The following is a 113,130-nucleotide window of genomic DNA, read 5'->3' as shown; positions in this document are numbered from 1 at the left end:
GCGACCCCGTGCTGCACGCGTACTCCACCGCCATCACCAGCGTCTTCCTGTGGGCGGTACCGGTGTGCACGCTGGCCTTCGTCCTGGCCTGGTTCCTGAAGGAGCAGCCGCTGCGGCGCACCCTCACCGTGCCCGACGCGAGCGAGACGATCGGCACCAACCCCGTGGACCGCTCCTCCCTCGACGAGATCGCCCGCGGCCTGAGCGTCCTCGGCAGCCGCGAGGCCCGCCGCGACCTGTACGTACGGATCACCGCGCTGACCGGCCTCGGCCTCCAGCCCGCCTCCGCCTGGCTGCTGCTGTACATCGCCCGCACCGGCTCCGCCGACCCCGTCGACCTCGCCCTGCAGACCACGGTGCCGTACACGGTCATCGAGGGCGCCGCCTTCGAGGTCGAGGAACACCGCTACGCCGTCCGCCGGGGCAACCCGCTGTACCTCACCGAACGCGGTCAGGAGGTCGTGGCCCTGCTCACCGAGGCCCGCCGCAAGGTGCTGGCCGAACTCCTGGGCGACTGGAACCCCGAACGCCACGCCGACCTGGCCGCCCTGCTCACCCGTCTGACCACCGAACTCTGCGGCCAGGACCAGGACCGCCCCGGCCCCCACCGCCCCGCGGCGTGAGCAGCCGGGGCGGCCGGGACCGGGACGGTCACCGCGGTGACGCGGCGAAGGCGGCGAGCGCGGTGAAGTCGGGCTCGCGCAGGCCGACACGCGGGTCGACGTGGTGCAGGAGTGCCGGACCGGGGTGGTGGGTGGCGACCCAGTCCGTGTCGGCGGGGCCCTGCTCGTCGTCGACCCAGGCGAAACGGCGGCCGGCGGCGTACGCCACGAGCGCCTCGGTCTTCCAGTGCACGAGGTCGGGACGGTGCGCGAACAGCGCGGCGCCGAAGTCGACGTACGGCAGCTCGGGCAGGCCGATGACCGGCGCGATCCAGCGGTTGGCCTCCGCCATCCAGGTGGTGGCCCAGCACAGGTCGAAACCCAGCCCGAGCAGCGCCTCGCCGTGCGCGGGGTTGAGCCACACCCGCAGCGGGCGCGCGGAGACGCCGGGCGCCGGCACCCTCAGCGTGGTGTAGCCCTCGGGCCGCCGGGTGCGCTTGGCCGCGTACGGGTTGAGAGGGCCGTCGACGTCGAGGAAGAGCAGCGGCCGGTCCATGGTCACAGCCTGACGCGCGGTGATCGCAGACGGCAAGGCGGTTTCCCGGGCCGGTGGGCGGCGCCCCGCGGGAACGGGGCGCCGCGCGGGGTCAGGCCTGCTTCGGCGCGGCCTGCTGGACGACCTCGAAGGACCACAGGGTGGACCCGCTGGCAGCCGGCCTGGGCCGCTCCGCACCGCCCTCGCCGCCCTCGCGGTGCGCGGCCTGCATCGGGCCGGACATCCAGTTGCGGAAGTCCTCCTCGCTGCGCCACCGCGTGTAGACGAGGTACTGGTCGGTGCCCTCGACCGGGCGCAGCAGCTCGAACCACTCGAAGCCGTCCGAGCCCTCCACGGCGCCCGCCCGTGAGGCGAACCGCTTCTCCAGCACCTCGCGCTGCTCGGCCGGGACGGTCAGTACGTTGATCTTGACGACGCTCATGTCCCTATCGTGCCAGCCGAAATTCGCGTGCCCCCGGTCAGCCCCGCGTGTCACGCTGCCCGGCGGAATCTGTCGTCCCGAGCATGGAGGAGTGCGCTGTGTCCGAGAGCGGTGCGCATGCGGTGTCGGCCCTGTTCTCGCAGGGACGGCTCACGGTCATCCCGCGCCGGGTGGCGCGGCGCGAGCAGTTGCTGCGGCATCTGACCGAGACCCTCTTCCGGCCGGGGCGGGACTACCACGAGCGCGAGGTCAACGAGGCGCTGCGCACGGTGCACGACGACTGCGCGGCCCTCCGCCGCTACCTGGTGGAAGGCGGCTGGCTGGAGCGGTCGGTGGACGGGACCGCGTACCGCAGGACGCGCTGAGCCGTGGCCCCGCGCGGCCGGAGCCCGCTGCGCAGCGGGCTCAGCGGCCGGTGTCGTCCCGCGGCTGACCGGGACCCGGAGCGGCCGGGCCGGGAGCGGCAGCGCCGGGACCGCCCGGCGTGCCCTGCCGCTGCCCCGGTGCGAGCAGGATCACGCACACGGCGATGACCCACAGCCCGGCCAGCCCGAGGCCGATGAAGCCGGCGTACGGGATGAACATCAGCACGCCCAGGACGAAGGCCACCCAGCCCAGCCAGTGCGGCAGCGGGTCGCCGTCGCCGCGGGAGATCGCCAGTCCCGCCCCGAGCAGCATGACGCCGATCCCGGCCAGGATGGGCATGAACAGGTCGCTGCCGAGGGCGTTGAGCGCCTGGAGGGCGCCGCCGCCGACCAGGGCCCGGTCGCTGGCCTCGACCAGGCTGAGGGTGAGCCCGGCGCTGATCCAGAAGCCGAGGGCGGCCAGGATGCCGCCGGCGAAGGCGACCTGGGGCAGCCAGCCGGTGCGGTCGGACGTGGCCAGGACGTGCCGCAGGTAGCCGGCGAAGAAGACCAGGAAGAGTCCCGCCACGAGCAGCAGGTACAGGCCGACGCCCTGCCGTGTGTCGTGGGTGAGGTAGAACGCCCTGACCGCGACCCCCGAGCTGCCGATCCCCGGGGTGTCCCCCTGGAGCGCGTAGGAGACAGCGGCGAGGATCACGGCAGCCAGGCCGGTGAGCGGTCCGAGTCGCATCGGGGGGTCTCCGATCCGTCCGTTGGCCCCCCAGACCGGTTTCTGTCCGTACCGATGCTGTCACGGCTCGTGCGGGGCCGCCCATCGGCGGCGCCCACCCGGGGTGCGGACCGGTGCGGCTCAGCGGGCCTCGGCGACGGCGGCCCGCTCGGGCGTGGCCGCGGTCTGCGCGGGCAGCGTCACCGGGACGACCGTCTGGGCGCGGCGCTCCCGGCGGAAGACGTACGCGGCGAGGGAGCCGGAGCCGACCAGCGCGACGGCGGAGGTGGCGGTGCCGAGCCAGCCGGCGCCGAGCCACTGGCCACCCGCGTAGCCCAGGCCCACGCTGTACGCGGCCCAGGCCAGGCCGGCCAGCGCCGACCAGGGCAGGAACTCGCGGATGCGGCGGTGCGCGGCGCCGGCGGTGATGCTGACGACGGAGCGGCCGGCCGGGGCGAAGCGGGCGAGCACGACGAGCGCGCCACCGCCGCGGGACAGGACGGCACCCAGGATCTCCTGGGCGGTGGAGAGCCGGCGGGAGTGCGCCACGTGCTGGTCGATCCACTCGCCGCCGCGCCAGGCGAGGCGGTAGGCGGCCAGGTCGCCCAGGGTGGAGGCGACGGCCGCGCAGAGCAGTAGGGCGAGCACGTCGAGGACGTCGTTGCCGCCGGCGGCGGTGCCGGCCGTGGCCGCCGAGATCAGCAGGACGCCGCTCGGCATCACCGGCAGGAAGACGTCGAGCACGATGGAGGCGGCTACCAGGGCGTAGATCCACGGTGAATCGAACAGGGAACCTGCTCCGATGAACACCGCGTCCTCCTCTCCCTGCGAGTGCGCGGCGCCACCGAGGTGTGAGGCGGTATCACGCAGAAGCGGTTCCTCTGCGATCCGCTCTCAGCCGTACAGCGTACGCCAGCCATGCTCCTGTGATCTCCTCGGGGCGCGTGACGTTTTCCTCATCTTCGATGGTGACGATCGGGAATAGCACGCGATTAACCGGGAGGGACGACAGAACGTCCCCGGAACGAGATGTTCCGCTCGGCCTTCAGTCCGCATCATGGACATGCCACGCATTCAGCCCTCCGGCATCCGGCTCCCGCCCTCGCACATGCGTACGTCCACGACCGTCCGGCCCGCTCCGGCGGGCCCGGGACGCCACGCTCACCCGAATGAGTGAGTGCAGGGCGCTCCACCCGGTGGGTAGCTTCCGAGAGGAAAGCGGCAGAAGGCAGGGGGAACCACCGCACGAGAACCTCGTTTCACCGTGAATTGATTGCCTAATCCACGCTTTTGTGCGCGTGGGCCATCGGGCCGCAAGGGAAGGACCATCCATGACGGTTGAGCCGGGTGTCGCGTCGGAGGCGGCGACGGGGAACGGCCAGTCTCAGCGGAGTCTGGGCACCGCTGCCGCGCGGAATTTGGCGACGACCACCAAATCCGCGCCGCAGATGCAGGGAATCACATCGCGGTGGCTGCTGCGGGTGCTGCCGTGGGTCGAGGCCGCCGGCGGCGCCTACCGGGTCAACCGGAGGCTCAGCTACTCGGTGGGCGACGGAAGGGTGGACTTCGTCCAGACCGGCTCCGAGGTCCGGGTGATCCCGGCGGAGCTCGGCGAACTGCCGCTGCTGCGCGGCTTCACCGACGACGCGGTGCTGACCGCGCTCGCCGGGCAGTTCGAGCAACGGGAGTTCACGGCCGGGGAGACGCTCGTGGCCGCCGGGCAGCCGGCCGACCACGTCTTCCTCGTCGCCCACGGCAGGATCGACAAGCTTGCCCCGGCCAAGTGGGACGGCCAGGGCGTGATCGGCAGCATCGCCGACGGCGACCACTTCGGCTCCGAAGGGCTGGCCGGCCCCGACAGCACCTGGGACTACACCGCCAGGGCGGCCACCGCCGTCACCGTGCTGGCCCTGCCGCGCCAGGCCTTCCAGGCCGTCATGCAGCAGGCCGACGGGCTGCGCGAGCACGTGGCGGGCTTCGTCACCGGCACCCAGCAGGCGCAGAACAAGTACGGCGAGAAGGCCATCGAACTGGCCTCGGGCCACGTCGGGGAACCGGACCTGCCCGGCACCTTCGTGGACTACGACCTCTCCCCGCGCGAGTACGAACTGAGCGTCGCCCAGACCGTGCTGAAGGTCCACACCCGCGTCGCCGACCTGTACAACCAGCCCTACAACCAGGTCGAGCAGCAGGTGAAGCTGACCGTCGAGGCACTGCGCGAACGGCAGGAGCACGAACTGCTCAACAACCGGGAGTTCGGGCTGCTGCACAACGCCGACTACCGGCAGCGCATCACCACGCACTCCGGACCGCCCACCCCCGACGACCTCGACGAACTGATCAGCCGGCGCCGCAACGCCCAGTACCTGCTGGCCCATCCGCGGGCCATCGCGGCCATCGGAAGGGAATTCAACAGCCGCGGTCTGGTACCGCACACCATCGATTTCCACGGCCACCACGTGCCGTCCTGGCGCGGAATCCCGATCCTCCCCTCCAACAAGATCCCGATTTCCCGGGAGAACACCACCTCGATCCTGGTGATGCGCACCGGCGAGGACAACCAGGGCGTGATCGGCCTGCACCAGACGGGAATTCCGGACGAGTACGAGCCGGGCCTCTCGGTGCGTTTCATGGGGATCGACGAGAAGGCGATCATCTCCTATCTCGTCAGCACCTACTATTCGGCGGCCGTCCTCGTCCCCGACGCCCTCGGCGTTCTGGAGAACGTGGAGATCGCGCGTCCCGGAGCCTAGGCCCGGAGCCTGGCGCCGGCGCACACACGGCCTCCGGGTGCGGCGGCGCGTGCTCGTGGCGGGGCGGGCGGCCCCGGCCGGGCCAGTACCGTCCGCCACGAGCACGGCCGTCGGCCCGCCGAACCCCCGGGCGGGGCGGGGGTTTTCCCCACCCCGCTTCCGGTGGGCGGCCTGATTCCGGGCACATCGGACGCTCCGTAGCGTCCTGGGTATGACGAAGAGCACCCGCACGTTGAGGACCCTCGCCGCCGCCGCGGGCGTCGTGGCGCTGATCGGTACGGCGTCCGCCTGCGCGAACGCCTCCGACGACAGCGAGCCGGAGCGCAAGAGCTTCGCGCTCGACGGGAACGAACTGACCATCGACTCCTCCGACAGCAAGGTGGTGGTGAAACCGGCCGACGTGGACGAGATCCAGGTCACCCGCTGGTTCGACGGCTGGGCCGTGTTCGGCGACACGCCGAAGGCCACCTGGTCGATGCACGGGCACACCCTGACCTTCCGCACCAAGTGCCAGGGCGCCGTGCAGGACTGCTCGGTGCGTCAGGAGGTGCTGGTGCCGCGCGGGGTCCGCCTGACGGTGGTCAACGGCGACGGCAGCGTGGAGGCGAGCGGCTTCAGCACCCCGCTGGAGCTCACCACGGGCGACGGCTCGGTGGTCGTCCGGGACGTGACCGGCCCGCTCCGGCTCTCCAGCGGCGACGGCCGGATCGACGCCGGCGGCATCCGCTCCAGCGAGGTCAGCGCCCACACCTCGGACGGCTCGGTGAAGCTGGCCTTCGACAAGGTGCCCGACCTCGTCGAGGCGACGACCGGCGACGGCCGGGTCAGCGTCGTGCTGCCCCACCAGAGCTACAAGGTCTCCGCACGCTCAGGCGACGGGCACGTCAGCGTGGACGTCCCCCGCGACGACACCAGCGGCCACGTCGTGACGGTCCGTACGGGCGACGGCTCGGTGAGCGTCACGGAAGCCGGCCGCTGACCGCAACCGCCCGGCCCGTGTATTCGTCCCAGCCAGGTGGGAGACTGGAGCGGACAACCACCGGCGGCGGACCTGCGGGAGAGGGCGACTGTGACGACGGCACGCTCGTGGTGGCGGCGCGGGGACAACCTGCGCGCCGACGCCCAGGCCGCGAAGGACGCCGCCGCCGAGGCGTTCTACGAGCTGGACACCGCCCAGCGCGACCTGGTGATCTCCATAGAGACCATCACCGCCGTCGACAGCTCCCCCGCCGCGCGGCGCGCGAGCGATGACTTCCGGGCTCTGGGCGAGCGCATCGACCAGGTCAGCGCCGCCTACATCGCGGCGGTCGACGCCTACGACCTGGACCGCGACGAGTTGGAGGCCGCCACCGCGGCCCGCGCCCGTACCGAGCTCACCAAGGCGAAGGACGACCTGGTCCGTGCCAGGACCGACCTGGACGCCTTCGCGCGTGGGCTCGGCCCGCTGCTGGACAAGGCCGAGACCCAGCTCGCCCGCCTGGCCCCCGCCGTCGAACGGGCCCGCCAGGCCCTGCTCGCCGCGTCCAACGCGCTGGACGCCGTACGGGCATCGGGTCTTCGCGCCGACGACCTCGCGGCCCGGCTGGCGGCCCTCGGCCCGGAGCTGACCAAGCTCAACCAGGGCGCCGGCACGCACGGCGTGCAGGAGACCATCCGGCGCGCCGACGAGGTGCTGCGCACGGCCGAGGCCATCCGCGCGGAGGCCGAGCGCCTGCCCGAGCGGGCCCGTGAGATCGACAAGCGGATCGTGTCGCTGCGGACCCGGACCCAGGCCCTGGCGACCCGCACGGAGGGCGTCGATCCGGTCCTGAGCGAGTTGCGCCGCCGGTTCAGCATGGCGTGCTGGCAGGACCTGCAGCACGTGCCGGAGCGGGCGACGGAGGCCGTGGGCCGCGCGGAGCAGAAGCTCTCGGAGGCGGCCAAGGCCCGCGACGAGCAGCGCTGGCCGGACGCGACGGCCCTGCTCGGCACGGTGCGGGCGCTGCTCGACGACGCCGACGCGGCGGTGTCCGCGGCCGGCGACCGGCTGCGGCGGCTCAACGAGGTCAGCAAGGACCCGCACGGCGAGATCGAGCGGACCCGGTTCGCCGTCCGGGACGCCCAGCGGCTCGCCATGCAGGGCCGTACGACACCGGAGCAGCGGCACGCGCGCCCCCTCGACGAGGCCGTCGCCCGGCTCGACCGCGCCGTCGACGGACTGCAGGGCCGGCACCCCGACTGGTGGCACTTCCTCACCGAGACCGCAGCGGTGCGCGACATGGCGGCCCGGGTCGTCGCCGCGATCCGCGAGGACCGTGCCTCGGGACGCTAGCCGTACGCGGTGAGCCACCGGCGCCCACCCACCGCCACTACCGCTCGGCGCAGGACAGCGCGGCCCGGATCTCGGCGGCGGGGTCGCCCTCGTGGTAGACCCGCTCGCTCGGTTCGGTGTTGTCCAGGAACTCCTGGTAGCGGACGGCGTACAGCAGATGCGCCAGCGGCTCGCCCACCGTGAGCGCCCGCCGCGGGTCGGCCGCGGGCAGCACTGCCGACCAGGTCCGGACCCAGGCCTCGGCGGCGGCTCCCAACTGCGTGGGCCGAGGAACTCCCTTGGTCGCAGGCCGTCGAGGACGGGGTGGCCGTAGTGGCTGTCGGCGAAGTCCACCATGACCACGCGCCGCCCGTCGCAACGCCAGTTCCCCGGGTGGAAGTCACCGTGCACGACGGTGTACGGCAGCCCGCAGGCGTCCAGTTCCGCGACGAGCGCGGGCAGTCGCCCGGCGAGCCTGCGGGCCCGGGTCCGCTCCGCCGGGGTGAGTTCCCGGCCGGCCTGGCCGTCCAGCAGCCGGTGCACCCGGGCGGCCAGGGTCCGTGGTGTGCGGTCGGGCAGCCCGGCGGGCGCCGTCGTCGTGGCGAGCGCGGCCTGGGCGGACGCCAGCCGCCGCGCGGCGGCCGCCGCGACCTGCGGGGCGGCCCGCCAGCAGTCGTCGCCGGGCACGTGCCCGAGCAGCACCCCCCTCCGCCGCGGGGTGTCCGCCGCCAGGACCTCGGGGACGAACGCCCGGTCCGCGGCGGCGAAGAGCCCGATGACGGTGGCCTCGCAGGCGTTGAAGCGGGGGCTGGTCGTCTTCAGCCAGGCCGTGCGGCCGTCGCGGTCGTCATGCGGAACAGCCCGGAGAGGTTCCACGTCCTGACCTGCTCGGCCGTGCCACCGCCCAGCACGCCGTGCGCCCAGGCCAGGGCCTCGCGCAGGCCCGGCGCCGTCGCCCAGTCGGCCCGCAGCTCCTCCGGTCCCGGGAGCACACGGTCGCCGCCGCGGCCCGCGGGCCCGAGCGGCACTCCGTCGGGCGGCCTGCGCAGTGCCTCGGCGTGGTACGTCACCGCGCCGTCGCGCCCGCCTTCACCGCCCTCGACCGCGACCAGCCGCAGCACGGCCACCGGCACGCCGAGCAGGGCCTCCAGGCGTGCCACGACGTCCGTGACGTCGGACCACCAGGGGCCCGCGACGGTGAAGGGGCCGTACCCGCCAAGCCGTTCGCCGTCGTACGTCACCACGACGTCGACCACGCGTCCTGCCGCCTGCTGCTGCGTCACCCGGGCAGTGTCCCGCCCGGGGGGCGCCGTCCGGCGATCGGTCATCCGGCCCTGCCGCGGCCCGTCAGCCGCAGCAGCCCCCGCCGCAGCAGCCCCCGCCGCCCGCGGCCGGACGGGGGGCGGCCGCCGCGGAGGCGGCGGCGGTGCCGCCGACCGCGACCGTCGACAGGAGCTTGACCGTGTCGTCGTGCCCGGCGGGGCACTCCGCCGGCGCGGCGGACTCCGCCATCGGGCGGCTCAGCTCGAACGTGGTGCCGCAGGAGCGGCAGCGGTACTCGTAACGGGGCATGGGCACAGATTAACCACGGCTCACAGCTTGCGCGCCAGGGTCAGGCCGTCCGCCACGGTCAGCAGCAGCCCCTCGACGCGCCCGTCGGCCGCGACGCGGTCGTTGAACGCCCGGATCCCCGCCGTGTCACCCGTGGCGCGCGGGTCCACGACCCGTCCGTGGAAGAGCGTGTTGTCGGCGGCGATGATCCCGCCGGGCCGCATCCGCGGTACCAGCTCCTCCCAGTAGTTGACGTAGTTGCCCTTGTCGGCGTCGAGGTAGACCAGGTCGATCCACGGATCGCGCGGCAGCGCCCGCAGCGTGTCCAGGGCGGGCGCGATCCGCAGGTCCACGCGGTCGGCGACACCGGCCTTGGCCCAGGCCTCCCGGGCGACCGCGGTCCACTCCTCGGAGATGTCGCAGGCGATCAGGCGCCCGTCCGCGGGCAGCGCCTGCGCCATGGACAGGGCGGAGAAGCCGGTGAAGGTGCCGACCTCCACGACCTGCCGGGCCCCGGTCAGCCGCACCAGGAAGGCCAGCAGCGGACCCTGCTCGCGCGCCGACTGCATGCCCGCCGCGTCGCCGAAGCGGGTGTGCGTGATCTCGACCAGTTCCTCCTGGACCGGGTCCAGGGGCGGATTGTGCTCGAGGACATACGCGTACAGTTCGGGCGTGAGCTGCGGGTTCTTGGTCTCGGGCACGGCTGCTCCTTAAGGTGGCGGCATGTACGTGGATGACGTCCTCGCCCTGGTGCCCAGCATGCCAGGCAGGCGGGTGCTCCTGGGGTTGGCGGGCGCGCCCGCGGCGGGCAAGTCGACCCTGGCCCGTTCGCTGGTGGAGGGGGTCGACGCGCGGCTCGGCGCGGGTACGGCGGCGTACGTGCCGATGGACGGCTTCCACCTCTCCAACGCCCAACTGGACCGGCTCGGGCTGCGCGGCCGCAAGGGCGCGCCGGAGACCTTCGACGTGGACGGCTACGTCCACCTGCTGCGGCGGCTGCGCTCGTGGCAGGGCCACGCCGTCTACGCGCCGGACTTCGACCGGGACCTCGACGAGCCGGTCGCGGCGGGGATCGCCGTACTCCCGCAGACGCGGCTGGTGGTGACGGAGGGGAACTACCTGGCCGACGACGGCGCCGGCTGGCACGAGGTCAGGGACCTGCTGGACGAGCTGTGGTTCGTCGAGGCCGACCCCGAGGTGCGTGAGGACCGTCTGCTGGCCCGCCATGTGACGGGCGGTCGCACGGAGGCGGAGGCCCGGGCCTTCATCGAGGCCAGCGAACGGCCGAACGCGCTGCGCGTCGAGGCGACGCGCAGCGCGTGCACACGGGTGGTGCGGACCGGCGGGGTCAGCGGCGCGCCACGCTGAGCATCCGGCGCAGGATCTCCTCCCCCGCCGCGACGCCCGGCAGGGCCAGCGCGTCGACGTGGGGCGCGCCCCAGCCGGTGTCGGCGAGTTCGCCGTGGCCGGGGCGCCAGCCGGTGTGGGCGGCGAGCAGCAGTTCCGCGTCGAGGAGGGAGTCGCCCGCGGCGAGCACGTGGTCGGCGCCGGTGCGGCGGACGACCTCGGCCAGGGCCGCGGACTTGGTGAGCGGCTTGGGCACGGCGTAGATCTTGCGGCCCTGCAGCGAGACGGTCCAGCCGCGCTCCTCGGCCCACTCGGCGAGGTCCTTCACCCAGCGCTCGGGCAGCAGCGACCGCTCCACGACCAGGTACACGAACAGGTCCTCGGCGACGCGCTCCTTGCGCAGCCAGGACTCGTCGGCGGTGCGCGCCATGAACTCGCGGACCTCCTCGAGCGGCGCGCACCCCTCGGCGAGGCGGCGGCGCATCTCGGCGTTCCAGTCGTGGTCGGTGTGGCCCTTGACCAGGATGTGCCCGCCGTTGGCACAGATCGCGTACCGGGGCACCGGGCCGGGGAGGTTGATGCGCCGGTACTGCTTGCGGGTGCGGGTCGTCGCCGGGACGAACTCGGCGGCGGCCGCGAGCCGCTGGATCAGCACGGCGGCGGCTTCGGTCATGAACGACAGCGGCCGGCCCTCGTGCACCTCGACGCAGAGCAGCCGCGGCGCCTCCTCGTCGGCCACGGACAGGGCCAGGGCCGACGGCGAGTAGATGAGGGTGCGGTCCAGGTCGCTCGCGACGAGGGACTTCACGATCTCCGGGCGCTGCTTCACTTGGCCTCCACCGCCTTGCCGTCCGTGCCGGTCGCGCCCCGGGTGAAGCGCGGGTGGATCAGCCCGACGCACGAGTAGGGCAGGTCGTCCACCTCCTCCACCGGGACGCCGCGCTGCTCGGCGAGCAGCCGGATGTGCGCCAGGTCCTGTCCCGCGCCGCGCCGGGCGAGCACCCGCCACGGCACGCGGCGCAGCAGCACCCGGGTCGTCTCGCCGACGCCGGGCTTGACCAGGTTGACGTCCCCGATGCCGTACTCCTCGCTGATCCGCTCGACCGCGGCCCAGCCCTCCCAGGTGGGAGCACGGTCGGCGGACTGCAGCTCCTTGACGTCCGCGGCGACGTCGTCGGCCACGGCGGCGAAGCGTGCCGTGATCGCGTCCAGGAAGAGGCCGGAGACGTCCGAGCCGGCCAGCTCGCGGTAGAACTTCGCGCCGTGGAACTCGTCCGGGCCGATCAGGTCGGCGCGCAGCACGGTGCGCGACACCAGACCGGAGACCGTGGAGTTCAGGCACGCGGACGGGATGAGGAAGTCGTCGCGGGTGCCGAAGGTGCGGACGCACGACCCGGGGTCGGCGAGCACCGCGATCTCCGGGTCGAAGCCCCCGTACGGGGCCACCGCGTCGGCCAGTTCGCGGGTGATGGCGCCCTTGCCCGTCCAGCCGTCCACGAACACCGCCCGCGCGGGGTCGTGGTGCTCCGCCAGCCAGCGCAGGGCGGTGGTGTCGATGCCCCGGCCGCGGACGATGGACACGGCGTAGTGCGGCAGGTCCAGGCCGTGCGCGTGCCGGGCCCAGCGGCGCATCAGCACGCCGACCGGGGTGCCCGCGCGGGCCAGCGACACCAGCACGGCCTCCGGCCCGCGTTCGGCGAGCACCAGTTCGGTGACGGCGCCGACGGCGCGGGCGATCCGGCCCGCAGATTCCGCCAGCGCGGTCCGGAACAGCTCCTGGTACTCCGCGCTGGGCTGGTACTCCACGGGCAGCGACTCCGCGTAGTGCGCCCCGCCGCTCTGGATCGCCTCCTCGCGCTCCTCGGTCGGCGCCTCCAGCTCGACGTCGGAGAGGTCCTTCAGCAGCCAGCCGACCTCGTCGGGCGCGTACGAGCCGAACGCGGGACCGCGCAGCGGCTCCGGGAGCGTCGGGGCGGGCGGGCGGGGATCGTACGAGGGGACCACGGCCAGCAGGAGCCTTTCGGTGTGTCCGGCGAGCTGCGCGAGCAGCCCTCCGGGGGCGTGCAGGGCGGGCGTGTCGCCCGCGCTGTCCACGACGGCGACGATCGCGTCGAAGCCCGCGCCCGCCACGTTGTACGCGTAGCGCTCGCCGGGGCCGTCCGCCGGGTCGTCGTGGTCGGGGAAGGTGATCCGGGTGCGTATCGCGTACCCCGGGTCGTCCACGGCCAGGACCGGGGAACGCGTCGTCGTGGAGAACCGCACCTCCGCGGCGGGCAGGGTGTCCTGCAGTCCCTGGGCCAGCCGCAGCGGGGCGTACATGAGCTCCTCGTTGCCGAGCACGAGGACGCGCGGTGCCGTGCCGTCGCCTGAGAAGCGCAGGGCCTCCGCCAGGCGTGCCGCCATCGCGGGCAGCGCCGCCTCCAGCCGCGCACGGTGCGCCGGTGTGAAGCCGTGCCGCCCGCCGTCGGGGAGCCCGGCGGGCCAGTCGAGGTGCACCCGGTGGGGTGCCGCTCCCCCGGCCGGGCCGGTGGCCGGCGCCGCGGTGCCGTGGGCGGCGACCAGTGCCCGGCCGCGCTCCAGCACCCCGTCCGGGAGGACGACCGTTCCCGAGGCCAGGGCCACGACGTCGACGGTCGCGCCCAGGTCCGCGGCGAACCCGGCGAGCAGCTCGCGGTCGGCCTCCGACCGCATGTCGACCAGGGCAACCACCACGTACCGGCGGCGCGGATACCGCGTGTGCAGCGCCCGTACCGTGTTGAGCACCGTCCGGCCGGTCGAGAACTCGTCGTCAACCAGCACCAGCGGCCCGTCCCCGGCCAGCAGGCCGGCGTCCTCGGGCAGCAGCAGGTGCGAGGTCGCGTGGCTGTGCTCCTCCTCGAAGCCGCCGACCGGCTCGGTCCCGGCGACCGGGCGCCGCGTGGAGTGCAGGTACGGGGCGGTGCAGACGCCGTCGGCCACGGCGTGCCCGAGGCCCGTCGCGGTCTCGGCGTAGCCGAGCACCACGGCCCGGGCCGCCTCGTCCTCGCCCAGCAGCTCCCGCACGCGCACCCCGAGGCCGTACCCGGCGTCGTAGACGACGTGCGGGCGCTGCGGCACGTGCTTGCCCAGCACGTTGGAGACGAGCAGGTGCGCCCGCTTGGGGTTGCGGCGCAGGGCGAGGCCGAGCAGACCGCTCAGGCCGTCCCCCCGCAGGGTGACCCCGAGCCGGTCGGCGACCCACTGCCCGGACCAGACGTGCTCCACTGCCATGCTTTCGGCACTCTCCCTCTCGTTGCCGGTCACGACGGCACGCACGCGGAGAGCAGCTCGACGAAGCCGATCTCCTCACGCGCCACGCCGAAGACCTCGGCGCGCCGCACGGTGCGCTCGGCCCAGGCGCGGTGCGGCTTCACCTCGTTCATCTTGTTGGTGTAGGCCGAGCGCAGCACGCCCCCGCCGCTGCGGTCCTCGTGCAGTATGTCGACGGCGTCGCTCCACTCCTCGTGGGAGACGACGCTGAGCGCGTGCACGGGCTGGACGTGCGAGGGGTGGATGCAGGTCTTGCCCTGCAGGCCGTTCGTCCGGTCCAGTTCGATCTCGCGCAGCAGCCCGTCCATGTCCCGCTGGATGAGGGCCTCGCGCAGGTCGACGGCCTCGGGGACGAAGGGGCTCTGCCGCAGCAGCGGCTTGAACATGCGCTCGGAGTGCTTGAAGTACTCCCAGACCGGTCCGGTGATGGTGAAGCCGGTGCCGTCGGCGCGCCCGAGGACGTTGACCACGTCGGCGATGATCGAGGCGACGATGCGGACGTCGTAGGCGGTCATGTCGGGCGAGCGGCGCAACCCGTAGGCGGAGCAGAAGTCGGTGACGCCGAGCCGCAGCGCGAGCACGCGGTCGCGGTACTTGTCGACGGTCCGGGAGATGCCGTACAGCGTCTCGGTGCGGGTCTCCAGGTGGAGCAGCTGCGGGGACTCCAGGACCGGCATCGCGTACAGCCGCCGCCCGCAGTCCGCCTCGGCGGCGGCGAGGGCCTCCAGGAAGGGGACCCCGGACTCCTCGGTGAACTTGGGGAGCACGAATCCGGAGAGCAGGGACACGTCGTCGCCGAGCCGGCGCACGAGGTCGGTGATCTGGCCGGGGGTGCGGACCCGTATGAAGAGCAGCGGGGGGTCGCCGTCGGGGATCCGGTGGGCGAGATCGCCGAACTGGCGGACCAGGTTCTCCTCCGCGGCCTCGACCTCCCGGTCGTCGATGGAGTCCTCCAGGCACAGCACCATCGACACCACGCCGCGCGCGGCCTGCTTGAGCACGTCGTCGGCGAGCCTCGACCGGGTGGCCGGGCAGTAGAGGGTGGCGCCGAGGGCGACGGCGAGCGTGCCGGCCGACGAGGCCGCGGTGAACTCGGCGGGCTCCCGGTGGAAGAGCTCGTTCCGTACGTCCGGCGCGAGGTGCCCGAAGTGGCGCATGCTTTCCCCCGTGGCAGGTGGTGGTTGGAGAGAGGTGGGAAGCGTCCCCCGACGCCGTGGCCGATTATCGTACGTGCGAGCCCCCTGCGGACGTTCCCGGCGTACGTGAAAATCAGGTAACCCCCTCGGGTCCGGTACGTGTCGCCCTGTCCCCATCTTTCCCCGCCGGCGCACCCGCCGTGCGCCCCGCGTTGTGGGCGCGGCCCCCGGGAGGGCAGGATTACGCGCATGACGCAGGCGATGGTGAAGGGCTCCAACATCCCGGTGACGGCCTCGGGGGTGCGGGCGGTGCTCCGCTGGAGCCCGGGGGCGGGTGTGCCGGACGTCGACGCCTCGGCGCTGCTGCTGGGTGCGGACGGCCAGGTGCGCTCGGACGAGGACTTCATCTTCTACAACCAGCCCCGGCACCCGGGCGGCGCCGCCCGGCGCCTGCCCAAGCGCAGCGAGCCGGCCGGGCTGACGGACGCCATCGAGGTGGACCTGGCCGCACTCGAGGCGGGCGTGGACCGGGTGGTCGTCGCGGCCTCCGCGGACGGCGGCCCCTTCGCCCTCGTCTCCGACCTGACGGTGCTGCTCTACGACACGGCCGCCGGTTCCGACGCCGAGCCGCTGGCGGTCTTCGACGTCGTCCCGGACACCGGCGACGAGTCGGCGCTGATCTGCGGCGAGCTGTACCGCAGGGCGGGCGGCTGGAAGTTCCGCGCGCTGGGGCAGGGCTACGCCTCGGGGCTGGAGGCGCTCGCCACCGAGTTCGGCATCACCGTCGAGGAGGGCGACCTCGACGAGGCACCGCCGCCGCGGCCGGAGGGCGAGGCGGCCTCGGTGCCGCAGCCCGTGCCGCCGACCGTCCTGACCACCGAGCCGCCCGAGGCGTACACCCTGCAGGCCCCCGCGCCGGTGCCGCCGCAGCCCACCGCGCCGCCCGCCTACGGCTACCCGCAGGAGCCGCAGCCGACGGTGGCCGCCCCGGCGTACGGCTACCCGCAGGAGCCCCAGCCGACGGTGGCCGCCCCGGCCTACGGCTACCCGCCGCAGCAGCCCGCGCCGACCGCGGCCGCTCCCGCTCCCGCTCCCGCGTACGGCTATCCGCAGCCGATGCAGGGGTTCCGGCTGCCGCCGATGGGCCCGCAGTTCCAGGAACGCCGCTGAGCGCGCCCGGTAGGGGGCCGCGCGGTCAGACCTTGGTCTTGTAGCCGCGGCCCCACTGCAGGCCCCAGCCGTACAGCCGGTCGAGCTCGGCCTGGAAGCCGTAGACGTACTTCACCTCGCGGCGCACGGTCAGGTCGCCCTTCTTGTTCTCGATGAGCACCACGGCGCACGAGCGGGCCTGCGGTTCGCGCTCGTCGAGCAGGATCTCGATCCGCGGGCCCGAGCTGGGGAAGATCTCCACCTTGGCGTGGGTGCGGTCGAAGGCGGGCGTGCCGTCGTAGATGTAGACGAAGACGAGCATGCGCTTGAACTCGTCGTGCTTGTCGAGGTTGATGTAGAGCGTCTCGCCGGAGGAGCCGCCGAAGCGGTCGTCGCCGGTCATCTGGATGTACGGCGGGGCGTCGAGGTCGCCCAGGAAGTTGCCGAGCGGCTGGACGACGCCCTTGGTGCCGTCGGCCAGCTCGTACATGCACGCCAGGTCGAGGTCGACGTTGACCATGGCGGGGCCGGCCGCCTGCACGGGCTCCGGCTTGAACAGGTGCATCTGGCGGCTCAGCCACGAACCGCTGCGCTGGTTCCAGCCGCCGGTGTCGGAGGTGCGCATCTGCCAGGACAGGTTGATGCGCAGGTTGCCGACGGCCGCGCCCTGCTTGGACAGCGAGACGACCTGGTGCCGCCTGGTGAGCTCGATGGTGTGCGCGTTCGCCATGTCGAACTGCGCGTTGAAGCCGCCGCTCGGCCGCAGGAAGTTCCACATGTCCGTCCGTCCCCTGCACGCAGGCCGCCCCCCGCCGGTCGGCGGGGGGCGGCGTGACCCGAATGTCGTGACGAGACGGGGGTCAGACCCCGCTCGTCACCTCCGCTTTGTCGTCCCGCTGCTCGGAGCTTTCCCCGAGACGGCGGTTTCGCACCACCGACGACCAGTAGGAGGCGCCGATCAGGACGACGCCGATGAGGCCGGTGATGACCTCGTTGATCTCGAACTTGATGGTGACCAGGAGGATGACCGCCAGCGCGCCGATCGCGTAGTGCGCGCCGTGCTCCAGGTAGACGTAGTCGTCCAGGGTGCCCTTGCGGACCAGGAACACGGTGAGCGACCGGATGTACATCGCACCGATGCCGAGGCCGAGGGCGATGATGAAGATGTCGTTGGAGATCGCGAACGCGCCGATGACGCCGTCGAAGGAGAACGACGCGTCGATGACCTCCAGGTAGAGGAAGAGGAAGAACGCCGCCTTGCCCGCCAGGCCCACGGCCGAGGCGCCGCTGCCGGCCGGCTTGCCGCCCGAGCTCCGCTCCTCGAGCTCCTCGTCGGCCTCGTCGGCCTCGTCCTCCAGCTTGTCCTCGAAGTAGCTCGAGATGCCGCCGACGACGAGGTACGTGATGAGGCCGCCGATCCCGGCGAGCAGCACCGTGGAGGACTTGTCGCCGCCGCCGTGCGAGACGTCCGTGGCGAGCGTGGTGGCGGTGATCAGCAGGGCGACCAGGGCGACGACCACGGAGAGCGTGTCGAGCTTGCCGAGCTTGGAGAGCGGCTTCTCCAGCCAGGCGAGCCACGTGTGCTCACGCTCCTCGAAGATGAAGTCGAGGAAGATCATCAACAGGAACATCCCGCCGAACGCGGCGATCGCCGGGTGCGCCGACGTGACGAGGTGCTCGTACTGTTCCTTGTTGTTGATCGCCAGGTCGATGGCCTCGATGGGCCCGATCTTCGCCGTGATCGACACGATGATGATCGGGAAGACGAGGCGCATACCGAAGACGGCGATCAGAATGCCGATGGTGAGGAAGATCTTCTGCCAGAAGGCATTCATCTTCCGCAGGATGCCGGCGTTGATCACCGCGTTGTCGAAGGAGAGCGAGATCTCCAGCACCGACAGGATGGCGACGAGGGCAAGCCCCTCCGCACCCCACAGGAAACCGGCGAGGGCGAGGCCGGCGGCGGTGACACCGAACGACCAGCCGAAAGTTCGGAGGAGCACTGGATATCCAATCCCTTTACGAAACGTTGACCCCAAAGTCTAGGGCGATGCCCCGGAGGCCTGATGCATACCCCTGGCCAACGGCTCGGAACTTCCATTCGCCGCCGTACCGGTACAGCTCTCCGAAGATCATCGCCGTCTCGCTGGAGGCGTCCTCGGAGAGGTCGTAGCGTGCCAGTTCGCTCTGGTCGGTCTGGTTGACCACCCGGATGAAGGCGTTGCTGACCTGGCCGAACGTCTGGCCGCGGGCGTCGGCGTCGTAGATGGAGACCGGGAAGACGATCTTGTCGACCCGCTCGGGCACGGCCGACAGGTCCACCAGCAGGACCTCGTCGTCGCCGTCACCGTCACCGGTCAGGTTGTCGCCGGTGTGCTCGACCGAGCCCTCCGGGCTCTTGAGGTTGTTGTAGAAGACGAAGTACTCGTCGCCGAGCACCCGGCCCGAGGCGCACAGCAGCGCGCTGGCGTCCAGGTCGAAGGGCGCCCCTGTGGTGGAGCGCGCGTCCCAGCCGAGCCCGATCAGCACGTTGGTCAGATTGGGTGCGGCCTTGGTGAGGGAGACGTTGCCCCCCTTGGCGAGCGTCACGCCCATGCTGTTCTCCTCCCCCGCGGGGCTCGCGGTCCGCCGGACGCGGACCGCGAGGCCCCGGCGAATCAGACGTTGACGCCGAAGTCCTGCGCGATGCCGCGCAGGCCGGACGCGTAACCCTGGCCGATGGCCCGGAACTTCCATTCCGCACCGTGCCGGTACAGCTCTCCGAAGACCATCGCCGTCTCGGTCGAGGCGTCCTCGGTGAGGTCGTAGCGGGCCAGTTCCCTGTCGTCGGCCTGGTTGACGACGCGGATGAACGCGTTGCGCACCTGGCCGAAGGACTGCTGACGGGTCTCGGCGTCGTAGATCGACACCGGGAAGACGATCTTGGCGACCTCGGCCGGCACGCCGGCCAGGTTCACCTTGATCTGCTCGTCGTCCCCCTCGCCCTCACCGGTGATGTTGTCACCGGTGTGCTCCACGGAGCCGTCGGGGCTCCTGAGGTTGTTGAAGAAGACGAAGTGCTCGTCGGAGAGGACCTTGCCCTCGGTGCCCGTGAGCAGGGCGCTGGCGTCGAGGTCGAAGTCCGAGCCCGTGGTGGTGCGGGCGTCCCATCCGAGGCCGACGATGACGGCCGTGAGGTTGGGGGCCTCCTTCGTCAGCGATACGTTGCCACCCTTGCTGAGGCTGACTCCCACGGGTCCTCCCATGTCATCGCGTGCTGCTCGTATCAGGATCAACGCCCTGAGGTTAGTACCCGGTTCCCCAGGACTACAGGGCTTCGAGCGCCTTGACGTACTCGTTCAGGTCGCGGGCGTCCGGCAGGCCGTTGACGACGGTCCAACGGACCACGCCCTCCTTGTCGATGACGAAGGTGCCGCGCACCGCGCAGCCCTTGTCCTCGGCGAAGACGCCGTAAGCCCGGGAGACCTCGCCGTGCGGCCAGAAGTCGGACAGCAGCGGGTACTCCAGGCCCTCCTGCTCGGCGAAGACGCGCTGGGTGTGCATCGAGTCGTTGGAGACCGCGAGCAGCTGGACCTCGTCGTTCTGGAAGGCCGGCAGCTCGTCGCGGAGCGCGCACAGCTCGCCCGTGCAGACCCCGGTGAAGGCGAAGGGGAAGAAGAGCAGGACGACGTTCCTGGAGCCCTGGAAGTCGGACAGCCGCACGGTCCGGCCGTGCTGGTCCCGCAGCTCGAAGTCGGGGGCCTTTTCGCCTACGGCGAGCGCCATGGTGGACACACCTCTCCGGTGACGGTGACGGGACCCGCGGCGCGGGGCCCCGCGGCCAGTCTCGCACCGCCGCGCCGGGGCAATGCGAGGCGCCCCCGCGACGCTCGGTCACGGGGGCGCGGTGCCGGTCAGGAACGCCTCAGCGCTTGCCGGCCTTCGCCGTCTTGGGGGTCACCAGTCGACTGGCGGTCCAGTCCTTGGAGACGTTGACACTGCTGGTCTGAGCCAGGCCGGCGGTCTGCGCGGCCTCTCCGATGTCACTCGGCTCGACGTGCCCGTCACGGCCGGTCTTCGGGGTCATGAGCCAGATCTGGGCGCCCTCATCGATGGCGGACGTGGCGTCGACCAGGGCGTCGGTCAGATCGCCGTCATCATCACGGAACCAGAGGATGACGCCGTCGGCGACGTCGTCGTACTCCTCGTCCGCGAGCTCTTCGCCCGTGATCCCCTCAATACCCTCACGGAGCTCGTGATCGACGTCATCGTCGTAGCCGAGCTCCTGGACCACCTGTCCGGGCTCAAAACCAAGCCGGCTCGCCGGGTTGGTTTGCTCCTCCGCGTGGCCCGCGGTCGCGCTCACGCTCTGCCTCCTGTCATGGGGGTTGTCTTCCCGCTCCTGTGCGGGGTTATGGGCGGTAGTCCACACGGGCGCGGCGGATCGCGCAAGTACCCAGCCGCCCATCCCGCCCAAACGTTGACGTGTCACCGCAACCCGAACCGTGAGGGGTGACGTGGCTCACTCCACTATGCCAGCATTTCTCCCGAATCGGGGTTGCGGTCGGTCGTACGTCCGAGTGGGCGTAGAGTTGCGGTTTGGTCGTACGGCCACCGGACAGCCATGCGAGAGCCTCAAGAGGGTCTGGAAGAGGGGTCTGTCTCACTTAGTGGTGGTTACCACTCAGTAGAGATGACGTATCCCGAACGCGCGGTACACGATGGAGGCGGCGCGACCCAGCAGAGCAAGACCCTAGAAGCGAAGGAATAGCGTGGCTTCCGGATCAGATCGCAACCCGATCATCATTGGCGGCCTTCCCAGCCAGGTCCCGGATTTCGATCCCGAGGAGACGGCGGAATGGCTCGACTCGCTTGACGCCGCCATCGACGAGCGCGGACGCGAGCGCGCCCGCTACCTCATGCTCCGCCTGATCGAGCGAGCCCGCGAGCGGCGGGTTGCCGTGCCCGAGATGCGCAGCACGGATTACGTGAACACCATCGCGACCAAGGACGAACCGTTCTTCCCCGGCAACGAGGACATCGAGCGGCGCATCCTGAACGCGACCCGCTGGAACGCGGCGGTCATGGTGTCCCGGGCGCAGCGTCCAGGTATCGGCGTCGGCGGGCACATCGCCACCTTCGCTTCCTCCGCCTCTCTGTACGACGTGGGCTTCAACCACTTCTTCCGGGGCAAGGACGACGGCAAGGGAGGGGACCAGATCTTCTTCCAGGGCCACGCCTCCCCCGGCGTGTACGCCCGTGCCTTCCTGCTGGACCGGCTCTCCGAGACCCAGCTCGACGCGTTCCGCCAGGAGAAGTCCAAGGCGCCGTACGGCCTGTCGAGCTACCCGCACCCGCGGCTCATGCCGGACTTCTGGGAGTTCCCGACCGTCTCCATGGGCCTCGGCCCGCTGGGGGCGATCTACCAGGCCCGGATGAACCGTTACCTGCAGGCGCGCGGCATCGCCGACACCGAGCAGTCGCACGTGTGGGCCTTCCTCGGCGACGGCGAGATGGACGAGCCGGAGTCGCTCGGCCAGCTGTCCCTGGCCGCCCGTGAGGGCCTGGACAACCTGACCTTCGTCGTCAACTGCAACCTGCAGCGGCTCGACGGCCCGGTGCGCGGCAACGGCAAGATCATCCAGGAGCTGGAGTCGCAGTTCCGCGGCGCCGGCTGGAACGTCATCAAGCTGATCTGGGACCGCACCTGGGACCCGCTGCTCGCGCAGGACCGCGACGGCGTGCTGGTGAACAAGCTCAACACCACGCCCGACGGCCAGTTCCAGACCTACGCCACCGAGACCGGCTCGTACATCCGCGACCACTTCTTCGGTGACGACCACCGGCTGCGCAAGATGGTCGAGGGCCTCACCGACGACCAGGTCCTGCACCTGGGCCGCGGCGGCCACGACCACCGCAAGATCTACGCGGCGTACAAGGCGGCCCGCGAGCACAAGGGCCAGCCGACCGTGATCCTGGCCCAGACCGTCAAGGGCTGGACACTCGGCCCGAACTTCGAGGGCCGCAACGCGACCCACCAGATGAAGAAGCTGACGGTCGACGACCTCAAGCGCTTCCGCGACCGGCTGCACCTGCCGATCTCCGACAAGGAGCTGGAGTCCGGCGCCCCGCCGTACTACCACCCGGGCCGGAACTCGGAGGAGATCCAGTACATGCACGACCGGCGCAAGGGCCTGGGCGGCTACGTCCCGACCCGCGTCGTGCGCGCCAAGCCGCTGGCACTGCCGGACGACAAGGCCTACGCGGGCACCCGCAAGGGCTCCGGCCAGCAGACGATCGCCACCACGATGGCCTTCGTCCGGCTGCTGAAGGACCTCATGCGGGACAAGGAGATCGGCAAGCGCTTCGTGCCGATCGCCCCCGACGAGTACCGCACCTTCGGCATGGACTCGCTCTTCCCGTCGGCCAAGATCTACAACCCGCTGGGCCAGACGTACGAGTCCGTCGACCGCGAGCTGCTGCTGGCGTACAAGGAGTCCCCGACTGGTCAGATGCTGCACGACGGCATCTCCGAGGCGGGCTGCACCGCCTCGCTGATCGCCGCCGGCTCCTCCTACGCCACGCACGGCGAGCCGCTGATCCCGGTCTACGTCTTCTACTCGATGTTCGGCTTCCAGCGCACCGGCGACCAGTTCTGGCAGATGGCCGACCAGCTGGCGCGCGGCTTCGTGCTCGGTGCCACGGCGGGCCGCACCACCCTCACCGGTGAGGGCCTGCAGCACGCCGACGGCCACTCGCACCTGCTGGCCTCGACCAACCCGGCCGTCGTCGCGTACGACCCGGCGTTCGGCTTCGAGATCGCGCACATCGTCAGGGACGGTCTGCGCCGCATGTACGGCGAGGCCAACGAGGACGTCTTCTACTACCTCACCGTCTACAACGAGCCGATCGTCCAGCCGGCCGAGCCGGAGGGCGTGGACACCGAGGGCATCCTCAAGGGCCTGTACAGGTACCGGACCGCCGAGGCCGGGGCGATCCCGGCGCAGATCCTGGCGTCCGGCGTGGCCGTGCCGTGGGCGCTGGAGGCCCAGAAGATCCTCGCCGAGGAGTGGAACGTCCGGGCCGACGTGTGGTCCGCGACCTCGTGGAACGAGCTGCGGCGCGACGCCGTCGAGGCCGAGGAGCACAACCTGCTCCACCCCGAGGAGGAGCAGCGCGTCCCGTACGTGACGCAGAAGCTCAGCGGCTCCGAGGGCCCGTTCGTGGCCGTCTCGGACTGGATGCGGGCCGTCCCGGACCAGATCTCCCGCTGGGTGCCGGGCACCTGGCAGTCCCTCGGTGCCGACGGCTTCGGCTTCGCCGACACCCGTGGCGCGGCGCGCCGGTTCTTCCACATCGACGCCCAGTCGGTGGTCCTCGGCGTGCTCACCGAGCTCGTCAAGGAGGGGAAGATCGACCGCTCCGTGCTGAAGCAGGCGATCGACCGCTACCAGCTGCTCGACGTCGCCGCCGCCGACCCCGGCGCCGCGGGCGGCGACGCGTAACGCCGTCGTCAAAGGCCAGGGGCCCCCGTCGCGCGGTCGCGCGACGGGGGCCCCTGGCCTTTGACGGCTCCCCGCGGGCTCGTGTCACTGGTCGACGATCTGGAAGGCGCGGACCGTGTGCCGGGACTCCGGGACCCAGGTGCCGGACGGGAACGTCACGAAGTCGCCCTCGGTGGAGCACTCGGCGCTCTGGTAGGTCGTCACGAGCTTGCGGGTCCGGTTGACGAACGACTTCGCGGACGTCCCGGGCGGCAGCGGCACGCAGGAGTTGACGTCGGTGTCGGCGAGCTCGTGGACCAGGCGCGCCCCGCGGTAGTCCGGTCTGCTCCACAGGCACAGCTCCCCGGGGTCGCAGCCGCCCGCGGGGGCGGCCGTCGCGTGCGGGGCCGGGGCGGCCAGGGCCGCGGCGGCCACGACGGCCGTGGTCAGGACAAGGGTCAGGGCTGCGCTGCGCATGTGGATCACTCCCCGTGGTGGTCGGAGCTCCACGGTGAACGGCGAGGCCCGGGGCCGCCAAGGGCCCCGGGCCTCGTTCACCCGGATAGGGAATCGTCCGGCGTCAGATGTGCACCCCGCCGCCGGCGGCGTCCGCGTTGACGCCGCGCTTGGTCAGGAAGGCGATGCCCGCCGCGAAGGCCGCCACGATGCCGGCGACGGTGAAGGCCAGCCCCATCCCCGAGAGGAAGGTCTCGTTGGTGATCTTCGTGATCACCGCGACGATCTCGGCCGGGGTGTCCTTGGCGACCGGCGGCACACCGACCACGACCGCGTCGGCGGCCTGCGCGGCCTGCTCGCCCTTGAGCGGGGGCAGTCCGGCCGCGGCCCACTTCTCGGGCAGCAGGCCGTCCACACGGGACGCCATGACCGTACCGAGGACGGCGGTGCCCAGACTGCCGCCGACCTGCATCGCGGAGCCCTGGAGGCCGCCGGCCACGCCGGACAGCTCCAGCGGCGCGTTGCCGACGATGACGTCGGTGGCGCCGACCATCACCGGGGCCAGGCCGAGGCCCAGCAGCCCGAACCACACGGACATGACCAGGGTGCCGGAGTCCGCCTCCAGGCCGGTCATCCCGAACATCGCGACCGCCGTGCACACCATGCCGCCGACCAGCGGCACCCGCGGGCCGAACTTGGTGATCAGTGCGCCGGCGACCGGCGAACTGACGATCATCATCGCGGTGAGCGGCAGCAGGTGGACACCGCACTCCACCGCCGACATCCCGTGCACGTTCTGCAGGTAGAAGGTGACGAAGAACAGGCCGCCCAGGAAGGCGAAGGCCATCAGCACCATCAGCGCAGTACCCGCGGACAGCGGCACCGAGCGGAACATCCGCAGCGGGATCAGCGGCTCGGAGGCCTTGGTCTCCCAGAACGCGAACAGGACGAACAGCAGCACCGAGCCGACCAGGAAGCCCAGGGTGAGCGGGTCGCCCCAGCCCCACTCCGGAGCCTTGATCAGGCCCCACACCAGGCCGAACATCGCACCGGAGAGCGCCACGATGCCGGGGATGTCGAAGGACCGCGGCGCGTTCTCGGCCCGTACGTCCTTCAGGATGACCAGGCCCAGGACCAGCGCGACCAGACCCACGGGCACGTTGATGAAGAAGACCGACTCCCAGCTGACGTGCTCGACCAGCAGACCGCCCGCGATCGGCCCGGCGGCGGTGGAGGCACCGATGACCATGCCCCAGATGCCGATGGCCATGTTGAGCTTCTCGGCCGGGAAGGTGGCGCGCAGCAGGCCCAGTGCGGCGGGCTGGAGCAGCGCGCCGAACACGCCCTGCAGGACGCGGAGCGCGATCACCATGCCGACGCCGCTGGACACGCCGATCAGGCCGGAGGTGACGGCGAAGCCCGCGAGGCCGACGAGGAAGGTCTGCCGGTGCCCGAACCGGTCGCCGAGCTTGCCCGCGGTGATCAGCGAGACCGCCAGGGCCAGCATGTAGCCGGTGGTGATCCACTGGATCTGCTCGCGGGAGGCACCGAGGTCGGCCTGGATGGCCGGGTTGGCGACGGCGACGATCGTGCCGTCCAGGGCCACCACCATGACGCCGATGGCGACCGAGAACAGGGTCAGCCAGGGGTGGCCGCGCAGGGGCTTCTTGGAAGGCGCCGGTATCGAGTCCGGGCCCTTGTCGGTGACGACGGAGGCTTGGGTCATGGGCAAGAGATTATGTCAGCCCCTGACATTTGACCAAAGCAGTCATCCGTCGGTAACTGTCAGGAGGGCACGCAAGTATCGTGGTGCCCCCTGGAGGTGGACGGCAGATGAAGCACGCGATGCGCGCGACGCCCGTGTGCGGACTGCGCGAGCGCAAGAAGCAGCGGACGCGCGACGCGCTCATACGGGCCGCGATCGAACTGTTCGTCCTCAAGGGGTACGAGCGCACGACCGTCGACGAGATCGCCGCCGAGGTGGAGGTCTCGCAGCGCACCTTCTTCCGCTACTTCGCCGGCAAGGAGGAGGTCGCGCTGGCGCTGGAGGACAGCGTCGAGGAGGCCTTCGTCACCGCGGTGGCCGAGCGGCCGGCCGGCGAACCGCCCTTCGTGGCGCTGCGCGCGGCGCTGGACGATTCCTGGCACAGCATCAGCGCCGTCATCGCCGCCGTCGTGCCGCTGTCCACGTACATGGCGATGTACCGGGTGATCGAGTCCACGCCGCCGCTGCTGTCCGCCCAGATGCGCCACTCGGCGCTCGTCGAGGAACGGCTCGCCTCGGTCATCGCCGCCCGCGAGGGCCTGGACCCTGCGGACCCGCGACCGCGGGTCCTGGTGGCGGCCGTCGGCGGGGTCATCCGGGTGGCCCAGCGGCTGTGGGGCGACGGTGACGAGACCAGCGTGGAGTCCATCCGCCGGATCACCGAGGAACACCTTGACCTGCTGGTCCCGGTCCTGGCACAGCCGTGGGCCGAACACCAGGGTGTGTCCGGAATCTCCTTGTTTCAAACGTGACTTGGGTCACGGGGTGCGCAGGGGATCTCCGGCGTCTCCTAGGGTGTCCCCCAGTGAACCTCGTCGACGAGCGCTTCAGCTCCCCCTCCCTGCGCGCCCTCCTGGCCCTGGCCGTGGTCTTCGTCATGCTGGCGACCACCGGCTGGACCGCGCTGCGCCACCACAAGGGCGGCGGGGACGCGCTGGCGGTGGCCACGGCCGCGTGGCGGCACGGCTCGGTGGGCGGGCGTCCGCTCCCCGACCCCCAGGCGGCCCCCGGCGTCATCGCGCGCTTCTTCGCCTCGGTCGGGCCGGACGGGGCCAAGCGGCTCGCCGTCCGCTACCCGCTCGTCGTCGGCAACCTCAACGGCGCCCCGATCGCCCTGCGTTACCAGGCCAACCGGCGCTCGCTCGGCACGGCCCGCGCCCAGGAGACCGCCCGCTCGCACAGCTCCCTGCTGACCGCCGAGGGCCGCCAGGACGCCGCGCAGCGCGCCGAGCGGTACGCCTCCCTGCTCGACGGCGGCCGGCAGATCCTCGCCTTCGACCCCACCGGCCGCGGCCGGGCCGCCGAGGTCTTCGGCGACCTCGGCACCGCCGAACGGGTGTCGCTCGTCGTGCCCGGGGTCGACACCGACGTGCTCTCCTTCGAACGCGAGGACGATCCGACGCGCGCCCCCGTCGGCATGGCCCACTCGCTGTACGCGGCCGAGCACGCCGCCGCCCCGCACACGCGCACGGCCGTCGTCGCCTGGGCCGACTACACCACCCCGCAGGGCGTCGGCCTGGACGCCTCCACCGGGGAACTGGCGGAGCAGGGCGCCGTCCGGCTGGCCGCGCTGGTACGGGCGCTGCCGGCGCGCGGCAGCGTCTCGCTGTTCTGCCACTCCTACGGCTCGGTGCTGTGCGGTGTCGCCGCCCCCGACCTGCCGTCCGGCCGGGTCTCCGACATCACCGTCTTCGGCAGCCCCGGCATGCGGGTGGACAAGGCGGCCGACCTCGGCACGGCCGCCCGGGTGTGGGCCACCCGCGACAGCACCGACTGGATCGGCGACGTGCCGCACATGGAGTTCGCCGGGCTCGGCCACGGTGCCGACCCCGTCTCCCGGTCCTTCGGCGCCCGCGTGGTGACCTCCGAGGACGCCGAGGGACACGCGGGCTACTTCCGCTCCGGCACCGACAGCCTCGCCAACTTCACCAGCATCGCCCTCGGCCGCTACCCGGACGTCCGGTGCGCCGACGGCAGCCGGTGCACGGCGGACGTGGCCTAGTCCGGCCGCGCCCGGCCGGTTCCCGAAACGGCGACGCGGCCTACGATGACCCGTATGGGTGACGTATTGGCCGGATCCAACGCCGTATGGGAGTTCGATGCCGATGCGGTGCTCATCCGTTACGAGCGGGGGATGCGCAACTCGAAGCTGCTGCAGACCCTGGGGCGGCGGCGTGTCCCCTACGAGGCCCTCGCGGGCGTCGAACTGGTCCCGGGGCGGCGCGGTGCCATCGCGCTGCGCATGCTCCCGCGGCGGGGCGCCGATCCGCTGATGGAGGCCGCGAAGGGCCAGCTCAAGGAGACCGCCGACCCCTACCGCCTGGTGCTGCCCGCCGAGCGGGAACTGCTCGCCGAGTACTACGCCGGAGAACTGCTGTCCGCGATCGCGACGGCCGGCGGCGGCGCGGACGCGGAACCGGCCCCGCGCCACCTGGTGGACGTGCCGTCCGCGCCCCTGTCCTTCAAGGCGTATGACGGCAAGGCCTCCTTCGACGGCGGGACGGTGTCCTTCCGCTGGTTCTGGACGGGCGCCTCGACGGCCAAGTGGAAGGCCGGCGACCAGCACTTCCCGGTCGACGGGCTGTCCGGGGTCGACTGGCGCTCCCCCGAGATGCTCGGCGGCCACCTGCGGCTGCTGCCGCGCGACGCCGACGGCCACCGCTCCGGCAACCCCGACGACGACCCCGCGACCGTCGTGTTCGGCCTCGGGTACGGCCTCGTCCACGAGTCGCTGCCGCTGGCGGCGGCGGTCCTCGCGGCGGTCCAGCGGGCCGCGCGGACGCGACCCGCCCTGGACCGGGACGGCTACTCGCGCGCCGCCGACGTGGACGACATGTCCGGGTAGCGGTCCCCCGCGACCTGCCCGGCGATCGGTTCCAGCCATCCCAGCTCGGTCCCGTCCAGCACGATCCGGGTGGCGGCGGTGTTCTCCCGCAGGCGCTCGGCCTTGCGGGTGCCCGGGATCGGCACCACGGTCAGCCCGTGGACCTGCGCCCGCTGCTGCACCCACGCGAGGGCGATCTGGGCGGGCGTGGCGCCGTGCGCCCTCGCGACCTTGCGGAGCGGCTCCAGCAGGTCGAGGTTGCGCTTGGCGTTCTCCCCGCTGAAGCGGGGCTGGTGCCGGCGGAAGTCGTCCGCCGACAGTTCGGAGGCGTCCTGGAAGGATCCGGTCAGGAAGCCCCGGCCCAGCGGGGAGTACGGCACGAGCGCCACCCCCAGCTCGGCGGCGGCACCGGTCAGCGAGACCTCCACGTCCCGGCTGAACAGCGACCACTCCGACTGCACGGCCGTGATCGGGTGCACGGCGTGCGCCTCGCGCAGCTCGGCCCCGGTCACCTCGGACAGGCCCAGGTGCCTGACCTTGCCCGCCCGCACCAGCTCGGCCATCGCCCCGACGGACTCGGCGAGCGGCACGGCGGGGTCGCGGCGGTGCATGTAGTACAGGTCGATGACGTCCACGCCGAGGCGGCGCAGGCTGCCGTCGACGGCCTCCCGGATGTAGTCGGGGTCGTTGCGCACCCCGCGGAACCGCAGGTCGTCGGCCTTCCGCGCTATGCCGAACTTGGTGGCGAGGGTGATCTCGTCCCGGTGCGCGCGGACGAAGGGGGCGAGGTACTCCTCGTTGGCGCCCAGGCCGTACACGTCGGCGGTGTCGAAGAGCGTGACCCCGAGGTCCAGCGCCGCTTCGAGGGTGGCACGGGCGGCGGCCTCGTCGGTGGGGCCGTAGAACTCGCTCATGCCCATGCAGCCCAGGCCCTGCACGCCGACCAGGGGGCCGTCGGTGCCAAGCGTGACCTTGGCGATCGGTTCGTTGTTGTCGCTCATGCCGTTCATGCCCTCTCCGACGCCCGGCGGGCGTCAGCGTAGGTGTCGATCTTGTGGTCGAGGACCGCGAGGGTGTCCTGCAGCTCGGCGATCCGCCGCAGCACGTCGCGCCGGGTCGACTCCAGCAGCTCCTGGCGCTGGGGGAAGGTGTGCTCCCCCAGCCGCACCAGCTCGGCGTAGCGGACCATGTCCGCGACCGGCATCCCGGTCAGCCGCAGCTTGCCGACGAAGCCCAGCCAGTCGAGGTCGCGGTTGGTGAAGCGGCGCTGCCCGGTGTGGGAGCGGTCGACGTGCGGCATCAGCCCGATCCGCTCGTACCAGCGCAGGGTGTGCGCGCTCAGCCCGGTGAAGGCCGCCACCTCGCTGATCGTGTAGCGGTCCCGGCCGTCCGGGAGGGGGTGCCGCGCCTCGTCGGCGCAGCTGCGTACGCTGCCGGGCTTGCTCTTGGCCACCTGCGTCACGGTCATGGGCTCCACGCTAAAACCCTGGAGTGCACTCCAGGCAAGGCCATTCGTTAGGCTCACGCCCATGCGGAGCCTGAACAGCCTGAGCGCGATCGAGAACTGGCCTGTCCCGACGGCCGCGGCGGCGGTCGTCCGCCGCGACGGCACGGTCCTGGGAGCGTACGGCGAGACCGGGCGGCGCTTCCGGCTGGCCTCGGTGACCAAGCCGCTGTCGGCCTACGCGGCGCTGGTCGCGGTCGAGGAGGGCGCGGTCGAGCTGGACGAACCGGCCGGCCCCGAGGGCTCGACCGTACGGCACCTGCTCGCCCACACCTCCGGCCTCGCCTTCGACGAGCACCGGGTGATGGCGGCCCCCGGCACGCGGCGGATCTACTCCAACGCGGGCTTCGACGCGCTGGCGGACCACATCGCCAAGGCCACCGAGATCCCCTTCGCCGAGTACCTGCGGCAGGCGGTGCTGGAGCCGCTCGGCATGCACGCCACCGACTGCCCGGGCTCGGCCGGCGCGGGCGCCGTCTCCACCGTCGACGACCTGGTCCGCTTCGCCGCCGAGCTGCAGGCACCGCGGCTGCTGGCCCCGGGGACCGTCGCCGCGGCGACCTCCGTCGCCTTCCCCGGCCTCAAGGGCGTGCTGCCCGGCTACGGCGGCCAGAACCCCAACGACTGGGGCCTGGGCTTCGAGATCCGGGACCACAAGTCCCCGCACTGGACGGGCGCCTCGTCCTCCCCGCGCACCTTCGGCCACTTCGGCCAGTCCGGCACCTTCCTGTGGGTCGACCCCGACGCCGGCGCCGCCTGCGTGGTCCTGACGGACCGTGACTTCGGCGAGTGGGCCCTGCCGTTGTGGCCGGCGCTCACGGAGGCGGTGCTGGCAGAGCTGTGACCAGCGTCAGCGGGATCGGTCCGCAGGACCGTCCGCTGACGCTGCGCAGGAGCGAGCCGGCCAGGTGCCGGGGGTCGGTGGAGGCGGCGACCCGGCCGCGGGCGTTGACCAGGGCGGCCGGGGCGGGCAGGCGGCGCAGCAGGGGCAGCACGGCGGCCTCGAAGTGGCGCAGGTAGACGTCCGCGGCGGCGACGCCGAGGAAGCGGCCGCCGTGCTGGACCGGCACCGACAGGGTGAGGCTGTACTCGTCGGAGCACAGGTAGTCCACGTACGGTCCGGCCACGGCGCGTTCGCCGGTGGCGCGGGGCAGGGCGAACCAGTCCCAGTGGGTGTAGTCGGAGTAGGCCGAGGTGCCCGGGTCGAGGTCGGGCAGGAGCGGCCGCAGCCCGTCCTCCCCGTGGTTCTGCCACCACTCCAGCCAGGCCGGTACGTCGCCGAGCAGCCCGGGTTCCGCGATGAAGCCGATGCCGGAGATCAGGTCGTGCCGGCGCCGCAGCCGCTCGTGCAGCAGCGGGCGCAGGGCTGCGAGGTCGGCGGTGGTCGGGGCCCGGCCGGCGGCACGGACCGCGGCGATGGCGGTGGTGCGCTCGGCGACCTGGGCGACGGCGGCGAAGACGTCCTCCAGGGTGCCGCGGACCCGGTCCACGACGTCGGCGACGACGCTGTCGACCAAGGCGGTTGAGCTGACGGCCACGGCGGCTGCCTCCGGTGCGGGAGGACGGGTGGTGCGGACGCCCGGGTCAGCCGGTGACGGTCAGACGCAGTCCGATCAGACGCCCCATCGCGTCCTGCACCCGCCGTTCGGCCAGGGACCGGGCCAGCTCCGCGTCGCCGTCGCGCACGGCGCGGAGCAGCGCGCGGTGCAGCTCGACGACCGCCGCGCGGGCGTCGTCCTCCCCGAGTGCGAGACAGATTAGCGCTCCGATCTCCGCCTGGATACGGATCTCCTCCTTGGTGAGACGGGCCGACTGGGCGGCCGCGGCGAGCTCCACGTGGAGCCTGCCGTAGACGCGGCCGCGGGCGGCGAGGTCGTCGGCGGCCTCGAACTCCTCCAGGGAGCGTTCCAGCGGGGCGAGGTCCGCGGGCTCGGTGCGCCGGGCGGCCAGCCGGGCGGCGGTGCCGGCGACGGCGGCCCAGTGGTCGGCGAGGTCGCGCAGTTCCTCGGTGCTCCAGTCGGCCAGCCGGTGGCCGAGCCGGGCGGTGCGCGGCTGGTCGGGGGCGGTGACGAAGCTGCCGCCGCCGCGGCCGCGGCGGGTGGTGACCAGTCCCTGCTGGCGCAGGGCCATGAGGGCCTCGCGCAAGGTCACGGTGGAGACACCGAGGCGGGTGGCGAGCTCGCTCTCACCGGGGAGCTGCTCGCCGTCGGCGAGCAGGCCCAGTTCGATGGCGTCCGCGAGGCGCCGTACGACCGCGTCGACCCGGGCGAGGTTGCCGACCGGCGCGAAGACGGCGTGCAGTGCGCCATTCGAAAGTTTGCTCACCCGCACACCTTCTCACTTGGGGAAAGTTTTACCCCGGCCAGGCCTTGTCCTCTGAAATATAACTTCATAGGTTTCCGGTCAATGCTCCAGCCGAAGAGAAAGGTTCCCCGCCGATGGAGGGAACGGCCAAGGAAACGGGCACCGGGACGCCCGCGATACGCCTGCGGGACCTGCGCAAGTCCTTCGGCCAGGTGCACGCGGTCGCCGGGGTGGACCTGGAGATCGCCGACGGCGAGTTCTTCTCGATGCTGGGCCCCTCCGGCTCCGGCAAGACCACCGTGCTGCGGATGGTCGCGGGTTTCGAGGCCCCCACCGCCGGCACCGTGGAGCTGGCCGGCCGGGACGTCACCCGGCTCGCCCCCTTCGAGCGGGACGTCAACACCGTCTTCCAGGACTACGCGCTCTTCCCGCACATGACGGTGGAGCAGAACGTCGGCTACGGCCTGAAGGTGCGCAAGGTGCCCAAGGCGGAACGGACCGAGCGCGCCCGCGCGGCGCTCGCCTCGGTCCGGCTGGAGGGGTTCGGCGGGCGCCGTCCGGCACAGCTGTCCGGCGGCCAGCGGCAGCGGGTCGCACTGGCCCGCGCCCTGGTGGGGCGTCCCCGGGTGCTGCTGCTCGACGAGCCGCTGGGGGCGCTCGACCTCAAGCTGCGCGAACAGATGCAGGTCGAACTGAAGGCGATCCAGCGCGAGGTGGGCATCACCTTCGTCTTCGTCACCCACGACCAGGAGGAGGCGCTGACCCTCAGCGACCGGATCGCGGTCTTCAACGGGGGCCGGATCGAGCAGGTCGGCACCCCCGCCGAGGTGTACGAGCGACCGGCCACGCCCTTCGTCGCCGGCTTCGTCGGCACCTCCAACCTGCTGACCGACGACACCGGGACCTACAGCGTCCGCCCGGAGAAGATCCGCCTGCTGGGCCCCGGCGCTCCCGCCGGCCCCTCGGACGCCCCGGACGCCCCGGACGACGGGCTGCGCACCGTCTCCGGCACCGTCGCCGAGGTCATCTACCTCGGCGACACCACGCGCTTCCTGGTCGACCTCGACGAGGGCGGCCGGCTGACCGCCCTGCAGCAGAACCAGGAGACCTCCTCGGCCGACGTCGCCGCCTACCGGGGAACCCGTGTCCGCCTCCAGTGGCACCGCCGACACAACGTCACCGTCCAGTCCCCCCACCCGGAAACGGAGTCCACGTGCGTCTGACCCGTGCCCTCGCAGCCTGTACCGTCCTGGCCCTGGCCACCGCCTGCGGCGGGTCGTCCTCCCCCGGCAAGGGCGCCGGCGCCTCCGGCGGCGCCTTCACCCCGCCCAAGCTCAGCGCGCCCAAGGCCCTGGGCAAGACCGAGGGCGCGGTCAACCTGATCGCCTGGGCCGGCTACGCCGAGGACGGCTCCAACGACAAGTCCGTCGACTGGGTCACCCCGTTCGAGAAGGAGACCGGCTGCCAGGTCAACACCAAGGTGGCGGGCACCTCCGACGAGATGGTCAGCCTGATGAAGACCGGCCAGTACGACGCGGTCTCGGCCTCCGGCGACGCCTCGCTGCGCCTCATCGCCTCGGGCGACGCGGCGCCGGTCAACACCGACCTGGTCCCCAACTACAAGGACGTCTTCGCCAGCCTGAAGATGCAGAAGTGGAACTCGGTGGACGAGGTCGCCTACGGCATCCCGCACGGCCGCGGCGCCAACCTGCTGATGTACCGCACCGACAAGGTCTCCCCGGCCCCCACCTCCTGGTCGGCGGTCTTCGACGAGGCCTCCCCCTACAAGGGCCACGTCACCGCGTACGACTCCGCCATCTACATCGCGGACGCCGCGCTCTACCTGATGAAGACCAAGCCGGAGCTGGGCATCAAGGACCCGTACGCGCTGGACCAGAAGCAGTTCGACGCCTCCGTCACCCTGCTGAAGGAGCAGAACGCGGACGTCGGCGAGTACTGGAGCGACTACCTGAAGGAGATCTCCGCCTTCAAGAGCGGCGACTCCGTCATCGGCACCAGCTGGCAGGTCATCGCCAACCTCGCCAAGGCCGAGAAGGCGCCGGTCGAGGCGGTCCTGCCGAGCGAGGGCGCCACCGGCTGGTCCGACACCTGGATGGTCTCGGCCAAGGCCCAGCACCCCAACTGCGCCTACAAGTGGCTGGACTGGATCGTCTCGCCGAAGGTGAACGCCCAGGTCGCCGAGTGGTTCGGCGAGGCCCCGGCGAACGAGAAGTCCTGCGCCCTGACCACGGACAAGAACCACTGCACGGTCTTCCACGCGGCCGACGAGCCGTACTGGAAGCAGGTCCACTTCTGGAACACGCCCATCCCGCAGTGCCTGGACGGCCGCACCGACGTCCGTTGCGTGCCCTACGCCAAGTGGGTCCAGGCCTGGACCGAGATCAAGGGCTGAGCCACCCGTGACGACCCCGTCCACCCCGTCCACCACGACGAGCGGCTCCCTCGGGCGGCGGCTGGCAGGTTCCCTGCACCGCCGCCCGCGGCTGCGGCTGTCGCTGCTGCTGTCCGCCCCTCTGCTGTGGCTGGTCCTCGCCTACCTGGGCTCGCTGGCCGCGCTGTTCCTCTCCGCATTCTGGACGACCGACGCCTTCACCTCCGACGTGGTCAAGGTCTGGAACACGGACAACTTCCGCACCGTCCTCACCACGGGCGTCTACCGGGACGTCGCCCTGCGCAGCCTCGGCGTCGCCGTCGCGGTGACGGTCATCGACATCGTCATCGCCTTCCCGATCGCCTTCTACACCGCCAGGGTCGCCGCCCCGCGGTACCGGCACCTGCTGGTCGTCGCCGTGCTCACCCCGCTGTGGGCCAGCTACCTGGTCAAGGCGTACGCCTGGCGGATCATGCTCTCCGAGAACGGGCCGCTGGACTGGGCGCTGAGGCCGCTCGGCCTGGACGGGCCCGGCTACGGCCTGCCCGCGACGATCATGGTGCTGGCCTACCTGTGGCTGCCGTACATGATCCTGCCGGTCCACGCCGGGCTGGAGCAGCTGCCGGCCAGCCTGCTGGACGCCTCCGCCGACCTCGGGGCCCGCACCTGGCGCACCTTCCGGTCCGTGGTGCTGCCGATGGTGCTGCCGTCGGTCGCGGCCGGCTCGGTCTTCACCTTCTCGCTCAGCCTCGGCGACTACATCGCCGTGCAGATCGTCGGCGGCAAGACCCAGCTGATCGGCAACGTCGTCTACTCCAACATCACCCTCGACCTGCCGCTCGCCGCCGCACTGGGCACCGTGCCGGTCGCGGTCATCGTCGTCTACCTGCTGGCCATGCGGCGCACCGGCGCGCTCCAGAGTCTGTGAGGCCGTGACCATGCACCTCTCCCGTCCCGCCCGCATCGTCCTGCGCGTCGCGGCCGTGCTGGGCTTCGCCGTCATCTACGTGCCGCTGCTGCTCGTCCTGCTCAACTCCTTCAACGCCGCCCGCGGCTTCGGCTGGCCCCCCTCGGGCCTGACCCTGCACTGGTGGGCCGACGCGTGGCACAGCTCCGGCGCCCGCTCCGCGCTGTGGACCTCGGTGAAGGCGGGCCTGGGCGCGACGGCGGTCTCCCTGCTGCTGGGCACCCTGCTCGCCTTCGCGGTCTCCCGGTACCGCTTCTTCGGGCGGGAGGCGCTCTCCTTCGTCGTCGTGCTGCCGATCGCGCTGCCCGGCATCGTCACGGGCATCGCCCTGAACACCGCGTTCCGCACGGTGCTGGAGCCACTCGGCGTCGGGCTGGGCCTGTTCACGGTCGTCGTCGGCCACGCCACCTTCTGCGTCGTGGTGGTCTTCAACAACGTCGTGGCCCGGCTGCGGCGCACCTCCGGCTCGTACGAGGAGGCGGCGATGGACCTGGGGGCCGACGGCTTCCAGGTCTTCCGCGACATCACCTTCCCGCTGGTGCGCACGGCGCTGCTGGCGGGCGGGCTGCTCGCCTTCGCCCTCTCCTTCGACGAGATCGTCGTCACCACCTTCACCGCGGGCCCCGGCGTCCAGACCCTCCCCGTGTGGATCTTCGGCAACATGGCCAGGCCGCAGCAGGCACCCGTCGTCAACGTGGTGGCCGCCGTCCTGGTCGCCGCGTCGGTGATCCCGGTCTACCTCGCCCAGCGGCTGTCCGCGGACTCCGCCGCGGGAGGCCGTATCTGAGCCACGGGTGCACGGAGCCGAGGGGTCCGTGCCATGCATCCGCCCGGATAAGGCAGGCTTGTACCGTGCCAGAACCCGCGCTGAACGCATTCGACCCCGCCCGTGACCACCCCCACTCCGCCACGCTGAGGAGGCTGGAGAAGTCCTCGGGGCGCCTGGCGGCGGCCGCGATCGCGCGGATGGACGGGCAGCTGCCCTGGTACCGGGCCATGCCCCCGGAGAACCGCTCGTGGATCGGGCTGGTGGCGCAGGCGGGCATCGCGGCCTTCACGGAGTGGTTCCGCCACCCGGAGACCCCGCAGGCGATCAGCACCGACGTCTTCGGCACCGCCCCGCGGGAGCTGACCCGGGCGATCTCGCTGCGCCAGACGGTCGAGATGGTGCGCACCACCATCGAGGTCATGGAGGCGGCGATCGACGAGGTCGCCGCCCCCGGCGACGAGTCGGTGCTGCGCGAGGCGCTGCTGGTGTACGCACGGGAGATCGCCTTCGCGACGGCCCAGGTCTACGCCCAGGCCGCCGAGGCGCGCGGCGCCTGGGACGCGCGGCTGGAGTCCCTGGTGGTCAACGCGGTGCTGTCCGGCGAGGCGGACGAGGGCGTGCTGTCGCGGGCGGCGGCGCTCGGCTGGAGCTCCCCCGACAAGATCGCGGTGGTGCTGGGCACGGCACCCAACGGCGACAGCGAACTCACCGTCGAGGCGATCCGGCGGGCGGCGCGGCACGCCAAGCTGCAGGTGCTCACCGGAGTGCTCGGCGACCGGCTGATCGTGGTCGCGGGCGGCGACGGGGATCCGCTGCGGGTGGCCAGGGCGCTGATCGGGCCGTTCGCCGCGGGGCCGGTCGTGGCCGGGCCCGTGGTGGGCGACCTGCTGGCGGCGTCGAAGTCCGCGCAGGCCGCGGCGGCGGGCCTGCGGGCGTGTGCGGCCTGGCCCGACGCGCCGCGTCCGGTGCTCTCCGACGACCTGCTCCCGGAGCGGGCGATGGCGGGCGACCGACACGCCCGCGATCAGTTGGTGGAGGAGATCTACAGGCCGTTGGAGGAAGCTGGTTCGGCACTGCTTGAGACTCTGTCCGTCTACCTCGAACAGGCCTCGTCGCTGGAAGGGGCCGCCCGGATGTTGTTCGTTCACCCCAACACCGTTCGCTACCGGCTTCGACGTGTGACGGACGTCACCGGCTGGTCGCCGTCGGACGTGCGCTCCGCATTCACCCTACGTATCGCGCTCATCCTGGGCCGGCTCTCCGACTCGGGGCAGACACCGTAGATGCGATCAGGGCCTTTGTGGGACACCAACAAATCGCCCGTCGGTTCTTGGTCCCTGTCCCCACGGGCGGGGATCACCTCGCTCAAGAGAGAGTTGAAAGCGTGCTCGTACTCGTCGCTCCCGGCCAGGGTGCCCAGGCTCCCGGCTTCCTGAACCCCTGGCTCGAACTCCCCGGTGTCGCCGACCGTCTCGCCGGTCTGTCCTCGACCGCCGGACTCGACCTCGCCCACTACGGCACCAAGGCCGAGGCCGAGGAGATCCGTGACACCGCCGTCGCCCAGCCCCTGCTGGTCGCGGCCGGCCTGGTCGCGGCGGAGCAGTTGTTCGGCGACCCGGCCGCCGCGCGTTCCGCGCTCGGCGCCGTGGCCGGTCACAGCGTCGGAGAGATCACGGCGGCGGCCGTCGGCGGCGTGCTGGGCGCGGAAGCGGCGATGACCTTCGTCCGCACCCGCAGCACCGCCATGGCCCAGGCCGCGGCCATCACCGAGACCGGCATGTCGGCCGTGCTCGGCGGTGACCCGGACCTGGTCGTCGCCCACCTGGAGAACCTCGGCCTCACCCCGGCGAACATCAACGGCGCCGGTCAGATCGTGGCGGCCGGCACGGCGAAGCAGCTCGCGGAGCTGACCGCGGACAAGCCGGAGAAGGCGCGGGTCATCCCGCTGAAGGTGGCGGGCGCGTTCCACACCCACCACATGGCCCCGGCCGTGGCCGTGCTGGAGGAGCTGGCACAGACGCTGCAGGTCTGCGACCCCGCGCTGCCGTACGTGTCGAACACCGACGGCGCGGTCGTCGCCTCCGGCGCCGAGATCGTCTCCCGCCTGGTGACGCAGGTGTCCAACCCGGTGCGCTGGGACCTGTGCATGGAGACCTTCAAGGACATGGGCGTCACCGCGATCATCGAGCTGGTTCCGGGTGGCACCCTGGTGGGCCTGGCCAAGCGCGCGCTGCCCGGCGTCGCGACCCTGGCCCTGAAGACCCCGGACGACCTCGACGCCGCCCGCGCGATCGTGGCCGAGCACGGCCCCCAGGAATAAGGAGTCCCCGCAGACATGGCGAAGATCAGGCCCAGCAAGGGCTCCCCGTACGCGCGCATCATGGGCGTCGGCGGCTACCGGCCGACCCGGGTGGTGCCCAACGAGGTGATCCTGGAGACCATCGACTCCAGCGACGAGTGGATCCGCTCGCGCTCCGGCATCGCCTCCCGGCACTGGGCCGGCCCGGACGAGACGGTCGCCGAGATGTCGGTCATCGCGGCGGGCAAGGCCATCGCCGACGCGGGGATCTCGGCCGAGGACATCGGGGGCGTCATCGTCGCCACCGTCTCCCACTTCAAGCAGACCCCGGCCGTCGCGACCGAGATCGCGCACCGCATCGGCGCCGGCAAGCCGGCCGCCTTCGACATCTCGGCGGGCTGCGCGGGCTTCACGTACGCCGTGACCCTCGCCAAGGGCATGGTCACCGAGGGCAGCGCCAAGCACGTCCTGGTGATCGGCGTCGAGCGGCTGAGCGACCTCACCGACAAGACGGACCGCGCCACCGCCTTCCTCTTCGGCGACGGCGCCGGCGCGGTCATCATCGGCCCGGCCGACGAGCCGGAGATCGGCCCGACCGTCTGGGGCTCGGAGGGCGACAAGTCCGGGACCATCACCCAGACCGTGGCGTGGGACCGCTTCCGTGTGGGCGACGTCGCGCAGCTGCCGGTGGACGAGAACGGGGAGCTGAAGTTCCCCGCGATCACCCAGGAGGGCCAGACGGTCTTCCGCTGGGCGGTGTTCGAGATGGCCAAGGTGGCCCAGGAGGCGCTGGACGCCGCCGGGATCACCGCGGACGACCTGGACGTCTTCATCCCGCACCAGGCCAACATGCGCATCATCGACTCGATGATCAAGGCGCTCAAGCTGCCGGAGCACGTCGCGGTCGCCCGCGACATCGAGACCACCGGCAACACCTCCGCCGCGTCGATCCCGCTCGCGATGGAGCGCCTGCTCGCCACCGGACAGGCCAAGAGCGGCGACACGGCCCTGATCATCGGTTTCGGGGCGGGGCTCGTCTACGCCGCCACTGTCGTTACCCTCCCCTAGGCAACACTCACGCGGCGCGCACTCCCGCCCGCCGCAGCCCGTAGTAACCAGCACGAAGAAGGAGAGCGCCGCCATGGCCACCCAGGAAGAGATCGTCGAGGGTCTCGCGGAGATCGTGAACGAGATCGCCGGCATCCCGACCGAGGACGTCCAGCTGGACAAGTCCTTCACCGACGACCTGGACGTCGACTCGCTGTCCATGGTCGAGGTCGTCGTCGCCGCCGAGGAGCGCTTCGAGGTCAAGATCCCGGACGACGACGTCAAGCAGCTGAAGACCGTCGGCGACGCCGTCGACTACATCCTCAAGGCCCAGGGCTGAGCCTGAGCCACCCCTGGACGACGTGTCTGTCGCCCGCCCTTCTAGACGTGGAGAGACAATCCCTGTGAGCCCGACCAATCACACCGTGGTCGTCACCGGTATCGGCGCAACCACTCCGCTGGGCGGGGACAGCGCGTCGACCTGGGAGGGACTGATCGCCGGACGTTCCGGCGTCACCCCCCTGAAGCAGGACTGGGCCGCCGAGCTGTCGGTGCGCATCGCCGCGCAGATCGCCGTGGAACCGCTGGAGATCCTGCCCCGCCCGGTCGCCCGCAAGCTGGACCGCTCGGCGCAGTTCGCGCTGATCGCCACCCGCGAGGCGTGGGCCGACGCGGGCTTCACCGCCAAGGCCGGTGAGGACAGCTCGGTCGACCCCGACCGCCTCGGCGCGGTCATCGCCTCCGGCATCGGCGGCGTCACCACGCTGCTCGACCAGTACGACAACCTCAAGGCCTCCGGCCCGCGCAAGGTGTCCCCGCACACCGTGCCGATGCTGATGCCCAACAGCCCCTCGGCCAACGTCGGCCTGGAGGTCAACGCCCGCGCCGGTGTCCACACCCCGGTCAGCGCCTGCGCCTCCGGTGCCGAGGCCGTCGGCTACGCGTACGAGATGATCCGCTCCGGCCGTGCCGACGTGGTCATCGCCGGCGGCACGGAAGCGGCCATCCACCCGCTGCCGATCGCGGCCTTCGCCAACATGATGGCGATGTCGAAGAACAACGACGACCCGCAGGGCGCCTCCCGCCCGTACGACAAGGGCCGCGACGGCTTCGTCCTCGGCGAGGGCGCGGGGGTCGTCGTCCTGGAGTCGGCCGAGCACGCCGCCAGGCGCGGTGCCCGGGTCTACGCCGAGGTGCTGGGCCAGGGCCTGTCGGCCGACGCCCACCACATCGCGCAGCCGGAGCCCACCGGCCGCGGCATCGCCGCCGCGCTGGAGCAGCTGATCGCCGCGACGGGCCTGGACCTGGCGCAGGTCGCACACCTCAACGCGCACGCGACGTCCACCCCGCAGGGTGACGTCGCCGAGGTCAAGGCGCTCCGCAAGGTGCTCGGCGACCACCTCGACCACGTGGCCATCTCCGCCACCAAGTCGATGACCGGTCACCTCCTGGGCGGCGCGGGCGGCATCGAGACGGTCGCCACCGTCCTCGCCCTGCACCACCGGATCGCCCCGCCGACGATCAACATCGCGGAACTGGACGACGAGATCGACCCCGGTCTGGTCTCCACCGAGGCGCGGAAGCTGCCGGACGGCCCGATCGTGGCCATCAACAACTCCTTCGGCTTCGGCGGCCACAACGTCGTCCTGGCCCTCAAGGCCTGAGCCGTACCGCACCCCTGAGGGCCGGTCAGCCGCACACGCGGCCGACCGGCCCTCGGTCGTCCCCGGGTCAGGGGCAGCCGACGACCTGCCCGGCCCAGGACAGCCCGCCGCCGAAGCCGAGCAGCAGCACGGGCGCGCCAGGGGCGAGTTCGCCGCGCTCGACGAGCTTGGAGAAGGCGAGCGGCACGGAGGCGGCGGAGGTGTTGCCGGAGTCGACGACGTCCCGGGCCACCACCGCCTGCGGGGCCCCCAGCTGGCGTACGACGCCCTCGATGATCCGCAGGTTGGCCTGGTGCGTCACGATGCCCCCGAGGTCGGCGACGGCTACACCGGCGCGGGCGCAGGCCTCCTCGGCGATCGGGGCGAGGGTCGTGGTGGCCCAGCGGAAGACCGCCTGGCCGTCCTGGGCGAAGCGGGGCTGCCAGGCGCCGGCCAGCCGTACGGCGTCGGCGCGGGTGGGATCCGAGCCCCACACGACGGGGCCGATGCCGGGGAGCGTCCCCGGAGCGGCATCGGCGGCGCTGACGACGGCCGCGCCCGCCCCGTCGCCCAGCAGGACGCAGGTGCTGCGGTCGCTCCAGTCGGTGAGGTCGGACATCTTCTCGGCGCCGATGACCAGGGCGTGCCGGGCGGCGCCGGCCCGCACGGAGTGGTCGGCGGCGGCAAGCGCGGTGGTGAAGCCCGCGCAGGCGTTGTTGAGGTCGTAGGAGGCGGGAGCCGTCATGCCGAGCCGGGCCGCGACCTGGGCGGCGGTGCTGGGGCAGCGGTCGACGGCGCTGGAGGTGGCCACGACGACCAGGTCGACGTCGGCGGCGTCCAGGCCCGCCGCGGCGAGCGCCTTGCCCGCCGCGGCGCTCGCCATGTCGGCGACCGTCTCGTCCTCGGCGGCGATGTGCCGGGTCGCGATGCCCGTGCGCTGCCGGATCCAGGCGTCACTGGTGTCGACCATGGCGGCCAAGTCGTCGTTGGTGAGGACACGTTGCGGCTGGTGGTGACCGAGGGCGGCGATGCGGGATGCAGTCATGGCCGAAACTATAGCGACCGACCGGTCGGACTCTAAAGGGGAGGGGTGGCTACGATGGCCCCATGAGCCCACGCAAGTCCGCCGCCGAGGCACGCCACACCCGCGAGCGGATCATCGAGCGCAGCGTCGCGGTCGCCTCCGTGGAGGGCCTGGAGGGCCTCACGATCGGCCGGCTCGCGACCGACCTCGGGATCAGCAAGTCCGGGCTGCTGGGGCACTTCGGTACCAAGGAGGCCCTGCAGATCGCCGCCCTGCGGCGGGCCTCGGAGATCTTCACCCGCGCCGTCTGGGTGCCCGCCGCCGGGGCCGCTCCCGGGATCGCCCGGCTGACCGCGATCTGCGAGGCGTGGGTGACCTACCTGGACCGCGAACGCGAGGCCTTCCCCGGCGGCTGCCTGTTCACCGCCTCCGCCGTGGAGTTCGACGGCCGCGAGGGGCCGGTACGGGACGCGGTCGCCCGGCTCTACACCGTCTGGCGCCGCCGGCTGACCCGCGACATCCGGGCCGCCGTGGAACTCGGCGAACTGCCGCCCGGCACCGACCCCGAGCAACTGGTCTTCGAGCTGAACGGGATCTACTTCTCCCTCAACCACGCCGTCCAGCTCTTCGGCGACCGGACCGCCCCCGACCGCGCCCGGCGTGCGCTGCGGCGCGTGCTGAGCTGACGAATCAGCCCTTCGGGGGGATTGGCCGGGTCCCCCGGATGGGCCCGCGCGGCACCGCGCAGGATCTCGTCCATGAGCATCTGGCTGAGGGGGGCCGGCCTCACGGCGGCCGCGGCACTGGCGGTGCTGGGGCCGGGGGCGGCCGGGGGGACGGCGTACGCGCATGATCCGCCGGGGCCACCGGGCCCGCCCGTGGTCCGGTTCCTGCCCGACGGCACCGTACGGGTGGAGACCGGCGGCGGCGCCGTCCGCGTGGAGACCCGCGGCGGGGAGACGAGGGCCCGGGTCACCCACGGCGGGGACACCGTGGACGCACGCACCGGCAGCGGCGGTTCGTCCGCGACCGTCCGGCGGCGGCACTGCCCCGCGTACGAGTCGACGGTGAACGCCCGCACGGACAGCGGCGGTTCACGGGGCTCGGTGTCCTGGCGACACCCCTGCGGGCCGGCACCGCGGCCCACCCCCGCCCGCCCCGTACGCCGCGCACCGGCCCCCACACCCACGCCCACCCCCACTCCGACACCGACGCCGACCCCGACACCCACGCCGACCCCCACCCCCACTCCCACTCCCACCCCGACGCACCGAGCGGAACTCCCGCCGGTCGCCTACCGCAAGGCGAGCCCGCCGCCCGCCCCCGACGGCCCGAGCATCGTCCATCTCATGCTGCTGGTCACCGCGCCCGCGGTCCTGTCCGCCGCCGCGCTCAAGCCCCGCTCCCAAGCCCGCTCACGGAGGTGATCGATGTCGGACTGGCTCGTCCTGGCCATCGCGATGGCCGCGGCCTGCGCGGTCGTCCTGACCATCGTGGCCATCAACCACCGTCGCATCGGGGACGACGACGACCCCTCGGAGACCCCCGACGTCATCGAGTACATGACGATGATGATCGGCGTGGTGTACGCCATCGTCCTCGGCCTCGCCATCGCCGGCGTGTGGGAGGCGCGCGGCGGCGCCGAGGACACGTTGCACCGCGAGACCCAGGCCCTGCACGAGGTGCGCCAGCGGGTGCAGGTCTACCCCGCCGCCGTCCGCGACCAGGTGCGCGCCGACGTGGACGCGTACGTCTCCTACGTGGCGCACACCGAACTGCCCTACATGCTCAAGCACGGCGAGAACACCCAGCGCGGCTCGGAGCTCCTCGGCAAGGTGCGCCGCGACGTGACCGACTTCGAGCCGCGCACCCCGCTGGCCAACCAGGCGTACCAGCCGGTCGTGGACCAGGTCGCGGCCGCCGACGACGCGCGCACCGCCCGCGGCGAGAACGCCGGGCCGACCATGCCGGGGGTGGTGTGGTTCGGCCTGGTCACCGGCGCCCTCGTCGCGGTGGGGCTGATCTTCAGCCTGCAGATCAGGCGCTCCCGGCGCGAACTGCTCCTCGCCGGGCTCTACAGCGCCCTGATCGCCTTCCTGCTCTTCCTCATCTGGGACCTGGACGCCCCCTTCGGCCGGGACGCCGCCGAGGCGGCGGCGTACTTCACCAGCCTCTTCCCGCACATCGGGTGATCATTTCTCGAAGCTCGCGAAGTACGAGGCCGCCATGTCCTCCCCGCCGTGCCCGAGCTCGGCCGCGCGGCGGAAGCGCTCGGCGCCGGCCGCGGCCACGTCGAGCCGGACCCCCACGGACTCCCCCGCCTCCACGATCAGGCGGGCGTCCTTCTCCGCGGTCCGCACCGCGAAGCTGGGGCTGAAGTCCCCGGCCAGGATCGACGCCCCCTTCGCCTGCAGGTAGCCCATGTCGAGGGGGCCGCCGGAGACGGCCTTGAGGAAGTCCGCGGCGTCCACGCCAAGGCCCTTCGCCAGTGCGAGGGCCTCGGCCGTGCCGTGGGTGACGGTCAGCACCCAGCTGTTGATCACCAGCTTCAGCCGGCTGGCCGCGCCCTCGGCCGCGTCCTCCCCCACCCACACGGTGCGGCTGCCGATCGCGTCGAAGACCGGCGCCACGGTCTGCCGGGCCTCCTGCGGCCCGGCGGCCAGCACCAGGAGCTGCCCGTTCTCCGCGGGCTGCCGGGTGCCCAGCACGGGCGAGTCGAGGAAGACGACGCCGTGCTCGCGCGCGAACCGCGCGAACTCCCCGAGGGCGCCCACGCCCGCGGTGGTGGACTGCGCCCACACCGCGCCCTTGCGCAGCGCCGGCGCCGCCTGCCGCATGGTCTCGAGGGCGGAGTCCGCGTCGTGCAGGATCGTCAGCACCACGTCGGCGCCGTCCACCGCCTCCGCGGGGGTGTCGACGACGCGTGCGCCGTCCTTGCTGAGCGGCTGCGCCTTCTCCTTCGTACGGTTCCACACACGGACGTCGAGGCCGGCCTTGACAAGGTTGCGGGCCATCGCGGCACCCATGATCCCGGTGCCCAGGACTGCTGCTGAGGTGGTGTCGGACATGACTGCCACGGTACGACGGACCAATCCGAATCGCTCGCGGCGCCGAATGCCGGACGCGAGACTTGTCCTCGACACACGGAATCGAACGCTGGAGGTGTGGTGAGGGAACCGCTGCGGTTCGGCAGGCCCGCACGGCAGGGGCCGGACCTCTCGGAGCTGCTGCTCGCCGTCGCGCGCGGCGACCAGGAGGCCTTCGCCCGGCTGTACGACGCCGTGAGCGGACCCGTGCTCGGACTGGTGCGCGGAGTGCTCAGGGACCCCGCCCAGTCGGAGGAGGTGACGCAGGAGGTGCTGGTGGAGGTGTGGCGCACCGCCGCCCGCTTCCGGCCGGAGAAGGGCAGCGCGATGACCTGGGTGATGACCCTGGCCCACCGCAGGGCCGTGGACCGGGTACGGTCCGCCAGCGCGGCGGCGGACCGCGAGCACAGGGCTGCGCTGCTGGAGCGCACCCCCGCCTACGACGAGGTGACCGAGCAGGTGGAGGCCCGGCTGGAGGCCGAACAGGTGCGACGCTGCATGCGCACCCTCACCGAGGTGCAGCACCAGTCGGTGACCCTCGCCTACTACCGGGGGCTGACGTACCGGGAGGTGGCCGAGCTGCTGTCGCTGCCGCTGGGCACCGTCAAGACCCGGCTGCGGGACGGCCTGATCCGGCTGCGCGACTGCCTGGGGGTGACCGCGTGAGCACCGAGGCCGAGCTGCACACCCTCACCGGCGCCTACGCCGTCGACGCGCTGACGCGGCACGAGCGCGCGGAGTTCGAACGCCACCTCGCGGAGTGCGAGGCCTGCGCGCTGGAGGTGCGCGAGCTGGCCGCGACCGCCGCCCGCCTCGGGCTCGCCGCGGCCGAACCCGTCCCGCCCCGCATGAAGGACGACGTCATGCGGCTCATCGTCAACGTACGGCAGGAGCCTCCGTCGGTGCCCGAGCCGCCGCGCGCCGCGGCCCGTGCGATGCGCCGCCGCGCCTCGCAGCCCGCACGGCGCCGCGTCCGCTTCGCCCTGGCGGCCTGCCTCGCCGCCGCCGCGATCCTGGGCGGGGTCGCGGTCTGGCAGCAGCAACAACTCGGCGACCTGCGCCAGGAGAACCAGCGGACCCAGGCCCAGGCGGATCAGATCTCCCGGGTCCTGGCCGCGCCCGACGCCGTCACCACCTCCGCGAAGCTCGCGGGCGGCGCCAGCGGCACGGTCGTCGTCTCCCGCAGCCAGGACCGCGCGGTGTTCTTCGCCCACGGCATGCCCGCGCTGAGCGGCGACCGGGTCTACCAGCTCTGGTACGCCGACGGCGGCACGATGCGCTCCGCGGGCCTCATGCCGAAGCCGTCCGGCGGCGACACGACCCAGGCTGTCCTCCTCCGGGGCAACGTCGACGGCGCCTCCGGCATGGGCATCACCGTCGAACCCGCCGGCGGCTCCCCGCAGCCGACCTCCGACCCCCTGGCCCTGATCAACTTCCCGGCCTGACGCCACCGCGCACCGCCGCGCACCGCTCCGTTCCGCACCCCGTCCGGTGCGGTGCGCGGCGGCGGGCCGGCCGGGCCGAAGGTCCTGGGCGGCCGCTGTGGCATGGGTCACCGCGCCGGGCTCCCGCCGTGCCCCCGGGGGCCGCGGCGGTTCGCGAACGCCCTGCCCCCACCGGCCATCCAGCCGAAGGCACAGCTTCGCCCGCGGCATGGCACCCCAGCCGGACCCCGGACAGCGCCTGCCCCCGAGGACACCGCCACACGTGCACCCGCACAACCACCCCGTGACGGCACGGCACCGCCTACCGAAGCTCGGGGAGCTCCCGTCCCCGAGGGCAGCCGGCCGAGGACCGGGCGAGCCCCGCCTCCGGGCGGCACAGCCGTGCCGGCCGCCGGAGCCCCGGGCCACGCACCCGCCGAGAGCCGCTTCACTCTCTGTTTCGCCCTGGCCGCAGGCGCGTTCGTCCTCGTCGCGGCGTTCGCCCGCTTCGGCATGACCACGCCCGGCGGCGGCATCGTCTCGCGCCACGACGCGCAGGAGGCGAGCACCTCCGGACCGGTCCGGCCCCTCACCCCCAGCTCCACTCCACCGGAGGGCACCCAGGTCGTCCCCCGGACCAGAAAGGTGAACGACATGGCCACGATCCGGGCGCCCGGGGACACCCCACAGCGGCCGGCCGGCCCCACGCACGGTCACGCGGCCTGGAGCCCCGGCCCATGGGGAAGGGCCCCGCGTGGGGGTGACGCCGCCGTGGGGGCGCTCCGGGAGGGCGTGGCTCCACGGGAAACGCCCCGCGCTCGCCAGGCCGCGGCGGGGCGCCTCACGCCGCGGTGGGAGGCGGCACCATAGGCTCGCCGGGCGCGAATGCCGGCCAGGAGGAGTGCCCCGGACGTGACGACGACGTCGATCTGCCTGTTCACCGCCGATCTGCGGCTCCACGACAACCCGGTCCTGCGGGGCGCCCTCGACTCCGCGGAGCAGGTCGTCCCCCTGTTCGTGCTCGATCAGGCCATCGAGGCCGCGGGCTTCGCCGCCCCGAACCGCGCCGCGTTCCTCGCGGGCTGCCTCGCCGACCTGGACGAGCGGCTGCGCAAGCGCGGCGGGCGTTTGGTGCTGCGCCACGGGGACGTGGCGCGCGAGACGTGCCGGGTCGCGGAGGAGACCGGCGCCGGGCAGGTGCACGTCGCAGCGGGGGTGAGCCGCTACGCCGCGCGGCGCGAGGAGCGGCTGCGGGAGGCGCTGGCAGCGGCGGGCCGCGAACTCCGGGTGCACGACGCCGTGCTGACCGCGGTGCCGCCCGGCGCGGTGACCCCGGCAGGCAAGGACAGCTTCGGGGTGTTCACGCCGTACTTCCGGCGCTGGGAGACCGCGGATCTGCGCGACCCGCTGGATGCGCCCCGCGTGGTCCGCGTCCCGGACGGCGTGGCCTCCCGGCCGCTCCCGGAGCCGCCCACGGGCACGTCGCCCGGGCTGCCCGCGGGCGGGGAGACCCAGGCCCGCGAGCGCTGGCGGGCCTGGCGGGCTTCGGGCCTCGCCGCGTACGAGGACCGCCACGACGACCTCGCGGGCGACGCCACCTCGCGTCTGTCGCCGTACCTGCACTTCGGCTGCCTGTCGGCCACCGAGCTGGTCCGGCGCGCCCGTGAGGCCGCAGGGCCGGGCGCGGACGCGTTCGTGCGGCAGGTCGCGTGGCGGGATTTCCACCACCAGGTGCTCGCCGCCCGCCCCGACGCCGCCTCCCGGGACCTGCGGCCGCGCGGTGACCGCTGGCACGGTGACGGGCCCGAGGCGGACGCGTGGCGCGAGGGCCGTACCGGATACCCGCTGATCGACGCGGCGATGCGGCAGCTGCGGCACGAGGGCTGGATGCACAACCGGGCGCGGCTGCTGGCCGCGAGCTTCCTGACCAAGACGCTGTACGTGGACTGGCGGATCGGCGCCGCGCACTTCCTGGAGCTGCTGGTGGACGGCGACATCGCCAACAACCAGCTGAACTGGCAGTGGGTGGCCGGAACCGGCACCGACACCCGCCCGAACCGGGTGCTCAACCCCCTGGTGCAGGCCCGCCGTTTCGACCCGGACGGCGCCTACGTGCGCCGCTGGGTGCCGGAGCTGGCGGAGGTGCGGGGCGGCGCCGTGCACCGCCCCTGGCGGCTCCCCGAGGACGAGCGGGCCGCCCTGGACTACCCCGCCCCCCTCGTCGACCTCGACGAGGCCCTCGCCCGCTTCCGCGGCGCCCGCGCGAAATAGCCGCGCCCGCCGGGGGCCACCGCCATCGCCCGCCTCGACGCGGCGCCCGGGCCGCCCGCGCCCGCCCCCTCACCCCGGCGGGACGCCGACGCGCCGGCGCGGGGGCCGGGGGAAGAAGCCGCTGGTGCGCGACGCGTAGGCGGCCCAGCCGGGGCGGTCCGCCATGTGCCGTTCCAGCAGGGCCTTCCCGCTGCCCCGGGTCAGCAGGTACGACATCAGCAGCGGGGACACGACCGACACCGCGGCGGCCTGCCAGGCGTCGCAGGTCAGCGCGAACAGCCCCCACCAGACGCAGAAGTCGCCGAAGTAGTTGGGGTGCCGGGTCCAGCTCCACAGGCCGCGGTCCATGATGCGGCCCCGGTGCGCCGGGTCGGCCTTGAACCGGGCCAGCTGGTGGTCGCCGACGGCCTCGAAGAGCAGGCCGGTGAGCCAGAGCAGCGCGCCGACCGCGGCCGCCGGGCCGAGCGGCCCGGGGATGTACGAGGCGGCCTGGACGGGCAGCGAGACGACCAGGACGAGCGCGCCCTGCAGCAGGTACACCGCGCGCAGTGCGTAGGCGGCCCGGCTGCCGCGGGCCTTGGCCAGGAAGGCCTCGTAGCGGGGGTCCTCACCGTGGCCGCGGCCGCGGCGGGCGATGTGGACGGCGAGCCGCACGCCCCACACGGCGGTCAGCGCGAGCACCAGCGCGCGGCGGGCCGGGTCGCCGTGCCCGGCGGACATGCCGTAGGCGGACCCGGCGACCGCGGTGAAGGCCACGCCCCAGGCGACGTCGACGTAGCGGTGCCTGCCGCGGGACAGGGCGAACGCGAAGGTGGCGAGCATGACGGCGAGCGCGGCCCCGGCGGCCACCGCCACGCCCACCCCGAACGCGCCCCAGGGGAAGCCGTTCACCGCCTCACCACCCCGCGTACCAGGCGGCGGGCGTGCCGGCCGCGCCTCCGGTGCCGTCGGCCGCGGGCCGTACGGCGAGGATCTGGTCGACGCCCATGCGGCGTTCGGCGAAGGCCAGCGCCCCGCCCGCCAGGTACAGACGCCACACGCGGGCGGTCTCCTCTCCGGCCAGGAGGACGACGTCGGACCAGCGCTGCTCCAGGGTGGCCAGCCAGGCCCGCACCGTGTGGACGTAGTGCTCGCGCAGGGACTCCACCGCCCGCACCTCCAGGCCCGCGTCCTCCAGCAGCCCCACGGTCCGGCCGAGCGGGCGCATGTGCATGTCGGGGGCGATGTAGGTCTCGATGAAGGCGCCGCCACCGGGGGCGACGCGGCCGCGGGACATCTGCTGCACCAGCGCCCTGCCTCGGGGGCGCAGCATGCGGTGGATCGCGCCGGCGAACCGCGGGTAGTGCGCGTCGCCGACGTGCTCGCCCATCTCGATCGCGGTGACCGCCTCGTAGCCGCCGCTGCCCTCCAGGTCGCGGTAGTCGCGCAGTTCGACGGTGACGTACTGTTCCAGGCCGCGTTCGCGGATCCGGTCCCGTACGAAGTCCCGCTGGGCGCGGGAGAGGGTGACCGCGTGGACCTGCGCGCGGTGGGTCTGCGCGGCGTACAGGGCGAGCGCGCCCCAGCCGCACCCGATGTCGAGCAGCCGCGTGCCGGGGCGCAGGTCCAGCTTGCGGCAGATGAGTTCGAGCTTGTCGCGCTGGGCGTCGGGGAGGCCGTACGACGGGTCGTCGTGGCGGGTCCAGTAGCCGCAGGAGTAGGCCATGGAGGGGTCGAGGAGGAGTTCGTAGAAGTCGTTGGACAGGTCGTAGTGGTGGCTGATGGCGGCCCGGTCGCGGCCCCTGGTGTGCGGGGTGCCGTTCAGCCGGGCGCGTCCGCGCGGGGCGGGCGGCCGGGGGCCGACCGCACCGAGCCGTACGGCGGCGCCGGCGGCGCGGAGCCGGTCGGCCGCGGTGAGCCGGGGAGGGCGCAGCCCGCCGTCGCGTGCCGCGTGCCACACGGCGCGCAGGCCTTCGGTGAGGTCGCCGCGCACGTCGATGTCCCCGGTGATGTACGCCTCGGCGAGGCCGAGTTCGCCGGGCTGCCACAGGAGTCTTCGCAGCGCCCGCCGGGAGCGCAGGACGACCACGGGGGCGTCGCGCGGCCCGGCGGTGCTGCCGTCCCAGGCCCGCAGCCGCACGGGCAGCGGCCCGCCGGTGAACTGCTCCAGCAACGGGGCGAGGGTGTCCGCGGCGCCCTTCACCTGGTGGTCTCCCCCCGGGTCAGCCGCAGTTGGCACACGTCGAGGTAGCCGGAGCGGAAACCGGCCTCGGAGTAGGCGAGGTAGAGGGTCCACATGCGGCGGAAGGTCTCGTCGAAGCCGAGGGCGGCGACGTCGGCGGCGCGTTCGGTGAAGCGCTCGCGCCACAGCCGCAGCGTCTCGGCGTAGTGCGGTCCGAAGCCGTCGCAGGAGGTGACGCGCAGCGCGGTGTGCTCGTCGAGGGTCCGCTCGATCGCCTCCAGGGAGGGGATGAGCCCGCCGGGGAAGACGTACTTCTGCATCCAGGTGTAGGTGTCGCGGGTGGCGAGCATGCGCTCGTCGGGCATGGTGATCGCCTGGAGCGCGACCGTGCCGCCGGGGGCGAGCAGCCGGTCCAGGGCGGTGAAGTACACCGGCCAGTACTCGGCGCCGACGGCCTCGATCATCTCGACGCTGACGATGGCGTCGTAGCTCCCGGTCACCTGCCGGTAGTCGCGCAGCCGGACGGTGGCCCGGTCCTGCTGCCCGGCGGCGGCGATCCGGGCCGTGGCGAGCCGGCGCTGTTCCTCGGAGAGGGTGACGGAGACGACCTCGGCGCCGCGGCCGGCGGCGCGGACGGCGAGCTCTCCCCAGCCGGTGCCGATCTCCAGCAGCCGGGTGCCCTCGCCGACGCCCGCCAGGTCGAGCAGCCGGTCGATCTTGCGGTGCTGTGCGGCGGCCAGCTGGGCGCGCCGGGCGGGGAAGCCGCGGAAGACGGCCGAGGAGTAGGTGAGGGTCTCGTCGAGGAAGAGGGCGAAGAGCTCGTTGGACAGGTCGTAGTGGGCGTGGATGTTGCCGCGGGCGCCGTCGAGGGTGTTGCGCCGCTCGGTGGGCTGCCGGTGTGCCCACAGGGCGCGCAGCCGCTGCAGCGGCCGGGGGACGAGCCCGGTGACGTCCGAGGCGAGCACGGTGAGGACGGCCGGCAGGTCCGGCGCGTCCCATTCGCCGGCCATGTAGGACTCGCCGAAGCCGATGAGTCCTCCGGTGCCGACCCGGCGGTGGAAGGCCTCGGGGTCGGCGATCAGCATGGTGGGCCCGCCCGTGCCGAGGACCGGGCCGCCGTCGCCGAGCCGGCAGCGCAGCGGGAGCCCGCTCAGGGCGCGTCGCAGCACGGCGCCGGCGACCGCGGCGCGCAGCCGTGAGCACCGTGGCGGCGCGGCGACGTCCGGCCAGCGGCGGGGGTCCACGCCGGAGGCGGGTGCGGAAGCGGAGAGGGGGACGGACGTGGTGGACATGGTCACTCGAAACCCTCCTGGGGCGCGTGGACGGGACGGGGCTGCACGGGCAGTCCGCGCAGCAGCAGCCGGATGCCGTGCCGGCGGATGCCGGCCGACACCGCAGCCGTGGACCAGGGGTGGCGGGCGGCGGCACGCAGCAGGCCCGGCGCGGTCGCCGGGCGCCGCTCGCCGCGCACGGTGGCGGTGAACGGGGTGCCGCCGCCGGGCCGTTCCAGGTGGACGGTGAGGTGGAGCCGGTCGTGCGGCTCGGGCAGCCGCATGCGGTAGCCGCCGTCGACGGGGAGGAACGGGGAGACGTAGAAGTCCTTGGCGACGTGGGCGCCGTCGCGGCCGTCGGTGCGCAGCAGGTAGGCGTGCCGTTCCCCGTAGGTGTTGTGGACCTCGGCGACCACGCACACGAGGGTGCCGTCCGGGTCGTGGCACCAGTACAGGGTCAGCGGGTTGAACACGTGGCCGAGGACCCGGGCGTGGCTGAGCATCCGGACCGGGCCGCCGTGCAGGTCGACGCCCTGGGCGGCGAGCCAGGCGTCGAGGGCGGCCCGTACGGTCGGGTGCCGGCCGCCGAAGTGGTCACGGGGGTCGAAGCGGGCGAGCGGGCGCAGCGCGGCGGGGAGCCGGGGCGGCCGGGCGGGGTCGGTCAGCCACATGTAGGTACGGTGGGCGAAGGCGTGCCGCAGCGGATCGGTGCGCACGTGGGTGATCGTGCACTCGTACAGGGCGGGCACCTGCGGCGGCAGGCCCGCGGGGGTCACCATCGCGCCCCCAGGTGGCGGGCGGCCTCGGCGCCGGAGCGGCAGCCGTCCTCGTGGAAGCCCCAGCCGTGGTACGCCCCGGCGAAGGCGGTGACGGGGGTCGCCAGGGCCGGCAGCCGCCGTCGCGCGGCCAGCGACGCGGGGGTGTAGACGGGGTGTTCGTACACCATGCGGGCGAGCACCCGGGCGGGGTCGACGCGTTCCTCGTCACCGAGGGTGACGACGTGGCGCTCGGGGGTGTCCAGCCGCTGGAGGCGGTTCATGTCGTAGCTGACGCGGACCCCGCCGGGGTCGGGGGCGCAGGTGGGCATGAGGTAGTTCCAGGAGGCGCGGGCGCCGCGGCTGCGGGGCAGCAGCGTGGTGTCGGTGTGCAGCACCGTCGGGTTGCTGGAGTACGGGATGGCGCCGAGCACCCGGCGCTCCTCCGCGGTGGGGTCGGCGAGCAGTCGTAGTGCCTGGTCGGGGTGGGTGGCGACGACCACCGCGTCGTACGTCTCGGTGTCGCCGTCGTCGGTGACGACGTCGGCGCCGTCGGCGTGCCGGCGCAGGGCGCGTACGGGGGTGGCGGTGCGGATCGCGGTGAGCCGTTTGACGATGCGCTCGACGTAGACGCGTGATCCGCCGGTGACGGTCCGCCAGGTGGGGGAACCGCCCACCGAGAGCATCCCGTGGTGGTCGAGGAACCGGAAGAGGTAGACCGCCGGGTAGTGCGCGGCGGTCCGCGGCGAGCAGGACCAGACGCAGGCCACCAGCGGGGTCGTGAAGTGGGCCGTGAAGTACGCCGAGAACTCCCCCGCGCCGAGGAACTCCCCCAGCGTGGTGGTGTCGTCGGAACCGCCCTCCGCGAGCAGCCGCCGGGCCAGGCGGTGGAATCGGGGCACTTCGGCCAGCATACGCAGATAGGCCGGGCGCAGCGCGTTGCGCGGTTGCGCGAAGATCCCCGAGGGGCCACGCGCGCCCGCGTACTCCAGGCCGCAGCCCTCGCAGCGCACGGACATGCTCATCTCGGACTCCTGCGTGGGGACGCCGAGTTCGGCGAAGATCCGCAGCAGGGTGGGGTAGGTGCGCTCGTTGTGGACGATGAAGCCGGTGTCGACGGCGGTCACCCGGCCGTCGCAGGAGGGTACGTCGTGCGTGTGGGCGTGCCCGCCGAGCCGGTCGTCGGCCTCGAACAGCGCCACGTCGCAGTGCCGTTGCAGCAGGTAGGCGGCGGTGAGCCCGGCGACGCCGCTGCCCACGACGGCCACCCTTCGCCTTGCTTCGGTCACGTCCCGTCCCTTCGTCGCGGTCCTCTCCCTGCTGGTGGTTCGGAGCCCGCGGCGGGACGGATTGGTCGGTGCGGCAATCCGCCGGGCGGACGGCCGCGAATCCATGGGTGGACGCACGTGACGGGCGTCGTCACGGAGGGCGGCCGATAATGACGGAGAGCGCACGAGAGGGGCGGTCCGATGACGTACGGTGACGAAGCGGGCGGCGGCACGCCGCGTCCGGCGCTGGTCCCGTACGTGCTGCCCCAGCGGCCGCGCGCCGCCGTCCTGGTGCTGCACGGCGGTCGTGCGGAGGGCCTTGAACCGCCCCCGCCGTGGAACCTGCCGGGGGTCCGGATGCGTCCCTTCGTCCGCGCGATCGGCCGGGCCACCGCCGGGCACGCGGTGGCGCTGGCCGGGGTCCGCTACCGGCACCGCGGCTGGAACGGCGAGCGGGAGGACGCGGCGCGGGACGCCCTGCGGGCGCTGGAGGCTCTGCGGCAACGCGCCGGGGAGGTGCCCGTGATGCTGGTGGGGCACTCGATGGGCGGCCGGGCGGCGCTGCGCGTGGCCGGGCATCCGCTGGTGGGCGCGGTCGTGGGGCTGGCGCCGTGGTGTCCCGAGGACGAGCCGGTGGGGCATCTGGCGGGGTGCCGTCTGGTGCTGCTGCACGGCGACCGGGACCGGGTCACCGATCCGGCCGGCTCGCTGACCCTGGCGGACCGGGCGCGGGCGGCGGGCGCCCAGGCCTGCCACCTGGTGGTGCCGGGCGGCGACCACGCGATGCTGCGCGGTGCCGGGACCTGGCACGCCCTGACGGCGCGCCTGGTCGCCGGGCTGCTGCGGCTGCGTCCGCTGCCGCCGGAGGTGGCGGGCGCGCTGACCGCCCCGGGAACGGAGGGAGCGCGATGAGCCCGCGCCTGCGAACGGACGCCCGCCCGGTCCCGGGGCCGCCGGGCACCGCACCGGCCCCGCGCCACGCCGGGGCACCGCTCTGGCCGCTCCTGCCGCTCCTGCCGCTCCTGCTCACGGCCGCGCTGACGGCACTGGCGGCGCTGCTGCGCACCCTGCTGCCGCCCGAGCCGGCGGCCGGCCCCTTCGCCCGCGACGCCGGGAGCCCGCGATGAGCCTCACCTGCCTGGTGACGGGCGCGACCGGCTACATCGGCGGCCGGCTCGTCCCCGAACTGCTGGAGGCCGGGCACCGGGTGCGCTGCCTGGCCCGTACGCCCGGCAAGCTGCGCGACCACCCGTGGGCGGGCGAGGTGGAGATCGTCCGGGGCGACGTCACCGACCCGGAGTCGGTGCGGGCGGCCATGGAGGGCGTGGACGTCGCGTACTACCTCGTCCACGCCCTGGGCAGCGGAGGGGACTTCGAGCGGACCGACCGGGATGCCGCGGAGGTCTTCGGGTCCCGGGCGAAGGCCGCGGGCGTGCGGCGGATCGTGTACCTGGGCGGTCTGACCCCCGCCGGGGTGCCCGAGCGGGAGCTGTCGCCGCACCTGCGCTCGCGCGCCGAGGTGGGCCGGGTGCTGCTCGCCTCCGGAGTGCCGACGGCGGCGCTGCGGGCGGCGGTGATCATCGGCTCCGGCTCGGCCTCCTTCGAGATGCTGCGCTACCTCACCGAGCGGCTGCCGGTGATGGTCACCCCGCGCTGGGTCGGCACCCGGATCCAGCCGATCGCCGTACGGGACGTGCTGCGCTACCTCGTGGGCTGCGCCACGCTGCCGCCCGAGGTGAGCCGCGCCTTCGACATCGGCGGCCCGGACGTGCTCACCTATCGCGCCATGATGCTGAAGTACGCCGAGGTGGCGGGGCTGCCGCACCGGCTGATCGTGCCCGTGCCGGTGCTGACGCCGCGCCTGTCGAGCCACTGGGTGGGGCTGGTGACCCCGGTGCCGGCGAGCATCGCGCGGCCCCTGACGGAGTCGCTGCGGTACGAGGTGGTCTGCCACGACCGCGACATCGCCGCGTGGGTGCCGGACCCGCCCGAGGGCATGATCGGCGTCGAGGCGGCGCTGCGGCTGGCGCTGCAGCGCATCCGCGAGGCGAACGTGGTCACCCGCTGGTCCTCGGCCTCCGTGCCCGGCGCGCCGAGCGACCCGCTGCCGACGGACCCCGACTGGGCGGGCGGCTCGCTCTACACCGACCGCCGGACGCGCATCGTGGACGCCTCGCCCGAGGCGCTGTGGCGGGTCATCGAGGGCATCGGCGGCGACAACGGCTGGTACTCCTTCCCGCTGGCCTGGGCCGTGCGCGGCTGGCTCGACCGCTTCGTGGGCGGGGTCGGGCTGCGCCGGGGCCGGCGGGACGCCACGCACCTGCGGGCGGGCGACTCGCTGGACTTCTGGCGGGTGGAGGAGATCGAGCCGGGCCGGCTGCTGCGGCTGCGCGCCGAGATGCGGCTGCCGGGCATGGCCTGGCTGGAGCTGACGTCCGGACGGGACGGTGCCGGGCGCACCGTCTACGGGCAGCGGGCGCTGTTCCATCCGCGCGGGCTGGCGGGGCACGCGTACTGGTGGAGCGTCTCGCCGTTCCACTCCGTGGTCTTCGGCGGCATGGCGCGCAACATAGCCGCCGCGGCCCGGGCGGGCGCGGCGGGTCCGTAGCGGAGGGCCGCGCGGGGCCGTGACGGACGCGGGCTCAGTCCGGGACGGGGGCGCGCAGGGCGGTCAGCTCGTCGTTCATCGCGGCCAGGAAGCGCATCACGACGACGAGTTCGTCCTCGGTGAAGCGGGCGCGCGCCGCGTCCGTGCCCCGGGCGAGCGGGCGGAAGAACTCCCGCGCCACCTCCATTCCCCGCGGGGCGTAGTGCAGATGGACCACGCGGCGGTCGGCGGCGTCACGGGTGCGGCGGACGTGGCCGGCGCGTTCCAGCCGGTCCAGGCAGGCGGTGACGGCACCGGAGGTCAGATTGAGGCGTTCGCGCAGCAGACCGGGGGTCATGGCCCCGCCGTGGCCGTCACCGTCCAGGATCGCGACCAGCGCCTGCACGTCGGTGTGGTGCAGCTTCTGGCTCTGCGCGAAGTCCTGCGCGATGCGGTTGAACTCGCCGTTCATCCTGCGCAGCTGCACGGCGAAGGCCTGCAGCCCGGTCGGGGACTCGTCCTGGAAGTTGTCGGGCACACCTCCATCGTAGATAATCTCGATGATTAAGATACTCAATAGCTGAGATACATCCTTCCGCACGGGGGCAGTCCCCCGTTCCACATCCCACGGGAGAGAGCGATGACATCCCTGCCGCGCGCCGTCCGATGGCTGCTGCCCGTGGTGATGCTGGTCGCCTGGCTGGGCGTCGGGGGCACACTCGGCCCCTACGCGGGCAGGCTCGGCGAGGTCTCCACCAACGACCAGGCGGCCTTCCTGCCGCGCAGCGCCGAGTCGACGAAGGCCGTCACCGAACGGACGGCCTTCAGCCGGAACGGGACCGTACCGGCGATCGTCGTCTGGACCGCCGACCGCGGCCGCGTGACCGACGCCCAGCAGCAGGCCGCCACGGCGGCGCTGGCCTCGCTCGCCGGCACCGAGGGGGTCACCGGGCGCCCCTCCCCCGCGCTGCGCTCCGGCGACGGGCGGGCCCTGCAGGGCGTCGTGCAGCTCCGCCCCGACCTCGGCCGGGACGTCGGGGACGCCGTCGGCCGGATTCAGGGCACCGCGGCCCGGGTCCCGGGGACCACCGCCCACGTCGCCGGGCCCGCGGCCTCGCAGGCCGACCTGGGCGAGGCCTTCGCGGGCATCGACGGACTGCTGCTGTTCACCGCGCTCGGCGTCGTGCTGGCGATCCTGCTGCTGGTCTACCGCGCGCTGCTGCTGCCCCTGGTCATCATCGTCGGCTCGGTCTTCTCGCTCGGCCTGGCCTGCGGCGTGGTGTACGTGCTGGCGGACCACGGCGTCGTCCGGGTCGACGGCCAGGTCCAGGGCATCCTGTCGATCCTCGTCATCGGCGCGGCCACCGACTACGCCCTGCTGCTCGCCGCCCGCTTCCGGGAGGAACTCGCGGTCCGCGGCGACCGGTTCGCGGCGATGCGCGCCGCGCTGCGCCGCTCGGCCGGGGCGATCGTGGCGAGCGCGGCCACCGTGGCCCTCGGCCTGCTCGCCCTGCTGGCCAGTGACCTCACCAACAACCGGGCCCTGGGCCCGGTCGGCGCCGTCGGCATCGTCTGCGCCGTCGCAAGCAGCCTGACCTTCCTGCCGGCGGCACTGCTGCTGCTCGGCCGGGCCGCCTACTGGCCCGCCCGGCCGCGGGACAGGCGTCCGGAGGGGGAGGGCGTGTGGCGGCGGATCGCGGCCCTCGTGGACCGCACGCCGCGCCGGGTGGGGGCCGCGAGCCTGGCGCTGCTGGTGGGCTGTGCCGCCTTCTCCCCCGCGCTGACCGCCCGGGGTGTGCCGCTGGACGAGATCTTCGTCCACCAGGCGCCCTCGGTGACCGCCCAGCGCGTCCTCGGCGAGCACTTCCCCGGCGGTGCGGGGAACCCGGCCGTGGTCATCGCGGAGGCGGAGCGGCTCGACCCGGTCACCCGGGCCGCGGCCGGCACCGACGGCGTCGACTCCGTCGCCCCGCTCACCGCCGCCGGCCGGCCCGGCGGGGGCGAGCCGCTCGTCGCCGGCGGCCGGGTCCTGCTGGAGGTGACGCTGAAGGACGCCGCCGACAGCGACGCCGCCAAGGCCACGGTGCAGCGGCTGCGCACGGCCGTGCACGCGGTACCCGGCGCGGACGCGGTGGTCGGCGGCTACACGGCCCAGCAGGTGGACACCCAGCGGACCGCGGAGCGCGACCGCACGCTCGTCGTCCCCGTCGTCCTCGCGATCATCCTGGTGATCCTGGCCGCGCTGCTGCGCAGCCTGCTGCTGCCGCTGCTCATGGTCGCCACGGTGGCGCTCAACTTCGCCGCCACCCTGGGCGTGTCGGCGCTGGTCTTCCGCCATGCGTTCGGCTTCTCGGCGACGGACGCCTCGGTGCCGCTGTACGGCTTCGTCTTCCTGGTCGCCCTCGGGGTGGACTACAACATCTTCCTGATGACGCGGGTCCGCGAGGAGACGCTGCGTCACGGCACGCGGCAGGGCGTCCTGCGCGGGCTGACCGCCACCGGAGGGGTGATCACCTCGGCGGGCGTGGTGCTCGCCGCCACCTTCGCGGCGCTCGGCGTGATCCCCCTGGCCTTCCTGGCGCAGATCGCCTTCATCGTGGCCTTCGGGGTGCTGCTGGACACCCTGCTGGTGCGCTCGCTGCTGCTGCCCGCGCTGGTACGGGACATCGGCCCGAAGGTGTGGTGGCCGGGCGCCGCGGCGCGCGCGGGCGACGAGCCGCCGGCGCCGGAGGGCGCCGCGGCACCGCGGCGGATGGCGGAGCGTCAGACGACCTGATGCAGCCAGCGCACGGGGGCGCCCTCACCCGCGTAGCGGAAGGGCTCCAACTCGTCGTCCCACGGCTTGCCGAGCAGCTTGGCGACTTCCGTCTCCAGGTCGGCCTCGCCCTTGCGGGCGCGGGCGAGCGCGGCGCGCAGCCGGTCCTCGGGGATGAGGATGTCCCCGTGGATGCCGGTGACGGCGTGGAAGATGCCGAGTTCGGGCGTGCTGCTGTAGCGCTCCCCCTCGGCGGTGGCACACGGCTCCGCCGTGACCTCGAAGCGCAGCAGATGCCAGCCGCGCAGCGCGGACGCCAGCTTGGAGGCGGTGCCGGGTTCCGCCTGCCAGGAGAACTCGGCCCGCCAGGTGCCGGGAGAGGCTGGCTGGCGGATCCAGTCCAGGTTCACGCGCACGCCGAGCACGCCCGCGACGGCCCACTCGACGTGCGGGCAGAGCGCGCGTGGCGCGGAGTGCACGTACAGAACTCCACGTGTCGTCACCGGGACCTCCAGTGTGGGACGAGGTACGCCTTCCCCAGCGGCCTCATGCCCATAACCGAGCCATCCGGGACAGCAGTGGACATTCTGCACTAATCATAACGAATGAGACAAGATCTGACCTCTGATCACCTCTTTCGCACCACCTGTCAGGGAAAAAGCTACCGCGCTGCGTCAGGCGAGGAGTGACGTACTGTCGGGATCAGCGAGAAGTCACCACTCGTCCGAGGGAGAACGGATGCGCCAGTCGCTCCCGCGCGGGGTCAGCGGCGCCCTGATCGCGCTGGTCACACTGCTCACGACGGCACTCGCGGCCGGCTGCTCGGCCACCGGCGGCCCCGGGAGCACCGAGGCCGGTGCCGCCGGGCGGGCGGGCACGGCGAAGCGCCCCGCGCAGGTGTGGGACACCACGCCCGCCTCCCTGGCCGCGCTCGGCGACTCCATCACCCGCGCCTTCGACGCCTGCGGGATCCTGACGGACTGTCCGGACCTGTCCTGGGCGACCGGCAGCCGCAGCTCCGTGAAGAGCGTGGCCACCCGGGTGCTGAACCGGCCGGCCACCGAGAGCTGGAACCTGGCGGCCAGCGGCGCCCGGATGCACGACCTGCCGGAGCAGGCCAAGAAGGCGGTCGCGCTGCGACCGCAGCAGGTGACGATCCTGATGGGGGCCAACGACGCGTGCGCGCGCAGCATCGACCGCATGACCCCGGTGGCCGAGTACCGCAAGGATTTCTCCGCCGCCCTGCGCACCCTCGACAGCAAGCTGCCGAAGGCCCAGGTCTTCGTCGCGAGCGTGCCCGACCTGATGCGCCTGTGGGACGTCGGCCGGCAGAACGTGCTGGGACGGCAGATCTGGAAGCTGGGCCTGTGCCCGTCGATGCTGTCCGACGCACAGTCGATGAGCACGGCCGCCCGCGAACGGCGGCAGACCGTACGCGAAAGGGTGATGGCGTACAACGACGTGCTGCGGCAGGAGTGCGCGCGCCACGAGCGCTGCCGCTACGACGGCGGCATGGTCTTCGACTACCGCTTCACCCAGAAGGAGCTCAGTCCCTGGGACTGGTTCCACCCCAGCGCCGAGGGACAGGCCAAGCTCGCGGGGCTGGTCTACGCCGCGGCCTTCGGACCGGACCCGGCCGGCGGCTAGCCGCGCCGGACCCGGCCGTTCGTCCGGGGTTTCGGACACGGGACGGCACGCGTGACGGGCGTACGGACTCACTTCGGCAACATCGCCGACACCTGCCCGGCACACCCATTGACACCGCCGGGAGCCCGTAACTACGTTCCCTTCAACATTTCGAACGTGTGACGAAATCTCGAACGACACCCTAAAAGGGGCGGCTTCCCGTGCGCATCACCGGCATCAGCACCCATGTGGTCGGTACTCCCTGGCGGAATCTCACCTACGTGCTCGTCCACACCGACGAGGGGCTCACGGGCGTCGGCGAGACCCGCATGCTCGGCCACACCGACGCGTTGCTCGGCTACCTCCGCGAGGCGGAGGCCAACCACATATCCGGTTCCGACCCCTTCGCGGTGGAGGACCTGGTCCGCCGGATGAAGTACGGCGACTACGGGCGGGCCGGAGAGATCGTCATGTCCGGCATCGCCGTCATCGAGATGGCCTGCTGGGACATCAAGGGCAAGGCGCTGGGCGTCCCCGTGTGGCAGCTGCTCGGCGGCAAGGTGAACGAGAAGGTCAAGGCGTACGCCAACGGCTGGTACACCACCGAGCGCACCCCGGAGGCCTACCACAAGGCCGCCCGCGCCGTGGTGGACCGCGGCTACCGCGCGCTGAAGATCGACCCCTTCGGCACCGGCCACTTCGAGCTGGACCACGCGGCCACCGCCTACTCCGTCTCCCTCATCGAGGCCGTGCGCGACGCGATCGGCCCCGAGACCGAGCTGCTGGTGGAGATGCACGGGCGGTTCAGCCCGGCGACCGCGATCCGCGTCGCCAACGAGCTGGCGCCCTTCAAGCCGAGCTGGATCGAGGAGCCGGTGCCGCCGGAGAACCTCAAGGCCCTGGCGAAGGTGGCCGCCCACACCGATCTGCCGATCGCCACGGGTGAACGCATCCACGACCGCTACGAGTTCCGCGAGCTGTTCGAGCTCCAGGCCGCCGACATCATCCAGCCCGACCTGGGGCACATCGGCGGCATCAACGAGGTCCGCAAGCTGGCCGCCACCGCGGAGACCCACTACGTGCTGGTCGCCCCACACAACGTCGGCGGCTCCGTGCTCACCGCCGCGAGCCTCCAGCTCGCCGGGTGCACCCCCAACTTCAAGATCCTCGAGCACTTCAACGACTTCGCGGACTCCGAGATCAAGAAGGTCGTCAAGGGCGCCCCCGTGGTCGGCGAGGACGGGTACTTCACGCTGTCGGACGCGCCGGGCCTCGGTGTCGAGCTCGACGTCGACGCCGCCGCCGAGTTCCCCCAGCAGCAGGCCCGCTTCGACCTGTGGGCCGAGGGCTGGGAGCGCCGCAAGCCGAAGGGCGCCAAGTGACCGTCCACACCCCCCGCGCCGTCGTCCTCGACGGACCCGGCCGGCACCGGATCGTGCCGGCCGGACCGGTCGCGCCCGGTCCGGGCGAGGCGCTGGTCCGCGTCCACGCCGCGGGCATCTGCGGCAGCGACCGGGAGGTGCACGCCGGCACCCGCCCCGAGGGCTACGTCCGCTACCCCGTCACCCCCGGCCACGAGTGGTCCGGCACGGTGGAGGCGGTCGGCGCCGGGGTGACCGCCGGCCTGGTGGGCCGGAAGGTCGTCGGCGAGGGCTTCCGCAACTGCCAGGTCTGCGAGCGCTGTCACGCCGGGGAGACCACGCTGTGCAGCGCGCCGTACGAGGAGACCGGCTTCACGCAGCCCGGTGCCATGGCGGACACCCTGACGCTGCCGGCCCGGCTGCTGCACGTCCTGGACGACGCGGCCGACCTGCGCACCGCCGTGCTCCTGGAGCCGGCCGCGTGCGTGGCGGCGGCGCTGCTGAAGGCCCCGGCCGCGCCGGGCGAGCGGGTGGCGGTCGTCGGCACCGGCACGCTCGGCATGCTGGCGGTGCAGTTCCTGGCCGCGGTGTCGCCGGCGGAGCTGCTGGTGGTGGGAACCGGCCGGGACCGGGAGGAGCTGGCCGCCTCCTTCGGCGCCACGCGCTTCCGCACGGCCGGTGAACTGGCCGCTGAGGACGGGCGGTACGACCTGGTGGTCGAGGCCGCCGGCTCCGCCTCCGCGGCCCGCGTGTCGGCGGGGCTGCTGCGCCGCGGCGGGCGGCTGGCGCTGACCGGCATCCCCGCGCCGGGAGCGCTCGGGCTCGACCCCACCGACCTGGTGGTGCGCCAGCTGACCGTGCACACGGTCTTCGGGGCGCCGCCCGCCGCCTGGGCCCACACCGTACGGGCCTTCGACGCCGGGATCCTGGACCCGGCGCCGCTGATCACGCACGACCTGCCGCTGGAGGAGTACGCCGACGCCCTCGGACTGCTGGGGAACAGGGATCCGAAGGTGGGGAAGGTGCTGCTGCGTCCGTGACCGCTCCGTGCGCGGCGGACACCCGATGTCCCATCCGTGCCCACCCATACCCAATGAACCGAACGTCGTCCGATATGTCGAACGGCGAGAACGAAGGAGCACCGTGACCGACGCACCCACCCCGAGCCCCGGCACGGCCGGCACCACAGGCGGTCCCCGACACCCGGGTCAGTACGCGCTCACCCTCCTCGGTCACGGCGCGCCGGCGGACGACCCTGCCGACGCCTCCCCGCACTCCTTCCCCGACGGGGGCAGCTGGCGCACCGAGATCCCCTCCGTGGAGGGCCCGGAGGCGCTGGCCACCGTGCTGGAGGAGAGCGAGCGGCTGGAGGTGCCGGTGCACCGGATCAGCCAGGGCAGCGGCATCTGGATGCTGACGGACGCGGAGATCACCGAGATGGTGACCGCCTGCGCCGAACGGGACGTCGAGCTCTGCCTGTTCACCGGTCCCCGCGGCACCTGGGACATCGGCGCCGCCACCCGCACCGACTCCCGCGGCGGGGGCCTGCGCGCCCGCGGCCACGACCAGGTGGCCGGCTGCGTCGAGGACGCGCTGCGCGCCGCCGCCCTGGGCGTGCGCTGCCTGCTCGTCGCCGACGAGGGCGTGCTGTGGCTGCTGCACCAGCTGCGCGCGCAGGGCCTGCTGCCGGCCGACACCACCTTCAAGGTCTCGGCGCTGGTCGGCCCGGTCAACCCGGCGGGTTACGCGGTGTGGGAGCGGCTGGGCGCCGACTCCATCAACATCCCCTCCGACCTGACCCTCCAGCAGATCACCGAGATCCGCCGGGTCAGCCGGGCGCCGATGGACTTCTACATCGAGGCCCCGGACGACCTCGGCGGCTTCGTCCGGCTCTACGACGCGGCGGAGCTGATCCGCCGCGGCGCGCCGATCTACCTCAAGTTCGGGCTGAGCAAGGCCCCCGGCATCTACCCGTACGGACGTCAGCTGCGGGAGGTCGCCCTGACGACCGCCCGCGAGCGGGTCCGGCGCGGCCGCCTTGTGCTCGACCTGCTCTCCCGGCTGGGCGCGGACGGCGGGCTCTCCCCGCTGGGCGCGCGGCAGCCGGGTCCGCTCCACCGCTTCCCGTTGGACATCGCGACCGACCCGGACCAGGCGACCGACCCCCGCCTGGCCGCCGAAAGGATCTGATCAGCCATGCGCATCGCCAGAGCCGCACGTCTGCGCACCACAGCCGCGCTGATAGCCACCCTCGCCCTCGGGGCCACCGCGACCGCCTGCGGGCAGAGCGACAACACCGGAGGCGGCGGCGACAAGGACGGTGGAAAGGGCGGCACCATCGGCATCGCCATGCCCACCAAGTCCTCGGAGCGCTGGATCGCCGACGGCGACAACATGGTCAAGCAGTTCCAGGCCCAGGGCTACAAGACCGACCTGCAGTACGGCGACGACAAGGTCGAGAACCAGGTCGCCCAGATCCAGAACATGATCACCAAGGGCGACAAGCTGCTGGTCATCGCCGCCATCGACGGCTCGGCCCTCAGCGACGTGCTGCAGCAGGCCCACGACGCGGGCATCAAGGTGATCTCCTACGACCGCCTCATCCTGGGCTCGGCGAACGTCGACTACTACGCGACGTTCGACAACTACAAGGTCGGCCAGCTCCAGGCCGGTTACATCCTCGAGAAGCTGGGCCTGAAGGACGGCAGCAAGAAGGGCCCCTTCAACATCGAGCTCTTCGCCGGCTCGCCCGACGACAACAACACCAAGTACTTCTTCAACGGCGCGATGGACACCCTCAAGCCGTACATCGACAAGAAGCAGCTGGTGGTCAAGAGCGGCCAGACCGAGCTCAACCAGGTCACCACCCTGCGCTGGGACGGCGCCACCGCCCAGGCCCGCATGGACGACCTGCTCAGCAAGTCGTACACCTCCGACGACGTGGACGCGGTGCTCTCCCCGTACGACGGCATCTCCCGCGGCGTCATCTCGGCGCTCAAGAGCGTGAGCTACGGCACCGGCAAGAAGCCGCTCCCGATCGTCACCGGTCAGGACGCCGAGGTCGCCTCGATCAAGTCGATCATCGCGGGCGAGCAGGCCCAGACCGTCTACAAGGACACCCGCGAACTGGCCAAGGTCGCCGTCCAGATGGGCAACGCGGTGCTGACCGGCGGCAAGCCGGAGACCAACGACTCCAAGACCTACAACAACGGCACCAAGGTCGTCCCGACCTACCTGCTGCCGCCGGTGAGCGTCGACAAGTCGAACTACAAGGAGGTCGTCGTCGACTCCGGCTACATCAAGGAGTCCGAGCTCCGGTAGTCCCGGAGCCGGACCGCGACCGACGATCGTCACTTCCCACCACCCGAGGAGAACGGAAAGCAGGAATGGCCGGACCCGTCCTCGAAATGCGCTCCATCACCAAGACCTTCCCAGGGGTCAAGGCGCTCTCCGACGTCACCTTGACTGTCGCCGAGGGCGAGGTCCACGCCATCTGCGGTGAGAACGGTGCGGGCAAGTCGACCCTGATGAAGGTGCTCAGCGGGGTCTACCCGCACGGCAGTTACGAAGGGGAGATCCTCTTCCAGGGTGAGACCTGCGAGTTCCGCGACATCCGCGCGAGCGAGCAGCGCGGCATCGTGATCATCCACCAGGAGCTCGCCCTGGTGCCGTACCTGTCCATCGCCGAGAACATCTTCCTCGGCAACGAGCACTCCACCCGCGGTGTCATCAGCTGGAACGAGACGCTGCGGCACGCGGGCCGGCTGCTCAAGCGGGTCGGGCTCACCGACGGGCCCACCACCCGCGTGGCGGACATCGGCGTGGGCAAGCAGCAGCTCGTCGAGATCGCCAAGGCGCTGTCCAAGGAGGTCAAGCTCCTCATCCTGGACGAGCCGACCGCCGCCCTGAACGACGAGGACAGCCGCAAGCTCCTTGACCTCATCATGGAGTTCAAGGAGCACGGCATCTCCTGCATCATCATCTCGCACAAGCTCAACGAGATCGCCAGGGTCGCCGACTCCATCACGATCCTGCGCGACGGGCGGACCATCGAGACGCTCGACATGAAGGCCACCGACGAGGACGGCCACAGCACCGTCACCGAGGAGCGGATCATCCGCGGCATGGTGGGCCGCGACCTCGACCACCGCTTCCCCGAGCGGGAGCCGGAGATCGGCGAGGTGGCCTTCGCCGTCGAGGACTGGACCGTGCACCACCCGATCGACCAGCAGCGCAAGGTCGTCGACGGGGTCTCCCTCGACGTCCGGCGCGGCGAGATCGTGGGCATCGCCGGGCTGATGGGGGCCGGCCGCACCGAACTGGCCATGAGCGTCTTCGGCCGCTCCTACGGCCGTGGCATCAGCGGCCGGGTCTACCTGCACGGCAAGGAGATCCGCACCCGCACCGTCCCGGAGGCGGTGGGCCACGGCATCGCGTACGTCACCGAGGACCGCAAGCACTACGGGCTGAACCTCATCGACGACATCAGCCGCAACATCTCGCTCAGCGCCCTGTCCAAGGTCGCCAAGCGCGGCGTCGTCAACCAGCACGAGGAGGCCCGGGTCGCGGAGTCCTTCCGCTCCACGATGAACATCAAGACCCCGACGGTCTTCGAGACCACGGGCAAGCTGAGCGGCGGCAACCAGCAGAAGGTCGTCCTCAGCAAGTGGATCTTCGCCGGGCCGGAGGTCCTCATCCTCGACGAGCCCACCCGGGGCATCGACGTCGGGGCCAAGTACGAGATCTACACGGTCATCAACGACCTGGCGGCCCAGGGCAAGGCCGTCGTCTTCATCTCCTCCGAACTGCCGGAGCTGCTCGGCATGTGCGACCGCATCTACACGATGTCCGCGGGCCGGCTGACCGGGGAGATCCCGCGCGAGAGCGCGACCCAGGAAGTGCTGATGCGCCACATGACCATGGACCGAGGTAACTGAGATGGGCAGCCCGGTGAAGACCGACAAGACTCCTCCGCCGCCCGCCGGGGGCGCGGCAACGGCCGCCGAGGGCGGCGGCGCGGCGGCCGGAGCCGCCGGCCTCCTGCTGCAGGCGGCCCGGCGCAACATGCGCCAGTACGGCATGATCATCGCGCTGGTGCTGATCGCGGCGCTTTTCCAGATATGGTCCGGCGGCATCCTGCTCAAACCGCAGAACGTCACCAACCTCATCGGCCAGAACAGCTACATCCTGATCCTGGCGATCGGCATGATGGTCGTGATCATCGCCGGCCACATCGACCTGTCCGTCGGCTCGCTCGCGGCCTTCGTCAGCGCGGCCGGCGCAGTGATGATCATCCACCACCACGTCTCGTGGCCGCTCGCCCTGGTCGCCTGCCTGCTCATCGGCGCGGTCGCCGGTGCCTGGCAGGGCTACTTCATCGCGTACGTCGGGATCCCGTCGTTCATCGTGACCCTGGCCGGCATGCTGCTCTTCCGCGGCGGCACGCAGATCTTCCTGGAGGGCCAGTCCATCTCGCCCTTCCCGCGCGGCTTCCAGAAGATCGGCAACGGCTTCCTGCCCGAGGTCGGGCCGCACACCAACTACCACAACCTGACCCTGCTCATCGGTCTCGTGGTGATCGCCATCGCCGTCGTCCAGGAGATCCGCGACCGCCGCCAGCAGCTCGCGTACGACCTGGACGTGCTGCCGCGCAACTTCTTCCTGCTGAAGCTGCTCGCCATCGTCGCCTGCGTCGTCGCCTTCACCATGACGCTGGCCAGCTACCACGGCGTGCCGATCGTGCTGCTCATCCTGGCCGGGCTGCTCATCGTCTTCGGCTTCGTGATGCGCAACGCGGTGATCGGCCGCCACGTGTACGCGCTCGGCGGCAACCAGGCGGCGGCGAAGCTCTCCGGCGTCAAGGACAAGCGGGTCGTCTTCCTGGTCTTCGTGAACATGGGCGTGCTCGCGGCGCTCGCGGGCGTGGTCTACGCGGCACGGCTCAACGCCGGTGTCCCGCAGGCCGGAATCAACTTCGAGCTCGAGGCCATCGCGGCCGCCTTCATCGGCGGCGCCTCCGCCACCGGCGGCGTCGGCACCGTGCTGGGCGCCATCATCGGCGGCCTGGTGCTCGGGGTGCTCAACAACGGGATGTCGCTCGTCGGCATCGGCACGGACTACCAGCAGGTCATCAAGGGTCTGGTGCTCCTGGCCGCGGTCGGCTTCGACGTCTGGAACAAGCGCAAGGTCGGTTCGTAAAGCAGCTACCTATCGAAGGAGCCGCAAGTGAACAGACGTACATTGATCGCGGGCGCGGCGCTCGGGGCGGTCGCGCCCGCGATCAGCGGGACGAGCGCCTGGGCGGCCGGAAAGGCCGGCACGGCGGGGCAGACCGCCGACGCCCGGCACAGGCCCGCAGGCGGGAGCAAGGTGAGCAAGGAACACTTCGGGACCTTGGAGGACGGCACCAAGGTCGACATCTGGACGGTCAGCAACGGCGGGATCACCCTCAAGGTGCTCTCGTACGGCGGCGTCGTCCAGACCCTGGAGCTGCCCGACCGGCGCGGGCGCCGCGTCAACGTGTCCCTCGGATTCGACGACATCGCCGGCTACGTGGCGAACAGCCCGTACTTCGGCGCGTTGATCGGTCGCTACGGCAACCGCATCGCGGGCGGGAAGTTCACCCTGGACGGGCACACCTACCAGCTGCCCGTCAACGACGGACCGAACAGCCTGCACGGCGGCGACCGGGGCTTCGACAAGCGGGTCTGGGAGGTCGAGGGCTTCAAGGCGGGCTCGGACGCCGGTCTGGTGCTGCGCTACACCAGCGCGGACGGCGAGATGGGCTACCCGGGCACGCTGAAGGTCAAGGTCGTCTACACCCTGACGGCCGACGCGCGGTGGCGGATCGACTACACCGCCACCACCGACAAGGCGACGGTCGTCAACCTCACCAACCACACGTACTTCAACCTGCGTGGTGAGGGCGACGGCGGCATCTACGACCACGAGGTCCAGATCGCCGCCCGCCGCTACACCCCGGTCGGCTCCACCCTGATCCCCACCGGTGAGCTGGCGCCCGTCGCGGGCACCCCGTTCGACTTCCGCTCCGCGAAGGCGATCGGCCGCGACATCCGCTCCGCGCACCAGCAGGTCCTGTACGGGCAGGGCATCGACCACAACTTCGTGCTCGACAAGGGCCGCACCGCCGCGCCCGAGCACATCGTGACGGTCACCGAGCCCGTCTCCGGCCGGGTCATGCGGATCGCCACCACCGAGCCCGGTGTGCAGTTCTACACGGGCAACTTCCTGACCGGGGCGTTCGCCGGTTCCTCGGGCCGGGTCTACCGGCAGGGCGACGGCTTCTGCCTGGAGACCCAGCACTTCCCGGACTCCCCCAACCAGCCCTCGTTCCCGTCGACGGTCCTGCGGCCGGGACAGACCTACCGCTCCACCACCGTGCACTCCTTCGGCACCCACTGAGCGGCGCAGTCCTCCCCGCAGGCGGGGGCGGCCGGGATTCTCTCCCGGCCGCCCCCGCCTGTCGACTTCGGGACCGGCACCGGGTGAACCCCCGTCGGCCGTACGGGGATGTTCTGGGCCACCGGAATGACTCCGGCGGAGAGTCGGCGCGCAGACGGGTACGCATCCCGTCGTTCAAGCCCCGCGCTTTCGCACTCGACGAGGGAGTCCCCCATGAGTCCTGACGGCAGGCCGCCGTCGCGCAGGTCCCGGCGGTACGGACGGCTGACCGGTGTGGTCGTGCCGCTCGCCGTCGCCGCGGCCGCGGTGTCGGCGCCCGTGCTCGCCACGACCCCCGGCGCCGTGACCACCGCGGCCGGCACGACGGCGGCCGTGGCCGACCCCCGGCCGCCCGGCACGCGCAGCGTCGCCGCGGACGACGACGAGGAGGAGGGCGAGGACGGCGGCCGCGACGAGGAGGCCCGTGACGAGGGCGGTCGCGAGGACGGCGAGGACGGCGGGGACCAGCGCGGCGGCCGGGAGACCGACCGGGGCGACAACGACCGGGGCGAGGGCGACGACGAGCGCGCCGACGAGCGCCGGGACGACCGGGGCGACGGGAACGGCGGGAACGACGAGCGCCGGGACGACCGCGGCGATCAACGCGGCGACGAGCGCGAGCAGCAGCGCCGCGACGACCAGGGCGGGAACCGCGGGGACGGCCGCGAGGACGAGCGAGGGAACGGCCGGGACGACGGGCCCCGGAACGACCGCGGCGACGGCCGCGACGGCCGTGACGGATCCTGCGTCAGCATCGACTCCACCCTCCGCAAGGGCGACCAGGAGATCTCCGTCGCGGTGTTCGAGGGCCGGGTCTTCATCGGCGGTCGCACCCTTCCCCGCGGGCCCTTCGTCTGGCACTCCCTCAGCGGCAACCGCGGCTACCCGCGCGGCGTCTGCGGCGCCACGGTGACCTCCGTCGGCTCCGGGGTGTGGGTCAAGGCGATCACCCGGGACGGCCGGGTGGTCGAGACGCACTGCGTCATCCGGGAGACCCAGGGCAAGCAGAGCTCGTGCGGGGAGTGGAAGACCCTGGACAGCCGCTCGTTCCGGGCGGCCAGGTGACCCTGCGCCCGCGCGGTCCGGTCGCTCACCGGCCCGCGCGGGCGCGGTGCGTCAGGAGGCGTCCTGCCAGTACAGCGCCGGCCGCGGGGTGCCGGGCGGCGCCGAAGCGAAGGCCGGCGGGACCTCGGCGGTCAGCGCGGGGTACGTGTCCGGAGCGGGCGCCTGGGGGCGCGGCTGGGGCTGCGTCTGAGGCGGCACCTGAGGCTGCTGCTGCGACTGCTGCTGTGGCTCGGGCCTGAATTCGTAGACCGGCTGCTGCTGTGGCTCGGGCCTGAACTCGTAGACCGGCTGCGGCGGCGGCTCGGGCCTGAACTCGTAGACCGGCTGCGGCGGCATCGGCGGCGGCCCCACGGGCTGCTCGTACATCGGCTGGGGCGGCGGGGCCTGCTGGATCTGCGGGAGCGGCTGCACCGGCGGCATGGCGGGCTGTACGGGCGGCGCGGGCTGGATCTGCGGCAGCTGCTGCGGAGCGGGCTGCGGGGGCTGCTCCTGGACGGGCGCGGCAGCCGCCGCGGGCGTGGGCGCGGGCGCCGCGTACCAGGTGCTGCCGTACAGCACCGTGCTCAGCCCGGTCAGCAGCCGCTGCACGTCGGCCTGCGGCCGGACCACGAGCCGCATGAAACGGCTGCTGCTGCCCAGCTTGTTGCCGCATTCGCGGACCAGCACCCCGTGCTCGGCCAGCAGCCGGTCGCGCAGCACGGCGCCGTCGACGCCGTCGGGGAGCTTGACGAAGACGAAGTTGCCCTGGGACGGGTAGACGGTCAGCCCCGGCAGGGCCGCGAGCTGCCAGGTCATCTCCTGCCGGTCGCGGGAGACCAGGCGCAGGCTCTGCGCGTACTCCTCGCGGTGGTCCTTGAGCATGAAGACCACCGCCTCCGCGAAGGAGTTGAGGTTCCACTTGGGCAGCATGCGGCGGACCTTCCCGGCCAGCGCGGGGTTGGCGACGAGGTAGCCGAAGCGGATGCCGTGCAGGCCGAAGTTCTTGCCGAGGCTGCGCAGGACGATCACGTTGGGCCGCAGGACGGCCTCGCCGGCGACGCTCGGCCAGGCCTCGGCGTCGGTGAAGTCGAGGAAGGACTCGTCGATCACGACGAGGTCGAGGTCGGACAGGGCGTCCATGAGCGCGACGACGGCGTGCTTGGGGAGGAAGCCGCCGTCGGGGTTGTTGGGGTTGCAGATCACGGCCGTACGCGAACCCCGTGCGCGGACGAACGAGACGAAGGCCGCCGGATCGAGGGCGAATCCGGCGGCCTCCGGGAGGAGGAACATGTCGACGCGCTTGCCGGTCTCCATGGGCTGGTCGGTCCAGCGGCCGAAGGTCGGTATGGGGACGGCCAGGCTCTCGCGGACCAGCAGGTGGTCGATCCAGGTGATCAGCTCGGTCGAGCCGTTGCCCATGGCCACGGTCTGCGGGTTGAGGCCGAGCAGCGAGCACAGCTCGTTGGTGATGACGTCCGTGCTGCTCGGGTAGTACGTGAGGATGTCCCGCATCGACTCCTGGAGCTTGTCGTACATGGCCGGGCTCGGGAAGTAGGGGTTGCACGGGATGCAGAAGTCGACGATGTCGTGTCCTGCGTCGGAGGACGACAGGCCGCCGGCGGCGCGGCGCAGCGCGAAGTACGAGGGACTGTGCGCGGTGTTGGCGCGGAACAACTCGGTGGCATTACCGGTGGCGCCGACTGCGACGGTCACGGCAGAACCTCCCTCGATCACGGGGGCCACGCCGCGGCGGCCCGCTTCCCCTTGCCTGCACCACCTTTTCGCATATTCCTCACATCTGGTACATGTGTGGTGTTTACGGGACAAGTGGTGCGCGGTTCGGCTATCTTGCGGCCGTCCCCGGTCTCATACGGGCCCGGCGGGGCTTCCGTTCAGTCATCGCCTCCCCTGACCGCGCAGGCCCACGGCGACGGTGGTGATCCGGCCCGCGGCGGCCGGCGCGACGAGCTTCACGTCCCCGGCCGGGACATGGTCGAGCACCCGGGTCCGCGTGCGGCCCCTGTCCTTCACCTCTCCTCAGCCGAGCGTGCCCGCGGCCGCGACGAGGAGGGCACGGATCTGGGCGGTGACCGCGAGCCGCTGGGCGACGAAGGCGGGGTCGGCGACCGTGCCGGTGGCCGGGTCGGTGTTGCCGGGGCCGAAGTGCAGCACCGGGGTGTGGACATGGCCGCCCGGGGCGGGCAGCGCGAGCCTGTCCCGCAGCAGGGTGGCCCGGTAGGCGATCTCGTTGGAGAGGTAGTCGCCGCCGCCCCCGGCGCGGGCCGCGGAGCCGGAGGTCGGGCCGCCGTCACGGGTGACGGGGTCGGTCGCCCCGGCGGGGACCTCGGTGACGGTGGTGCGGTCGTGCACCGGGAAGGGGCCGGTGCCGGCGGCGGCGAGCGCCGCGTACGGCAGCGTGGACGCCGTCCACTGCGGCTGCCGGTCGGCGGCGGCCACCGGGACCGGGACCGGGCCGGTGACGGACAGGCCGGTGTTGTCGGGATGGCCGCCGCGCCAGGCGCCGTTGAAGCGTTCGAGGTCGAAGCGTCCGTCCCGGCCCTGGCTGACGGTCGCGAACAGGTCGACCCGGCGCGGGCCTGGCCGGAACCGGGGGCACAGGACGGCTTCGACCGTGCCGTCGGCGAAGTCGCCCCAGCGCACCGGGAAGACGACGGTCTCGACGCGGGCGGGGCCCGCGGCGGTCGCGAGGGTGACGCCGTCCAGGGCGAGCGCCGCGGCCCCGGAGGGATTGCTGCAGCGTATGTCGGTGTCCAGCCGGAAGGGGTCGAAGCCGGTCAGCAGGATGCGCCGCACGCCCTCGGCCAGGGGCGGGCGGACGGCGTCCTGTCCGCGCGAGGCGCGCTCCAGCCGGGCCGCCAGCGCGACACGGCCGGCGGCGGGCAGCGCGAACGCCGGTTCCCACCGGCGCAGTTCCGCGCCGAGGGCGAGCCGGGCCCAGTACAGCGGCCGGTCGTCGTCGTGGCTCAGGTCACCGCCCACCGCCCCGCGGCCCTGGGCCCGGTCCACCGCGGCCCGCCACAGCGCGCGCCCGTGCCGCCGCACGCTCCGGGCGGCCGAGGCCGGGTCGCGGGCCTCCGCCAGGGCCCGGGCGAACCGCGGGGCCGCGGTGTCGAAGCCGCCGCGGCGCAGGATCTCCCGCGGCACGGCCCGCTCCAGGCGCAGTTCCTCCGCCGTGGGCGGCGGCACGTCGGCGGGCACGGCAGGGCGGAGCGGCAGGCGCATCGCGGGGAACCTCCGGGCGGTCGGGTAGCGGGTCGGCCGCCCGGAGCATGGCGCACCGGGGCACCGCTCCGCCAGGGGTCCCGGGCGCTACGCCGGCTTGCGGGCGAGGAAGAAGATGCTCGGCCCGAACCCCACGCGGGCCAGCGGGGACTGCAGCGCCCCCTCGGCCCGTACCAGCGTCGCGTGCGGGACCACCCGCTTGAGCCGCGCGCTGCGCAGGTTGGACACCGACAGCCGGCGCTCCACGCGCAGCCCCGCGGCCTCCAGCTGCGCGGCCACCGTGCGCGGGTGGTGGTTGACGAACGGGATGCTGTCGCGCTCGCGGTTCTCCGCCGAGCGGATGTCCACCGGCGACCGCGGCACCCGCCGGCGGTGCGCCGCGTAGCGCAGCCGGTTGGCGGCGTGCGCGAGGTTGGCGGTCTCGACGACGGCGGTGCCGCCCGGCCGCAGCACCCTGGCGATCTCGGTCAGCGCGGCCCCCGGGTCGGGCAGGTGGTGCATGACGCGGATCATGGTGACCAGGTCGACGCTCGCGGAGTGCAGCCCGAGGCCTCCCGCGCTCATCAGCCGCATGCTCACCCCCGCGAGCCCCCTGAGGAACTCCTCCGCGTCGTCCAGCTGCTTGCGGCTGGCGTCCACCAGCGTGACCCGGTCGGCGAACTCCCGCAGCACCGGCACGAGCCGGCCGAAGCCGCCGCCGACGTCCGCCGCGTGCCCGAAGTGCCGCCCTTCGAGCAGCCGCCGCAACGCGGCGACCTCGGCGTCGTGTTCGTAGCCGCGGCCTTCCCAGTAGGTGCGGTAGCTCTGCGGATTGTCGTCGTACTGGTTGGTGCGCTGCGCCATGGCGCGCCTCCCCCTCGCGTGCTCGTCCTCAGGGCATAAGTCACGCGGCAGGTGCGGAACGGTTCCCTCCGGATCGCCCCCGGCGGCTACGGCTTGCCCAAGTCCAGCCGCCCCACCGGCGCACCCGGCTCCGGCCGCGGCTCGGGCACCTCCTGCGGCTGCATCAACGCACGCACCAAAAGCGTCGCACCCGCCACCGCACCCGGCATGAGCAGCACCGACACCAACGGCACCAGGAAACACAGGATCAACGGCACACCGAAGCCCAGCGTCAGCGCCATCCGCCCGCGCAGCATCCGCATCCGCATCCGCAACGGGACCTCACGCCGCTGGAAGGCCACCCCGCTGAGTTCGAGGGCGAGGAAGTACCCGGAGACGCAGAAGCCGATCGCGGGGACGACGGTCTGGCCGACGAAGGGGATGAAGCCTGCGGCGAACAGCAGGATGCCCCAGGCGGCGACCCGGACCAGCACCCGCAGGCTGTCCCGGGCGGACTGCAGCAGCTCCCGCCACAGCGGGACGTCGGGGGCGTCGGGCGCGCCGCCCTCGGTGACGTCGACCCGCTCGGCGAGGGACTCGTAGAAGGGCTGGCCGACCAGGAGCGTCACCGCTGTGAAGGAGATCACCGCCAGCAGCAGGCCGCCGCCGAAGGCGACCGCGGTGAGCAGCCCGCGGAACAGGCCGCGCCAGGGCGAGTCCCAGTCGTCGGCGAAGGGCGTGGCCCAGGCGGTCGCGTCGTCGGCCCAGAAGGCGAGGACGACCAGTGCCGCCACGTAGCCGACGAGGGTGATCAGCGCCGGCAGCAGCCCGAAGCCGAACCAGCGGCCGTGCCGGAGGACCCAGCGCTGGCCGTCCACGAAGAGCCGTATCCCGTTGGCAAGATCTCGCATGCGCGACAGGGTATGCGAACCGCGCGCGGACGGTGGGGCTCAGACCATGACCTCGCAGTCCCGGGCGCCCGAGGGGTCCGGGTCGAAGAGGCAGACGTCGGAGCCCGTGTCGCCGGTGACGACGCCGGTGCCGGCGATGTCCTGGGCCTTGAGGAAGAGCACGTCGTCGCCCGGTCCGCCGCCCACGGTGCCGGAGTTGGCCCCGGCGTCGCCGATGAGGTCGACGAGGTCGTCGCCGTCGCCTCCGGTGACCCGCCCGCTGTTCTCGCCGTTGATCTCGATCATGTCGGCCCCGCCGCCGCCGTCGACGGTCCCCGCGTTGCCGCCGTGGACCGTGATGACGTCGACGCCGCCGGCCCCGGCGACCACGACGCCCGCGGGGACACCGCCCGGGCAGTCGATCTCGTCGAAGCCCTCGGTGCCGGTGACGGCACCCCCGGTGACCGCCCGGCCGTTCACCGTGCAGCCGGCGACGGCGGGCGCGGGCGGTTCGCCGGCCCGCGCGGAGCCGGTCAGCAGCGCGGACGCGCCGGCCAGGACGAGAGCCGCGCCGGCCAGGACCGGACGGGTGCGCGTACGTGCCGTCATCGCTGCTCCTCGGGTGGACGCCTGGAGTGGGGCGCGGTTGGCACGAGCGTCACGTCACGGGAGGCGGCCCGCAATCGGGCGGGGGCCGGCCGGGGGACCGCACCCGGAACGGAGCCTGACGATCCGTCATCATGCGACGACGACCCCGCACCCCGGGGAGGCTGTCAGGGACCTCCCCGGGGTGGTGGGTCAGCCGCCCACGGCCACCGGCACCGTGAGACGGCGGTCGGCGACGCTGCGCGCGACCTCGGCGGTGTACGTACCCGCAAGAGTGCGCCAGTCACCCTCCGAGGGGTCCCAGATCTGCGCGGCACGGCGGGGCAGCGCGATCCGGGCCTCCGTCACGGCGCCCGCCGGAAGCTCCACCGGGAGGAATCCGGCCAGGACGCGGGCCGGGCGCCCGCCCGCCGGGTCCTCGCCCGCGGGCGCCGCCAGGTAGACCTGGACGACCTCCCGCCCGGCCCGGTCACCGGTGTTGCGCAGCCGTACGGTGAGCGTGCCCAGGGTGCCTCGCCCGCCGTCCGCTTCCGGCCCCTCCGCCGGTGCGAAGGAGGCGTCCTCGTAGGCCCAGTCGGTGTAGCCGAGCCCGTGCCCGAACGGGTACGCGGGCTCCGCCCCGGCCCGCTCCCAGGCGCGGTAGCCGATGAAGACGCCCTCGTCGTAGCGCAGGACCCCGTCCCGGGGCACGACCTCGCCGACCGGGGCGTCGGCCAGCCGGGCCGGCCAGGTGGTGGGCAGCCGGCCGCCGGGCTCGGCGGCGCCGAGGAGGACGTCGGCGAGCGCCGCGCCGGCCTCCTGTCCGGGGAACCACCCGATCAGCACCGCGGCGGCCTCCTCGCGCCACGGCATCTCCACCGGCGATCCGGCGTTCACCACGACCACCGTCCGAGGGTTCACCGCGACCACCGCGTGCACGAGTTCGTCCTGACGGCCCGGCAGCCGCAGGTCCGCGCGGTCGAATCCCTCGCTCTCGACCCGCTCGGTGGTCGCGACCACGACCACCGCCACTTCCGCCTCCCGCGCCGCCGCGACGGCCTCCGCGATCAACTCGTCCCCGTCCCGCTGCGGTTCGCCGTGGACGAGCGAGAAGACGACCGCCCGGACCGGCCCCCTGCGGTCCTGGGGCAGGGCGTGGGTCAGTGAGACCTCGACGGGCACCCCGGCGGTCAGTACGACCCGGCCGCGTTCGACGGGCGCACCGAACATCCCCTCGAAGGGACCGGACTCGGGCCCGGCGACCTGGGTCCCTTCGTAGACCGGCGCGCCGTCCACGACGAGCCGGAAGCCGCCCAGCCCCCGGGTCCCGAAGTGGTGGGCGCCGCTCTCGCGGGGGGTGAAGGTGCCGGTCACCTCGACGGAGTGCAGGGTGTCGTGGGTCACCCCGTCGGGCAGGTCACCGCCCATCCACTGCACGTGGCCCCCGGGCAGCGTGCAGGTGCCGAGGACCTCGCCCGCCGCGTCCCGGCAGACCGCGCGCAGCGCGAAGCCCGGCCCGGCGGGCGCGAGTTCCTCGTTGGGGTCGGCGCCCACGGCGTAGGCCAAGGGGGTGCCCTCCGGCAGCGCCGCGCGCAGGCCGTCCAGCGGCGCGACCACGTGGGCGGGGAAGACCTGCGCGGACCCGCCGCCGAGCACCCGGGCGTCACGCGCGGCCGCGCCGATGAGCGCGATCCCGCGCACCGCGGCGGGGTCGAACGGCAGGACGGGCCGCCCGTCGCGCGGCTCGTTGCGGACCAGGACGAAGGAGCGGCGGGCGATCTCCCGGGCGAGCGCGGGGCCGTCGATCGCGGCGGGGATCCGGTCGGCGGGCACCGCCGCGGGGGTGTCCGCCAGCAGGCCCACCCGGGCGGCGAGCCGCAGCACGTTGCGCACCGCCGTGTCCACGGCGGACTCCTCGACGCGGCCCTCGCGCACCGCGCGGGCCAGCGCCTGCCCGTAGACGGTGCGCGGTCCCGGCATGGCCACGTCGAGGCCGCCGGCGAGGGCAGCGGCGGTGTCCCGGGCGGCCGCCCAGTCGGAGACGACGAAGCCGTCGAAGCCCCACTCCTCGCGCAGCACCTCGTTCTGCAGGCGGTGGTGCTCGGTCATCGTGGTGCCGTTGACGGAGTTGTAGGCGGCCATGACGCCCCAGGGACGGGCGTCCCTGACGATGGCCTCGAAGGGCGCGAGGTAGAGCTCGCGCAGGGCGCGCTCGCCGATGACGTTGTCGACGGTGAAGCGCTCGGTCTCGGCGTCGTTGGCGACGAAGTGCTTGACGGTCGTGCCGACCCCGCCGTCCTGGACGCCCGCGACGTAGCCGGTGCCGATCTCACCGGTGAGGTACGGGTCCTCGGAGTACGCCTCGAAGTGCCGCCCGCCCAGCGGCGAACGGTGCAGGTTGACGGTCGGGGCGAGCAGGACGTGCACGCCCTTGCGGCGGGCCTCCTGGGCGAGCAGCCGCCCGGTGCGGCGGGCGAGGGCGGGGTCCCAGGTGGCGGCGAGCGCCGTGGGGCTGGGCAGCGCGATGGAGGGGTCGTCCGCGGTCCAGCGCACGCCGCGCACCCCGATGGGCCCGTCCGACATGACCAGCGAGCCCAGTCCGATCTCGGGCAGCGCGGGCAGCGACCACATGTCCTGCCCGGCCAGCAGCCGTGCCTTCGCGTCGAGGTCGAGCTTGCCCAGCGCGCGTTCGACCGCGTCGTCGAGCGGGGTTCCGGAGGTGTCGCTCATGGGGTGGACTCCTTCGTGAGGACGTGACAACCCGTCGCCTGCCTGCCTGACTGGTCGCCATCCTCCGGCCCGCGTCCTGTTGATCGGTAGGTGTCGTCACCTCTTCGTTACTTTCGGCCCGTACCCGGCACCGGGCTAGGCTCACGCCTGTGACTGCCAACGACCGCGGCCGGGGACTCGGCCGCGCGGTCCGCAACGAGGACCGCAAGGCGGAGATCATCCAGGCCGCCCTCGAAGTGATCGCCGAACGCGGCTACCGGGGGGCTTCGCTGGCCGCCGTCGCGGAGCGGGTCGGGCTCACGCAGCAGGGGCTGCTCCACTACTTCCCGACCAAGGAGGCCCTGCTCGTCGCGGTGCTCGAGGTCCGCGACCGGTGGGACATGGCCTCGGCGGCGCTGCACGGCACGGCCTGGCCGATGGAGATGGTGGCCAACCTGGTCGAGTACAACGCCACCCGGCCGGGCGTCGTCCAGGTCTTCAGCGTGCTCGCCGGCGACAGCGTCACCGAGGACCACCCGGCGCGGGAGTACTTCAGGGACCGCTACACACGGGTGCGCCGCTGGGCCGCCGACTCGCTGCGCGCCGAGTACGGCGGGACGCTGCCCGGCGGCCTCACGCCCGAGCAGGCCGCCCCGTTGCTCGTGGCCGTCATGGACGGTCTGCAACTGCAGTGGCTGCACGACCCCGGCGAGGTGGACATGCCCGCGGTCTTCCGGCGCTTCGTCGCCCTGCTCGATCCGGCCCGCGACGCCGGGGAACCCGGCGGCGCGTGAGGGGCGCACCCATCCGGGCACGCCCCTCGTCCCCCGTTCCCGCCCGCTGCTAATCGGGCAGACGCACCAGCATCTTCCCGGTGTTGTCACCGCGCAGGACGCCGAGGAAGGCCTCCAGGTTGTTCTCGATCCCGTCGACGACGGTCTCGCGGTAGCGCAGCCTGCCCTCGCGGATCCAGCCGCCGACCTCCTGGACGAACTGCGGCTGCAGGTCGTAGTGGTCACCGACGAGGAAGCCCTCGATGCGCAGCCGGTTCTGGATGAGCCGGGACAGGTTGCGGGGGCCGGGGGCGGGCTCGGTCGCGTTGTAGAGGGCGATCATGCCGCAGACGGCCACCCGGCCGCGCAGGTTGAGGGCGCCGATGGCCGCCTCGAGGTGCTCGCCGCCCACGTTGTCGAAGTAGACGTCGATGCCGTCGGGCGCGGCCGCCGCCAACTGCTCGGCCACGGGGCCGTCCTTGTAGTTGAAGGCGGCGTCGAAGCCGTACTCCTCGACGAGGAGCTTGACCTTCTCGTCCGAACCGGCGCTGCCGATGACCCGGGAGGCACCCTTGAGCTTGGCGATCTGGCCGACCTGGCTGCCGACCGCGCCCGCCGCGCCGGAGACGAAGACCGCGTCGCCCTCCTTGAGGCCGGCGACGCGCAACAGGCCCGCGTAGGCGGTGAGGCCGGTCATCCCGAGCACGCCCAGGTAGGTGCTGAGCGGGGCGAGGTCGGGGTCGACCTTGACCGCGGTCTCCGCGTTGACCAGGGCGTACTCACGCCAGCCGAGGAAGTGCAGCACGTGGTCGCCGGGGGCGAAGCCCTCCGCGCCCGAGGCGACGACCCGGCCGACCGCGCCGCCGTGCATCGGCTTGTCCAGCCGGTACGGCTCCGCGTACGACTTCGCGTCGTTCATACGGCCCCGCATGTAGGGGTCGACCGACACGTAGAGGTTGCGCACGAGGATCTCACCGGGTCCGGGCTCGGGGACCTCGGTCTCGCGCAGCGCGAAGTCCTCGGGCTTCGGCCACCCGTGCGGGCGGGCGACCAGGTGCCATTCACGGCTCTTCGGCATGGGGGAACGCCTCCAAAGCTTTAGGTTCTTAACTAACCATGAGCCTGGATGTTTGAGGAAGTCAAATAAATCGGCATGGGCGTGTCCCGTCGCACACCGCGGCGACGGCCGGTGGGGCCGCAGGACGGAGCGGGTCGGTGGACGAGCCGGGGAGGACGGGCCCGGTGCCCGTCAGGTGCACCACCACAGGAAACGGGTGCAGGAGGGCGTCGGCTTCGGCGTGTGCGTGGGGGGCGCGGACGCCGGGCTCGAGTTCTGCGGCGCCGAGGTGGTGGGGCCCCCTCCGGCGGGGGGCTTGGTCCCGGAGCCGGCGGGCGGGTGGCTGACCGAGGCGGAGGCCGAGGCCGAGGGGGACGACGACTCCTTGTCGCTCTTGGAGGCGCTGGGCGACGCGGAGGCGCTCGCGCTCTCGGACGCCGGGGCGTCGGAGGCGGGTGCCGCCGGGTCCCCCGAGGTGTCGTCGCCGGGCGAGGAGGTCGGGCGCGGGGAGGCGCCGTCGGTCCGCGTGTCGTCCGAGGCGGCCGAACTCGCGCCCGTCACGTAGCCGGCGAGCGGGAGTTCCGCCACGCTCCAGCCGACGAGCACGATCGCGGCGCCCACCAGGGTGCCGACCAGCAGCCGGGAACGGCGGCGGGTGCGGACGCGGCGGGTGCGGGCCCGGCTGCCGGAACGGCGCGGGGAGCTCTCCGCGGACCCCCGTCCCGCGGCCTTGCGGCGGTCCGCACGACCGCCCTCGGGCGGCGCCGTGGCCTCGCCCTCGTCGGTCCCGGGCTCCTGCACGGGCGCGTCGGCAGGCCCCTGCGCACCGAGCTGGTGAGCGGGCGTTCCGCACCCCGGGCAAGACAGGGCGCCGTTGATGTGCCGTCGGCATGCTGCGCAGTAGTCCATTGCCCCGGCAGCGTATGGGACGCGACGATACGACGTACATATGAGTTGACCGTCGATCCCGTGAAACCTCTGTGAAACCCGGGACATGCGGGTTTAGGGGCCGATCAGCCCCGAATCAACCCCGAACCACCACGGAATCAACCACCGAACGGCACATCGGGCATCCCCTGCCCGGCCCCCGGCACCACCAGCAGCGATCCCGACAGCGGCCGCTCGGCCAGCTCCCGGGCGTCAAGGCCCGTGCTCGCGGAGGTGATGTAGAGATCGGTCAGCGACGGGCCGCCGAAGGCGCAGGCGGTGGGCCGCCGTACCGGCACCTCCACGACCCGGTCCAGGTCCCCCCGCGGGGTGTAGCGGCGGACGGCGGCCCCGTCCCACAGGGCCACCCAGACGCAGCCCTCGGCGTCCACGGTGAGGCCGTCCGGGAGCCCCGCGGCCTCCTCGACCTCCGCGAACGGCCGCCGCCCGCGGACGAGTCCGGTGTCCCGGTCGACGTCGAAGACGTCGACGCGCCGGGTCGGGCTGTCCACGTAGTACATGAGGGAGCCGTCGGGGCTCCAGTCGGTGCCGTTGCTGACGGTCACGTCGTCCAGCACCGGCTCGACCGTGCCGTCCGGGGCCACCCGGCGCAGGGTCCCGCCGCCGGGCGCCTCGTCGTAGCGCATGGTGCCGGCCCACAGGGTGCCCGCGGCGTCCACGGCGGCGTCGTTGGCCCGCCGGCCGGGGACGGGGTCGCGGTGCAGCCAGCGGAAGGCACCGTCCGCGTCGTACAGCCCCACGCCGTCGCGCAGGTTCACCACCACGCCGCCGGCCGCGCGCGGCTTGGCCGCGCCGACGTGCTGCCCGGTCGCCATCACCGACTCGCCGCCGCCGGCCGGGTCGTACCAGTGCACCCGGGAGGCGAGGATGTCCACCCACAGCAACCGCGCGCCGACCGGGTCCCAGGTCGGGCCCTCGCCGAGGCGCGCCCCGGCCTTGAGGGCGAGTTCGACCCCGCTCATCGCGCACCGCCCCGGTGCCCGAGGCGCTCGGACAGCTCGGCGGCGCCCTTGACGGCCAGTTCCTCCAGCTCGGCCCGGCGCTCCTCGGTCCAGCGGATCATCGGCACGGAGATGCTGAGCGCGGCCACCACCCGTCCCGCCGAGTTGCGGACCGGGGCGGCGACGCAGGAGACGTCCGGGTTGGACTCGCGCCGCTCGACGGCGACCCCCCGCTCGCGCACCGCACCGAGCTGGCGCCGCAGTTCGTCGGCCGAGGTGATGCTGTGCTCGGTCATCGCGGGCAGCGGCCCGTCGCCGGGCAGGCGTTCGTCGAGGGCGTCCGGGGGCAGCGAGGCCAGCAGCATCTTGCCGACGGAGGTGCAGTGCGCGGGCAGCCTGCGCCCGGCCGCCGACACCATCCGGACCGCGTGGGTGCTGTCCACCTTGGCGATGTAGATGACGTCGGTGCCCTCCAGGATCGCCACGTGCACCGTCTCGTCGCAGGTCTCCGCGACCGAACGGGCCACCTGCTGACCCTCGGCGGCGAGGTCCAGCTGCTCGGCGTAGCGGCTGCCGAGCTGGTACGTGCGCACGCCGAGGCGGTAGCGGCCGGACTGACCGGGCTGCGGCACCAGGTAGTTGCGCGCGGCGAGGGTCGTCACCAGCTCGTGCACGGTGGTGCGCGGCAGACCCAGCCTGCGGGTGATCTCGGGCGCGGACATCGTGCCGTCGCCTTCGAGGAAGAGCTCCAGGATGTCCAGGGCTCTGGTCACGGCGGGTACGAGACGTCCCATCTCTGCTCGCTCTCTCCGGCGCCTGTTCGATATTCCGTATAGCGATCGGTATCGCGAACGCAGCGTATCCGCGCCGGGTCGTAGCGGGCAATGGCCGCGCACCGCGCCACGCCGATTGTCTGCTTGTCGGATAACTCTAGGGCCCTTTGCTACTTTCTCAGTGCCCATCAGGGGCTTTGCACCGCTTTCCCACCTTTCGGTGATTCCTTCACCTCTCTCCTCCTACGGGGTCGCCGTGACGATCACGCCCAGCAGCATGCGCAAGACGCCCAACCGGCCCGGCGGGCTCGTCCCCTCACCGGCCACCGGCGACGGCGACCGGCCGGCCCCGGTCCCCGGCGCCCCCCGCCGCTACGACTACGCGCGCCACGGGACGCTCGCCGGACCCCTCAACGACCCCCCTCGGCCAGGGGTGCTGTACCGGGTCAGGTACCGCAGCCTGATCTCCCGCGAAGGGCACCGGATCCGCACCTGGCTGCTGCTCACCGCCGCACCCCTGGCCTCGCTGGGCGTGCTGGTCTGGCTCGTGCAGCCGCGCCACTGGACGGCCCGGGAGACCGCGCCGCAGTGGGCGCACGTCGCCGACACCGCGATGCTGGTCTCCCTCGGCCTCCTCGAACTCCTCCGCCTGGTCGCCGTCCTCGCCCACGCCCACGCCACCCTGGTCGCCCGCGACCCGGTCCCGGTCGCCCCGGCACCGGGCACCCGGGTCGCCCTCCTGGTCTCCTCCGCCCCGGGCGGTGAGTCCCTGGAGGAGCTGCGGGCCACGCTGGAGGGCGCGGTACGCGTCCGGCACGAAGGCCCCGTCGACGTGTGGCTGCTGGACCAGGACGACGACCCGGAGGTCCGGCGGCTCTGCGAGACGCTGGGCGTACGGCACTTCACCCGCAAGGGCGTCGCGCGCTGGAACCACCCCAAGGGCGCCCTGCGCGCCGGCGCCCGGCACGGCGACCACAACGCCTGGCTCGACGCCCACGGCGGCGACTACGAGTTCACCGCCGGCGTCGGCACCGGCCAGGTCCCGCTCCCCCACTACCTGGAGCGGATGCTCGGTTACTTCCGCGACCCGGACGTCGCCTTCGTCGTCGGCCCGCAGGTCCACGGCGACCACGACACCGCCGTGACGAGGGCCGCCGAGAGCCACCGGTTCCTCGTCCACGCCTCCGCGCAGCGGGCCGGCAACCGTTACGGCTCCGCCCTGTTCACCGGCACCACCGACGTCGTCCGCGTCACGGCGCTGCGGCAGGCCGGCGGGATGTACGACTCCGCCGCTGGCGACCTGGCCACCGGGCTGGAGATCCACGCCCGCCGCAACCCCGCCACCGGCCGCAAGTGGCGCTCGGTCCACACCCCGGACGTGGTGGCCGTCGGCCGGGGACCGTCCTCCTGGAACGGCTTCTTCGCCCAGGAACTGCGCCGCAGCCGCGGCACCTACGAGTCCCTCCTGCGGCAGTTCTGGAAGGCCCCGTGGAAACTGCGCCCCGGCAGCCTGCTCACCTACACGCTGGCGGCCGCCCGTTACCCCCTCTCGGGCCTCGGCTGGATCCTCTCCGCGCTGGCCTGCGTGCTCTTCCTGGGGCTCGGTGCCTCCGGCGCCCCCTTCGACCCCACGGTGTGGCTGGCGCTCCACGGCGCCGCCGTCGCGTTCCGGATCGCCCTGTGCCTGGGGACCCGAGGGCGCAACGCCGGCCCCCACGGGCCGAAGGGGTCCTTCGGCGTCGCGGGGTTGCTGATGTCCGCGGTGTCCGCCCCGCTCCACGTACTCTCCCTGGTACGGACGGTGCTCCGGCGCCCGCCGGGCCGGCTCGCCACGGCCGAGGGCGGCCCGGCCCGCCCGGACCGGCTCGCCACCTTCCGTGTCCACCTGCTCTGGGCGGCCCTGCTCGCCGGTTCGCTGCTCGCCTCGGTCCCCCGCGGCCACGCCCACCCGGCGCTGCGCGTCTGGGCCGCGATCGCGCTGCTGACCTCCCTGGTCCCGCTGCTGGTCTGGCGGTGCAGCGTGCTGCGGCGCCGGGTGGCGGACGTCCTGGCCGCTCGGCAGGCGCGACGGGCCCGGCGTACGGCCAGGGGCCGGCACCGCGCGCCCAGGCAGCGCGCCTCCGCCCGCATGGCGGCGGTACGGCACCACATGGCGCGGCGCTGAGGAACACGGCAGGACCCGGCACACCAGGACGGCCGCCCGGTACGGGCGGCCGTCCTTGCTTCGTCCTTGCTTCGTCCTTGCTTCGTCCTTGCTTCGTCCTCGCTTCGTCCTCCTCAGCCGGGCACCGCGGGCCTCGACGGCGCGGCCGAGGGGGATGTGGAGGGAACGGCCGCCGAAGCCGGGGCGGACGCCGGAGCCGGGGCAGCCACCGAGGGCGGGGCGGACGCCGAAGCCGGGGCGGACGCCGACGGGGTCCAGGTGGGTACGGCGGGGGCGGGTCGCAACGCGCGTGCCGCCGGCCGCCGCCCGGCCTCCCGGGCCAGTTCGAGCGCGTACGCCGCCCACCAGTGCCCCGCGGGCGGCGCCCCCCGGCAGGCGCCGTCGGACTCACCGGGCTGTTTCACCCACAGGTAGGCGTCCACCAGCGGACTGCCGGTACGCACCGTGGGTGCGGGGCCGAGCGCCCGGTCCGGCGGTTTGCACCAGGACTGCGCGTTCCTGCGCACGGCCGCCCAGGGGCCCTTGCCGTTGCGGCTGGTGTCGATGACGTAGTGGGCGCCGCCGAGCAGCCCGGACAGCCGGTCGCCGTACTGCGTGCTGACCCCGGTGGTGTGGAAGCCGGCGACGTTCAGCGCGAAGCCGTCGGCCCGGCCGATCCCGGCGAGCCGCAGCGCCGCGGCGAGCCGGCGCAGGTCGGGGACCCGCCCCGGGTTCCCCGCGTCGAGGTAGACCCGGGTAGCGGTACGTGCCTTGAGGAGCCCCACGGCCTCGGCCAGCAGCGCCGCCCGGCCCGGGGGCGGCCCGGGGGCGGCTCCTCCGCAGCCGGCCACCAGACCGGCGACCGCATCCGGTTCGAGGATCACCACGGCCGGACGGCCGCCGATGCCGCCGGAGACGCCGGTGATCCAGCGGCGGTAGGCGGCCGCGTCGGCGGCGCCGGTCGGGCGGCGGACGCAGTCGCGCCGCGGGAGGTTGTGGAGCACCAGCACCGGGATGCGGTGGGCGCGTTCGGCCGCCGCGGTGATCCGGCGGGTCTCGCCCGCGGCGTCCTGGGTCCGGTCGTCGAGCCAGGTGGCCAGCGGCTGGTCGGCGATCCGCCGCAGCAGCGCGGCGTCCGCCGTCCGGCCGCGGGCCTCCCAGGCGTCGGCCTGCCGGGCGGCCCGGCTGTCCGGGTCCGCCCAGAAGGGGGAGGGCCCGATGGCGGCCGGCGGGGCCTCCGCCAGGGCCGGGCCTGCGGCCCACCCCGGTGAGAGCAGCACCGCCGCTCCGGCCAGCCCGGCCACCACGCGTACGGTGCGTGCGCCAGGTCGTCGGGCACGTGCGATCGCAGCGAGAACCATGTGACCCACCGTCACATCGGCCGCCGGGCCCCGCCGCTTCTGGTGCGCCGAACGGTCGCCCAGAGACCGAATAACTGACGAAGCGTCATGTGCTATCCGAATCCGGTACGACTATTCGGGTGATCATGCGCATCCATGGACAAATCGGGTCGTTGGTCAGATCACGACCTTTGGTCCCCTCCAGTCCGAAAGGATCAGAAGTGAAGCGTTTCTCCAAGGCTGTCGCCCTGACGGTCGCCACCGGTGCCCTCGTCCTCGGTTCCGCCACCACCGCCCTCGCGAGCGGCTACGACGGCGGCGGCAAGGGCGGCAGCCACGGCTACGGCAAGGGTTACGGCAAGGGCTACGGCTTCGACGGCTACGGCTACGGCAACCGCCGCAGCGGTGCCAACGCCCGTGCCATCGCCGCCGGCTCCCCCGGCATCCTGAGCGGCAACGTCATCCAGGTGCCGATCAACGTCCCGATCAACGTCTGCGGCAACGGCCTGAACGCGATCGGCCTGCTCAACCCGGTCGCGGGCAACGTCTGCATCAACGGCTGACGCGAACCGTCACACCTGCCGGGGCCGCCGGAGGTCACGTCCTCCGGCGGCCCCGCCATGTCACAGGCCGTTCGTGTAGGCCGTCAGCCGCGCGGTGCCGTAACCGCCGTCGATGGGCACGTTGCGCAGGGCGTGACCGGTCAGCCACTGGCTGAGCGCCGTGAAGGACGCGTCCCCGTGGGTGTCCTTGTACAGGGCGGCGATCCCGGTGACGTGCGGGGCGGCCATCGACGTGCCGTCCATGTCGCGGAAGCTGCCGTTGAGGTACGCCGACAGGATGCCCATGCCCGGTGCGTGGATGTCGACGCACGTGCCCCAGTTGCTGAACCAGGCACGGCGGTCCTCCTGGTCGATCGCCCCGACCGTGAAGGCCGTCCGCGAGCTGGCCGGGGAGACGAAGCACGCGTTGAGGTTGTCGTTCCCGGCCGCGGCCACCGGGAACACCCCGGCCGCCGCCAGGCCCTCGACGGCCCGGTTGACCGCCGGCGACCAGCGCCCGGAGAGCGACAGGTTCGCCACGGCGGGCTTCTTCGCGTTCCCGGCCACCCAGTCGACGCCCGCGATGACGGCGGAGGTCGACGTGCGCCCGACGCACGGGAAGACCCGCACCGACACCAGCGTCGTCTTGCGGGCGACACCGGTGTAGGTGCCGCCGACGACGCCCGCCACGTGGGTGCCGTGGCCGTTGCAGTCCCCGCCGTCCAGGCCGTCGCCGATCGCGTCGTACCCGGGCACGGCACGACCGCCGAAGTCCGGGTGGGAGAACTCGATGCCGCTGTCGACGATGTACGAGGTGACCTTGGCCCCGGTGGACCGCACCGAGAAACCGGTGCCCCCGAGGGCCCGGTTGTTGATCCGGGTCAGGCCCCAGGGCGTGAAGCCGCCCAGGCTGCGCACTCCCGTCGCCCGCGGTCCGGAGGAGTCCGGTACGGGGGCCGAGGGCGAGGCGGGGCCGGGTGGGGCCTGCGGGACCTGGACCGGCTTGGTCCCGGGCACCGGGGAAACGGACTGCCCCGGCGCCGCGGGGTCCGGTGCGGACTGCTCGGGAGCGGCCTGTTCGGGCACCGACTGCTCGGGCCCAGCCGGTTCCGGCTCCGCCTGGTAGGGCACCGCCTGGTAGGGCACCGCCTGGTCCGGAGCCGACTGGTCCGGAGCCGACTGGTCCGGCCCGGCCGGTTGCGGCATCGCCTGGTCGGGGGACTGCTCAGGCGACTGCCCGGGTGACTGCCCGGGTGACTGCCCGTCCGGTCCCGCTGGCAGGGGTACTCCCTCGCCAGGAGCCTGCTGCGGCCCCTCCTGTTGCGGGCCGGGGCCGGGGAAGTCGACGGGGCCGGACGGCTCGCCCGGGACGTCGCCCGGGTAGGGGGGCTCCAGGTCGGTGTCGGCGGGGGCGTCCTCGCCGAGCGGGATGGCGACCACCGCGTCCTGCTCCACCTGGTCGACGCCGGGCGCGGCGCGTACCCGCTGCGCCTGGGCCGGTGTGAGCCGGGCGGCGAAGCCGGAAAGCGCGTGCCGGTAGGTGAAGAGCGGCTCGACGCCCAGACCGTCCAGGACGGTCCGCGGCGCGGTGCCGTCGTCCAGGGTCACGACGTACTGGTCCGGGATCGCTCCGGGAGGACCGGGCCGTGGTTCCGCCGCGCTCGGGAGGGGCGCCGTCAGGGCGAGGGCGGGAAGAGCAGTTATCAGGGCGGCGGAGGCGGTCCGTCGCAAGGAAATTCGCATCTGCGGAGCTCCTTGACCGGTAGCAAATCTGACGACCCCCCAGGTTTCTGGTTATCAGCTGACCATCCTGGACGCCTTGTTCCGGCGGCTGTTCGGGTGACGCTCCGCATCCGCCCCGCCTTGCGCGTCGTTGACCAGACCGCACGTCAGTGACCAAGGAAAGGAAGAGCTCGTGAAGCGTCTCTCGAAGGCCGCAGTGCTGACCGTCGCGGCCGGTGTCGCGGTGATGGGCAGTGCGGGCGGCGCCCTCGCAAGCGACGGCGGCAAGGACGGCCACTACGACCGCGGCGGTGCCTCGGCCGAGGGTGCGGCCATCGGCTCCCCGGGTGTGCTCAGCGGCAACGTCATCCAGATCCCGGTCAACATCCCGGTCAACGTCTGCGGCAACGGCATCAACGCCGGCGCGCTGCTGAACCCCACAGCCGGCAACGCCTGCTTCAACGTCTGACGGCAGCGCCCGCCCCCGGGCGCCCCGCCATCCGTCCGCACCTCATTCTGGAGCTTCGCAACATGCTGAAGAAGGCACTCGCCTGCGCCACTCTCGCGGTGGCCGCCGCGGGCAGCGCCGCGGCCCTCGCGCCGACCGCACAGGCCTCCGACGTCCACGGCGGGAACTACTCGCAGAACGTCAACGTCCTGCCGCACCTCTGCCTGGACGTGAAGCGGGTCTACGCCCTCAACCCTGTCGCGCTCGACGCGCTGACCGAGACCAGCGGCCAGCAGTGCAACGAGAAGTCCAGCGTGGTGGACGCGCACAAGTCGGCACTGTCCGACCTCGCCGACGTCGGCGCGTACCAGAACTGATCCGGGCGGGATCCACGGCGGCCGTCCCCGGCGTACGGGGGCGGCCGCCGCTCGTGCGTGCCGGCGCGCACGGGAGAAGGGCCCGGCCCCACGGAGTTCCGTGGGGCCGGGCCCTTCGTGTACCCGGTCCCTCAGTTCTGGTAGGCCCCGGCGTCGATCAGGTCGGACAGCGCGGACTTGTGCCCGTCGACGACCTTCGACTTCTCGTTGCACTGCTGGCCGCTGGTCTCGGTCAGCAGGTCGACGGCGAGGGGGTTGAGGGCGTAGATGCGCTTCACGTCCAGGCAGGGGTGCGGGATCAGGTTGACGTTCTGCGAGTAGTTCCCACCCGAGGTGTCGGAGGCCACGGCGGCGGGGACGACGGCGCCGGTGGCCGCGACGGCGAGAGAAGCGCAGGCAAGAGCCTTCTTCAGCATGGGGAGTTTCTCCTCTGGGAGTTCAACGACGTCCTCCGGACGCCGACATCAGGAGCAACGCCCCCCGCCGGGTGGACGTGACGGTCATTGCTCCAGGTTTTCCCTCTTTCACTCCCAGGCCGTAGGGCACGCCGCTAATACGAGGAGTCCGCGACCAACGACCCGAGGACGACGGCGCTGTTGAACCCGCCGGTGCCGCGGGCGAGCACCACGGCCGTCGTCAGCCGTTCCGGCCGTGTCCAGCGGGTGACCAGGCGGACGTCGTACCGCTCGCGGGCGGCCCTCGCGTCGCCGCCCCGGGTGGGCGGGATCACGCCGGTGCGCAGGGCGAGGGCGGCGGTCACCGCGTCCAGCGCGCCGGCGCCGGAGGTCAGCCGGCCGACGCCCGCCTTGGGCACCGTCACCGGTAGCTCCGCCAGCCGGTCGCCGAAGACCCGCTGGAGCGCCGCCGCCTCGGCCGCGTCCCCGGCCGGGTCGCCGGCGCCGTCGGCGAAGACCACGTCCACGTCCCCGGGAGCACGCCCGGCCTGCTCGAGCGCCGTGGTGACGGCCCGGGCCAGCTGGACGCCGTCGGGCGCGGGCGCCGTGTGGTGGTGCGCGTCGTGCGTGGCGGCGTGGCCGAGCAGTTCGGCGTAACCGCGCACCCCGCGCTCGGCGGCGTGCGCCTTCTCCTCCAGGACCATCAGGGCACCGCCCTCGCCGGGGACGAACCCCGAGGCGTACGGGCTGAAGGGCAGGTAGGCCCGTTCGGGGTCGGCGCCGCGGTGCACCGTGGGCAGGGTGGACTGGCAGGCGAGCGCGAAGGGCGACAGCGGCGCCTCGGTGCCGCCGACGATCACGGCCTTGCCGCCGCGCCGCAGCCGCCGCCAGGCGTGCTTGAGCGCGTCCAGGCCGCCCGCGCCGTCCGCGGCGACGACGCCGCAGCCGCCGGTCAGCCCGTGCCGGATGGAGATCTGGGCGGCGCCGGCCGCGTGGAACCAGGCGATGGACTGGTGGGCGCCGGCCTGGCCGGGCTGCCGTGCCCACAGGGCGTGGGTCTCCCGCTGGCCGGACTCGTTGCCGCCGGAGCCGCTGGAGGTGACCACCGACAGGTGGAACGGGGGGTGGTCGGCGGGCCGCAGCGCCGCGTCGGCCAGCGCCATCTCGGCCGCGGCCAGGGCGAACCAGGTCCAGCGGTCGGTCTCGGCGCGCAGGGTGTCGTCGATCCAGCGGGCGGCGTCGAACCCGGTGACCTCCCCGGCCAGCACGACCGGGGAGCGGCTCGCGTCGGGCCTGCCGATCGGCCGGATGCCGTTGCGCCCGGCGACGGTGGCCCGCCAGTAGGGGCGGGCGCCGACGCCGGTGGGGGCGACGACCCCGAGTCCGCTGATGACCGCGCGTGTGGTCATGCCTCCGCCTCCCGTTCAGGGTCCGGCTCCAGGGCCGAGAAGACCATCGCCGACTGGAGACCGCCGAGCCCGCAGGCCACCGACAGTGCGTGCCGCACCCGCCGTTCGCGGGCGAGGACCGGGGTGTAGTCGAGGTCGCACTGCGGGTCGGGCCGCAGGAGGTTGGCGGTCGGCGGGATCACCCCCCGCCGGACGGCGAGGGCGCAGGCGGCCATCTCCAGGGCGCCCGCCGCGCCGAGGCAGTGGCCGATGACGGACTTGACGGAGCTGACCGGGACCTTGCGCGCGTGCTCGCCGAGGGCGCGCTTGTACGCGGCGGTCTCGTAGCGGTCGTTCTGCACCGTGCCGGAGCCGTGGGCGCTGATCCAGTCGAGCTCTTCGGGGGCGATGCCGGCCTCCGACATGGCGGAGATGACCGCCTCGCTCAGGTCGTAGCCGTCGGGGCGCAGACCGGTCATGTGGTAGGCGCCGGTGCGGTTGTCCCAGCCGCGCACCTCGCAGTAGACGGACGCGCCCCGGGCACGGGCGTGCTCCAGTTCCTCCAGGACGAGCACGGCGCCGCCCTCGCCGAGGACGAAGCCGTCGCGCCGGGCGTCGAAGGGCGCCGGCGTGCGCTCAGGGTCGCCGGTGAAGGCGGTGGTGGCGCGGATCGCGTCGAAGCAGGCCACCGTGACCGGGGAGATGGGCGCCTCGCCCGCGCCCGCCAGCATGACGTCGGCCTCGCCGTCGCTCAGCGTGCGGAAGGCGCAGCCGATCGCGTCGACGCCGGAGGTGCAGCCGGTGGAGACGACCGAGGACGGACCGTGCAGACCATGCCGCAGCGAGAGTTCGGCGGCGGCCGAGGAGGGGTGCATCGCCCGGTGGAGGAAGGGCATGCCGTGGTCCGGGCTGACCTCCCAGTGGCGGCCGCCGTCGCTGGCGACCACGTACTCGTCCTCCAGGGTGACGGTGGCGCCGACGGCGGTGCCGAGGCAGACCCCGATGCGGTCGGTGTCCTCGGCTTCCGTGCGCAGCCCGCTGTCGGCGAGCGCCTCGGCGGCCGCGGCGAGCGCGAACTGGGCGAACCGGCCGTTGCGGCGTATCTCCCGGGGGGTGAGCCCGGCCGCGAGGGGGTCGAAGTCGGCTTCGGCGGCGATCCGCGAGCGGTACCGCGAGGGGTCGAAGCGGGTGATCCGGCGGATCGCCGGCCTGCCCCCGACGATCCGCTCCCAGAACGCCTCCCGCCCGACGCCGCCGGCGGCGACGGCTCCGACGCCCGTCACCACCACCCTGCGCGCGGTACGGCCTGCGGTCACCGGTCGACCAGTTCGCGGCCCGGCGCCGGGCCCTCCGTCGCCGGCCCCGTCGCGGTGGCGGCGCGGGCGATGGCGGCGGCTTCCTCGCGGGTCTCGGTGTCGACGTGCCCCAGTTCCGGACGCGGCGCGAGCGGGGCCAGGAAGAAGACGGCGCGGGCCACCGCGTCGGAGGTGTTCACCAGCCGGTGGCGGACCCCGCGCGGGACGAGCAGGGCCTCGTTGGCGGCGACGCTGCGCGGGCAGCCGTCGAGGTCCACCCGCACCTCGCCCTCGACGACGACCAGTTGCTCCTGCGAGTACGGGTGGTAGTGCTCGGCGACGGCCTCGCCCGGACCGACGGTGACCATGCCGCAGAACCCGTCCGTCGTGCCGACCGAGGTGGTGGTCAGCAGGGTGCGGATGTCGCCGCCGCGGCGGGTGTCCGCGTGGGTGTCCAGGGTGCCGACGGGACGGATCCGGCGGGACTCCAGCCGGTCCTTGACGAGCTGCATCTGGACGCGGGAGTTGCTGTTGATGCGTTGCCGCATGCCCTCGTCGTCGACGGGCGCGTCCACCTTCATCCGGAAGTCCTGCAGCCAGCGCATGCGGGTGCTCTCCGGGCCGAGTTCCTCGTACTGCCAGTAGATGTTCATGAACTCGAACGGCCCGGTCTCCAGCCGCCGGGCCCGCACGGTACGGGTGGCCGGGTCGGCGGTGCGCTCGGACACCCAGGACCAGACGCGGCCCTTCTCGTCGGGGTGCATGGTCAGGCGGAAGCGGGTGGTGTCGCCCTCCTGGGAGATGATCTCGGCCTCGGCGTACTCGCTGAACAGGGTGGGCCAGCCGGCGACGTCGTTGGTCCGCAGCCACACGTACCGCAGGGGCGCGTCGATGACGATCTCGTTCTCGGTGTGCATCGTCATCGGGTCCGCACCTCCGCCGCGGGATGGCCGGACTGACGTTCCGTCACTGAGGTCATGGGGGCACTACCTCCAACCGAGCGGGCCGAATAATCACACAATCGGTCCCCGCGGTGACGGAACGTGTCACGCCCTCGCGGCCCGCTCCACCCGTACGGGGGCACACTTCGTGAGGGCCCGTCAGCGGCGCTTCCGGCGCCGGTCGACGCGGGCGTGCGGGACCTCCGCCTCCTCCCCCGTCCCATGCTCCCCGCGCGCCGCTCCCCTGCCGGCGGACGGGGCACGAGGCGGCTGCGTCCGGTGCGCCCGCTCTCGGTGCGGCCCGCTCTCACGCGCGGTGGTGGGGCGCCTCCGTGCCGTCCACGTGGGTGCCGGGCACCACGGGGGCGTGGGCGGGCGGGAGGTCCTCGGGGACGGGCTCGCGACCGCCGTCGTCCCCGCCCGCCGAGGCGGCGTGGCGGGCGGGCCCGCCGGTCCTTACCTCGGAACGGTGCGGCCAGAGCGATGTCTTCCTGTGTTTTCCGGTCATAACGGGCGAATACCCGTACCGGGCGCCCGTCACCCGTCATCCGTCACGCGGCCGTGAGCGCGACCGCCGCCTCCGCCGTGTGCACCAGGAAGGTGAGGGTCTCCTGGAAGTACAGCCGCACGCTGGTGTCGTCGTGCGACAGGTAGCCGATGGACACGTCCTGGCCGATGCGCAGCTCGAAGTCGCCGCCGCGGGTGGAGAGCAGGAACGCCCCGTCGATGGCGGGCGCCCACACGATCTCCCCGTCGAGGAGCCGGGCCAGGTGGGCGTGGATCGGGTAGCCGTAGTGGGAGGTCTCGTTGACGGCGGTGTACGCGTCGGCGCTCAGCGCGAGCGTGTACGGGCCGCCGACGCCGGCGAGGCGGAGCGCCGAGATGGCCTGGCTGACGGCGTTGGGGTAGTCGCGCACGTCCGCGGGGAGGCTCAGCGGCGGGTTCGAGGCGCTCGCGCGGATGCCGGCGATGCCGGCCGCCGCGTACCCCTCGAAGACCGCCCGGTCCTCGGTGAACGCGATGCGCCGGGCGGCGTCCTTCACGGGCTGCCAGTCCGCGTCCTGGGCACCGCGCTCGACGATGTCGACCTCGCTGCGGGCGACCGTGAAGGGCACGCGCAGCTCGACGACCGGCTGCGCGCGGCGCACCCGGGCGAGGACGTCCTCGTGGGGCGCCTCGACCGGGTCGAGGTGGCCGGTGTTCACCCCGGCGAACTCGGGGCCGGCGGCCTCGGGCACGTCGACGATGCGGCGGGCGGCGACATGGCGCTTGAAGGTGCGCCGCGCCTCCTCCTCCAGGTCGTCCCAGGCGGCTTCGGAGATCGGGGCGAGTTCCCGGTGCAGGTTGTTCATGACGTGACGGTCTTCCTCAGGTCGCCGATCCCCAGCGACTTCGCGGCCGGGGCGGCCGCGACGGCGGGCGGATCGGGAAGGTCGTCCAGGAAGTCGGCGGAGGGCACGAAGAACAGCGTGCCGGTCACGGCCCGGGAGAAGTCCAGGATCCGGTCGTGGCTCGCCTGCCCGTCGCCGAGGAACATGTTGCGCAGCATCCGCTCGGTGACCTCGGGCGTCCGCGCGTAGCCGATGAAGTACGTCCCGAACTCGGCGGAGCCCACCCGGCCGAAGGGCATGTTGTCGCGGAGGATCTGCCGCTCGGTGCCGTCCGCTTCGACGATCGTGGTCAGGGCGACGTGGGAGTCGGCGGGCTTGACGTCGTCGTCCATCTCGATGTTGCCCAGCTTGCTGCGGCCGATCACCCGCTCCTGCGCCTCCACGGGCAGGGCGTTCCAGGCGTCGAGGTCGTGGACGTACTTCTGCACGATCACGTAGCTGCCGCAACGGAAGTCCGGGTCCTCGTCGCCGGTCAGGACCGCCTCGGTCGCCTCGGGGCCCACCGGGTTCTCCGTGCCGTCGACGAACCCCAGCAGGTCGCGGACGTCGAGGTACTTGAAGCCGTGCACCTCGTCACGGACCGTGACATGGCCGCGCAGCCGGTCCATGACCAGCGAGGCCAGGGCGAAGCACAGGTCCAGCCGGGTGGCCCGGATGTGGAAGAGCAGGTCGCCCGGGGTGGCGGGCGCCTGGTGGCGGGGCCCGGTCAGCTCGGCGAAGGGGTGCAGTCCGGCGGGGCGCGGCCCGCCGAAGAGGCGGCCCCACACGTTCGACCCCACCCCGGCGACACAGCTCAGCCGCCCGTCCGGGGTGCCGAAGCCGACCGAGCGCTGCAGCCCGGACAGGTCCTCCAGCAGATCGCGGACGGTGGTCTCCCCGCCGGGGTCGACCGTCACGACCAGGAAGATCGCGGACGTGGTGAGAGGGCTGAGCACCGGCTGCGGCAGCGGTTCCGCCATCACCACGCTCCTTCGGTTCGGGGGCGCGCCCGGGTCGGGGCGGGACACGCACAAGTCTGCTCCGGGGCCCGGCCCGGTGCATCCTGACCAGGAGCGGCGGCGAACCCCTGTGGAAGGCGGCTGGACATGAGCGGTGGCCCGGAAGGGGACCGGCAGCGCCTGCTGACCGTGCTGCTGCTCGTCCTCACCGTGCTCAGCGGGCTGGTCGACGCCGTGAGCATCCTCAGCCTGGGCCATGTCTTCGTGGCGAACATGACGGGCAACCTGGTCTTCGTCAGCCTCGGCCTGGCCGGGGCGCCCCAGTTCTCCGTCGTCACCTCGCTGGTGGCCCTTGGCGGCTTCGCCGTGGGCATCCTCTTCTGCCGGGCGGCTCTGGCCCGGCTGACCCGCCCGATCGCGCTGGTGGGCGTGGCCGCGGTGTGCGAGACCGCGCTGCTGGCCTCGGCCACGGCCCTGCATGCGCTGGACGGGCCGCGGCGCGTGCTGGTGGTGGTCTGCGCGGTGGCGATGGGCATCCAGAACGCGATGGCCGGACGCGTCGGCGTCGCGGGCCTGACCACGACCGTGATGACCCGCACCCTGGTCGGGCTGCTCAGCGGCACCGGTGCCACGGCGCCCGACCGGCGGATGGCCCTACGCCAGGCACTGAGCGTCGCCGCCCTGGTGGCCGGCGCCCTGGCCGGGGGCCTCCTGGTGCTCCTGGTGACACCGCCCGCCGCCCTGGGCGCGGCCACCGGGTGCGCGCTGGCGGTGGCCGTGGCGGCGACCGTCGCCGCCCGCCGGTGACCCGTCCTGTACCGCCGTCAGAAACGGACCGGGAGGGCCACCAGGCCGCGGGTGCGCATCGACGGGCGCCACCGCAGCTGCGCGGGGTCCGCGTCCAGGGCGAGCCCCGGGAAGCGGGCCAGCAGCTCGGTGAGCGCGATCCCGGTCTCCAGCCGGGCCAGCGGAGCGCCGAGGCAGTAGTGGATGCCGTGCCCGAGGCCGAGGTGCGCGGTGTCGGCGCGGCCGAGGTCGAGCCGATCGGGCTCGGGGAAGCGGGCGGGGTCGCGGTTGGCCGCGGCCAGCGACAGCAGCACCGTCTCGCCGGCGGGGACCGTCACGCCGCCGATGGTGACGTCCTCCAGCGGGAAGCGCCGGATGGCCAGCGGCGCCGGCCCGTCCCAGCGGGTCAGCTCCTCGACCGCCGCCGCGGCCCCGCCCGGCTCGGCCCGCAGGGCGGCCAGTTGCCCGGGGTGCGTCAGCAGCGCCAGGACGGCGTTGCCGATGAGCTGCACGGTGTTTTCGTACCCGGCGAACAGGACGAGGAAGGTCAGCGACATCAGCTCGTCCTCGCTGAGCCGGTCGCCGTCGTCACGGGCGGCGATCATCGCGGAGAGCAGGTCGTCCTCGGGGTGGGCGCGCTTGCGCGCGATGAGCTGCCCGAAGTACGCGAGCATGGCGGCGACCGCCTCCTTCGCCGCGGAGGGCCGCGACGGGTCCGGGGCGACCAGGGCGTCCGTCCAGCCCCGGAAGTCGCGGCGGTCGCCGGGGGCGACGCCGAGCAGGTCGCAGATGACGCGGATCGGCAGTGGCGCGGCATAGGCGCCGATCAGGTCGGCGCGGCCGTCGGGGGCCACGGCGTCCAGCAGTTCGGCGGCCGTACGGCGGACCGGCTCGCGCAGGTCCGCGACACGGCGCGGGGTGAAGGCCTGCGACACCAGGCGCCGGATGCGGGTGTGGTCCGGCGGGTCCATGTTCAGCAGGTTGGCGTCGAGGGCGGGCGGCAGCGCGAACCCCGAGTAGTTGCCGGGCAGGGCGTTGCGCTTGTCCAGGGACAGCAGCGGGTCGCCGAGCGCCTGACGCACGTCCTCGTACCGGGTGACCACCCAGGCGGGACGCCCGTCGGTACCGGTGACGCGGTGGACGGGACCGGCCTCGCGGAGCCTGCCGTACGCCCCGTAGGGGTCGGCGATCAGCTCGGCGGGGTCAACGGGAGCCTGCCCGGGCGGTGTTGCGTCCGGAGCGGCGTTCGGCGGGGTCGAGGAGGCCATGCCCCCACCCTAAGAGCCGCAGCGTGGCGCTCCGGCCCCTCGCCCGCGGTGGCCGCCTCGGCAGGCCCTAACCGAGCGCCGCCGAGAGGAGGGCGACTGCCACGAGGTAGGCGATCGCGGCCGCGAGGACGACGCCCGCCATGGCGAGCGCCTTCACCGCGGGGGCCAGCCCGGTGCGGGCGTGGGCGGGCGTCCGGCCCCGTTCGAGGTGGCCAACCCGGCGCCCTGTTGCGCGGACCGCTGACGGAGCACCGACGACGCGGTCCACCGGCGGCGTCAGCCGAACACCTCCGGGTGCTCCTCGACCAACTCGCGTATGCCGGAGGCCGGTCTGCCCAGGATCTCCCTGACGTCGTCGGTCGCGCGGTCGTACCGGTTCGCCGCGTGGAGGCGGGCCATGGTGGCGATGTGCTGCCGTACGTGCTCGGGGAGCCCCAGGGCGTCCAGTTCCCCGGCCCACTCGTCGTATGGCACGTCGACGTAATCGACCTTCCGCCCCAGCACCTCGGTGAACTCGTCGGCGATCGCCGTCATGTCCCGGGACCCGGCCCCGGTCAGCTCGTGGACCCGGCCGACGTGCGACGCCGGGTCGGCCAGCACCGCCGTGACCACCTCGGCGACATCACGGGCCGCGACGGGCGAGGTCCGCGCGTCGCCGAAGGGCAGGCGGATCGTGCCGTCCCGGGCGACCGAGCGGAAACCGAGGCCGAGGAAGAGCGGGTTCTCCATGAAGACCGTCGGCCGGATGTGGCAGACCGGCACCCCCGACCAGTCCATGACCTGCTCCGCAAGCCACTGCTGCCACTGCTGCTTCGACTCGGACGTGCTGGTGAGGTTCATCTGGGACACCGTCATCTGCGACATGTTGACCAGCACGTCGAGCCCGCCGTGCGCGCGGGCCACGGCCGCCGTCGTCGCGGCGGCCTGCAGGTACTGCACCGACACGCCCATCCCGAAGTACATCCGGCCGCAGCCCTCGGCGGCCCGCGCGACGTCCGCGGTCCTGGTCAGGTCGCCGGCGAACACCTCTGCCCCGGTGTCCCGCAGTTGCACCGCCCGCTCGTCCTCGCGGTGGACGAAGGCGCGGACGGGGAAGCCGCGTTCCCTCAGCAATTCGACGGTCCTGTGCCCGACCGCCCCCACGCTCCCGGCGGCGCCGGTCACGAGGATCATCGGGCTGTCCGGCATCGTCCGGCCCTTCGGTCAGGACGGCGACATCACGCAGGACTCCGGTGCGCCGCCCGCCTCCAGGCAGGAGACGACCGGATCCAGCGCCGCCGCCAACTGGTCCTGCGTCATGCCGGGATGCGCCTCCAGCCACTGCGTGGCGAGGGCGGCGAAGGCCTGCACATGGGGGTCGGCGGCGATGTCCGGATGGGCCTGCAGGAAGGACTGCAGCGCCTCCTGGACGTCCGCCGCGGACCATCCCGAGTCGCCCGGCGCGCAGTGCGAGACGGAACCGTCCTGCCCGCTCCCGGCGTGGCAGCCGTCGTCGGCGACCGCCGTACCGGTGCCGCCGAGGACCAGGGCCCCCGTCGCGAGCGCGGCGATCGTTCCTGCGGCGAGCTTCTTCGCGAGAGCCATGGACTCCACCTCGGATCAGCTGGTCGGATCAGGTGGCCGGATCGGTCGGTGCGGTCGGTGCCGGTTCGGTGCCGGCGCTCCCGAGGCACCGGGCACACGACGGTGCCTGCGAGGGAGCGCGGATCACCGGCCCCCTGGGGAGGGGCGGGATGGCCGGGGCCCGTGGCACCCGGATCGCGGTGCCGGGCCGTCATCGACAGGTCCAGCACATCACAGTCACCCGGATGGCGCATCCGGAGGGAACCGGGGCCCCGGCCGTCCCCGTTCAGCCCGTGATGCCGTCCAGTTGCTCCGGTGCGGGCCGGAGCGCCCACAGGTCGCCGCCCGGGGGCGCCTCCAGGTCCGCGAGCGCGGCGCGCGCCCGCCGGTCGCCGTGGTCGGCGGCGGCGTGGACGAGGTCGGAGGCGGCGTAGGCGTGGAAGTCCAGCTCGGGGTGGGGCCACGGCCCGGCACCGGTGGCGGCCGGCAGCAGGAAGTCGACGGCCCGCCGCAGTGACGCGCCGCCCGGGCCCGTGTGGCGCCACAGGTCGACGCCCACGTGGTCGCCGACGGCGGCGAGCGGGTGAAAGCCACCAGGTTGAAGGTGGAGTAGTGCCAGCTGCGGGTGCGCGCCAGCTCCTGCGGCTGGCTGCCGTCGGCGGTGATCTGAGGGTCGATCAGCCCGGCCCGGGCGGCGGTGACGGTCCGCCGGGCGAGCGCGGTGCGGCCGGTGGCGGCGGCGAGCGCGGCGACCTGCATGTGGTGGAAGGTGCCGTGGTTGTTGGCGGCGGCGCCCTCCTGCCTGCCGAAGTCGCTGTCCACCAGCCAGTCGAGGAAGCCGTTCTCCCAGGTCCGCATGCCGTCACGGTCCCGCGCCGACCAGCCGGGTGCGCCCAGATCGAGGACGGCGGTGGCGTCCAGGAGGCTGGTGAAGCCCTGGGAGAAGTCGATGATGCCGATGGCACGCCCGTCGTAACGGCAGGGGATGGCCTGCGCGTTGCCCAGGTTCGGGTTCATCCGTGTCGCCGGGTCGACGAACCACGTGCGCAGGATGCGGGCGGCGTGCTCGGCGTAGGCGTGCCTTCCGGTGTAGTACCAGGCGAGGGAGAGCTCGTAGGCCGACTCGAAGACCTTGCCCCGCTCGTCGTGGTCGGTGAGCCCGTCGACCTCGGGGTTGCGCTCCCCGTCGCGTTGCACGTACGGGCAGCCCTGGGGGTTGTCCGGGGTCCTGGGCGCGCCGGGCCACCAGTAGGGGGCCTGGCTGAAGTAGTCGTGCAGGTCACCGCTGGGCGGGACGCGGTCCTTGTCCACGACCGTCCAGGGGCCCTGCCCCAGCCAGGCGTCGGCCTGGACGGCGAGGTCCCGCAGGGCGCGGCGGGCCCGCGGACCGCCGGCGCGCAGCCGGGCCTTCGCCCGTACCAGGTCCTTCCCGTCGAGGACGACCGTCCGCGGTGCCGTGGTGGGCCCGCCGGCCGTGCCGTGGCGCCCGTCCGGCCGGGCCGCGGCCGGGGCGGCGGAGGCCAGCGGGACGAGGAGGGCCGCGAGGACGGCGACGACGCCTGCGCGGCGGCGCCGGGAGTGGCCCCAAGGGGTGCGCATGTCCCTTCTCCCTCTGTCTCTCTATATGAACGGAACACATCTCCGTGAACGCGCCACCGGAACCTAGGCCGGTGTCGACGGGGCGTCAAGAGCGCCCCTCCAGCCACCCTCGACGACGGTTCGTTCACGTACAAGAACCCACGCCACGTAGGTGTACAGCACTGTCATAGGCATGCCAGGCTGACCCTGGCCTCCTCGCGACCCCCCACTCCGAATGGCAGGCACCCATGGGCATCTCCCGGCGCCATCTGCTGACCACCGCCGCCGGCGCCGCCGCGGCGACCACCGCGCTCGCTCCCCCGGCACAGGCCGCACCCCCCGCGCACACCGCGTACGCCGACGACCCGGCCGCGACCACCCGCACGTTGCGGGAGGCGGCGGACTACGCGGTGGCGAAGCTGCGCGCGGTGGCACCCGGGGTGACCTCGTTCCCCGTCATCACGAAGTTCGAAAAGTGGACCTACTCCGCCGACGGCGACTGGGTCGGCGGGTTCTGGCCCGGCACGCTGTGGATGGCGTGGCTGCACAGCGGCGACCCGCAGTTCCGCTCCCTGGCCCTCGCCGCCGCGGAACGGCTGGCGCCCCGGCGCACCGACACCGGCACGCACGACCTCGGTTTCCTCTTCTCCCCGTCCTGGGTGACCGCCTGGCGCCTGACCGGCGACCCCAAGTGGCGCGACGGCGCCCTGCAGGCGGCGTCCTCCCTGATCAGGCGGTACAACTCGGCAGGCCGCTTCATCCGGGCCTGGGGCGCGCTCGGCAGCGCCGACAACGCGGGCCGGGTGATCATGGACACGATGATGAACCTCGACCTCCTGGCCTTCGCCGGCCGGCAGACCGGGGACCCGGCCTACCTCGACATCGCCGTCGCGCACGCGCGGACCACCCAGCGCCACTTCCTGCGGCCCGACGGCTCCACGCCGCACGTCTTCGACTTCGACCCGGCCACCGGCGCCCCCGTCGGGCCCAACACCGTGCAGGGCTACAGCCCCGCCTCCTGCTGGTCCCGCGGCCAGGCCTGGGGCGTCTACGGCTTCACCACGATGTTCCGCCGCACCGGCCACCCGGAGTTCCTCGCCACGGCCCGCAGGCTCGCGGACTTCGCGCTCGGCGCGCTGACGCCCGATCACGTCCCCGTCTGGGACTACCTCGCCCCGCAGCAGCCGAACGACGTCAAGGACGCCTCGGCCGGCGCGGTCATGGCCTGCGGCCTGCTCGACCTCGCCGCAGCCACCGGCACGGCCCGCTACCGCGAGAGCGCCCTGCAGCTGCTCCTCGCCCTGTCCCGCACCTGCCTGACCACCCGCTCCACCCGCGCCCAGGCCGTCGTCGCCCGCTGCACCCGCAACCGGCCCGCCGAGGACGGCGTCGAGGTCTCCGTCCCCTACGCCGACTACTACCTCCTGGAGGGCATCCTCCGCGTCCTGCGCCCCGCGGACGCCGACCGGGCGATCGACCTGTCCACGGTGTGACGTGCCGTCCGACGGCGCCGGATTCCCCGCGCGGCCCCTCCCCGGCGAACGCGACCGCGCACCAGGGCAGTTGGGCAGCCGTGCGGGCCCGGCGCCCCGGTCACCGTTCCGTCCACGGCGCTTCCGCGGACGCGTAGGATGCGCAGGCCACTCACACGGGGAGGGCCGGAATGGCCGCCAACGAGAGCTCAGACCTCGCGCCGCACGCGCGCAGCCGATCAGGGCTGCGTGCAGCACTGGCCGTCTGCGCCGCCGCAACGACAGCCCTCACCCTCGCCGGGTGCACCAGCGGTGACGGCGTCACCGGGCAGAGAGCCACAGCCCTGGGCGAAGCACAGTCCGTCTGCCGATCATGGGGCTTCGGCCAGGACGCCCACCTGCCGGGCCCCGACCCCACCGTGCCGGTGCACGTGGACACCGCAGCGGCAGAGGCGAGCGCCACCGCCAACAAGGCTTCGCACGCCGAAAACCTCGACACGGCATGGACCCCGCTCGCGGCGGCCTCCCACACGATGGCGGTGATCGTGCAGGGCGAGGTCACGTTCGAGTACTTGCCACCTGACCTCCAAAGCGACTTCCGCGACGCGTACTTCACGGCAGCCGAGGAGTGCCGCAAAGCGTACGCGGCTGGGTGACGACGGGACCCGCATCCCGCACCCGCCCGTCCCCGCCGACGGTGCGCCTCAGCGAATGGGCGTACCGGGGGCGCGTCCCGCACAGCCGTACGGCCGGGCGCGCGGCCTTCCGCCCGCCCCGCATCCGGGCCGTCGCCGAGCCCTTCGACGGACCGGCCAACGATCAGTGAAGCCCCTCCGGGTGACCCGGAGGGGCTTCGTTCGTTATCCCGCTGCAGGTCCTGAACCTGCGGGCCCACGGCCCTTGGTGGGGCGGGTGGGACTCGAACCCACGACCGACGGATTATGAGTCCGCTGCTCTAACCGGCTGAGCTACCGCCCCGTACGGCGTGCCGTCACCATCCCGTGCACGCCGTCTGCCGCAGCATAGCTGCTCATACGATCTGTCGCCCTCGCGGGTCACAGACGCACCACCTGGTGGACTGCGATCACCGGATGATCGGTTCCCGGGGACACGAAAAAGGACCCCCACGGGGGTCCTTGACCGCTGCTCCCCCGACTGGACTCGAACCAGTAACCTGCCGGTTAACAGCCGGCTGCTCTGCCAATTGAGCTACAGGGGATAGAGGAGCGCGAGCTCCCCCGACTGGACTCGAACCAGTAACCTGCCGGTTAACAGCCGGCTGCTCTGCCAATTGAGCTACAGGGGATCGCTCCGCTTGCACCGAATGCACCCGTTTCCGGCATCCCGGACGGCGTGCGCTCGCTGCGACACATACATTAGCGCAAGGTGGGGGGTGCTCCGCCAACCGGTATCTCCGTGGTTGTCCGCAGGCCACGACGGGTAGGCGCGAAGCACAGCCCCGAGACGAGGAGAGGGTGGAGCCATGCGCTACCGGCTGACGTTCATCAGCGGGGTCGCCGTCGGGTACGTGCTCGGGGCGCGGGCCGGCCGCGACCGGTACGAGCAGCTGCGCAAGAGCGCCCAGCGCATCGCGCAGAACCCGGCGGTGCGGAACACCGTGGAGTCCGCGGGCCAGGCGGGCCGCGGGGCGGCCGTGAAGGCCGTGGACGCGGTGACCGCCAAGGTCGGGGACCGGCTGCCGCCGGCGGTCGCGGAGCGGCTGCGCCGCGTGCGCGGCAACGGCTCGGCGGTCGAGGACGACTGGGGCACCAGCAACACCTGACGACGCCGGTCCGGCGCGGGCGGATGCGGGTGAAGGTGCCCGGTTTTCCGCCGTACGCGCCGGGTGCGGCATGATGCCCGCATGGGGATTGTGGCGGGGATCGACAGCTCGGGCAGTGGCACGACGGTCGTCGTGTGCGACACCGAAAACGGAGCCGTGCTCCGGCAGACGCACGCCCCGCACCCCCTGCCGGGCGGCGAGGGCGCCGGGACGCCGACCGAGATCGACCCCGAGGCCTGGCTGCTGTCGCTGGGCGAGGCCGCCAAGGGCGGGATGCTCGAGGGCGTGGAGGCCATCGGGGTCTCCGGACAGCAGCACGGGATGCTGGCGCTGGACGCCGGTGGGGCGCTCGTGCGGCCCGCACTGCTCTGGAACGACAAGCGGGCGCAGATCCAGGCCGCCGACCTGACCGAGGAGCTGGGCGGTCCCGGCGCCTGGGCCGAGGCGGTCGGGGCGGTGCCGCAGGCCGCGTACCCGGTGGCCAAGCTGCGCTGGCTGGCCCGGCACGAACCCGCCTCGGCGCAGCGCACCGCGCAGGTGCTGCTGCCGCACGATTGGCTGGTGTGGCAGCTCATGGGCCGCCCCCGGCGGCGCACGACGGACCGGGGCGACGCCTCGGGCACGGGCTACTGGTCGGCGGCGACCGGACAGTGGCGCACGGACATCGTGGAGCTGGCGCTCGGCCATCCGGTGCAGCTGCCCGACGTGCTGGCCCCCGCCGAGCCGGCCGGCCGGACCCCGGAGGGGCTGCTGATCTCGGCCGGTACCGGGGACAACATGGCGGCCGCCCTCGGACTGGGCGTCGGCCCGGGGGACGCGGTGGTGTCGCTGGGCGCGGCGGGGACGGTCTTCGCGGTGCACCACCACGCGCTGAGCGACCCGACCGGCCTGATCACCTCCTTCGCCGACGCGACCGGCCGCCATCTGCCGGTCGTCCACACCCGCAACGCCGTACGGGTGCTGCGCGGCACCGCCGAGCTCCTCGGCACCGACCTGGCCGGGCTGTCGGAGCTGGCGATGCGCTCCACCCCGGGTTCGTACGGCCTGGTGCTGCTGCCGTACCTGGAGGGCGAGCGCACACCTGACCTGCCGCACACCGCGGGGACGCTGCACGGGCTGCGGCGCGAGAGCATGAAGCCGGAGCACCTGGCGCGGGCGGCGTTCGAGGGGATGTTGTGCGGGCTGGCGGACGCGCTGGACGTGCTGCGGGCGCGCGGGGTGGAGGTGCGCCGGATCTTCCTGCTGGGCCCGGCGGGTGACCTCCCCGCCGTACGGTCGATGGCCCCGGCACTGCTGGGCGCGCAGGTCGTCGTGCCGCCGCCGGGCGAGTACGCGGCGCTGGGCGCGGCCCGGCAGGCGGCCTGGTCACTGGGGGTGGTGAACGGCACGGCCTCGCCGGAGCAGCCTCCGTACTGGCACCCCGCGGACTACGCCGTGGCCGAACCGGGCCCGGACGACGGGCCGATCGGGCACTCGGTGCGGCAGCAGTACGTCGCGGTGCGTGAGCAGACGCATCCGGGGGCGTTCCCGGGTTGATCCCGGTGTCGGCCATGAGCCGGTAAATCGTGTGCCTACGGCAACCATCGGACTATAGGGTCATCCGTCGTGCTGATCCGTCTTCTGCGGTCCCATCTCCTGCCCTACAGGCGTGCCGTCTCCGTGCTCGTCGTACTGCAGCTCGTGGCGACCCTCGCCATGCTCTACCTGCCCACCCTCAACGCCGACATCATCGACGACGGCGTCGTCAAGGGGGACACGGGCTACATCCTCCGGGTCGGCGCCATCATGCTCGCCGTGACCCTCGTCCAGCTCGCCTGCTCGGTGGGCGCCGTCTACCACGGCGCCCGCACCTCGATGGCGGTCGGCCGGGACATCCGCGCCTCCGTCTTCGACCGGGTGCAGCGCTTCTCCTCCCGCGAGGTCGGGCAGTTCGGCGCCCCCTCGCTGATCACCCGGACCACCAATGACGTCCAGCAGGTGCAGATGCTGGTGCTGATGACCTTCACGCTGATGGTCTCGGCACCGATCATGTGCTTCGGCGGCATCATCATGGCGCTCGGCCAGGACGTGCCGCTGTCCTCGCTGCTGCTGGCGGTGGTGCCGGTGCTGGGCGTGCTGGTGCTGCTGCTGGTGCGGAAGCTGCGTCCGCTCTTCCGCTCCATGCAGGAACGGCTCGACACGGTGAACCGGGTGCTGCGGGAGCAGATCACCGGCATCCGGGTCATCCGCGCGTTCGTCAAGGACGACTTCGAGCAGGCCCGCTTCCGCAAGGCCAACGACGACCTGACGGACGTCGCGCTGCGCGCCGGGCGGATGATGACGCTGATGTTCCCGGTCGCGATGGCCGTCGTGAACGTCACCAGCGTGGCCGTGCTGTGGTTCGGCGCCCACCGGATCGACAGCGGCGGCATGCAGATCGGCGCGCTCACCGCCTTCATCAGCTACCTGATGCAGATCCTCATGTCGATCATGATGGCCACCTTCATGGTGATGATGGTGCCGCGTGCCGAGGTCTGCGCCGAGCGCATCGAGGAGGTGCTGGGCACCGACCCCAGCGTCACCCCGCCCGCCGATCCGGTGCGGCTCGCGGTACGGCGCGGCGAGCTGGAGCTGCGCGCCGCGGACTTCGCGTACCCGGGCGCCGAGGCCGAGGTGCTGCGCGGCATCGACCTGGTCGCCCGGCCCGGTGAGACCACGGCGGTGATCGGCTCCACCGGCAGCGGCAAGACGACCCTGCTGGGTCTGGTGCCGCGGCTGTTCGACGCCACCGGCGGCCAGGTGCTGATCGACGGCACCGACGTCCGCGAACTGGACGCGGCGCACCTGGCCGAGACGGTCGCCCTGGTCCCGCAGAAGCCGTACCTGTTCACCGGGACGGTCGCCTCCAACCTGCGCTACGGCAACCCCGAGGCCACCGACGAGGAGCTCTGGCACGCCCTGGAGATCGCGCAGGCCCGGGACTTCGTGGAGCGGCTCGCGCAGGAGGGCGGCGGCTCCGGACTCGACGCCCCGATCGCCCAGGGCGGCACCAACGTCTCCGGCGGCCAGCGCCAGCGCCTCGCCATCGCGCGGGCCCTGGTGCGCAAGCCCACCGTCTACCTCTTCGACGACTCCTTCTCCGCGCTGGACTACGCCACCGACGCCGCGCTGCGCCGGGCGCTGGCCCGGGAGACGGCGGACGCGACCGTCGTGATCGTCGCGCAGCGGGTCAGCACCATCCGCGACGCCGACCGGATCGTGGTCCTCGACGAGGGCCGTGTGGTCGGCACGGGCACCCACCACGAACTGATGGACGGCAATCCCACGTACCGGGAGATCGTGCTCTCCCAGCTCACCGAGCAGGAGGCGGCATGAGCGTCCCCGCGCCCCGGAGGGGGCCCGCACCCACGGCGGGGCCGATGCGGTTCATGGGCGGCCAGCCCACCGAGCGGTCCATGGACTTCAAGGGCTCCGGCAAGCGGCTGCTGGGGCTGATGCGCCCCGAGCGCACCCTGGTCGTCGCCATGCTGGCCTGCACGACGCTGGGCGTCGCCCTCAACGTCATCGGCCCGAGGATCCTGGGCAAGGCCACCGACCTGATCTTCGCCGGGGTCCTCGGCCGTTCGCTGCCCGCGGGCACCGACAAGGCCGGGGCGATCGAGCACCTGCGGCAGGAGGGCAGCAACACCCTCGCCGACCTGCTGCAGTCCGCCGACTTCACCCCGGGCGCCGGGATCGACTTCGACGCCGTGGGCCACGTGCTGCTGACCGCCCTCGCGATCTACGCGGCCGCCGCGGTCTTCGCGGTCGTCCAGGGCCGGCTGGCCACGACGGTCATCCAGCGCACCGTGTTCCGGCTGCGCCAGGACGTCGAGGCGAAGCTGGCCCGGCTGCCCCTGTCGTACTTCGACCGGCAGCCGCGCGGCGAGGTGCTGAGCCGGGCCACCAACGACATCGACAACATCGGCCAGACGCTGCAGCAGACGATGGGGCAGATCATCTTCGCGCTGCTGTCGATCGTGGGCGTGCTGGTGATGATGTTCTCGATCTCCTGGCTGCTGGCGCTGGTGGCGCTGGTGACCGTGCCGCTGTCGGTGTTCGTCGCCACGGCGGTCGGCAAGCGGGCCCAGCCGCAGTTCGTGCAGCAGTGGCGGACCACCGGCAAGCTCAACGCCCACATCGAGGAGATGTACACCGGGCACACCCTGGTGAAGGTCTTCGGCCGCCAGGAGGAGTCCGCGGAGGCCTTCCGCGAGCAGAACGAGGCGCTCTACCAGTCGGGCTTCCGGGCGCAGTTCATCTCGGGCGTCATCCAGCCCGCGATGATGTTCATCGGCAACGTCAACTACATCCTGGTGGCCGTCGTGGGCGGGCTGCGGGTGGCCAGCGGCGCGCTGTCCATCGGCGACGTCCAGGCCTTCATCCAGTACAGCCGGCAGTTCAGCCAGCCGCTGACCCAGGTGGCGAGCATGTCCAACCTGGTGCAGTCCGGGGTCGCCTCCGCCGAGCGGGTCTTCGAGCTGCTCGACGCCCAGGAGCAGAGCCCCGAGCCGAAGACGCTCGGGCTGCGCAAGGAGCAGCACGGCGAGGTCCGCTTCGAGGACGTGGCGTTCCGCTACGAGCCGGAGAAGCCGCTCATCGAGGACCTGTCGCTGACCGTCGAACCGGGCCACACGGTCGCCATCGTCGGCCCGACCGGCGCGGGCAAGACCACGCTGGTCAACCTGCTCATGCGCTTCTACGAGGTCACCGGCGGGCGGATCACCGTCGACGGCACCGACATCGCGTCCCTGCCGCGGGAGGAACTGCGCTCCGGCATCGGCATGGTGCTGCAGGACACGTGGCTGTTCGGCGGCACGATCGCGGAGAACATCGCGTACGGCACCGAGGGCGCGACCCGCGAGCAGGTCGAGGAGGCCGCGCGCGCCGCGCACGCGGACCGCTTCGTCCGCACCCTCCCGGACGGGTACGACACCGTCATCGACGACGAGGGCACGGGCGTCAGCGCCGGCGAGAAGCAGCTGATCACCATCGCGCGGGCGTTCCTGTCCGACCCGGTGATCCTCGTCCTCGACGAGGCCACCAGCTCGGTCGACACCCGTACCGAGGTGCTGATCCAGCGGGCCATGGCGCAGCTCAGCCACGGGCGGACCAGCTTCGTCATCGCGCACCGGCTGTCCACGATCCGCGACGCGGACGTCATCTTGGTGATGGAGAGCGGCGCCATCGTCGAACAGGGCACCCACGAGGAGCTGCTGACCAAGGACGGCGCCTACGCCCGGCTGTACGCGGCGCAGTTCGCGCAGGCGGTGGCGGAGGTCGACTGACCGGCCGCGAGGCCGCGACGCGAGCCCCCGCCGGCCCGGCCGGCGGGGGCTCGTGCGTGCTCAGTCCAGGTAGCCGCGCAACTGGTCGGCGAAGGCGTGGTCGCGCAGCTTGTTGAGGGTCTTGGACTCGATCTGCCGGATGCGCTCGCGGGTGACGCCGAAGATCCGGCCGATCTCCTCCAGGGTGCGCGGGCGCCCGTCGGCCAGGCCGTACCGCAGCTGGACGACCTTGCGCTCGCGCTCGCCGAGGGTGGACAGCACCGCCTCCAGGTGCTCGCGCAGCAGCAGGAAGGCGGCGGACTCCACGGGCGAGGTGGCGTCGCCGTCCTCGATGAGGTCACCGAGGGCGACGTCCTCCTCCTCGCCGACCGGGGCGTGCAGGCTCACCGGCTCCTGCGCCAGGCGCAGCACCTCGCTCACCCGCTCCGGGGGGATCTCCAGGTGGGCGCCGACCTCTTCGGTGGAGGGCTCGTAGCCACGTTCCTGCAGCAGGCGGCGCTGGACGCGCACGACGCGGTTGATCAGCTCCACGACGTGGACCGGGACCCGGATGGTGCGGGCCTGGTCGGCCAGGGCCCGGCTCATGGCCTGGCGGATCCACCAGGTCGCGTAGGTGGAGAACTTGTAGCCGCGGGCGTAGTCGAACTTCTCCACGGCGCGGATCAGCCCGAGGTTGCCCTCCTGGACCAGGTCGAGCATGGTCAGGCCGCGGCCCACGTACCGCTTGGCGACGGAGACGACCAGGCGCAGGTTGGCCTCGATCAGACGGCGCTTGGCCATCCGGCCGAGCACGACCAGCCGGTCGAGGTCGACGGCGAGCCGGGAGTCGGGGTCCGGAGTGCCGTTCAGCTTCTCCTCGGCGAAGAGGCCGGCCTCGACCCGGCGGGCGAGTTCGACCTCCTCCTCGGCGGTGAGCAGGGGTATCCGGCCGATCTCGCGCAGGTACTGGCGGAACAGGTCCGCGGACGGGCCGGAGACCTCGTCGCCGGACCGCCGTACGGGGCCCGGGTCGGCATCGGACTCGGGGTCGGACCCCGTCTCCGCCGCGGCCTCCGCACGCGCCTGCGCCTGCGCCTCGTCGGGTCCGCCGGCCGGTTCCTCGGGGTGCACGGCCGCGTGGTTCTGCTCCGGCACGCGCTCCAGCAGGTCGTCGGCCGGGGCCGTCAGGGGCGTCAGTGTCTGGATGTGCACGGGAGAGACCTCCACGGTGAGCGCAGCCACGGACTCGGAGACGCGCCGCGACGGAACGGTCGCGGCGTCCTCGCCACGGCCCGTCCGGGAGTTCGCCGTCAGCGGCACTCCGGTGGCGTCACCATCGACACCGCTCGGCAGTCCGCGCTCCGAGGACTCTTGCACCGCCCCCAGTGTGGCCTACGGCACACCATGCCCACGAGGGTCGTGCGCCGCTTTTTTGTGACGGAGGGCAACCCCCTCGTCACGCCCGCGTCCCCGTCCGTTCCCGGGCGGGACGGCCGTCGGCGCCCGGCTCAGAGGGCCGCGACGCCCTGTTCGCGCAGGCGCTGGCCGTACTGCTGGAGCGCCCACAGCTCGCCCTGGACGGCGGCGAGCTGGGCCTCGTCGGCGCGCGGGCCCTGGGCGCTCAGCCGGGTGTGGTCGGCGTTGAGCTGGGCGATGCGGCGGGCGACCGCCTGACGGCGTACGTCGACGAGGATCTTGCCGGCGTAGACGTCCGGCGCCTTGTGCTGGACCGGCTCGACGGCGAGTTCGGTCACCAGCGAGCGCACGGTGTCGTCCGGTGCCACGTCGCGGACCCGGACGAGGAACTCGGCGTCGGCGGCCTCGGCACCGCCCGCCTCGGCGATGGCGCGGCGCACGGCGGCGTACGGCGGTGCGGTGAACTCGTCCTCGCCGTAGGCGTCGAAGGCCGGGGAGACCAGTTCCGGGTGCTGGAGGGCGAGCTTGAGCAGTTCGCGCTCGACCCGGTGGGCGGGGCTGCGCATGTCCAGCCGCGGCCCGCGCGGACCGGCCGGCGCGGCGGGGCCCGGGGCCGCGTCGGGG

110 protein-coding genes, 3 tRNA genes and 2 pseudogenes (1 of these 115 only partly in view) are annotated in these 113,130 nt (G+C 73.1%); 52 read left to right on the top strand and 63 right to left on the bottom strand.

Going from position 1 to position 113,130, the window contains the following annotated elements; all coding sequences use genetic code 11:
• Positions 1–623: the end of an MDR family MFS transporter gene (locus PV410_RS03090; RefSeq protein WP_500322124.1), read on the top strand. 1,423 nt of this gene lie to the left of the window's left edge; the window shows 623 of its 2,046 coding nt (coding positions 1,424–2,046); its start codon lies off the left edge, out of view; the stop codon is at positions 621–623.
• Positions 624–651: 28 nt separating this feature from the next.
• On the opposite strand, the gene PV410_RS03085 is transcribed toward PV410_RS03090, so the two are convergent.
• Together PV410_RS03085 and PV410_RS03080 are read right to left on the bottom strand one after the other, a co-directional pair.
• Positions 652–1,158, bottom strand: coding sequence for a hypothetical protein (locus PV410_RS03085; protein ID WP_499511667.1), 507 nt, complete (start codon positions 1,156–1,158; stop codon positions 652–654).
• Positions 1,159–1,249: 91 nt separating this feature from the next.
• Positions 1,250–1,579: an antibiotic biosynthesis monooxygenase family protein gene (locus PV410_RS03080; RefSeq protein WP_500322123.1), complete on the bottom strand. Its 330-nt coding sequence runs from the start codon at positions 1,577–1,579 to the stop codon at positions 1,250–1,252.
• An 83-nt stretch (positions 1,580–1,662) separates the two neighbouring features.
• Here PV410_RS03080 and PV410_RS03075 point away from each other — a divergent pair, with 83 nt between their 5' ends.
• Positions 1,663–1,944, top strand: coding sequence for a DUF2087 domain-containing protein (locus PV410_RS03075; RefSeq protein WP_500322121.1), 282 nt, complete (start codon positions 1,663–1,665; stop codon positions 1,942–1,944).
• 40 nt (positions 1,945–1,984) lie between these two features.
• Here the strand turns inward: PV410_RS03075 and PV410_RS03070 are convergent, their stop codons facing one another.
• Positions 1,985–2,674, bottom strand: a complete 690-nt coding sequence (locus PV410_RS03070) for a hypothetical protein (RefSeq protein WP_500322119.1) — start codon at positions 2,672–2,674, stop codon at positions 1,985–1,987.
• Positions 2,675–2,794: 120 nt separating this feature from the next.
• A complete protein-coding gene (locus tag PV410_RS03065; protein ID WP_500322117.1) occupies positions 2,795–3,463 on the bottom strand; it encodes a DedA family protein in 669 nt (222 codons plus the stop codon).
• A 521-nt stretch (positions 3,464–3,984) separates the two neighbouring features.
• Here PV410_RS03065 and PV410_RS03060 point away from each other — a divergent pair.
• The 3 genes from PV410_RS03060 (at position 3,985) to PV410_RS03050 (ending at position 7,717) form a co-directional block, all read left to right on the top strand.
• The gene (locus PV410_RS03060) at positions 3,985–5,406 is read left to right on the top strand and encodes a family 2B encapsulin nanocompartment shell protein (RefSeq protein ID WP_500322115.1); all 1,422 of its coding nucleotides are present in this window, start codon (positions 3,985–3,987) and stop codon (positions 5,404–5,406) included.
• Positions 5,407–5,617: 211 nt separating this feature from the next.
• A complete protein-coding gene (locus PV410_RS03055) occupies positions 5,618–6,385 on the top strand; it encodes a DUF4097 family beta strand repeat-containing protein (RefSeq protein ID WP_500322113.1) in 768 nt (255 codons plus the stop codon).
• Positions 6,386–6,475: 90 nt separating this feature from the next.
• A complete protein-coding gene (locus PV410_RS03050; RefSeq protein WP_499511675.1) occupies positions 6,476–7,717 on the top strand; it encodes a hypothetical protein in 1,242 nt (413 codons plus the stop codon).
• Between the two features lie 37 nt (positions 7,718–7,754).
• On the opposite strand, the gene PV410_RS03045 is transcribed toward PV410_RS03050, so the two are convergent.
• The 5 genes and pseudogenes from PV410_RS03045 to PV410_RS03025 all read right to left on the bottom strand — a co-directional run bounded on the left by PV410_RS03045 (position 7,755) and on the right by PV410_RS03025 (position 9,948).
• A complete protein-coding gene (locus PV410_RS03045; RefSeq protein WP_500322111.1) occupies positions 7,755–7,973 on the bottom strand; it encodes a hypothetical protein in 219 nt (72 codons plus the stop codon).
• Positions 7,974–8,068: 95 nt separating this feature from the next.
• Positions 8,069–8,572: pseudogene (locus tag PV410_RS03040) on the bottom strand (phosphotransferase); the annotation flags it as partial.
• Entirely contained in the window at positions 8,515–8,979 is a 465-nt protein-coding gene (locus tag PV410_RS03035) for a hypothetical protein (protein ID WP_500322110.1), read from the bottom strand. The pseudogene PV410_RS03040 and the gene PV410_RS03035, both read right to left, overlap by 58 nt.
• A gap of 64 nt (positions 8,980–9,043) precedes the next feature.
• Complete coding sequence (locus PV410_RS03030) at positions 9,044–9,268, bottom strand: FmdB family zinc ribbon protein (protein ID WP_499511677.1); 225 nt, start codon at positions 9,266–9,268, stop codon at positions 9,044–9,046.
• 20 nt (positions 9,269–9,288) lie between these two features.
• On the bottom strand, positions 9,289–9,948 hold the full coding sequence (locus PV410_RS03025; protein WP_500322108.1) for an O-methyltransferase: 660 nt from the start codon (positions 9,946–9,948) through the stop codon (positions 9,289–9,291).
• A gap of 22 nt (positions 9,949–9,970) precedes the next feature.
• Between PV410_RS03025 and PV410_RS03020 the strand changes: the two genes are divergently transcribed.
• Positions 9,971–10,615 carry a nucleoside/nucleotide kinase family protein gene (locus PV410_RS03020; RefSeq protein WP_500322107.1) on the top strand — a complete coding sequence of 215 codons (645 nt, stop codon included), beginning with the start codon at positions 9,971–9,973 and terminating at the stop codon, positions 10,613–10,615.
• On the opposite strand, the gene PV410_RS03015 is transcribed toward PV410_RS03020, so the two are convergent.
• From PV410_RS03015 to PV410_RS03005, 3 genes are read right to left on the bottom strand one after another with little or no spacing between them, the layout of a single operon-like run.
• Positions 10,596–11,423, bottom strand: a complete 828-nt coding sequence (locus tag PV410_RS03015) for an HAD family hydrolase (RefSeq protein ID WP_500322106.1) — start codon at positions 11,421–11,423, stop codon at positions 10,596–10,598. The genes PV410_RS03020 and PV410_RS03015 overlap by 20 nt on opposite strands.
• Positions 11,420–13,843 (bottom strand): phosphoribosyltransferase, encoded by a 2,424-nt coding sequence (locus PV410_RS03010; RefSeq protein ID WP_500322105.1) that lies wholly within the window; start codon positions 13,841–13,843, stop codon positions 11,420–11,422. The genes PV410_RS03015 and PV410_RS03010 overlap by 4 nt, the downstream gene beginning before the upstream one ends.
• Before the next feature lie 29 nt (positions 13,844–13,872).
• The gene (locus PV410_RS03005) at positions 13,873–15,039 is read right to left on the bottom strand and encodes an HpcH/HpaI aldolase/citrate lyase family protein (RefSeq protein ID WP_499511682.1); all 1,167 of its coding nucleotides are present in this window, start codon (positions 15,037–15,039) and stop codon (positions 13,873–13,875) included.
• A gap of 228 nt (positions 15,040–15,267) precedes the next feature.
• Between PV410_RS03005 and PV410_RS03000 the strand changes: the two genes are divergently transcribed.
• A complete protein-coding gene (locus PV410_RS03000) occupies positions 15,268–16,188 on the top strand; it encodes a TerD family protein (RefSeq protein WP_500322103.1) in 921 nt (306 codons plus the stop codon).
• A gap of 25 nt (positions 16,189–16,213) precedes the next feature.
• Here PV410_RS03000 and PV410_RS02995 read toward each other — a convergent pair whose 3' ends face one another.
• The 6 genes from PV410_RS02995 to PV410_RS02970 all read right to left on the bottom strand — a co-directional run bounded on the left by PV410_RS02995 (position 16,214) and on the right by PV410_RS02970 (position 20,512).
• The gene (locus tag PV410_RS02995) at positions 16,214–16,945 is read right to left on the bottom strand and encodes a TerD family protein (protein WP_500322102.1); all 732 of its coding nucleotides are present in this window, start codon (positions 16,943–16,945) and stop codon (positions 16,214–16,216) included.
• 82 nt (positions 16,946–17,027) lie between these two features.
• Positions 17,028–18,170, bottom strand: coding sequence for a DUF475 domain-containing protein (locus tag PV410_RS02990; RefSeq protein WP_500322100.1), 1,143 nt, complete (start codon positions 18,168–18,170; stop codon positions 17,028–17,030).
• Between the two features lie 16 nt (positions 18,171–18,186).
• Positions 18,187–18,762, bottom strand: a complete 576-nt coding sequence (locus PV410_RS02985; protein ID WP_500322098.1) for a TerD family protein — start codon at positions 18,760–18,762, stop codon at positions 18,187–18,189.
• Between the two features lie 62 nt (positions 18,763–18,824).
• A complete protein-coding gene (locus PV410_RS02980) occupies positions 18,825–19,400 on the bottom strand; it encodes a TerD family protein (RefSeq protein WP_326576404.1) in 576 nt (191 codons plus the stop codon).
• 73 nt (positions 19,401–19,473) lie between these two features.
• Positions 19,474–19,932: a peroxiredoxin gene (locus PV410_RS02975; protein ID WP_500322096.1), complete on the bottom strand. Its 459-nt coding sequence runs from the start codon at positions 19,930–19,932 to the stop codon at positions 19,474–19,476.
• Positions 19,933–20,071: 139 nt separating this feature from the next.
• Positions 20,072–20,512: a DUF3052 domain-containing protein gene (locus PV410_RS02970; protein ID WP_026250565.1), complete on the bottom strand. Its 441-nt coding sequence runs from the start codon at positions 20,510–20,512 to the stop codon at positions 20,072–20,074.
• A 406-nt stretch (positions 20,513–20,918) separates the two neighbouring features.
• Between PV410_RS02970 and aceE the strand changes: the two genes are divergently transcribed.
• Positions 20,919–23,651: a pyruvate dehydrogenase (acetyl-transferring), homodimeric type gene (gene aceE, locus PV410_RS02965; RefSeq protein ID WP_500322094.1), complete on the top strand. Its 2,733-nt coding sequence runs from the start codon at positions 20,919–20,921 to the stop codon at positions 23,649–23,651.
• A gap of 84 nt (positions 23,652–23,735) precedes the next feature.
• On the opposite strand, the gene PV410_RS02960 is transcribed toward aceE, so the two are convergent.
• Both PV410_RS02960 and PV410_RS02955 read right to left on the bottom strand, forming a co-directional pair.
• The gene (locus tag PV410_RS02960; protein ID WP_500322092.1) at positions 23,736–24,107 is read right to left on the bottom strand and encodes a peptidase inhibitor family I36 protein; all 372 of its coding nucleotides are present in this window, start codon (positions 24,105–24,107) and stop codon (positions 23,736–23,738) included.
• A 103-nt stretch (positions 24,108–24,210) separates the two neighbouring features.
• Complete coding sequence (locus tag PV410_RS02955) at positions 24,211–25,812, bottom strand: MFS transporter (RefSeq protein WP_500322091.1); 1,602 nt, start codon at positions 25,810–25,812, stop codon at positions 24,211–24,213.
• Positions 25,813–25,919: 107 nt separating this feature from the next.
• On the opposite strand from PV410_RS02955, the gene PV410_RS02950 reads away from it, so the two are divergent.
• From PV410_RS02950 to PV410_RS02940, 3 genes are read left to right on the top strand one after another with little or no spacing between them, the layout of a single operon-like run.
• Entirely contained in the window at positions 25,920–26,603 is a 684-nt protein-coding gene (locus tag PV410_RS02950; protein ID WP_500322090.1) for a TetR/AcrR family transcriptional regulator, read from the top strand.
• Between the two features lie 53 nt (positions 26,604–26,656).
• Positions 26,657–27,853 (top strand): alpha/beta hydrolase, encoded by a 1,197-nt coding sequence (locus PV410_RS02945; protein ID WP_500322089.1) that lies wholly within the window; start codon positions 26,657–26,659, stop codon positions 27,851–27,853.
• 54 nt (positions 27,854–27,907) lie between these two features.
• The gene (locus PV410_RS02940; protein ID WP_500322088.1) at positions 27,908–28,696 is read left to right on the top strand and encodes a DUF4429 domain-containing protein; all 789 of its coding nucleotides are present in this window, start codon (positions 27,908–27,910) and stop codon (positions 28,694–28,696) included.
• Here the strand turns inward: PV410_RS02940 and PV410_RS02935 are convergent.
• Positions 28,657–29,676 (bottom strand): aldo/keto reductase, encoded by a 1,020-nt coding sequence (locus tag PV410_RS02935; RefSeq protein ID WP_500322392.1) that lies wholly within the window; start codon positions 29,674–29,676, stop codon positions 28,657–28,659. The genes PV410_RS02940 and PV410_RS02935 overlap by 40 nt on opposite strands.
• 5 nt (positions 29,677–29,681) lie before the next feature.
• Positions 29,682–30,143, bottom strand: coding sequence for a MerR family transcriptional regulator (locus PV410_RS02930; RefSeq protein ID WP_500322087.1), 462 nt, complete (start codon positions 30,141–30,143; stop codon positions 29,682–29,684).
• Between the two features lie 61 nt (positions 30,144–30,204).
• On the opposite strand from PV410_RS02930, the gene PV410_RS02925 reads away from it, so the two are divergent.
• On the top strand, positions 30,205–31,023 hold the full coding sequence (locus PV410_RS02925) for a serine hydrolase domain-containing protein (RefSeq protein WP_500322085.1): 819 nt from the start codon (positions 30,205–30,207) through the stop codon (positions 31,021–31,023).
• On the opposite strand, the gene PV410_RS02920 is transcribed toward PV410_RS02925, so the two are convergent.
• Both PV410_RS02920 and PV410_RS02915 read right to left on the bottom strand, forming a co-directional pair.
• The gene (locus PV410_RS02920) at positions 30,995–31,717 is read right to left on the bottom strand and encodes a cache domain-containing protein (protein WP_500322084.1); all 723 of its coding nucleotides are present in this window, start codon (positions 31,715–31,717) and stop codon (positions 30,995–30,997) included. The two genes, PV410_RS02925 and PV410_RS02920, sit on opposite strands and share 29 nt — an antisense overlap.
• A 46-nt stretch (positions 31,718–31,763) precedes the next feature.
• Positions 31,764–32,510 carry a FadR/GntR family transcriptional regulator gene (locus tag PV410_RS02915; RefSeq protein ID WP_500322083.1) on the bottom strand — a complete coding sequence of 249 codons (747 nt, stop codon included), beginning with the start codon at positions 32,508–32,510 and terminating at the stop codon, positions 31,764–31,766.
• Positions 32,511–32,617: 107 nt separating this feature from the next.
• On the opposite strand from PV410_RS02915, the gene PV410_RS02910 reads away from it, so the two are divergent.
• The 9 genes from PV410_RS02910 to fabF all read left to right on the top strand — a co-directional run bounded on the left by PV410_RS02910 (position 32,618) and on the right by fabF (position 41,621).
• Positions 32,618–33,706, top strand: a complete 1,089-nt coding sequence (locus PV410_RS02910; RefSeq protein WP_500322081.1) for an ABC transporter ATP-binding protein — start codon at positions 32,618–32,620, stop codon at positions 33,704–33,706.
• The gene (locus PV410_RS02905) at positions 33,697–34,896 is read left to right on the top strand and encodes an ABC transporter substrate-binding protein (protein WP_500322080.1); all 1,200 of its coding nucleotides are present in this window, start codon (positions 33,697–33,699) and stop codon (positions 34,894–34,896) included. The genes PV410_RS02910 and PV410_RS02905 overlap by 10 nt, the downstream gene beginning before the upstream one ends.
• Positions 34,897–34,903: 7 nt before the next feature.
• Positions 34,904–35,803, top strand: coding sequence for an ABC transporter permease (locus tag PV410_RS02900; RefSeq protein ID WP_500322079.1), 900 nt, complete (start codon positions 34,904–34,906; stop codon positions 35,801–35,803).
• Positions 35,804–35,813: 10 nt separating this feature from the next.
• Positions 35,814–36,629, top strand: coding sequence for an ABC transporter permease (locus PV410_RS02895; protein WP_500322391.1), 816 nt, complete (start codon positions 35,814–35,816; stop codon positions 36,627–36,629).
• Between the two features lie 65 nt (positions 36,630–36,694).
• A complete protein-coding gene (locus PV410_RS02890; RefSeq protein ID WP_500322078.1) occupies positions 36,695–37,894 on the top strand; it encodes a PucR family transcriptional regulator in 1,200 nt (399 codons plus the stop codon).
• Between the two features lie 101 nt (positions 37,895–37,995).
• Positions 37,996–38,931: an ACP S-malonyltransferase gene (locus PV410_RS02885; protein WP_500322077.1), complete on the top strand. Its 936-nt coding sequence runs from the start codon at positions 37,996–37,998 to the stop codon at positions 38,929–38,931.
• A gap of 15 nt (positions 38,932–38,946) precedes the next feature.
• The gene (locus tag PV410_RS02880) at positions 38,947–39,978 is read left to right on the top strand and encodes a ketoacyl-ACP synthase III (protein WP_499511704.1); all 1,032 of its coding nucleotides are present in this window, start codon (positions 38,947–38,949) and stop codon (positions 39,976–39,978) included.
• Between the two features lie 73 nt (positions 39,979–40,051).
• Positions 40,052–40,297, top strand: coding sequence for an acyl carrier protein (locus PV410_RS02875; protein ID WP_326576364.1), 246 nt, complete (start codon positions 40,052–40,054; stop codon positions 40,295–40,297).
• Between the two features lie 64 nt (positions 40,298–40,361).
• Positions 40,362–41,621: a beta-ketoacyl-ACP synthase II gene (gene fabF, locus PV410_RS02870; protein WP_499511705.1), complete on the top strand. Its 1,260-nt coding sequence runs from the start codon at positions 40,362–40,364 to the stop codon at positions 41,619–41,621.
• A 67-nt stretch (positions 41,622–41,688) separates the two neighbouring features.
• Here fabF and PV410_RS02865 read toward each other — a convergent pair whose 3' ends face one another.
• Positions 41,689–42,645: a beta-ketoacyl-ACP synthase 3 gene (locus tag PV410_RS02865; protein WP_500322074.1), complete on the bottom strand. Its 957-nt coding sequence runs from the start codon at positions 42,643–42,645 to the stop codon at positions 41,689–41,691.
• A 62-nt stretch (positions 42,646–42,707) separates the two neighbouring features.
• Here PV410_RS02865 and PV410_RS02860 point away from each other — a divergent pair, with 62 nt between their 5' ends.
• The 3 genes from PV410_RS02860 (at position 42,708) to PV410_RS02850 (ending at position 44,816) form a co-directional block, all read left to right on the top strand.
• Positions 42,708–43,310 carry a TetR/AcrR family transcriptional regulator gene (locus PV410_RS02860; RefSeq protein ID WP_500322073.1) on the top strand — a complete coding sequence of 201 codons (603 nt, stop codon included), beginning with the start codon at positions 42,708–42,710 and terminating at the stop codon, positions 43,308–43,310.
• A gap of 72 nt (positions 43,311–43,382) precedes the next feature.
• A complete protein-coding gene (locus tag PV410_RS02855) occupies positions 43,383–44,051 on the top strand; it encodes a hypothetical protein (protein ID WP_500322072.1) in 669 nt (222 codons plus the stop codon).
• 3 nt (positions 44,052–44,054) lie between these two features.
• On the top strand, positions 44,055–44,816 hold the full coding sequence (locus PV410_RS02850; RefSeq protein ID WP_499511709.1) for a bestrophin-like domain: 762 nt from the start codon (positions 44,055–44,057) through the stop codon (positions 44,814–44,816).
• On the opposite strand, the gene PV410_RS02845 is transcribed toward PV410_RS02850, so the two are convergent.
• Positions 44,817–45,692: an NAD(P)-dependent oxidoreductase gene (locus PV410_RS02845; RefSeq protein WP_500322070.1), complete on the bottom strand. Its 876-nt coding sequence runs from the start codon at positions 45,690–45,692 to the stop codon at positions 44,817–44,819. It lies immediately after the preceding gene.
• 99 nt (positions 45,693–45,791) lie between these two features.
• On the opposite strand from PV410_RS02845, the gene PV410_RS02840 reads away from it, so the two are divergent.
• The 3 genes from PV410_RS02840 to PV410_RS02830 all read left to right on the top strand — a co-directional run bounded on the left by PV410_RS02840 (position 45,792) and on the right by PV410_RS02830 (position 49,405).
• Positions 45,792–46,376 carry a sigma-70 family RNA polymerase sigma factor gene (locus PV410_RS02840; protein ID WP_499511711.1) on the top strand — a complete coding sequence of 195 codons (585 nt, stop codon included), beginning with the start codon at positions 45,792–45,794 and terminating at the stop codon, positions 46,374–46,376.
• Positions 46,373–47,155 (top strand): anti-sigma factor, encoded by a 783-nt coding sequence (locus PV410_RS02835; protein WP_500322068.1) that lies wholly within the window; start codon positions 46,373–46,375, stop codon positions 47,153–47,155. Before PV410_RS02840 ends, PV410_RS02835 begins: the two co-directional genes overlap by 4 nt.
• Positions 47,156–48,046: 891 nt before the next feature.
• The gene (locus PV410_RS02830) at positions 48,047–49,405 is read left to right on the top strand and encodes a cryptochrome/photolyase family protein (protein WP_500322067.1); all 1,359 of its coding nucleotides are present in this window, start codon (positions 48,047–48,049) and stop codon (positions 49,403–49,405) included.
• Positions 49,406–49,474: 69 nt separating this feature from the next.
• Here PV410_RS02830 and PV410_RS02825 read toward each other — a convergent pair whose 3' ends face one another.
• The 5 genes from PV410_RS02825 to PV410_RS02805 are packed head-to-tail and all read right to left on the bottom strand — an operon-like array spanning position 49,475 to position 54,881.
• Positions 49,475–50,296 (bottom strand): DUF1295 domain-containing protein, encoded by an 822-nt coding sequence (locus PV410_RS02825; protein ID WP_500322066.1) that lies wholly within the window; start codon positions 50,294–50,296, stop codon positions 49,475–49,477.
• Positions 50,297–50,300: 4 nt separating this feature from the next.
• Positions 50,301–51,587: a class I SAM-dependent methyltransferase gene (locus PV410_RS02820; RefSeq protein ID WP_500322065.1), complete on the bottom strand. Its 1,287-nt coding sequence runs from the start codon at positions 51,585–51,587 to the stop codon at positions 50,301–50,303.
• Positions 51,584–52,864 carry a class I SAM-dependent methyltransferase gene (locus PV410_RS02815; protein WP_500322064.1) on the bottom strand — a complete coding sequence of 427 codons (1,281 nt, stop codon included), beginning with the start codon at positions 52,862–52,864 and terminating at the stop codon, positions 51,584–51,586. The genes PV410_RS02820 and PV410_RS02815 overlap by 4 nt, the downstream gene beginning before the upstream one ends.
• The gene (locus PV410_RS02810; RefSeq protein ID WP_500322063.1) at positions 52,861–53,616 is read right to left on the bottom strand and encodes a DUF1365 domain-containing protein; all 756 of its coding nucleotides are present in this window, start codon (positions 53,614–53,616) and stop codon (positions 52,861–52,863) included. The genes PV410_RS02815 and PV410_RS02810 overlap by 4 nt, the downstream gene beginning before the upstream one ends.
• Positions 53,610–54,881: an NAD(P)/FAD-dependent oxidoreductase gene (locus PV410_RS02805; protein WP_500322062.1), complete on the bottom strand. Its 1,272-nt coding sequence runs from the start codon at positions 54,879–54,881 to the stop codon at positions 53,610–53,612. Before PV410_RS02805 ends, PV410_RS02810 begins: the two co-directional genes overlap by 7 nt.
• 180 nt (positions 54,882–55,061) lie before the next feature.
• Here PV410_RS02805 and PV410_RS02800 point away from each other — a divergent pair, with 180 nt between their 5' ends.
• The 3 genes from PV410_RS02800 to PV410_RS02790 are packed head-to-tail and all read left to right on the top strand — an operon-like array spanning position 55,062 to position 57,468.
• The gene (locus PV410_RS02800) at positions 55,062–55,772 is read left to right on the top strand and encodes a dienelactone hydrolase family protein (protein ID WP_500322061.1); all 711 of its coding nucleotides are present in this window, start codon (positions 55,062–55,064) and stop codon (positions 55,770–55,772) included.
• The gene (locus PV410_RS02795; protein WP_500322059.1) at positions 55,769–55,987 is read left to right on the top strand and encodes a hypothetical protein; all 219 of its coding nucleotides are present in this window, start codon (positions 55,769–55,771) and stop codon (positions 55,985–55,987) included. Before PV410_RS02800 ends, PV410_RS02795 begins: the two co-directional genes overlap by 4 nt.
• A complete protein-coding gene (locus PV410_RS02790; protein ID WP_500322058.1) occupies positions 55,984–57,468 on the top strand; it encodes an SDR family oxidoreductase in 1,485 nt (494 codons plus the stop codon). The genes PV410_RS02795 and PV410_RS02790 overlap by 4 nt, the downstream gene beginning before the upstream one ends.
• 34 nt (positions 57,469–57,502) lie before the next feature.
• Here PV410_RS02790 and PV410_RS02785 read toward each other — a convergent pair whose 3' ends face one another.
• Positions 57,503–57,949 carry a MarR family winged helix-turn-helix transcriptional regulator gene (locus tag PV410_RS02785; protein WP_500322390.1) on the bottom strand — a complete coding sequence of 149 codons (447 nt, stop codon included), beginning with the start codon at positions 57,947–57,949 and terminating at the stop codon, positions 57,503–57,505.
• Positions 57,950–58,087: 138 nt separating this feature from the next.
• On the opposite strand from PV410_RS02785, the gene PV410_RS02780 reads away from it, so the two are divergent.
• A complete protein-coding gene (locus tag PV410_RS02780) occupies positions 58,088–60,223 on the top strand; it encodes an MMPL family transporter (protein WP_500322057.1) in 2,136 nt (711 codons plus the stop codon).
• Here PV410_RS02780 and PV410_RS02775 read toward each other — a convergent pair.
• Complete coding sequence (locus tag PV410_RS02775) at positions 60,211–60,705, bottom strand: DUF3145 domain-containing protein (RefSeq protein WP_499511723.1); 495 nt, start codon at positions 60,703–60,705, stop codon at positions 60,211–60,213. The two genes, PV410_RS02780 and PV410_RS02775, sit on opposite strands and share 13 nt — an antisense overlap.
• 235 nt (positions 60,706–60,940) lie before the next feature.
• On the opposite strand from PV410_RS02775, the gene PV410_RS02770 reads away from it, so the two are divergent.
• From PV410_RS02770 to PV410_RS02730, 9 genes are all read left to right on the top strand, one after another.
• Positions 60,941–61,849: an SGNH/GDSL hydrolase family protein gene (locus tag PV410_RS02770; RefSeq protein WP_500322056.1), complete on the top strand. Its 909-nt coding sequence runs from the start codon at positions 60,941–60,943 to the stop codon at positions 61,847–61,849.
• 200 nt (positions 61,850–62,049) lie between these two features.
• Complete coding sequence (locus PV410_RS02765) at positions 62,050–63,210, top strand: mandelate racemase/muconate lactonizing enzyme family protein (RefSeq protein WP_500322055.1); 1,161 nt, start codon at positions 62,050–62,052, stop codon at positions 63,208–63,210.
• Positions 63,207–64,229, top strand: a complete 1,023-nt coding sequence (locus tag PV410_RS02760) for a zinc-dependent alcohol dehydrogenase (RefSeq protein ID WP_500322054.1) — start codon at positions 63,207–63,209, stop codon at positions 64,227–64,229. The genes PV410_RS02765 and PV410_RS02760 overlap by 4 nt, the downstream gene beginning before the upstream one ends.
• 103 nt (positions 64,230–64,332) lie before the next feature.
• Entirely contained in the window at positions 64,333–65,379 is a 1,047-nt protein-coding gene (locus PV410_RS02755) for a hypothetical protein (protein ID WP_500322053.1), read from the top strand.
• Between the two features lie 6 nt (positions 65,380–65,385).
• On the top strand, positions 65,386–66,510 hold the full coding sequence (gene chvE / locus PV410_RS02750; protein WP_500322051.1) for a multiple monosaccharide ABC transporter substrate-binding protein: 1,125 nt from the start codon (positions 65,386–65,388) through the stop codon (positions 66,508–66,510).
• A 65-nt stretch (positions 66,511–66,575) separates the two neighbouring features.
• Positions 66,576–68,126, top strand: a complete 1,551-nt coding sequence (mmsA, locus tag PV410_RS02745) for a multiple monosaccharide ABC transporter ATP-binding protein (RefSeq protein ID WP_500322049.1) — start codon at positions 66,576–66,578, stop codon at positions 68,124–68,126.
• Position 68,127: 1 nt separating this feature from the next.
• Entirely contained in the window at positions 68,128–69,387 is a 1,260-nt protein-coding gene (mmsB, locus tag PV410_RS02740) for an ABC transporter permease family protein (RefSeq protein ID WP_499511730.1), read from the top strand.
• Positions 69,388–69,429: 42 nt separating this feature from the next.
• Positions 69,430–70,611, top strand: a complete 1,182-nt coding sequence (locus PV410_RS02735; protein WP_500322389.1) for an aldose epimerase family protein — start codon at positions 69,430–69,432, stop codon at positions 70,609–70,611.
• Between the two features lie 213 nt (positions 70,612–70,824).
• A complete protein-coding gene (locus PV410_RS02730) occupies positions 70,825–71,715 on the top strand; it encodes a hypothetical protein (RefSeq protein WP_500322047.1) in 891 nt (296 codons plus the stop codon).
• Between the two features lie 51 nt (positions 71,716–71,766).
• Here the strand turns inward: PV410_RS02730 and PV410_RS02725 are convergent, their stop codons facing one another.
• The 7 genes from PV410_RS02725 to PV410_RS02695 form a co-directional block, all read right to left on the bottom strand.
• A complete protein-coding gene (locus PV410_RS02725) occupies positions 71,767–73,407 on the bottom strand; it encodes a pyridoxal phosphate-dependent aminotransferase (protein WP_500322045.1) in 1,641 nt (546 codons plus the stop codon).
• Between the two features lie 183 nt (positions 73,408–73,590).
• Positions 73,591–73,725, bottom strand: coding sequence for a hypothetical protein (locus PV410_RS02720; protein ID WP_500322044.1), 135 nt, complete (start codon positions 73,723–73,725; stop codon positions 73,591–73,593).
• Positions 73,726–73,731: 6 nt separating this feature from the next.
• Positions 73,732–74,937 (bottom strand): PA0049 C-terminal domain-containing protein, encoded by a 1,206-nt coding sequence (locus PV410_RS02715; protein ID WP_500322042.1) that lies wholly within the window; start codon positions 74,935–74,937, stop codon positions 73,732–73,734.
• A gap of 87 nt (positions 74,938–75,024) precedes the next feature.
• Entirely contained in the window at positions 75,025–75,780 is a 756-nt protein-coding gene (locus PV410_RS02710; RefSeq protein ID WP_500322040.1) for a class I SAM-dependent methyltransferase, read from the bottom strand.
• 86 nt (positions 75,781–75,866) lie between these two features.
• The gene (locus PV410_RS02705) at positions 75,867–76,670 is read right to left on the bottom strand and encodes an EI24 domain-containing protein (protein ID WP_500322039.1); all 804 of its coding nucleotides are present in this window, start codon (positions 76,668–76,670) and stop codon (positions 75,867–75,869) included.
• Between the two features lie 39 nt (positions 76,671–76,709).
• Positions 76,710–77,258, bottom strand: a complete 549-nt coding sequence (locus PV410_RS02700) for a hypothetical protein (RefSeq protein ID WP_500322038.1) — start codon at positions 77,256–77,258, stop codon at positions 76,710–76,712.
• 189 nt (positions 77,259–77,447) lie between these two features.
• Positions 77,448–79,964, bottom strand: a complete 2,517-nt coding sequence (locus tag PV410_RS02695; protein ID WP_500322037.1) for a beta-glucosidase — start codon at positions 79,962–79,964, stop codon at positions 77,448–77,450.
• 149 nt (positions 79,965–80,113) lie between these two features.
• On the opposite strand from PV410_RS02695, the gene PV410_RS02690 reads away from it, so the two are divergent.
• Entirely contained in the window at positions 80,114–80,737 is a 624-nt protein-coding gene (locus tag PV410_RS02690) for a TetR/AcrR family transcriptional regulator (protein ID WP_500322036.1), read from the top strand.
• Between the two features lie 49 nt (positions 80,738–80,786).
• Here the strand turns inward: PV410_RS02690 and PV410_RS02685 are convergent, their stop codons facing one another.
• The 4 genes from PV410_RS02685 to PV410_RS02670 form a co-directional block, all read right to left on the bottom strand.
• The gene (locus PV410_RS02685) at positions 80,787–81,794 is read right to left on the bottom strand and encodes an NADP-dependent oxidoreductase (protein ID WP_500322035.1); all 1,008 of its coding nucleotides are present in this window, start codon (positions 81,792–81,794) and stop codon (positions 80,787–80,789) included.
• Between the two features lie 171 nt (positions 81,795–81,965).
• Positions 81,966–82,682, bottom strand: coding sequence for an SCO2400 family protein (locus PV410_RS02680; protein WP_500322034.1), 717 nt, complete (start codon positions 82,680–82,682; stop codon positions 81,966–81,968).
• 137 nt (positions 82,683–82,819) lie between these two features.
• On the bottom strand, positions 82,820–83,683 hold the full coding sequence (locus PV410_RS02675) for an SMP-30/gluconolactonase/LRE family protein (protein WP_500322032.1): 864 nt from the start codon (positions 83,681–83,683) through the stop codon (positions 82,820–82,822).
• On the bottom strand, positions 83,680–84,456 hold the full coding sequence (locus tag PV410_RS02670) for an IclR family transcriptional regulator (protein ID WP_500322030.1): 777 nt from the start codon (positions 84,454–84,456) through the stop codon (positions 83,680–83,682). Before PV410_RS02670 ends, PV410_RS02675 begins: the two co-directional genes overlap by 4 nt.
• A gap of 235 nt (positions 84,457–84,691) precedes the next feature.
• On the opposite strand from PV410_RS02670, the gene PV410_RS02665 reads away from it, so the two are divergent.
• Positions 84,692–86,599 (top strand): glycosyltransferase, encoded by a 1,908-nt coding sequence (locus PV410_RS02665; protein ID WP_500322029.1) that lies wholly within the window; start codon positions 84,692–84,694, stop codon positions 86,597–86,599.
• A gap of 113 nt (positions 86,600–86,712) precedes the next feature.
• Here the strand turns inward: PV410_RS02665 and PV410_RS02660 are convergent, their stop codons facing one another.
• Complete coding sequence (locus tag PV410_RS02660) at positions 86,713–87,939, bottom strand: glycoside hydrolase family 6 protein (RefSeq protein ID WP_500322028.1); 1,227 nt, start codon at positions 87,937–87,939, stop codon at positions 86,713–86,715.
• Between the two features lie 200 nt (positions 87,940–88,139).
• On the opposite strand from PV410_RS02660, the gene PV410_RS02655 reads away from it, so the two are divergent.
• Positions 88,140–88,481 (top strand): chaplin, encoded by a 342-nt coding sequence (locus tag PV410_RS02655; RefSeq protein ID WP_499511747.1) that lies wholly within the window; start codon positions 88,140–88,142, stop codon positions 88,479–88,481.
• 60 nt (positions 88,482–88,541) lie between these two features.
• On the opposite strand, the gene PV410_RS02650 is transcribed toward PV410_RS02655, so the two are convergent.
• On the bottom strand, positions 88,542–90,068 hold the full coding sequence (locus tag PV410_RS02650) for a S8 family peptidase (RefSeq protein ID WP_500322027.1): 1,527 nt from the start codon (positions 90,066–90,068) through the stop codon (positions 88,542–88,544).
• Positions 90,069–90,375: 307 nt separating this feature from the next.
• On the opposite strand from PV410_RS02650, the gene PV410_RS02645 reads away from it, so the two are divergent.
• Both PV410_RS02645 and PV410_RS02640 read left to right on the top strand, forming a co-directional pair.
• Complete coding sequence (locus PV410_RS02645; protein WP_500322025.1) at positions 90,376–90,651, top strand: chaplin; 276 nt, start codon at positions 90,376–90,378, stop codon at positions 90,649–90,651.
• A gap of 62 nt (positions 90,652–90,713) precedes the next feature.
• Positions 90,714–91,007, top strand: coding sequence for a hypothetical protein (locus PV410_RS02640; protein WP_500322023.1), 294 nt, complete (start codon positions 90,714–90,716; stop codon positions 91,005–91,007).
• 131 nt (positions 91,008–91,138) lie between these two features.
• Here PV410_RS02640 and PV410_RS02635 read toward each other — a convergent pair whose 3' ends face one another.
• The 7 genes from PV410_RS02635 to PV410_RS02605 all read right to left on the bottom strand — a co-directional run bounded on the left by PV410_RS02635 (position 91,139) and on the right by PV410_RS02605 (position 97,376).
• The gene (locus tag PV410_RS02635; protein WP_499511751.1) at positions 91,139–91,423 is read right to left on the bottom strand and encodes a hypothetical protein; all 285 of its coding nucleotides are present in this window, start codon (positions 91,421–91,423) and stop codon (positions 91,139–91,141) included.
• A gap of 134 nt (positions 91,424–91,557) precedes the next feature.
• A complete protein-coding gene (locus PV410_RS02630; protein WP_500322022.1) occupies positions 91,558–92,811 on the bottom strand; it encodes a beta-ketoacyl synthase N-terminal-like domain-containing protein in 1,254 nt (417 codons plus the stop codon).
• Positions 92,808–94,106 (bottom strand): beta-ketoacyl-[acyl-carrier-protein] synthase family protein, encoded by a 1,299-nt coding sequence (locus PV410_RS02625; protein WP_500322021.1) that lies wholly within the window; start codon positions 94,104–94,106, stop codon positions 92,808–92,810. The genes PV410_RS02630 and PV410_RS02625 overlap by 4 nt, the downstream gene beginning before the upstream one ends.
• A complete protein-coding gene (locus tag PV410_RS02620) occupies positions 94,103–95,008 on the bottom strand; it encodes a cupin domain-containing protein (protein WP_499511754.1) in 906 nt (301 codons plus the stop codon). The genes PV410_RS02625 and PV410_RS02620 overlap by 4 nt, the downstream gene beginning before the upstream one ends.
• 325 nt (positions 95,009–95,333) lie before the next feature.
• Positions 95,334–95,534, bottom strand: a complete 201-nt coding sequence (locus tag PV410_RS02615; protein WP_500322019.1) for a hypothetical protein — start codon at positions 95,532–95,534, stop codon at positions 95,334–95,336.
• Positions 95,535–95,577: 43 nt separating this feature from the next.
• A complete protein-coding gene (locus tag PV410_RS02610; protein ID WP_500322018.1) occupies positions 95,578–96,378 on the bottom strand; it encodes a family 1 encapsulin nanocompartment shell protein in 801 nt (266 codons plus the stop codon).
• Positions 96,375–97,376 (bottom strand): Dyp-type peroxidase, encoded by a 1,002-nt coding sequence (locus PV410_RS02605; RefSeq protein ID WP_500322016.1) that lies wholly within the window; start codon positions 97,374–97,376, stop codon positions 96,375–96,377. Before PV410_RS02605 ends, PV410_RS02610 begins: the two co-directional genes overlap by 4 nt.
• Positions 97,377–97,502: 126 nt before the next feature.
• Here PV410_RS02605 and PV410_RS02600 point away from each other — a divergent pair, with 126 nt between their 5' ends.
• Positions 97,503–98,162 carry a YoaK family protein gene (locus PV410_RS02600; RefSeq protein WP_500322014.1) on the top strand — a complete coding sequence of 220 codons (660 nt, stop codon included), beginning with the start codon at positions 97,503–97,505 and terminating at the stop codon, positions 98,160–98,162.
• A gap of 17 nt (positions 98,163–98,179) precedes the next feature.
• Here PV410_RS02600 and PV410_RS02595 read toward each other — a convergent pair whose 3' ends face one another.
• From PV410_RS02595 to PV410_RS02575, 5 genes and pseudogenes are all read right to left on the bottom strand, one after another.
• The gene (locus PV410_RS02595; RefSeq protein ID WP_500322013.1) at positions 98,180–99,409 is read right to left on the bottom strand and encodes a cytochrome P450 family protein; all 1,230 of its coding nucleotides are present in this window, start codon (positions 99,407–99,409) and stop codon (positions 98,180–98,182) included.
• 67 nt (positions 99,410–99,476) lie between these two features.
• Complete coding sequence (locus tag PV410_RS02590) at positions 99,477–99,677, bottom strand: hypothetical protein (RefSeq protein WP_500322011.1); 201 nt, start codon at positions 99,675–99,677, stop codon at positions 99,477–99,479.
• 8 nt (positions 99,678–99,685) lie between these two features.
• A complete protein-coding gene (locus PV410_RS02585) occupies positions 99,686–100,597 on the bottom strand; it encodes an NmrA family NAD(P)-binding protein (RefSeq protein WP_500322010.1) in 912 nt (303 codons plus the stop codon).
• 15 nt (positions 100,598–100,612) lie between these two features.
• Complete coding sequence (locus PV410_RS02580) at positions 100,613–100,993, bottom strand: hypothetical protein (protein WP_500322009.1); 381 nt, start codon at positions 100,991–100,993, stop codon at positions 100,613–100,615.
• Between the two features lie 265 nt (positions 100,994–101,258).
• Positions 101,259–102,571 (bottom strand): annotated as a pseudogene (locus PV410_RS02575) (alginate lyase family protein).
• 227 nt (positions 102,572–102,798) lie between these two features.
• Between PV410_RS02575 and PV410_RS02570 the strand changes: the two are divergent.
• Both PV410_RS02570 and PV410_RS02565 read left to right on the top strand, forming a co-directional pair.
• Positions 102,799–104,043 (top strand): glycoside hydrolase family 88 protein, encoded by a 1,245-nt coding sequence (locus tag PV410_RS02570; protein WP_500322008.1) that lies wholly within the window; start codon positions 102,799–102,801, stop codon positions 104,041–104,043.
• Between the two features lie 170 nt (positions 104,044–104,213).
• Complete coding sequence (locus tag PV410_RS02565; RefSeq protein WP_500322007.1) at positions 104,214–104,678, top strand: hypothetical protein; 465 nt, start codon at positions 104,214–104,216, stop codon at positions 104,676–104,678.
• A 245-nt stretch (positions 104,679–104,923) separates the two neighbouring features.
• Here PV410_RS02565 and PV410_RS02560 read toward each other — a convergent pair.
• The 3 genes from PV410_RS02560 to PV410_RS02550 all read right to left on the bottom strand — a co-directional run bounded on the left by PV410_RS02560 (position 104,924) and on the right by PV410_RS02550 (position 105,328).
• Positions 104,924–105,000: transfer RNA gene (locus PV410_RS02560), tRNA-Ile, on the bottom strand.
• A gap of 168 nt (positions 105,001–105,168) precedes the next feature.
• Positions 105,169–105,241: transfer RNA gene (locus PV410_RS02555), tRNA-Asn, on the bottom strand.
• A gap of 14 nt (positions 105,242–105,255) precedes the next feature.
• Positions 105,256–105,328 (bottom strand) — tRNA-Asn (locus tag PV410_RS02550).
• A gap of 177 nt (positions 105,329–105,505) precedes the next feature.
• Between PV410_RS02550 and PV410_RS02545 the strand changes: the two genes are divergently transcribed.
• The 4 genes from PV410_RS02545 (at position 105,506) to PV410_RS02530 (ending at position 111,111) form a co-directional block, all read left to right on the top strand.
• Entirely contained in the window at positions 105,506–105,805 is a 300-nt protein-coding gene (locus tag PV410_RS02545) for a YtxH domain-containing protein (RefSeq protein ID WP_361798890.1), read from the top strand.
• Positions 105,806–105,886: 81 nt separating this feature from the next.
• On the top strand, positions 105,887–107,341 hold the full coding sequence (locus tag PV410_RS02540) for an FGGY family carbohydrate kinase (RefSeq protein ID WP_500322005.1): 1,455 nt from the start codon (positions 105,887–105,889) through the stop codon (positions 107,339–107,341).
• Positions 107,342–107,410: 69 nt separating this feature from the next.
• Entirely contained in the window at positions 107,411–109,159 is a 1,749-nt protein-coding gene (locus tag PV410_RS02535; RefSeq protein ID WP_500322004.1) for an ABC transporter ATP-binding protein, read from the top strand.
• The gene (locus PV410_RS02530; protein WP_500322003.1) at positions 109,156–111,111 is read left to right on the top strand and encodes an ABC transporter ATP-binding protein; all 1,956 of its coding nucleotides are present in this window, start codon (positions 109,156–109,158) and stop codon (positions 111,109–111,111) included. Before PV410_RS02535 ends, PV410_RS02530 begins: the two co-directional genes overlap by 4 nt.
• A 60-nt stretch (positions 111,112–111,171) precedes the next feature.
• Here PV410_RS02530 and PV410_RS02525 read toward each other — a convergent pair whose 3' ends face one another.
• Both PV410_RS02525 and dnaG read right to left on the bottom strand, forming a co-directional pair.
• Positions 111,172–112,467 carry an RNA polymerase sigma factor gene (locus PV410_RS02525; protein ID WP_499511771.1) on the bottom strand — a complete coding sequence of 432 codons (1,296 nt, stop codon included), beginning with the start codon at positions 112,465–112,467 and terminating at the stop codon, positions 111,172–111,174.
• 131 nt (positions 112,468–112,598) lie between these two features.
• On the bottom strand, positions 112,599–113,130 hold a 532-nt coding region (gene dnaG, locus PV410_RS02520), incomplete at its 5' end, for a DNA primase (protein WP_500322002.1).

The organism is Streptomyces sp. PA03-5A (assembly GCF_033792725.1).
In the GTDB taxonomy this organism is placed as follows: domain Bacteria; phylum Actinomycetota; class Actinomycetes; order Streptomycetales; family Streptomycetaceae; genus Actinacidiphila.
Note: the sequence above shows the minus strand (reverse complement) of the source record. Positions and strands in the feature narration are given on the sequence as shown.

Coding starts and splice junctions, on each gene's coding strand:
- PV410_RS03085 (WP_499511667.1), bottom strand. CDS start 1,158: ATGGACCGGCCGCTGCTCTTCCTCGACGTCGACGGCCCTCTCAACCCG.
- PV410_RS03080 (WP_500322123.1), bottom strand. CDS start 1,579: ATGAGCGTCGTCAAGATCAACGTACTGACCGTCCCGGCCGAGCAGCGC.
- PV410_RS03075 (WP_500322121.1), top strand. CDS start 1,663: ATGGAGGAGTGCGCTGTGTCCGAGAGCGGTGCGCATGCGGTGTCGGCC.
- PV410_RS03070 (WP_500322119.1), bottom strand. CDS start 2,674: ATGCGACTCGGACCGCTCACCGGCCTGGCTGCCGTGATCCTCGCCGCT.
- PV410_RS03060 (WP_500322115.1), top strand. CDS start 3,985: ATGACGGTTGAGCCGGGTGTCGCGTCGGAGGCGGCGACGGGGAACGGC.
- PV410_RS03055 (WP_500322113.1), top strand. CDS start 5,618: ATGACGAAGAGCACCCGCACGTTGAGGACCCTCGCCGCCGCCGCGGGC.
- PV410_RS03030 (WP_499511677.1), bottom strand. CDS start 9,268: ATGCCCCGTTACGAGTACCGCTGCCGCTCCTGCGGCACCACGTTCGAG.
- PV410_RS03020 (WP_500322107.1), top strand. CDS start 9,971: ATGTACGTGGATGACGTCCTCGCCCTGGTGCCCAGCATGCCAGGCAGG.
- PV410_RS03010 (WP_500322105.1), bottom strand. CDS start 13,843: ATGGCAGTGGAGCACGTCTGGTCCGGGCAGTGGGTCGCCGACCGGCTC.
- PV410_RS03005 (WP_499511682.1), bottom strand. CDS start 15,039: ATGCGCCACTTCGGGCACCTCGCGCCGGACGTACGGAACGAGCTCTTC.
- PV410_RS03000 (WP_500322103.1), top strand. CDS start 15,268: ATGACGCAGGCGATGGTGAAGGGCTCCAACATCCCGGTGACGGCCTCG.
- PV410_RS02995 (WP_500322102.1), bottom strand. CDS start 16,945: ATGTGGAACTTCCTGCGGCCGAGCGGCGGCTTCAACGCGCAGTTCGAC.
- PV410_RS02985 (WP_500322098.1), bottom strand. CDS start 18,762: ATGGGCGTGACGCTCGCCAAGGGGGGCAACGTCTCCCTCACCAAGGCC.
- PV410_RS02975 (WP_500322096.1), bottom strand. CDS start 19,932: ATGGCGCTCGCCGTAGGCGAAAAGGCCCCCGACTTCGAGCTGCGGGAC.
- PV410_RS02960 (WP_500322092.1), bottom strand. CDS start 24,107: ATGCGCAGCGCAGCCCTGACCCTTGTCCTGACCACGGCCGTCGTGGCC.
- PV410_RS02955 (WP_500322091.1), bottom strand. CDS start 25,812: ATGACCCAAGCCTCCGTCGTCACCGACAAGGGCCCGGACTCGATACCG.
- PV410_RS02950 (WP_500322090.1), top strand. CDS start 25,920: ATGAAGCACGCGATGCGCGCGACGCCCGTGTGCGGACTGCGCGAGCGC.
- PV410_RS02940 (WP_500322088.1), top strand. CDS start 27,908: ATGGGTGACGTATTGGCCGGATCCAACGCCGTATGGGAGTTCGATGCC.
- PV410_RS02935 (WP_500322392.1), bottom strand. CDS start 29,676: ATGAGCGACAACAACGAACCGATCGCCAAGGTCACGCTTGGCACCGAC.
- PV410_RS02930 (WP_500322087.1), bottom strand. CDS start 30,143: ATGACCGTGACGCAGGTGGCCAAGAGCAAGCCCGGCAGCGTACGCAGC.
- PV410_RS02925 (WP_500322085.1), top strand. CDS start 30,205: ATGCGGAGCCTGAACAGCCTGAGCGCGATCGAGAACTGGCCTGTCCCG.
- PV410_RS02910 (WP_500322081.1), top strand. CDS start 32,618: ATGGAGGGAACGGCCAAGGAAACGGGCACCGGGACGCCCGCGATACGC.
- PV410_RS02895 (WP_500322391.1), top strand. CDS start 35,814: ATGCACCTCTCCCGTCCCGCCCGCATCGTCCTGCGCGTCGCGGCCGTG.
- PV410_RS02880 (WP_499511704.1), top strand. CDS start 38,947: ATGGCGAAGATCAGGCCCAGCAAGGGCTCCCCGTACGCGCGCATCATG.
- PV410_RS02875 (WP_326576364.1), top strand. CDS start 40,052: ATGGCCACCCAGGAAGAGATCGTCGAGGGTCTCGCGGAGATCGTGAAC.
- PV410_RS02865 (WP_500322074.1), bottom strand. CDS start 42,645: ATGACTGCATCCCGCATCGCCGCCCTCGGTCACCACCAGCCGCAACGT.
- PV410_RS02860 (WP_500322073.1), top strand. CDS start 42,708: ATGAGCCCACGCAAGTCCGCCGCCGAGGCACGCCACACCCGCGAGCGG.
- PV410_RS02855 (WP_500322072.1), top strand. CDS start 43,383: ATGAGCATCTGGCTGAGGGGGGCCGGCCTCACGGCGGCCGCGGCACTG.
- PV410_RS02850 (WP_499511709.1), top strand. CDS start 44,055: ATGTCGGACTGGCTCGTCCTGGCCATCGCGATGGCCGCGGCCTGCGCG.
- PV410_RS02845 (WP_500322070.1), bottom strand. CDS start 45,692: ATGTCCGACACCACCTCAGCAGCAGTCCTGGGCACCGGGATCATGGGT.
- PV410_RS02810 (WP_500322063.1), bottom strand. CDS start 53,616: ATGGTGACCCCCGCGGGCCTGCCGCCGCAGGTGCCCGCCCTGTACGAG.
- PV410_RS02800 (WP_500322061.1), top strand. CDS start 55,062: ATGACGTACGGTGACGAAGCGGGCGGCGGCACGCCGCGTCCGGCGCTG.
- PV410_RS02795 (WP_500322059.1), top strand. CDS start 55,769: ATGAGCCCGCGCCTGCGAACGGACGCCCGCCCGGTCCCGGGGCCGCCG.
- PV410_RS02790 (WP_500322058.1), top strand. CDS start 55,984: ATGAGCCTCACCTGCCTGGTGACGGGCGCGACCGGCTACATCGGCGGC.
- PV410_RS02780 (WP_500322057.1), top strand. CDS start 58,088: ATGACATCCCTGCCGCGCGCCGTCCGATGGCTGCTGCCCGTGGTGATG.
- PV410_RS02770 (WP_500322056.1), top strand. CDS start 60,941: ATGCGCCAGTCGCTCCCGCGCGGGGTCAGCGGCGCCCTGATCGCGCTG.
- chvE (WP_500322051.1), top strand. CDS start 65,386: ATGCGCATCGCCAGAGCCGCACGTCTGCGCACCACAGCCGCGCTGATA.
- mmsA (WP_500322049.1), top strand. CDS start 66,576: ATGGCCGGACCCGTCCTCGAAATGCGCTCCATCACCAAGACCTTCCCA.
- mmsB (WP_499511730.1), top strand. CDS start 68,128: ATGGGCAGCCCGGTGAAGACCGACAAGACTCCTCCGCCGCCCGCCGGG.
- PV410_RS02730 (WP_500322047.1), top strand. CDS start 70,825: ATGAGTCCTGACGGCAGGCCGCCGTCGCGCAGGTCCCGGCGGTACGGA.
- PV410_RS02715 (WP_500322042.1), bottom strand. CDS start 74,937: ATGCGCCTGCCGCTCCGCCCTGCCGTGCCCGCCGACGTGCCGCCGCCC.
- PV410_RS02710 (WP_500322040.1), bottom strand. CDS start 75,780: ATGGCGCAGCGCACCAACCAGTACGACGACAATCCGCAGAGCTACCGC.
- PV410_RS02705 (WP_500322039.1), bottom strand. CDS start 76,670: ATGCGAGATCTTGCCAACGGGATACGGCTCTTCGTGGACGGCCAGCGC.
- PV410_RS02700 (WP_500322038.1), bottom strand. CDS start 77,258: ATGACGGCACGTACGCGCACCCGTCCGGTCCTGGCCGGCGCGGCTCTC.
- PV410_RS02695 (WP_500322037.1), bottom strand. CDS start 79,964: ATGAGCGACACCTCCGGAACCCCGCTCGACGACGCGGTCGAACGCGCG.
- PV410_RS02685 (WP_500322035.1), bottom strand. CDS start 81,794: ATGCCGAAGAGCCGTGAATGGCACCTGGTCGCCCGCCCGCACGGGTGG.
- PV410_RS02680 (WP_500322034.1), bottom strand. CDS start 82,682: ATGGACTACTGCGCAGCATGCCGACGGCACATCAACGGCGCCCTGTCT.
- PV410_RS02675 (WP_500322032.1), bottom strand. CDS start 83,683: ATGAGCGGGGTCGAACTCGCCCTCAAGGCCGGGGCGCGCCTCGGCGAG.
- PV410_RS02670 (WP_500322030.1), bottom strand. CDS start 84,456: ATGGGACGTCTCGTACCCGCCGTGACCAGAGCCCTGGACATCCTGGAG.
- PV410_RS02660 (WP_500322028.1), bottom strand. CDS start 87,939: ATGGTTCTCGCTGCGATCGCACGTGCCCGACGACCTGGCGCACGCACC.
- PV410_RS02640 (WP_500322023.1), top strand. CDS start 90,714: ATGCTGAAGAAGGCACTCGCCTGCGCCACTCTCGCGGTGGCCGCCGCG.
- PV410_RS02635 (WP_499511751.1), bottom strand. CDS start 91,423: ATGCTGAAGAAGGCTCTTGCCTGCGCTTCTCTCGCCGTCGCGGCCACC.
- PV410_RS02630 (WP_500322022.1), bottom strand. CDS start 92,811: ATGACCACACGCGCGGTCATCAGCGGACTCGGGGTCGTCGCCCCCACC.
- PV410_RS02620 (WP_499511754.1), bottom strand. CDS start 95,008: ATGACGATGCACACCGAGAACGAGATCGTCATCGACGCGCCCCTGCGG.
- PV410_RS02615 (WP_500322019.1), bottom strand. CDS start 95,534: ATGACCGGAAAACACAGGAAGACATCGCTCTGGCCGCACCGTTCCGAG.
- PV410_RS02610 (WP_500322018.1), bottom strand. CDS start 96,378: ATGAACAACCTGCACCGGGAACTCGCCCCGATCTCCGAAGCCGCCTGG.
- PV410_RS02605 (WP_500322016.1), bottom strand. CDS start 97,376: ATGGCGGAACCGCTGCCGCAGCCGGTGCTCAGCCCTCTCACCACGTCC.
- PV410_RS02600 (WP_500322014.1), top strand. CDS start 97,503: ATGAGCGGTGGCCCGGAAGGGGACCGGCAGCGCCTGCTGACCGTGCTG.
- PV410_RS02595 (WP_500322013.1), bottom strand. CDS start 99,409: ATGGCCTCCTCGACCCCGCCGAACGCCGCTCCGGACGCAACACCGCCC.
- PV410_RS02585 (WP_500322010.1), bottom strand. CDS start 100,597: ATGCCGGACAGCCCGATGATCCTCGTGACCGGCGCCGCCGGGAGCGTG.
- PV410_RS02580 (WP_500322009.1), bottom strand. CDS start 100,993: ATGGCTCTCGCGAAGAAGCTCGCCGCAGGAACGATCGCCGCGCTCGCG.
- PV410_RS02570 (WP_500322008.1), top strand. CDS start 102,799: ATGGGCATCTCCCGGCGCCATCTGCTGACCACCGCCGCCGGCGCCGCC.
- PV410_RS02565 (WP_500322007.1), top strand. CDS start 104,214: ATGGCCGCCAACGAGAGCTCAGACCTCGCGCCGCACGCGCGCAGCCGA.
- PV410_RS02545 (WP_361798890.1), top strand. CDS start 105,506: ATGCGCTACCGGCTGACGTTCATCAGCGGGGTCGCCGTCGGGTACGTG.
- PV410_RS02540 (WP_500322005.1), top strand. CDS start 105,887: ATGGGGATTGTGGCGGGGATCGACAGCTCGGGCAGTGGCACGACGGTC.
- PV410_RS02530 (WP_500322003.1), top strand. CDS start 109,156: ATGAGCGTCCCCGCGCCCCGGAGGGGGCCCGCACCCACGGCGGGGCCG.